The 112,246-nt window shown below is 40.2% G+C and carries 124 protein-coding genes, 3 tRNA genes and 3 pseudogenes (1 of these 130 only partly in view); 69 read left to right on the top strand and 61 right to left on the bottom strand.

Annotated features, from left to right (window positions below):
• Positions 1-76: 76 nt before the first annotated feature.
• The 11 genes from lldD to HSP_RS0104875 all read right to left on the bottom strand — a co-directional run bounded on the left by lldD (position 77) and on the right by HSP_RS0104875 (position 9,132).
• Positions 77-1,222 carry an FMN-dependent L-lactate dehydrogenase LldD gene (gene lldD / locus HSP_RS0104925; protein ID WP_007523506.1) on the bottom strand — a complete coding sequence of 382 codons (1,146 nt, stop codon included), beginning with the start codon at positions 1,220-1,222 and terminating at the stop codon, positions 77-79.
• A 228-nt stretch (positions 1,223-1,450) separates the two neighbouring features.
• The gene (locus HSP_RS0104920; RefSeq protein ID WP_010676291.1) at positions 1,451-1,870 is read right to left on the bottom strand and encodes a F0F1 ATP synthase subunit epsilon; all 420 of its coding nucleotides are present in this window, start codon (positions 1,868-1,870) and stop codon (positions 1,451-1,453) included.
• Positions 1,871-1,907: 37 nt separating this feature from the next.
• Positions 1,908-3,281, bottom strand: a complete 1,374-nt coding sequence (gene atpD / locus HSP_RS0104915; RefSeq protein ID WP_010676290.1) for a F0F1 ATP synthase subunit beta — start codon at positions 3,279-3,281, stop codon at positions 1,908-1,910.
• Between the two features lie 17 nt (positions 3,282-3,298).
• Positions 3,299-4,165 carry a F0F1 ATP synthase subunit gamma gene (gene atpG / locus HSP_RS0104910; protein WP_010676289.1) on the bottom strand — a complete coding sequence of 289 codons (867 nt, stop codon included), beginning with the start codon at positions 4,163-4,165 and terminating at the stop codon, positions 3,299-3,301.
• A 23-nt stretch (positions 4,166-4,188) separates the two neighbouring features.
• Positions 4,189-5,730, bottom strand: a complete 1,542-nt coding sequence (gene atpA / locus HSP_RS0104905) for a F0F1 ATP synthase subunit alpha (protein ID WP_007523514.1) — start codon at positions 5,728-5,730, stop codon at positions 4,189-4,191.
• 12 nt (positions 5,731-5,742) lie between these two features.
• On the bottom strand, positions 5,743-6,276 hold the full coding sequence (atpH, locus tag HSP_RS0104900; protein WP_007523504.1) for a F0F1 ATP synthase subunit delta: 534 nt from the start codon (positions 6,274-6,276) through the stop codon (positions 5,743-5,745).
• 13 nt (positions 6,277-6,289) lie between these two features.
• Entirely contained in the window at positions 6,290-6,760 is a 471-nt protein-coding gene (atpF, locus tag HSP_RS0104895) for a F0F1 ATP synthase subunit B (RefSeq protein WP_007523527.1), read from the bottom strand.
• 58 nt (positions 6,761-6,818) lie between these two features.
• Entirely contained in the window at positions 6,819-7,073 is a 255-nt protein-coding gene (atpE, locus tag HSP_RS0104890) for a F0F1 ATP synthase subunit C (RefSeq protein WP_005706613.1), read from the bottom strand.
• A gap of 124 nt (positions 7,074-7,197) precedes the next feature.
• Positions 7,198-7,995: a F0F1 ATP synthase subunit A gene (atpB, locus tag HSP_RS0104885; protein ID WP_010676288.1), complete on the bottom strand. Its 798-nt coding sequence runs from the start codon at positions 7,993-7,995 to the stop codon at positions 7,198-7,200.
• Between the two features lie 29 nt (positions 7,996-8,024).
• Positions 8,025-8,405 (bottom strand): ATP synthase subunit I, encoded by a 381-nt coding sequence (locus HSP_RS0104880; RefSeq protein WP_010676287.1) that lies wholly within the window; start codon positions 8,403-8,405, stop codon positions 8,025-8,027.
• A gap of 220 nt (positions 8,406-8,625) precedes the next feature.
• Positions 8,626-9,132, bottom strand: a complete 507-nt coding sequence (locus HSP_RS0104875) for a TetR/AcrR family transcriptional regulator (protein ID WP_010676286.1) — start codon at positions 9,130-9,132, stop codon at positions 8,626-8,628.
• 130 nt (positions 9,133-9,262) lie between these two features.
• Here HSP_RS0104875 and HSP_RS0104870 point away from each other — a divergent pair, with 130 nt between their 5' ends.
• From HSP_RS0104870 to HSP_RS0104850, 5 genes are all read left to right on the top strand, one after another.
• A complete protein-coding gene (locus tag HSP_RS0104870; protein WP_010676285.1) occupies positions 9,263-9,466 on the top strand; it encodes a glycine zipper 2TM domain-containing protein in 204 nt (67 codons plus the stop codon).
• A gap of 21 nt (positions 9,467-9,487) precedes the next feature.
• Positions 9,488-9,853: a glycine zipper 2TM domain-containing protein gene (locus tag HSP_RS0104865; RefSeq protein ID WP_010676284.1), complete on the top strand. Its 366-nt coding sequence runs from the start codon at positions 9,488-9,490 to the stop codon at positions 9,851-9,853.
• A 188-nt stretch (positions 9,854-10,041) separates the two neighbouring features.
• Entirely contained in the window at positions 10,042-10,758 is a 717-nt protein-coding gene (locus HSP_RS0104860) for an amino acid ABC transporter permease (protein ID WP_010676283.1), read from the top strand.
• A gap of 1 nt (position 10,759) precedes the next feature.
• Positions 10,760-11,506, top strand: a complete 747-nt coding sequence (locus HSP_RS0104855; RefSeq protein ID WP_007523440.1) for an amino acid ABC transporter ATP-binding protein — start codon at positions 10,760-10,762, stop codon at positions 11,504-11,506.
• Between the two features lie 127 nt (positions 11,507-11,633).
• Complete coding sequence (locus HSP_RS0104850; protein WP_010676282.1) at positions 11,634-12,254, top strand: tellurite resistance TerB family protein; 621 nt, start codon at positions 11,634-11,636, stop codon at positions 12,252-12,254.
• Positions 12,255-12,292: 38 nt separating this feature from the next.
• Here the strand turns inward: HSP_RS0104850 and ureG are convergent, their stop codons facing one another.
• The 14 genes from ureG to HSP_RS0104780 all read right to left on the bottom strand — a co-directional run bounded on the left by ureG (position 12,293) and on the right by HSP_RS0104780 (position 22,569).
• Entirely contained in the window at positions 12,293-12,928 is a 636-nt protein-coding gene (gene ureG, locus HSP_RS0104845; protein ID WP_010676281.1) for an urease accessory protein UreG, read from the bottom strand.
• A gap of 83 nt (positions 12,929-13,011) precedes the next feature.
• Positions 13,012-13,719 carry an urease accessory protein UreF gene (locus tag HSP_RS0104840; protein WP_010676280.1) on the bottom strand — a complete coding sequence of 236 codons (708 nt, stop codon included), beginning with the start codon at positions 13,717-13,719 and terminating at the stop codon, positions 13,012-13,014.
• Positions 13,704-14,261: an urease accessory protein UreE gene (ureE, locus tag HSP_RS0104835; protein ID WP_007523516.1), complete on the bottom strand. Its 558-nt coding sequence runs from the start codon at positions 14,259-14,261 to the stop codon at positions 13,704-13,706. Before ureE ends, HSP_RS0104840 begins: the two co-directional genes overlap by 16 nt.
• 469 nt (positions 14,262-14,730) lie before the next feature.
• Entirely contained in the window at positions 14,731-15,351 is a 621-nt protein-coding gene (locus HSP_RS0104830) for a glutathione S-transferase (protein WP_010676279.1), read from the bottom strand.
• Positions 15,352-15,388: 37 nt separating this feature from the next.
• Complete coding sequence (gene ureC / locus HSP_RS0104825) at positions 15,389-17,107, bottom strand: urease subunit alpha (RefSeq protein WP_010676278.1); 1,719 nt, start codon at positions 17,105-17,107, stop codon at positions 15,389-15,391.
• An 11-nt stretch (positions 17,108-17,118) separates the two neighbouring features.
• Positions 17,119-17,424 (bottom strand): urease subunit beta, encoded by a 306-nt coding sequence (gene ureB, locus HSP_RS0104820; RefSeq protein ID WP_005629499.1) that lies wholly within the window; start codon positions 17,422-17,424, stop codon positions 17,119-17,121.
• Between the two features lie 161 nt (positions 17,425-17,585).
• Positions 17,586-17,888, bottom strand: coding sequence for an urease subunit gamma (gene ureA / locus HSP_RS0104815; protein WP_010676277.1), 303 nt, complete (start codon positions 17,886-17,888; stop codon positions 17,586-17,588).
• Positions 17,889-17,983: 95 nt separating this feature from the next.
• Entirely contained in the window at positions 17,984-18,607 is a 624-nt protein-coding gene (locus HSP_RS0104810; protein ID WP_010676276.1) for an energy-coupling factor ABC transporter ATP-binding protein, read from the bottom strand.
• Between the two features lies 1 nt (position 18,608).
• Positions 18,609-19,208: an energy-coupling factor transporter transmembrane component T family protein gene (locus HSP_RS0104805; RefSeq protein ID WP_010676275.1), complete on the bottom strand. Its 600-nt coding sequence runs from the start codon at positions 19,206-19,208 to the stop codon at positions 18,609-18,611.
• Positions 19,205-19,816 (bottom strand): cobalt transporter CbiM, encoded by a 612-nt coding sequence (cbiM, locus tag HSP_RS0104800; RefSeq protein ID WP_007523441.1) that lies wholly within the window; start codon positions 19,814-19,816, stop codon positions 19,205-19,207. Before cbiM ends, HSP_RS0104805 begins: the two co-directional genes overlap by 4 nt.
• On the bottom strand, positions 19,816-20,310 hold the full coding sequence (locus tag HSP_RS0104795; RefSeq protein ID WP_010676274.1) for a carboxypeptidase-like regulatory domain-containing protein: 495 nt from the start codon (positions 20,308-20,310) through the stop codon (positions 19,816-19,818). The genes cbiM and HSP_RS0104795 overlap by 1 nt, the downstream gene beginning before the upstream one ends.
• A gap of 12 nt (positions 20,311-20,322) precedes the next feature.
• Entirely contained in the window at positions 20,323-21,021 is a 699-nt protein-coding gene (locus tag HSP_RS0104790; protein WP_010676273.1) for a DUF4198 domain-containing protein, read from the bottom strand.
• A gap of 181 nt (positions 21,022-21,202) precedes the next feature.
• On the bottom strand, positions 21,203-21,982 hold the full coding sequence (locus tag HSP_RS0104785; protein ID WP_010676272.1) for a transporter substrate-binding domain-containing protein: 780 nt from the start codon (positions 21,980-21,982) through the stop codon (positions 21,203-21,205).
• A 113-nt stretch (positions 21,983-22,095) separates the two neighbouring features.
• Positions 22,096-22,569, bottom strand: a complete 474-nt coding sequence (locus HSP_RS0104780) for a YchJ family protein (protein ID WP_010676271.1) — start codon at positions 22,567-22,569, stop codon at positions 22,096-22,098.
• Between the two features lie 427 nt (positions 22,570-22,996).
• On the opposite strand from HSP_RS0104780, the gene mnmG reads away from it, so the two are divergent.
• Together mnmG and rsmG are read left to right on the top strand one after the other, a co-directional pair.
• The gene (gene mnmG / locus HSP_RS0104775) at positions 22,997-24,889 is read left to right on the top strand and encodes a tRNA uridine-5-carboxymethylaminomethyl(34) synthesis enzyme MnmG (RefSeq protein WP_010676270.1); all 1,893 of its coding nucleotides are present in this window, start codon (positions 22,997-22,999) and stop codon (positions 24,887-24,889) included.
• A gap of 10 nt (positions 24,890-24,899) precedes the next feature.
• Positions 24,900-25,514 carry a 16S rRNA (guanine(527)-N(7))-methyltransferase RsmG gene (gene rsmG / locus HSP_RS0104770; RefSeq protein WP_010676269.1) on the top strand — a complete coding sequence of 205 codons (615 nt, stop codon included), beginning with the start codon at positions 24,900-24,902 and terminating at the stop codon, positions 25,512-25,514.
• An 80-nt stretch (positions 25,515-25,594) separates the two neighbouring features.
• On the opposite strand, the gene HSP_RS0104765 is transcribed toward rsmG, so the two are convergent.
• Positions 25,595-26,203 carry a YigZ family protein gene (locus HSP_RS0104765; RefSeq protein ID WP_029495173.1) on the bottom strand — a complete coding sequence of 203 codons (609 nt, stop codon included), beginning with the start codon at positions 26,201-26,203 and terminating at the stop codon, positions 25,595-25,597.
• Between the two features lie 141 nt (positions 26,204-26,344).
• On the opposite strand from HSP_RS0104765, the gene fmt reads away from it, so the two are divergent.
• From fmt to lipA, 17 genes are all read left to right on the top strand, one after another.
• Positions 26,345-27,298: a methionyl-tRNA formyltransferase gene (gene fmt / locus HSP_RS0104760; protein ID WP_010676267.1), complete on the top strand. Its 954-nt coding sequence runs from the start codon at positions 26,345-26,347 to the stop codon at positions 27,296-27,298.
• 15 nt (positions 27,299-27,313) lie between these two features.
• Positions 27,314-28,783, top strand: coding sequence for a molybdate ABC transporter ATP-binding protein ModF (gene modF / locus HSP_RS0104755; RefSeq protein ID WP_010676266.1), 1,470 nt, complete (start codon positions 27,314-27,316; stop codon positions 28,781-28,783).
• Complete coding sequence (locus HSP_RS0104750; RefSeq protein ID WP_010676265.1) at positions 28,776-29,591, top strand: urease accessory protein UreD; 816 nt, start codon at positions 28,776-28,778, stop codon at positions 29,589-29,591. Before modF ends, HSP_RS0104750 begins: the two co-directional genes overlap by 8 nt.
• An 80-nt stretch (positions 29,592-29,671) precedes the next feature.
• On the top strand, positions 29,672-31,150 hold the full coding sequence (locus tag HSP_RS0104745) for a TrkH family potassium uptake protein (RefSeq protein WP_010676264.1): 1,479 nt from the start codon (positions 29,672-29,674) through the stop codon (positions 31,148-31,150).
• A gap of 3 nt (positions 31,151-31,153) precedes the next feature.
• On the top strand, positions 31,154-31,681 hold the full coding sequence (hemG, locus tag HSP_RS0104740; protein ID WP_007523559.1) for a menaquinone-dependent protoporphyrinogen IX dehydrogenase: 528 nt from the start codon (positions 31,154-31,156) through the stop codon (positions 31,679-31,681).
• A gap of 89 nt (positions 31,682-31,770) precedes the next feature.
• Complete coding sequence (gene mscL, locus HSP_RS0104735; RefSeq protein WP_007523482.1) at positions 31,771-32,163, top strand: large-conductance mechanosensitive channel protein MscL; 393 nt, start codon at positions 31,771-31,773, stop codon at positions 32,161-32,163.
• Between the two features lie 156 nt (positions 32,164-32,319).
• Entirely contained in the window at positions 32,320-34,935 is a 2,616-nt protein-coding gene (gene mutS / locus HSP_RS0104730) for a DNA mismatch repair protein MutS (RefSeq protein ID WP_029495171.1), read from the top strand.
• Positions 34,935-35,495, top strand: coding sequence for a DUF1287 domain-containing protein (locus HSP_RS0104725; RefSeq protein ID WP_007523447.1), 561 nt, complete (start codon positions 34,935-34,937; stop codon positions 35,493-35,495). The genes mutS and HSP_RS0104725 overlap by 1 nt, the downstream gene beginning before the upstream one ends.
• Positions 35,496-35,686: 191 nt before the next feature.
• Positions 35,687-36,001, top strand: coding sequence for a ribosome silencing factor (gene rsfS, locus HSP_RS11360; RefSeq protein WP_007523568.1), 315 nt, complete (start codon positions 35,687-35,689; stop codon positions 35,999-36,001).
• Positions 36,002-36,004: 3 nt separating this feature from the next.
• A complete protein-coding gene (gene rlmH, locus HSP_RS11355) occupies positions 36,005-36,472 on the top strand; it encodes a 23S rRNA (pseudouridine(1915)-N(3))-methyltransferase RlmH (RefSeq protein WP_007523450.1) in 468 nt (155 codons plus the stop codon).
• Between the two features lie 82 nt (positions 36,473-36,554).
• Positions 36,555-38,522 carry a penicillin-binding protein 2 gene (gene mrdA, locus HSP_RS0104710; protein WP_010676262.1) on the top strand — a complete coding sequence of 656 codons (1,968 nt, stop codon included), beginning with the start codon at positions 36,555-36,557 and terminating at the stop codon, positions 38,520-38,522.
• Entirely contained in the window at positions 38,515-39,636 is a 1,122-nt protein-coding gene (gene rodA, locus HSP_RS0104705) for a rod shape-determining protein RodA (protein ID WP_007523531.1), read from the top strand. The genes mrdA and rodA overlap by 8 nt, the downstream gene beginning before the upstream one ends.
• 147 nt (positions 39,637-39,783) lie before the next feature.
• Positions 39,784-40,323 (top strand): septal ring lytic transglycosylase RlpA family protein, encoded by a 540-nt coding sequence (locus tag HSP_RS0104700; RefSeq protein WP_007523417.1) that lies wholly within the window; start codon positions 39,784-39,786, stop codon positions 40,321-40,323.
• Between the two features lie 113 nt (positions 40,324-40,436).
• Complete coding sequence (locus tag HSP_RS0104695) at positions 40,437-41,615, top strand: D-alanyl-D-alanine carboxypeptidase family protein (protein ID WP_007523487.1); 1,179 nt, start codon at positions 40,437-40,439, stop codon at positions 41,613-41,615.
• Positions 41,616-41,726: 111 nt separating this feature from the next.
• The gene (gene ybeD, locus HSP_RS0104690; RefSeq protein ID WP_007523549.1) at positions 41,727-42,020 is read left to right on the top strand and encodes a DUF493 family protein YbeD; all 294 of its coding nucleotides are present in this window, start codon (positions 41,727-41,729) and stop codon (positions 42,018-42,020) included.
• Between the two features lie 104 nt (positions 42,021-42,124).
• The gene (gene lipB, locus HSP_RS0104685; protein WP_007523438.1) at positions 42,125-42,793 is read left to right on the top strand and encodes a lipoyl(octanoyl) transferase LipB; all 669 of its coding nucleotides are present in this window, start codon (positions 42,125-42,127) and stop codon (positions 42,791-42,793) included.
• 13 nt (positions 42,794-42,806) lie between these two features.
• Positions 42,807-43,781: a lipoyl synthase gene (gene lipA / locus HSP_RS0104680; RefSeq protein ID WP_007523428.1), complete on the top strand. Its 975-nt coding sequence runs from the start codon at positions 42,807-42,809 to the stop codon at positions 43,779-43,781.
• Positions 43,782-43,895: 114 nt separating this feature from the next.
• On the opposite strand, the gene HSP_RS0104675 is transcribed toward lipA, so the two are convergent.
• The 9 genes from HSP_RS0104675 to fkpA all read right to left on the bottom strand — a co-directional run bounded on the left by HSP_RS0104675 (position 43,896) and on the right by fkpA (position 49,020).
• The gene (locus HSP_RS0104675) at positions 43,896-44,300 is read right to left on the bottom strand and encodes a hypothetical protein (protein ID WP_007523569.1); all 405 of its coding nucleotides are present in this window, start codon (positions 44,298-44,300) and stop codon (positions 43,896-43,898) included.
• 75 nt (positions 44,301-44,375) lie between these two features.
• Positions 44,376-44,711, bottom strand: a complete 336-nt coding sequence (locus tag HSP_RS0104670) for a hypothetical protein (RefSeq protein WP_007523537.1) — start codon at positions 44,709-44,711, stop codon at positions 44,376-44,378.
• A 37-nt stretch (positions 44,712-44,748) separates the two neighbouring features.
• Positions 44,749-45,411: a hypothetical protein gene (locus HSP_RS0104665; protein ID WP_231287860.1), complete on the bottom strand. Its 663-nt coding sequence runs from the start codon at positions 45,409-45,411 to the stop codon at positions 44,749-44,751.
• 250 nt (positions 45,412-45,661) lie between these two features.
• Complete coding sequence (locus HSP_RS0104655) at positions 45,662-46,372, bottom strand: hypothetical protein (RefSeq protein WP_007523456.1); 711 nt, start codon at positions 46,370-46,372, stop codon at positions 45,662-45,664.
• 169 nt (positions 46,373-46,541) lie between these two features.
• Positions 46,542-46,811, bottom strand: coding sequence for a DsrH/TusB family sulfur relay protein (locus tag HSP_RS0104650; RefSeq protein ID WP_010676260.1), 270 nt, complete (start codon positions 46,809-46,811; stop codon positions 46,542-46,544).
• 12 nt (positions 46,812-46,823) lie between these two features.
• Positions 46,824-47,192, bottom strand: a complete 369-nt coding sequence (tusC, locus tag HSP_RS0104645; RefSeq protein WP_010676259.1) for a sulfurtransferase complex subunit TusC — start codon at positions 47,190-47,192, stop codon at positions 46,824-46,826.
• Between the two features lies 1 nt (position 47,193).
• Positions 47,194-47,568, bottom strand: coding sequence for a sulfurtransferase complex subunit TusD (gene tusD, locus HSP_RS0104640; protein ID WP_010676258.1), 375 nt, complete (start codon positions 47,566-47,568; stop codon positions 47,194-47,196).
• Positions 47,568-48,227 (bottom strand): helix-turn-helix transcriptional regulator, encoded by a 660-nt coding sequence (locus HSP_RS0104635; RefSeq protein ID WP_010676257.1) that lies wholly within the window; start codon positions 48,225-48,227, stop codon positions 47,568-47,570. The genes tusD and HSP_RS0104635 overlap by 1 nt, the downstream gene beginning before the upstream one ends.
• 73 nt (positions 48,228-48,300) lie before the next feature.
• Positions 48,301-49,020 carry an FKBP-type peptidyl-prolyl cis-trans isomerase gene (fkpA, locus tag HSP_RS0104630; RefSeq protein WP_010676256.1) on the bottom strand — a complete coding sequence of 240 codons (720 nt, stop codon included), beginning with the start codon at positions 49,018-49,020 and terminating at the stop codon, positions 48,301-48,303.
• Between the two features lie 83 nt (positions 49,021-49,103).
• Between fkpA and HSP_RS0104625 the strand changes: the two genes are divergently transcribed.
• The 7 genes from HSP_RS0104625 to glmS all read left to right on the top strand — a co-directional run bounded on the left by HSP_RS0104625 (position 49,104) and on the right by glmS (position 56,743).
• Positions 49,104-49,316, top strand: coding sequence for a SlyX family protein (locus tag HSP_RS0104625; protein WP_029495167.1), 213 nt, complete (start codon positions 49,104-49,106; stop codon positions 49,314-49,316).
• Between the two features lie 31 nt (positions 49,317-49,347).
• On the top strand, positions 49,348-50,040 hold the full coding sequence (mtnN, locus tag HSP_RS0104620; protein WP_010676254.1) for a 5'-methylthioadenosine/S-adenosylhomocysteine nucleosidase: 693 nt from the start codon (positions 49,348-49,350) through the stop codon (positions 50,038-50,040).
• A 139-nt stretch (positions 50,041-50,179) separates the two neighbouring features.
• Positions 50,180-51,514 (top strand): 30S ribosomal protein S12 methylthiotransferase RimO, encoded by a 1,335-nt coding sequence (gene rimO / locus HSP_RS0104615; protein ID WP_007523491.1) that lies wholly within the window; start codon positions 50,180-50,182, stop codon positions 51,512-51,514.
• Positions 51,515-51,541: 27 nt separating this feature from the next.
• Complete coding sequence (locus tag HSP_RS0104610) at positions 51,542-53,617, top strand: UDP-glucose:protein N-beta-glucosyltransferase (RefSeq protein WP_010676253.1); 2,076 nt, start codon at positions 51,542-51,544, stop codon at positions 53,615-53,617.
• 161 nt (positions 53,618-53,778) lie between these two features.
• Positions 53,779-53,979, top strand: coding sequence for a glycine zipper 2TM domain-containing protein (locus HSP_RS0104605; protein ID WP_007523472.1), 201 nt, complete (start codon positions 53,779-53,781; stop codon positions 53,977-53,979).
• 123 nt (positions 53,980-54,102) lie between these two features.
• Positions 54,103-54,864, top strand: coding sequence for a DeoR/GlpR family DNA-binding transcription regulator (locus tag HSP_RS0104600; RefSeq protein WP_010676252.1), 762 nt, complete (start codon positions 54,103-54,105; stop codon positions 54,862-54,864).
• Positions 54,865-54,922: 58 nt separating this feature from the next.
• Entirely contained in the window at positions 54,923-56,743 is a 1,821-nt protein-coding gene (gene glmS / locus HSP_RS0104595; protein WP_010676251.1) for a glutamine--fructose-6-phosphate transaminase (isomerizing), read from the top strand.
• A 97-nt stretch (positions 56,744-56,840) separates the two neighbouring features.
• Here the strand turns inward: glmS and HSP_RS0104590 are convergent, their stop codons facing one another.
• From HSP_RS0104590 to HSP_RS0104580, 3 genes are all read right to left on the bottom strand, one after another.
• The gene (locus tag HSP_RS0104590; protein WP_007523499.1) at positions 56,841-57,521 is read right to left on the bottom strand and encodes a 3-keto-L-gulonate-6-phosphate decarboxylase UlaD; all 681 of its coding nucleotides are present in this window, start codon (positions 57,519-57,521) and stop codon (positions 56,841-56,843) included.
• A 34-nt stretch (positions 57,522-57,555) separates the two neighbouring features.
• Positions 57,556-58,023 carry a PTS sugar transporter subunit IIA gene (locus HSP_RS0104585; protein ID WP_010676250.1) on the bottom strand — a complete coding sequence of 156 codons (468 nt, stop codon included), beginning with the start codon at positions 58,021-58,023 and terminating at the stop codon, positions 57,556-57,558.
• Positions 58,024-58,106: 83 nt separating this feature from the next.
• Positions 58,107-59,900, bottom strand: a complete 1,794-nt coding sequence (locus HSP_RS0104580) for a PTS ascorbate-specific subunit IIBC (protein WP_010676249.1) — start codon at positions 59,898-59,900, stop codon at positions 58,107-58,109.
• Between the two features lie 388 nt (positions 59,901-60,288).
• Here HSP_RS0104580 and ulaG point away from each other — a divergent pair, with 388 nt between their 5' ends.
• The 4 genes from ulaG (at position 60,289) to araD (ending at position 63,874) form a co-directional block, all read left to right on the top strand.
• Positions 60,289-61,380: an L-ascorbate 6-phosphate lactonase gene (gene ulaG / locus HSP_RS0104575; RefSeq protein ID WP_007523462.1), complete on the top strand. Its 1,092-nt coding sequence runs from the start codon at positions 60,289-60,291 to the stop codon at positions 61,378-61,380.
• A 110-nt stretch (positions 61,381-61,490) separates the two neighbouring features.
• Positions 61,491-62,237, top strand: a complete 747-nt coding sequence (ulaR, locus tag HSP_RS0104570; RefSeq protein ID WP_010676248.1) for an HTH-type transcriptional regulator UlaR — start codon at positions 61,491-61,493, stop codon at positions 62,235-62,237.
• Between the two features lie 60 nt (positions 62,238-62,297).
• Entirely contained in the window at positions 62,298-63,158 is an 861-nt protein-coding gene (locus tag HSP_RS0104565; protein ID WP_010676247.1) for an L-ribulose-5-phosphate 3-epimerase, read from the top strand.
• Positions 63,155-63,874 (top strand): L-ribulose-5-phosphate 4-epimerase, encoded by a 720-nt coding sequence (gene araD / locus HSP_RS0104560; RefSeq protein WP_010676246.1) that lies wholly within the window; start codon positions 63,155-63,157, stop codon positions 63,872-63,874. The genes HSP_RS0104565 and araD overlap by 4 nt, the downstream gene beginning before the upstream one ends.
• Before the next feature lie 54 nt (positions 63,875-63,928).
• Here the strand turns inward: araD and HSP_RS11650 are convergent, their stop codons facing one another.
• From HSP_RS11650 to HSP_RS11595, 8 genes and pseudogenes are all read right to left on the bottom strand, one after another.
• Positions 63,929-64,105, bottom strand: coding sequence for an IS3 family transposase (locus HSP_RS11650; RefSeq protein ID WP_139032660.1), 177 nt, complete (start codon positions 64,103-64,105; stop codon positions 63,929-63,931).
• Positions 64,106-64,391: 286 nt separating this feature from the next.
• Positions 64,392-64,514: pseudogene (locus HSP_RS11190) on the bottom strand (tRNA methyltransferase); the annotation flags it as partial.
• A gap of 91 nt (positions 64,515-64,605) precedes the next feature.
• On the bottom strand, positions 64,606-65,313 hold the full coding sequence (gene aphA, locus HSP_RS0104545; protein WP_010676244.1) for an acid phosphatase AphA: 708 nt from the start codon (positions 65,311-65,313) through the stop codon (positions 64,606-64,608).
• A 79-nt stretch (positions 65,314-65,392) separates the two neighbouring features.
• Positions 65,393-69,766, bottom strand: a complete 4,374-nt coding sequence (locus tag HSP_RS0104540; RefSeq protein WP_010676243.1) for a two-partner secretion domain-containing protein — start codon at positions 69,764-69,766, stop codon at positions 65,393-65,395.
• A gap of 159 nt (positions 69,767-69,925) precedes the next feature.
• Positions 69,926-71,524 carry a ShlB/FhaC/HecB family hemolysin secretion/activation protein gene (locus HSP_RS0104535; RefSeq protein ID WP_010676242.1) on the bottom strand — a complete coding sequence of 533 codons (1,599 nt, stop codon included), beginning with the start codon at positions 71,522-71,524 and terminating at the stop codon, positions 69,926-69,928.
• Between the two features lie 53 nt (positions 71,525-71,577).
• Positions 71,578-71,985, bottom strand: coding sequence for an IS3 family transposase (locus HSP_RS11345; RefSeq protein ID WP_010676241.1), 408 nt, complete (start codon positions 71,983-71,985; stop codon positions 71,578-71,580).
• Positions 71,985-72,383, bottom strand: coding sequence for an IS3 family transposase (locus HSP_RS11340; protein WP_010676240.1), 399 nt, complete (start codon positions 72,381-72,383; stop codon positions 71,985-71,987). The genes HSP_RS11345 and HSP_RS11340 overlap by 1 nt, the downstream gene beginning before the upstream one ends.
• Positions 72,380-72,746: pseudogene (locus HSP_RS11595) on the bottom strand (transposase). The gene HSP_RS11340 and the pseudogene HSP_RS11595 overlap by 4 nt, the downstream one beginning before the upstream one ends.
• Before the next feature lie 155 nt (positions 72,747-72,901).
• Between HSP_RS11595 and HSP_RS0104515 the strand changes: the two are divergent.
• Positions 72,902-73,456: a DUF5358 domain-containing protein gene (locus HSP_RS0104515; RefSeq protein ID WP_010676237.1), complete on the top strand. Its 555-nt coding sequence runs from the start codon at positions 72,902-72,904 to the stop codon at positions 73,454-73,456.
• A gap of 49 nt (positions 73,457-73,505) precedes the next feature.
• Here the strand turns inward: HSP_RS0104515 and HSP_RS0104510 are convergent, their stop codons facing one another.
• A complete protein-coding gene (locus tag HSP_RS0104510) occupies positions 73,506-73,895 on the bottom strand; it encodes a pyrimidine dimer DNA glycosylase/endonuclease V (protein ID WP_010676236.1) in 390 nt (129 codons plus the stop codon).
• 158 nt (positions 73,896-74,053) lie between these two features.
• Here HSP_RS0104510 and HSP_RS0104505 point away from each other — a divergent pair, with 158 nt between their 5' ends.
• The gene (locus tag HSP_RS0104505) at positions 74,054-74,989 is read left to right on the top strand and encodes a KpsF/GutQ family sugar-phosphate isomerase (protein ID WP_010676235.1); all 936 of its coding nucleotides are present in this window, start codon (positions 74,054-74,056) and stop codon (positions 74,987-74,989) included.
• Positions 74,990-75,047: 58 nt separating this feature from the next.
• On the opposite strand, the gene ffh is transcribed toward HSP_RS0104505, so the two are convergent.
• From ffh to HSP_RS10890, 4 genes are all read right to left on the bottom strand, one after another.
• Complete coding sequence (ffh, locus tag HSP_RS0104500) at positions 75,048-76,442, bottom strand: signal recognition particle protein (protein WP_007523426.1); 1,395 nt, start codon at positions 76,440-76,442, stop codon at positions 75,048-75,050.
• A gap of 308 nt (positions 76,443-76,750) precedes the next feature.
• Positions 76,751-76,826: transfer RNA gene (locus HSP_RS0104490), tRNA-Asn, on the bottom strand.
• Positions 76,827-76,831: 5 nt separating this feature from the next.
• Positions 76,832-76,907 (bottom strand) — tRNA-Phe (locus HSP_RS0104485).
• Between the two features lie 278 nt (positions 76,908-77,185).
• Positions 77,186-77,686 carry a TfoX/Sxy family protein gene (locus HSP_RS10890; RefSeq protein WP_010676233.1) on the bottom strand — a complete coding sequence of 167 codons (501 nt, stop codon included), beginning with the start codon at positions 77,684-77,686 and terminating at the stop codon, positions 77,186-77,188.
• Positions 77,687-78,188: 502 nt separating this feature from the next.
• Between HSP_RS10890 and rpsJ the strand changes: the two genes are divergently transcribed.
• From rpsJ to rplL, 13 genes are all read left to right on the top strand, one after another.
• Positions 78,189-78,500 carry a 30S ribosomal protein S10 gene (gene rpsJ, locus HSP_RS0104475; RefSeq protein WP_001181005.1) on the top strand — a complete coding sequence of 104 codons (312 nt, stop codon included), beginning with the start codon at positions 78,189-78,191 and terminating at the stop codon, positions 78,498-78,500.
• A gap of 25 nt (positions 78,501-78,525) precedes the next feature.
• Positions 78,526-79,158, top strand: coding sequence for a 50S ribosomal protein L3 (gene rplC / locus HSP_RS0104470; RefSeq protein WP_007526117.1), 633 nt, complete (start codon positions 78,526-78,528; stop codon positions 79,156-79,158).
• 15 nt (positions 79,159-79,173) lie between these two features.
• Positions 79,174-79,776: a 50S ribosomal protein L4 gene (gene rplD / locus HSP_RS0104465; protein ID WP_005706452.1), complete on the top strand. Its 603-nt coding sequence runs from the start codon at positions 79,174-79,176 to the stop codon at positions 79,774-79,776.
• The gene (rplW, locus tag HSP_RS0104460) at positions 79,773-80,078 is read left to right on the top strand and encodes a 50S ribosomal protein L23 (protein ID WP_005706434.1); all 306 of its coding nucleotides are present in this window, start codon (positions 79,773-79,775) and stop codon (positions 80,076-80,078) included. The genes rplD and rplW overlap by 4 nt, the downstream gene beginning before the upstream one ends.
• A gap of 19 nt (positions 80,079-80,097) precedes the next feature.
• Positions 80,098-80,919, top strand: coding sequence for a 50S ribosomal protein L2 (gene rplB, locus HSP_RS0104455; RefSeq protein WP_007526110.1), 822 nt, complete (start codon positions 80,098-80,100; stop codon positions 80,917-80,919).
• A gap of 27 nt (positions 80,920-80,946) precedes the next feature.
• Positions 80,947-81,222, top strand: coding sequence for a 30S ribosomal protein S19 (rpsS, locus tag HSP_RS0104450; protein ID WP_005539416.1), 276 nt, complete (start codon positions 80,947-80,949; stop codon positions 81,220-81,222).
• A 10-nt stretch (positions 81,223-81,232) separates the two neighbouring features.
• Positions 81,233-81,565 carry a 50S ribosomal protein L22 gene (rplV, locus tag HSP_RS0104445; protein ID WP_007526132.1) on the top strand — a complete coding sequence of 111 codons (333 nt, stop codon included), beginning with the start codon at positions 81,233-81,235 and terminating at the stop codon, positions 81,563-81,565.
• A 17-nt stretch (positions 81,566-81,582) separates the two neighbouring features.
• Entirely contained in the window at positions 81,583-82,290 is a 708-nt protein-coding gene (gene rpsC / locus HSP_RS0104440; protein WP_007526115.1) for a 30S ribosomal protein S3, read from the top strand.
• Positions 82,291-82,303: 13 nt separating this feature from the next.
• A complete protein-coding gene (rplP, locus tag HSP_RS0104435) occupies positions 82,304-82,714 on the top strand; it encodes a 50S ribosomal protein L16 (protein WP_007526149.1) in 411 nt (136 codons plus the stop codon).
• Positions 82,714-82,905, top strand: a complete 192-nt coding sequence (gene rpmC, locus HSP_RS0104430) for a 50S ribosomal protein L29 (RefSeq protein WP_005706394.1) — start codon at positions 82,714-82,716, stop codon at positions 82,903-82,905. Before rplP ends, rpmC begins: the two co-directional genes overlap by 1 nt.
• Positions 82,905-83,159 carry a 30S ribosomal protein S17 gene (rpsQ, locus tag HSP_RS0104425; protein WP_007526161.1) on the top strand — a complete coding sequence of 85 codons (255 nt, stop codon included), beginning with the start codon at positions 82,905-82,907 and terminating at the stop codon, positions 83,157-83,159. The genes rpmC and rpsQ overlap by 1 nt, the downstream gene beginning before the upstream one ends.
• A gap of 381 nt (positions 83,160-83,540) precedes the next feature.
• Entirely contained in the window at positions 83,541-84,035 is a 495-nt protein-coding gene (gene rplJ / locus HSP_RS0104420) for a 50S ribosomal protein L10 (RefSeq protein WP_007526136.1), read from the top strand.
• Positions 84,036-84,089: 54 nt separating this feature from the next.
• On the top strand, positions 84,090-84,458 hold the full coding sequence (rplL, locus tag HSP_RS0104415; protein ID WP_007526124.1) for a 50S ribosomal protein L7/L12: 369 nt from the start codon (positions 84,090-84,092) through the stop codon (positions 84,456-84,458).
• 197 nt (positions 84,459-84,655) lie between these two features.
• Here rplL and fucO read toward each other — a convergent pair whose 3' ends face one another.
• The 7 genes from fucO to HSP_RS0104380 all read right to left on the bottom strand — a co-directional run bounded on the left by fucO (position 84,656) and on the right by HSP_RS0104380 (position 92,724).
• Complete coding sequence (gene fucO, locus HSP_RS0104410; protein WP_007526160.1) at positions 84,656-85,807, bottom strand: lactaldehyde reductase; 1,152 nt, start codon at positions 85,805-85,807, stop codon at positions 84,656-84,658.
• 66 nt (positions 85,808-85,873) lie between these two features.
• The gene (fucP, locus tag HSP_RS0104405) at positions 85,874-87,160 is read right to left on the bottom strand and encodes an L-fucose:H+ symporter permease (protein WP_007526119.1); all 1,287 of its coding nucleotides are present in this window, start codon (positions 87,158-87,160) and stop codon (positions 85,874-85,876) included.
• Between the two features lie 40 nt (positions 87,161-87,200).
• The gene (gene fucA, locus HSP_RS0104400; RefSeq protein ID WP_007526130.1) at positions 87,201-87,848 is read right to left on the bottom strand and encodes an L-fuculose-phosphate aldolase; all 648 of its coding nucleotides are present in this window, start codon (positions 87,846-87,848) and stop codon (positions 87,201-87,203) included.
• A 61-nt stretch (positions 87,849-87,909) separates the two neighbouring features.
• Positions 87,910-88,344: an L-fucose mutarotase gene (gene fucU / locus HSP_RS0104395; RefSeq protein WP_007526144.1), complete on the bottom strand. Its 435-nt coding sequence runs from the start codon at positions 88,342-88,344 to the stop codon at positions 87,910-87,912.
• Between the two features lie 20 nt (positions 88,345-88,364).
• Complete coding sequence (fucK, locus tag HSP_RS0104390) at positions 88,365-89,798, bottom strand: L-fuculokinase (RefSeq protein WP_007526158.1); 1,434 nt, start codon at positions 89,796-89,798, stop codon at positions 88,365-88,367.
• Between the two features lie 197 nt (positions 89,799-89,995).
• A complete protein-coding gene (fucI, locus tag HSP_RS0104385) occupies positions 89,996-91,762 on the bottom strand; it encodes an L-fucose isomerase (protein WP_007526145.1) in 1,767 nt (588 codons plus the stop codon).
• Between the two features lie 218 nt (positions 91,763-91,980).
• Positions 91,981-92,724, bottom strand: a complete 744-nt coding sequence (locus HSP_RS0104380) for a DeoR/GlpR family DNA-binding transcription regulator (protein ID WP_007526156.1) — start codon at positions 92,722-92,724, stop codon at positions 91,981-91,983.
• 251 nt (positions 92,725-92,975) lie between these two features.
• Here HSP_RS0104380 and HSP_RS0104375 point away from each other — a divergent pair, with 251 nt between their 5' ends.
• The 7 genes from HSP_RS0104375 (at position 92,976) to mltC (ending at position 98,825) form a co-directional block, all read left to right on the top strand.
• Positions 92,976-93,590 carry a ComEA family DNA-binding protein gene (locus HSP_RS0104375; RefSeq protein WP_010129006.1) on the top strand — a complete coding sequence of 205 codons (615 nt, stop codon included), beginning with the start codon at positions 92,976-92,978 and terminating at the stop codon, positions 93,588-93,590.
• Between the two features lie 161 nt (positions 93,591-93,751).
• Positions 93,752-94,381: a BamJ family beta-barrel-assembly machinery protein gene (bamJ, locus tag HSP_RS0104370; RefSeq protein ID WP_010129005.1), complete on the top strand. Its 630-nt coding sequence runs from the start codon at positions 93,752-93,754 to the stop codon at positions 94,379-94,381.
• 252 nt (positions 94,382-94,633) lie between these two features.
• Positions 94,634-95,839 carry a selenium metabolism membrane protein YedE/FdhT gene (gene yedE, locus HSP_RS0104365; protein WP_010129004.1) on the top strand — a complete coding sequence of 402 codons (1,206 nt, stop codon included), beginning with the start codon at positions 94,634-94,636 and terminating at the stop codon, positions 95,837-95,839.
• Positions 95,840-95,862: 23 nt separating this feature from the next.
• On the top strand, positions 95,863-96,132 hold the full coding sequence (yedF, locus tag HSP_RS0104360; protein ID WP_007526126.1) for a sulfurtransferase-like selenium metabolism protein YedF: 270 nt from the start codon (positions 95,863-95,865) through the stop codon (positions 96,130-96,132).
• A 157-nt stretch (positions 96,133-96,289) separates the two neighbouring features.
• Positions 96,290-97,438, top strand: a complete 1,149-nt coding sequence (gene mutY, locus HSP_RS0104355; RefSeq protein ID WP_010129002.1) for an A/G-specific adenine glycosylase — start codon at positions 96,290-96,292, stop codon at positions 97,436-97,438.
• A 2-nt stretch (positions 97,439-97,440) separates the two neighbouring features.
• On the top strand, positions 97,441-97,710 hold the full coding sequence (locus tag HSP_RS0104350; RefSeq protein WP_007526120.1) for an oxidative damage protection protein: 270 nt from the start codon (positions 97,441-97,443) through the stop codon (positions 97,708-97,710).
• 11 nt (positions 97,711-97,721) lie between these two features.
• A complete protein-coding gene (gene mltC / locus HSP_RS0104345; RefSeq protein WP_010129001.1) occupies positions 97,722-98,825 on the top strand; it encodes a membrane-bound lytic murein transglycosylase MltC in 1,104 nt (367 codons plus the stop codon).
• 31 nt (positions 98,826-98,856) lie between these two features.
• On the opposite strand, the gene dprA is transcribed toward mltC, so the two are convergent.
• Positions 98,857-100,008 (bottom strand): DNA-processing protein DprA, encoded by a 1,152-nt coding sequence (gene dprA, locus HSP_RS0104340; RefSeq protein ID WP_010129000.1) that lies wholly within the window; start codon positions 100,006-100,008, stop codon positions 98,857-98,859.
• Between the two features lie 94 nt (positions 100,009-100,102).
• Here dprA and def point away from each other — a divergent pair, with 94 nt between their 5' ends.
• From def to HSP_RS0104305, 7 genes and pseudogenes are all read left to right on the top strand, one after another.
• The gene (def, locus tag HSP_RS0104335) at positions 100,103-100,618 is read left to right on the top strand and encodes a peptide deformylase (RefSeq protein ID WP_010128999.1); all 516 of its coding nucleotides are present in this window, start codon (positions 100,103-100,105) and stop codon (positions 100,616-100,618) included.
• Positions 100,619-100,680: 62 nt separating this feature from the next.
• Entirely contained in the window at positions 100,681-101,610 is a 930-nt protein-coding gene (gene rfaD / locus HSP_RS0104330) for an ADP-glyceromanno-heptose 6-epimerase (RefSeq protein WP_007526146.1), read from the top strand.
• Positions 101,611-101,717: 107 nt separating this feature from the next.
• Positions 101,718-102,068: a hypothetical protein gene (locus HSP_RS11645; RefSeq protein WP_010128998.1), complete on the top strand. Its 351-nt coding sequence runs from the start codon at positions 101,718-101,720 to the stop codon at positions 102,066-102,068.
• Positions 102,040-102,387 (top strand): annotated as a pseudogene (locus HSP_RS11640) (transposase); the annotation flags it as partial. The gene HSP_RS11645 and the pseudogene HSP_RS11640, both read left to right, overlap by 29 nt.
• A 69-nt stretch (positions 102,388-102,456) precedes the next feature.
• Entirely contained in the window at positions 102,457-103,305 is an 849-nt protein-coding gene (locus HSP_RS0104315) for a hypothetical protein (RefSeq protein ID WP_010128996.1), read from the top strand.
• 1,095 nt (positions 103,306-104,400) lie between these two features.
• Entirely contained in the window at positions 104,401-105,084 is a 684-nt protein-coding gene (locus HSP_RS0104310) for a hypothetical protein (protein ID WP_010128994.1), read from the top strand.
• Positions 105,085-105,154: 70 nt separating this feature from the next.
• A complete protein-coding gene (locus tag HSP_RS0104305) occupies positions 105,155-105,562 on the top strand; it encodes a hypothetical protein (RefSeq protein WP_010128993.1) in 408 nt (135 codons plus the stop codon).
• Between the two features lie 392 nt (positions 105,563-105,954).
• Here the strand turns inward: HSP_RS0104305 and epmA are convergent, their stop codons facing one another.
• Positions 105,955-106,935, bottom strand: a complete 981-nt coding sequence (epmA, locus tag HSP_RS0104300) for an elongation factor P--(R)-beta-lysine ligase (RefSeq protein ID WP_010128992.1) — start codon at positions 106,933-106,935, stop codon at positions 105,955-105,957.
• A gap of 149 nt (positions 106,936-107,084) precedes the next feature.
• On the opposite strand from epmA, the gene HSP_RS0104295 reads away from it, so the two are divergent.
• Positions 107,085-108,035 carry a hypothetical protein gene (locus HSP_RS0104295; RefSeq protein WP_010128990.1) on the top strand — a complete coding sequence of 317 codons (951 nt, stop codon included), beginning with the start codon at positions 107,085-107,087 and terminating at the stop codon, positions 108,033-108,035.
• A gap of 37 nt (positions 108,036-108,072) precedes the next feature.
• Here HSP_RS0104295 and selA read toward each other — a convergent pair whose 3' ends face one another.
• The gene (selA, locus tag HSP_RS0104290; RefSeq protein WP_029495153.1) at positions 108,073-109,467 is read right to left on the bottom strand and encodes an L-seryl-tRNA(Sec) selenium transferase; all 1,395 of its coding nucleotides are present in this window, start codon (positions 109,465-109,467) and stop codon (positions 108,073-108,075) included.
• 67 nt (positions 109,468-109,534) lie between these two features.
• On the opposite strand from selA, the gene HSP_RS0104285 reads away from it, so the two are divergent.
• From HSP_RS0104285 to HSP_RS0104270, 4 genes are all read left to right on the top strand, one after another.
• Positions 109,535-109,629, top strand: a tRNA-Sec gene (locus tag HSP_RS0104285).
• A gap of 63 nt (positions 109,630-109,692) precedes the next feature.
• A complete protein-coding gene (gene mioC, locus HSP_RS0104280) occupies positions 109,693-110,139 on the top strand; it encodes an FMN-binding protein MioC (protein WP_010128988.1) in 447 nt (148 codons plus the stop codon).
• 25 nt (positions 110,140-110,164) lie between these two features.
• On the top strand, positions 110,165-111,712 hold the full coding sequence (locus HSP_RS0104275) for a type I restriction-modification system subunit M (protein ID WP_010128987.1): 1,548 nt from the start codon (positions 110,165-110,167) through the stop codon (positions 111,710-111,712).
• Between the two features lie 8 nt (positions 111,713-111,720).
• Positions 111,721-112,246 carry the 5' end (the start) of a restriction endonuclease subunit S gene (locus HSP_RS0104270; protein ID WP_010128986.1) on the top strand. 605 nt of this gene lie beyond the right edge of the window, so the window shows 526 of its 1,131 coding nt (coding positions 1-526); the start codon lies at positions 111,721-111,723; the stop codon falls past the right edge of the window.

Raw genomic sequence — 112,246 nt, 5'->3', positions numbered from 1 at the left:
ACCGCTTGTTGAAAATTACGACAGCGAGTATAAATTCGCATCAACACGCGGTCTATTTTTCTCCAAATTTTGCAAATTATAATTTGCTTAAATCCACTAACGCATCTGGTTTAATATCTGCAATGGTGCGATTGCTCGTAAGCGTCATGGCTACACGCATTTCTTTTTTGAAAATATCCAACATATTTTCAACACCTTGACGACCTGCTGCACCTAATGCATAAACGAAAGAACGCCCAATCATTGTGCAATCCGCACCTAATGCAATCATACGCACCACATCTAAACCGTTACGAATGCCACTATCTGCAATAATTTTAATGTCTCCTTTCACTGCATCTGCAATAGCAGGAAGGGCTCTTGCGCTAGAAAGTACACCATCTAACTGGCGACCGCCATGGTTTGAAACCACAATGCCATCCGCACCAAAACGTACTGCATCTTTTGCATCTTCAGGATCAAGAATTCCTTTAATTACCATTGGACCATCCCAAAACTCACGAATCCACTCTAAATCTTTCCACGAAATAGACGGATCAAAGTTTTCTGTTAACCAACCGATGTAATCATCTAAACCAATTTGTTTTCCAGTATAAATAGAAACATTGCCTAAAGTATGCGGTTTACCTTTAAGACCAACATCATATGCCCAATAAGGATGCGTAATGCCTTGTAATACACGGCGAATTTCTTTGTAAGGGCCACTCATTCCAGAATGCATATCGCGATAACGCGCACCAGGTGTGGGCATATCTACCGTAAAGACTAAGGTAGAACATCCTGCCGCTTTTGCACGTTCAAGCGCATTTTTCATAAATCCACGATCTTTCAACACATAAAGCTGGAACCACAATGGACGCTTAATTGCTGGTGCAACTTCTTCAATCGGACAAATAGAAACCGTTGAAAGCGTAAATGGAACACCTTTATTTTCTGCTGCTTGAGCAGCTTGAACCTCACCACGGCGCGCATACATACCGCAAGCCCCTACTGGTGCAAGCGTTACCGGCATAGAGAGCTTTTCACCAAACAGCTCAATTTCAGTATCAAGCTCAGACATATCTTTTAATACGCGCTGTCTTAACGCGATATTGGCTAAATCACTGACATTACGAGCTAGTGTTTGTTCGGAATAAGAACCACCATCAGCATAGTGGAACATAAATGGAGGAACGCGACGACGCGCAGCTTCGCGATAGTCATTTGCGGATGAGATAATCATGTTAACCTCTTGTTGAAAGGAAGTAAAAAAAGAGGCATGAGTGTAACAGTATTTTAAATTATGTAAATAATAATTATTCCTATTTGTGATCTTCATCACGATTTAACAGATGTTCTTACACCTGAAAAAAACAAGCGGTCAATTTCTTAGCACATTTTGCAAATGACTCATAAAATCTGACCGCTTGCATAAACGAAACCCCAGCCTTTCGGTTGGGGTTTATTATTTTTATCTTCTTCTCGAAAGCTGTGAGCTAACAATATCGTAAACACGTAGTTTCGCGATTTCGCGAGAAAGTTTTGCTGAAAGGTCAACGTCGTTGGCCTTGCTTAAACTTTCCTCTACTTTACGTTTAGCTGCTAAGATGCGTTGTTGATCAAGTTCTTCGCCTCGAATCGCCACATCTGCTAGTACGGTAACCACGGTTGGCTGTACTTCTAAGAAGCCACCTGAAACATAAATAAATGCTTCATTGCCATCAGATAAAGTATATTTCACCATACCTGGTTTGATTGCGGTTAATAATGGTGTATGCCCTGCATACACACCTAACTCACCATCAATCCCAGTTACTCGTACGCTAACAACTTGCCCTGAGAAAATTTTTTGCTCTGCACTGACTACGTTAAGTTCAAATTGAGATGCCATTTTGTTCTCCTTGCGTTCCTATGAAGTTAGGGAACAATTACATCTTACTTGCTCTTTCCACAACTTCGTCAATTGAGCCTGCCATATAGAACGCTTGTTCTGAAATATGGTCAAATTCGCCTTCTAAAATACCTTTAAAGCCACGGATTGTGTCTTTTAATGATACATATTTACCTGGTGTACCGTTGAATACTTCAGCAACGAAGAACGGTTGTGATAAGAAACGTTCAATTTTACGTGCACGTGCTACCACTAATTTATCGTCTTCAGATAACTCGTCCATACCAAGAATTGCGATGATATCTTTTAACTCTTTATAACGTTGTAATGTACCTTGTACGCCACGTGCTACGTTATAGTGTTCTTCCCCCACCACTAATGGATCTAATTGACGTGAAGTTGAGTCTAATGGGTCAACCGCTGGGTAAATACCAAGTGATGCAATGTTACGACTTAATACGACTGTTGAGTCTAAGTGCGCAAAGGTTGTCGCTGGCGATGGGTCTGTTAAGTCATCGGCTGGTACATACACCGCTTGTACAGAAGTGATAGAACCCGTTTTGGTTGAGGTGATACGTTCTTGTAACACACCCATTTCTTCTGCCAATGTTGGTTGGTAACCTACCGCAGATGGCATACGACCTAATAACGCAGATACTTCAGTACCAGCAAGGGTATAACGATAGATATTATCTACGAAGAATAATACATCACGACCTTCATCACGGAATTTTTCCGCCATGGTTAAGCCTGTTAATGCTACACGTAAACGGTTACCTGGTGGTTCATTCATCTGACCATACACTAACGATACTTTATCTAATACGTTAGAGTCTGTCATTTCATGATAGAAGTCGTTACCTTCACGGGTACGCTCACCAACACCTGCAAACACTGAGTAACCTGAGTGCTCGATCGCGATGTTACGGATTAATTCCATCATGTTAACGGTTTTACCTACACCCGCACCACCGAATAAACCAACTTTACCACCTTTTGCAAATGGACAAATTAAGTCGATAACTTTGATACCGGTTTCAAGTAATTCCGTACTGTTTGATTGTTCTTCGTAGCTTGGTGCTGCACGATGAATATCCCAGCGTTCTTCTTCGCCAATAGGACCTTTTTCATCGATTGGCTCACCTAACACGTTCATAATACGACCCAATGTTTTAGTACCCACTGGTACTTGAATTGGGTTGTGAGTATTTTCAACTTTTAAGCCACGTTTTAAACCGTCTGATGTACCGAGTGCGATACAACGAACCAGTCCACCACCTAATTGTTGTTGGACTTCAAGCGTTAAACCTGATTCTACTTTTAACGCATCATATACTTTTGGTACTGCATCTTGTGGGAATTCAACGTCAATCACCGCACCGATGATCTGTACAATTTTTCCTGTTGCCATTACCGTTCCTCTTTTCTCTAAATTGCTGCCGCACCGGCGACAATTTCATTTAATTCATTTGTAATGCTTGCTTGGCGAGCTTTGTTGTACACTAATTGTAATTCATCAATTAAAGTACCCGCGTTGTCTGTTGCGGCTTTCATTGCTACCATTCGAGCGGCTTGTTCAGAAGCAAGGTTATCTACAATCGCTTGATACACCTGAGTTTCCAAGTAACGAACTAATAAACTATCCAACAATACTTGTGGATTTGGTTCATAAATATAATCCCATGAACCTTTAGTCTCTAATTCGTCATCTGCTAATTTTGGTAACGGAAGTAATTGTGCGATAACCGGTTTTTGTGACATTGTGTTTTCAAAACGGTTATACGCCACAAACACTGCATCCACTTCTTCATTGCGGTAGGCATCAATCATTTCATTTACGATACCCACAATACGTTCCATTTCAGGATTATCGCCTAAACCAATAACTTGAGAACGCACATTTAAACCAAGACTTTGGTAAAAACTTACCGCTTTTGAACCTACTAAGCCAAGCTCTGCACTAACGTTTTTATCTTTCCATGTTTTAAATTCATTCAATGTTGCTTTGAATAAATTGACGTTAAGACCGCCACATAAGCCGCGGTCTGTAGATACGATTAAGTAACCTACTTTTTTAATCTCACGTTCAGTTAAAAACGGGTGCTTATAACCAATGCTGCCTTTTGCAATATGGCTGATCACCTTACGGATAGTTTCCGAATACGGGCGAGAAGCCGACATACGCTCTTGCGTTTTACGCATTTTAGAGGTTGCAACCATTTCCATTGCTTTCGTAATTTTTTGCGTATTACGAACACTCGCAATTTTGGTTCTTATCTCTTTCGCACCTGCCATAATCTTTCTCCGCTAGTTAGTGATTACCATGCACCGTTCTTTTTGAAGTTCTCAACGATAGCTTTTAATTGATCCTTGATTGAATCGTTATAATCGCCAGATTTTGCTAAATCCTTCATAAAATCAGCATGGTTGCTATTAGCGTAAGCCAATAATGCAGATTCAAATGAGCCAATACGCTCAACATCCACATCATCTAAGTGGCCAAATTCAGCAGCAAATAAAACAAGTGCTTGTTCACTTACTGGCATTGGCGCAAATTGTTTTTGTTTCAACAATTCTGTTACTTTTTGACCGTGAGAAAGTTGTTTACGAGTTGCATCATCTAAATCTGACGCGAACTGTGCAAACGCTGCTAATTCACGATATTGCGCTAATGCAGTACGGATACCGCCTGATAATTTTTTAATTACTTTGGTTTGTGCCGCAGAACCTACACGAGAAACAGAGATACCTGGGTTTACCGCAGGACGAATACCTGAGTTAAATAAGTTAGATTCTAAGAAAATCTGACCATCGGTAATCGAAATTACGTTTGTCGGTACGAATGCTGAAACGTCACCCGCTTGAGTTTCAATAATTGGTAATGCCGTTAAAGAACCTGTTTGACCTTTTACTGCACCATTAGTGAAACGTTCTACATAATCTGCATTTACGCGTGCTGCACGCTCTAGTAAACGAGAGTGTAGGTAGAATACATCCCCTGGGAATGCTTCACGACCTGGTGGACGACGTAATAATAATGAAATTTGACGGTAAGCAACGGCTTGTTTAGATAAATCATCATAAACAATTAACGCATCTTCACCACGGTCACGGAAGTACTCACCCATTGCACAACCAGAGTATGGAGCAAGGTATTGCAATGCTGCAGATTCAGATGCAGATGCCACTACAACGATAGTATTTGCTAATGCACCGTGTTCTTCTAATTTACGTACTACGTTCGCAATAGTTGAAGCTTTTTGACCAATCGCAACATAGATACATTTTACGCCAGAATCTTTTTGCGCGATGATCGCATCGATTGCTAACGCTGTTTTACCAGTTTGGCGGTCACCAATAATTAACTCACGTTGACCACGACCAATTGGTACCATTGAGTCAACCGCTTTATAACCGGTTTGAACAGGTTGATCTACTGATTGACGGTCGATAACACCTGGTGCAATTACTTCTACTGGAGAGAAGCCATCGTGTTCAACTTCACCTTTACCATCAATTGGCTGACCTAAAGTGTTTACCACACGGCCCAATAAACCGCGACCTACTGGTACTTCTAAAATACGACCGGTACATTTTACTGTCATGCCTTCTGCTAAATCAGCATAAGGGCCCATCACTACCGCACCAACAGAATCACGTTCTAAGTTTAATGCGATTGCATAACGGTTGCCCGGTAATTCGATCATCTCACCTTGCATTACATCTGCAAGACCGTGAACACGAATAATACCATCGCTTACAGAAACAATTGTCCCTGTGCTTTGTGCTTCGCTTGCCACATTAAACTGGGCAATGCGTTTTTTAATCAATTCACTAATTTCAGTTGAATTTAGTTGCATTTTTTATTCCTCTTACAAGCTCAACGCTTGATTTAAGCGGTTTAATTGCCCACGGCTACTACCGTCAATGACGACATCATCATACTGAATGATTACCCCTGCAATAACAGACGGGTCAATTTGGCTATTTAAACGCACTTTTTTACCTAAGCGTTTTTCCATCGCTTGAGCGATTTTCTTTTCTTGTGCTTGACTTAATTCGCTAGCTGAAACCACTAACACTTCTTTTACCGCTTCATGCTCTGCACGAAGTTCGCTAAATTGCGCGAGTACGGATGGAAGGATTGCAAGGCGTTTATTTTCAGCCATCACACGAATAAAATTTTGCCCATATTGATCTAGCTGGTCACCGCAGACATTGCAAAAAAACTCTGCAATTTGACCGCTTGCAAGCGAAGATGAGAGATAATCTGCCACCTGCTCATTTTCCGCTACTGCGGCTGAAAAGGTAAGCATCGCTTGCCATTTATCCAACTGACCTTGTTCTAAAGCAAAATCAAACGCTGCTTTAGCGTAGGGGCGAGCTACTGTACTATATTCTGACATCTGCCCCACCTTATTATAGTTCTGCAACTAGCTTATCAATAATGTCATTGTTTGCCGCTTCATCAATAGAACGACCCACAATTTTCTCTGCACCAGCCACGGCTAATGCTGCTACTTTTTGACGAAGCTCTTCTTGAACACGTTTACGTTCGCTTTCAACTTCCGCACGACCTTGTTCAATAATACGCTGACGTTCCACCTCAGCCTCTGCTTGCACAGATTCTAAAATTTCATTACGTCTTTTCGTTGCTAAATCAATAATTTTTTGAGCTTCTTCTTTAGCTTTAAGGATTTCTTTATCCGCTTCAGCTTTTGAGTCTGCTTGCTCTTGTTTCGCTTTTTCCGCTGATGCTAAAGCGTTAGCTATATTTGCTTGACGCTCTTCAATCGCTTTAATCAGCGGTGGCCATACATATTTCATACAGAACGCCACAAAAAGGACGAACGCAATAAGTTGGCCAATTAGTGTTGCATTTAAGTTCACAACGCCTCCTATAAAGTTAGTTAAATTACCCGAAGGTAACGCCTATTATTTATAGGGATTAGCCTAATAAACCGATGAATGGGTTTGCGAAGATGAATAATAATGCAATACCAACAGCGATCATTGCGATAGCATCTAAAAGACCAGCAACGATGAACATTTTAGTTTGTAAGCTGCTTGCTAATTCAGGTTGACGAGCAGAAGACTCTAAAAATTTGCCACCTAAAAGTGCGAAGCCAATTGCAGTACCAAGTGCTGCGAAAGCTAATAAAATTGATGCACCAATAATAGTTGCTGTGATTACTGATTCCATAATGTTCTCCATTAAAAGATTGAGGAATTAGCCTCTCGGCTAAGGTTTTGTTTAAGTTAAAGAAAAATACAAGCGGTCTAATTTTTGCAAAATTTCACTAAAATTCCACCGCTTATGGGTTCGTTTAATGATCCGCTTTGTTATAAGCGATACTCAAGTAAACAATCGTTAGCATCATAAAGATAAAGGCTTGGAGCGTAATAACCAAAATGTGGAAAATTGCCCAAACTAAATGCAATGGAATACCCAATGCTTGCAATGCAAAATTGTCTGCCATATACATTACTGCAATTAAGATGAAGATTAACTCACCTGCATACATATTACCGAATAGACGGAACGCCAATGAAATCGGTTTTGCTAATAATGTTACGCTTTCAAGAATGAAGTTGACAGGAATAAATGCCCAGTGATTAAAAGGGTGGAGTGTATATTCTTTTACTAAACCACTAAAGCCTTTTGATTTCACTGTGTAGAAAAGGATTAAGCCGAATACACAGATTGACATACCGAGTGTTGCACTAATATCTGCGGTTGGTACAGCACGTAAATAGTGAACACCGAATAATCCAGCGAATTGAGGAAGAAAATCAACAGGAACTAAGTCGATGGCATTCATCACAAAAACCCAACAGAAAATGGTTAATGCTAATGCAGCCACTTTATGACGGATATGGTGAGAGGCGTGAAGGTTATCTTTGACTAAACCATCAACCCAGCCTACAACGATTTCAACAAAACATTGTAATTTACCCGGTACGCCCGTTGTCGCATTTTTTGCCACTTTACGGAATACATATAAGAAAATGAGTGCTGATACGATCGAGAAGAATAACGTATCTAAATGCACGTTCCAAAAGCCATCACCTGTCGTTGCAAACGTAAGGTGGTGACCAATATATTCAGCAGTATTTCCAGCCATAATAAGTCCTTGATAAGGTAAAGGTAAATTTAAAATTGTTTGGACAACCACATCGGAATGAGGTTATTCAATAAAAGCGTTATAAAATATCCGGCAAAAAAAGGAATTGCTTGAAAATTTGGGATTCCCAGAAAACTAACAACAAGCCCTGACACAACGATAAACCACTTAATTCCTTCGCCTTGATAAAAAGCGGTCATTTTTTTTGCTTGTTTGACTAATTTTCTAAAGAAAACCCAATAAACAAAAAAATAGTGGGCAATAAATATAATTAAAGAACCACTTAACACAGAAAGCATCGCTTGGGGTTGCCAAAACTGCGTAATGACAATCATCAATCCAATCAATACTAATTGAATTTTACAGGCTTTTAGGTACCGTTGTTTTGCACGATTGATTACAGCAGACATCGCTTAATTTCTCATTTTAAAAATAGGCGAAACTCGCCTCTGCAAATCAATAAAAATCAACCCTAAATTATACGGAACCTTACGGAGTATTCAACCAAAAAATACGCAATTCTGGGCATAATTTTAAATAAATTGTTAAAAATTCGTTAATTTTCAGCCAAACTAGTTAAAAACTGAAAAATTTCTCCAAAAATGGGCATTTTTATTACGCTTTCAAACATTACTTTTCTAAAAATTGACCTAAGACTGTTTGTAAAATAGCGACCATTTCTTCAGCAGATTCTTGACGACCTCGTCGAATCCATTCATCGAGTCCACCAAAGCAGATCCCCATGGTCATCGATTTTGCATAAGCTTGAGTATTTGGTTGCTCTGGCTGGGCACCAGTGACGGTGCGTAAATAATATAAAAAGAGGTGAGAAAGATTTTGCTGATAAAGTAAATCAACCACTTCATGTAGATGATCAATAGATTTAAACATCGCAATTAATTTTTCTTGCGTGCGTTGAGCCTGATATTTTGAAAATTCATCCATTGACTTTTCAAAGAGATATTTCACTAACACATCCTCTTTAGAGTCAAAATTACGATAAAACGAAATTCGACTCACACCCGCTAATTTTGAAATTTCAGTAATAGTAATCTCTTCAAAGGGTTTCTTTCGCATCAAGATAAACAACGCCTCGGTGAGGCTTTCTTTTATCACAAAGTTCAAATTTTTTTTCATACTGTTACATTTGGGTGAGTTTGTTTCAGTTTTGGGCGAAAGTGTTGACGGTTATTTTTAAATCCCGAAAAATACGCCCAGTTTTAACGCGTCATTTAGACGTCTATTTTTTAACTACTCGGAGAGACTCATGAAAAATTTAGTGAGCAAAATGTTAGTTTTAGTGGTTGTTGCTTCATCAGCGACAGCTTGTGGGCTGAGAGGTTCACAGCGAGATACCGCAACAGGTGCCGTACTTGGTGGCGTAGCTGGCGGACTAATTGGAGGCAACACCACCTCTACTGTGGTCGGTGCAGCAGTGGGTGGCTTAGTCGGTAGCCAGTGGAATCGTTAATCACCTTTATGTGAGGTCACTATGAAAAAATGGATCGTAAAAGGCATTGTATTAAGCTTATTTATTGGGGCTAATGCACAAGCATTAACACGTTCGCAACACGATACTGCGGTGGGCGCAGTATTAGGCGGGGTCGCGGGCGCAGTGGTGGGCAATGATGTCACCTCAACCATGGCTGGCGCGGCACTCGGTGGTGTAGTGGGTAGCCAATGGAACGCGCATAAAGAAGAAAAAAGACATCGTGCTGAGCGTGAAAGAGAACATCGCCATCATTACGAAGGCTTCCGCCCTGCGCGTTATGAATATGATGATTTTGATGATCGCCACCACAGACCACATAGGCCAAAACACCATAAACATAAACCACATCATCACGATGATGATTAAATCAAAATAAATTCATTCAGTTAGCAAAATCCAAATAACTTTATTCAATCCAATGAACCAAACGGCTAAGTTTTATCACAAAGTTTAGCCGTTTTATTTTACCGTTTTTTAGCCTTTTAGACGTCTAGACATATACAAGCGGTCATTTTTTACTTACAATCGGCAAAAAATTTAAAAAGGATATTTTTGTGTTAGAACAACTCTTAATGAGCCTTCCATTTATGGATGCTGCACGTGCGAAGCTCGTGATTGATGCTTTTTGGCCAATGGTTGAAGCTGCCGTGCTAGTTTCCATTCCCCTTGCGATTGCTTCTTTTATTATTGGGATGATTATTGCCGTGGTGGTTGCGCTCATCCGCATTTCGCCGTCTAACGGTATTGTTCATCGTCTATTGCTTGCCTTTGTGAAAGGCTATATTTCTATCATTCGTGGCACACCAATGTTGGTGCAAATTTCTGTGGTGTTCTATGGTTTGCCTGCTATTGGCGTTTTCATCGACCCAATTCCAGCTGCGATTATCGGCTTCTCACTGAATATTGGAGCTTATGGTTCAGAAACGGTGCGTGCTGCCATTTCCTCCGTGCCAAAAGGACAATGGGAAGCGGGCTTTACCATTGGTATGACCTATATGCAAACCTTCCGCCGCATTATTGCGCCACAAGCATTTCGTGTTGCCGTGCCGCCATTAAGTAACACTTTTATTGGTTTATTTAAAGACACCTCGCTTGCCTCAGTGGTTACCGTTACCGAAATGTTCCGTGTTGCTCAACAAATGGCCAATATGTCTTATGACTTTTTACCAGTTTATATTGAAGCGGGGCTAATTTATTGGTGCTTCTGTTGGGTACTATTTTTAATTCAAGCGAAACTAGAACATCGCTTTAACCGATTTGTGGCGAACTAAGATGATTAAAATAAGCAATATTCACAAAACCTTTGGTGAAAATACCATTTTAAAAGGGATTGATTTAAACATTGAAAAAGGGCAAGTGGTGGTCATTTTAGGGCCTTCCGGCTCAGGGAAAACAACCTTTTTGCGCTGTTTAAATGCGCTAGAAATGCCAGAACAAGGCACAATCACATTTGAAGATGGTGCGCCATTAACGATTGATTTTGGTAAAAAACCGAACAAAAAAGAGATTCTTGCCTTGCGCCGAAAATCAGGCATGGTGTTCCAAAACTATAATCTATTTCCGCATAAAACTGCGCTCGAAAATGTGATGGAAGGGCCTGTTTTTGTTCAAGGAAAAAACACAGCTCAAGCAAAATCAGAGGCTTTGGCTTTATTAGCGAAAGTGGGGTTATCTGATAAAGTGAATCTATACCCATTTCAGCTTTCGGGCGGACAGCAACAACGTGTAGGCATTGCGCGTGCATTAGCAATTCAACCTGCTTTAATGCTTTTTGATGAACCCACTTCCGCACTTGACCCTGAATTAGTGCAAGATGTACTCAATACCATGAAAGCACTTGCTAATGATGGTTGGACTATGGTGGTGGTAACACACGAGATCAAATTCGCATTAGATGTCGCAGACATTGTGATTGTGATGGATGGTGGCGTAATTGTTGAGCAAGGTTCGCCAGACCAGCTCTTTAATCATCCACAACACGAGCGGACTAAACGCTTCTTGCAACAAATTCGAGCATAACCCTATAAGCAAGCGGTCTAATTTTGTAAAAGTTTTGCAAATTTAGACCGCTTGTCTTTTGAACAGAGAACTTCATCCCCATTTTAGCTACTCATGTTTACTATCCCTCGATAAAAAGGAAACTGATATGGACTTTAATAACATTTTAAATCAGGTGCTTAACGTAGCGAAAGAAACCTTCAACGACACTAAAAACGGCAACAGCACGCAAGATAAAATCACCAAAGTCGGTGGTGGCGCGGCGGCACTTGGGTTGCTTTCTATGTTTTTAGGCAGAAAAGGTGGTGCGGGTTTAGCTAAATTAGGATCACTGGCAGCATTAGGCAGCCTTGCTTACCAAGCTTATCAAAAATACCAAGCACAGAATCAGCCTACACAAGAGGCTTTAAATGAAAGTGCTTTTCAGCTGACCGATCAGGCAAATATTATTTTACAAGCCATGATTTCTGCAGCGGCTGCTGATGGGGAAATTACGGAAGAAGAACGCCAAGCCATTCTTCAAGAAGCCGGCGACGATGTAGAAGTGCAACAATGGTTAAATCAAGCGATGGCCAATCCATTAAGTGCGGCACAAATTGGGGCAAAAGTGGAAAATAATCCAGCAATCGCAGCGCAAGTTTATTTAGCCGCTCGCGTTGTGTGCAAAGAATTAAGTCGCAAAGAAATTATCTTCTTGGCGAATCTTGCAGAAGCCTTACATTTAGATGAGGCGCTAGTTGAGCAACTCGAAGCGCAAGCAGGATTATAAAAAAACTAAAGGAGAGGTTAACCTCTCCTTTTTTCCATCTAACGAATTAACGCTTTCGGCTCTTCTATGTTTTTCAATAAGGCATATTTTTCAATCCAGCCAATTACACCATCTAAATTTTCTTTCTTCATTAAGTTGGTAAAGATAAACGGCTGACCGTTACGCATACGGCGTGCATCACGTTCCATGACGCTTAAATCAGCACCAACGAATGGCGCTAGGTCAGTTTTATTAATCACTAATAAGTCAGAACGGGTAATACCTGGTCCACCTTTACGCGGAATTTTTTCACCTTGTGCAACGTCAATCACGAAAATAGTCACATCCGCTAAATCTGGGCTAAAAGTCGCAGATAAGTTATCACCACCAGATTCGATAAAGACGATTTCTACATCAGGGAAACGTGCAACCATTTCATCGACTGCTTCTAAGTTCATAGAGGCATCTTCACGAATTGCCGTATGTGGGCAACCGCCTGTTTCCACGCCCATAATTCGCTCTGGCGGAAGTAGGCTATTTTTCGTTAAAAATTCCGCATCTTCTTGGGTATAAATATCGTTAGTAATGACCGCCACGCTATAACGGCTTGCAATTTCGCGAGTCAGTTTTTCGATTAACGCCGTTTTGCCCGCGCCAACAGGGCCTGCCACGCCGATTTTAATGTAGTTACGCATAATGTTCCTTTTGTGTTGATATCGTAGAGGCTCATTCTTATCACCTCTGCGATATGTAAAAATTTAATAAAAAATGACCGCTCTTACGACATATAAAGTCGCGTATAAAGCACTTCGTGCTGCATAGAGCGGATGTCATTTGCGAGAGTTGCTGCACCCAGCCAATCAAGATTTGGCTCAAGGCTTAATTCGACAGCTTGCAAGAGTGCACTACGCAAATCAAACAGAATATCTTGCCCGTCCATTTGGCTAAGCGGAATGAGTTTTACGCCATTGGTAATGGTACCAACTGCCGCATTGTAGTAAAACGCATACAGGGTATCCGCTTTGCTAAGCCCCATCGCTTGTGCCACCATCGCAAACACAATCGGGAAATAACCTTGCACGGTTTTATTCTGAATCGCTTGTTGAAATTGGCTCAACATGGGGTGTTGTTCATAGCGGATAAAAATTTTTAATAACCGCACGCCAAGTTTAAAACTGCCTTCGCGGCTTTCCCGCGCAATTTTGGTTGCAGATAACGAATGGTCTAATTCACACAAGCGCTCAAAATCATTGGCAGCCATGGCTTCAAATGCGAGCGAAAGATAAGCACCATCGCTATACACCCAGTTTTGCAAAAGCTGGGTTTGCACATATTCTTCTAGGCTTTGTTTTGAGGCAACAACACCTTGTTGAACAAAGGTTTCTAAACCATTTGAATGGTTAAAGCCCCCAATAGGCAAAGTGGGGTCAACCAGGTGCAACAAGGCGCCTAAATCTGCCAGGCTTCGGTTTAATGTTGGTGCCAATTGCCGTCTCCATGATGGTGATAGCCGTGATGATCGTGCGAATGACTATGCGAATGACCGTGCCCTTGTGCAGAATTGGCTCTTAACGCTTGGCTTAAACGGCGTTCCGCTTTTTGTGGATGAAATCCCGCTGCTTGTAACCATTCAAACATCGGCTTATCGTAAGGTAATGTCACTTCATCACCATCTAAAAAGAGTGGTGAATGTTTATTACCGATCTCATAACAAGCGCGAGCCATTTCAGGCAAGGTTTTCGGAGACAGCACGATTACTTCACTCGGTAAAATTTCAATCGCAATCACTAATTCATCGCTGATAAACACCACATCATCGTGTTTTAAACGTTGCCCTTCTTTGAGTAGGCGAAATGCCACTTCACGTCCAGTATTTGTGGTTTTACGCAGAATATTGCGCTCGCTTTCATACCACTGCAATGCTACGCGTTCAATGACTTGATGTGTAATTTTGCCTTCAGTTTGGAGGCTAGTTAAGTCACCTAAAATGGTATCCATAATAGGCAGAATGGGGTTGAGGATTTTCATATTTTATATTGTTTAATTTCTTCGTTAATTGAGGCAGCCAAATCTCCCCCACCCCTCTTTGCTAAAGAGGGGATTTTCTTTATAAATTTGCTGTCATCTGACTAATTTATATTTGCCATATCAAAGTAGAACAATGATATAAAACCTCGCTCATTCTTTCCCCTCTTTACTAAAGAGGGGTCTTTCTTTATAAATTTGCTGTCACCTGACTAATTTATATTTGCCATATCAAAGTAGAACAATGATGTAAAATCTTGCTCATTCTTTCCCCTCTTTGCTAAAGAGGGGATTTTCTTTATAAATTTGCTGTCACCTGACTAATTTATATTTGCCATATCAAAGTAGAACAATGATATAAAATCTCGCTCGTTCTTTCCCCTCTTTAGCAAAGAGGGGTAGGGGAGATTTGGCAGAAGGAAAAACAGAGAAATTAGGTTATTTAGACCAATTTCGTAACGCAAAAAAATGGTTACAAAGTTGGCTTTGTCTCGCTTAAAACCTCATATTTTTCATTCATCTCTGCCGCCCAAGCGGTTAAATTTGGAAATTCTTTTGCAAGATCTAATCCAATTTTTTCTGCTCTAAACAAGAACCAATCAATGACTGCAACAGCCATTAACGTACCAATGTTTAATTCCGTGCCAAACGGTTTTAAATCTAGCTCAAGTCTTGCAAAACTTTGACGATTGCGCTCAGTTAGTTGTTGATGACGAGCTGTCCACCATTCACTTTCAGGGCGAAGCATTTTTTCAGCCATCATCGGCACGGTGTTTTCCATAATGCCATCTGCTAAGTTATGTAAGGCGAGCACCGCCCAACGAGGCTTGCCACTTTCTGGAATGAGTTTAGGTTCTACCTTGCCTTTTTGGTCGAGATATTCGCAAATGAGCAAGCTGCCATAAAGCCAATTACCACAATTACGTTCTAACGCAGGCACACGACCCAATGGGTTGGCTTGATTATGCGGAGAGCTTGCATCAAATGATGAACCAATTTTAATCAGTTCTGTTTTGTCTAAGAGTTGTTGATATTTCAACGTTACCAGCACTTTACGTACATACGGACTGGTGGTGGAGTACCAAAGTTTCATTGTAAATTCTCCTTAAAATTTGACCGCTCTTTTCTGCTTAGAACATAAAATATCGTTGTCCTAATGGCACCGTGTCCACGGGTTCGCAAGTAATGAGCTCGCCATCTACACGCACTTCATAGCGTTCAGGATCAACGGTAATTTCAGGTGTTGCGTTGTTATGAACGAGATCTTTTTTACCTACGCTGCGGCAGCCTTTCACGGCAATGGTTTCTTTGTTTAAACCGAATTTAGCACGAATATCGGCTTTTTCAGCGGCTTGTGAAACAAAGAATACTGCGGTTTGTGCTGTTGCTAAGCCTTGTGCACCGTACATTGGACGGTAGAATACAGGTTGCGGTGTTGGAATCGAGGCATTTGGGTCGCCCATTTTTGCGTAGCTGATAAAGCCTTTTTTAATTACCACTTCAGGTTTTACCCCAAAGAACATCGGTTTCCATAACACGATATCGGCAATTTTGCCCACTTCTAACGAGCCAATATGATCTGCAATACCGTGTGCAATTGCTGGGTTGATGGTGTATTTCGCAATATAGCGTTTAATGCGGAAGTTATCGTTTCCTTCGTTGCCTAGCTCACCACGTTGCATTTTCATTTTATCTGCGGTTTGCCATGTACGAATAACGACTTCGCCAATGCGCCCCATTGCTTGAGAGTCTGAACTCATAATCGAAAAAACGCCCATATCATGCAAAATATCTTCTGCTGCAATAGTTTCAGGACGAATACGGCTATCGGCAAATGCTACATCTTCCGGCACGCGTTTATCTAAGTGATGGCAAACCATCAACATATCTAAGTGTTCATCAATGGTGTTTTTTGTAAACGGGCGAGTCGGGTTGGTTGAAGCTGGCAATACGTTTGGATACATCGCCGCCTTAATAATGTCAGGCGCATGACCGCCGCCCGCTCCTTCGGTGTGGAAGGTGTGAATCACACGTCCATCAATTGCTTTCATCGTATCTTCTAAGAAACCACTTTCATTTAGTGTATCGGTGTGAATCGCTACTTGAATATCCATTTCATCTGCCACTTTTAATGCAGAATCGATTACTGCAGGCGTTGCACCCCAGTCTTCATGGATTTTTAAACCTAATGCGCCCGCTTCAATTTGTTCACGTAGCGGATCTAAGGTTGAACAGTTTCCTTTACCGAAAAAGCCCACGTTGACTGGTAAAGCTTCTGCCGCTTGGAACATACGTTCCATATACCACGCACCTGGCGTACAAGTCGTTGCGTGCGTACCATCAGCAGGGCCAGTCCCACCACCAATTAACGTGGTAACCCCACTTTCAATCGCATGTTGTGCTTGTTGAGGGCAAATAAAGTGAATGTGGGTATCGATACCACCAGCTGTTGCAATTAAATGTGCACCGTTATGTACTTCTGTGCTTGCACCAATAATCATATTGGGCGTGACATTATCCATGGTATCAGGGTTACCTGCTTGTCCGATGCCGACAATGCGACCATCGCGAATACCAATATCCGCTTTGATAATGCCTAATTTAGCATCAATGATCATCACATTGGTAATCACAAAATCCAATACATTTGGATTGTCGCGAGTTGCAGTGCCACTTTGCGCCATGCCATCACGCACACTTTTACCGCCACCAAATTTACACTCATCACCTTTGGTTAATAAATCTTGTTCAATGGTTGCCCATAAATTAGTATCGCCTAAACGGACTTTATCGCCAACGGTTGGGCCATAAGTTGCTACATATTGTGCTCTTGAAATTGTTAATGCCATTTTGCCCTACCTTATAATTTGCCATCAATTTGATTATGGAAGCCGTAAATGGTTTGCGAGCCTCCAAAAGCGACTAATTCTACCGATTTTACTTCACCTGGTTCAAAACGTACGGCATTGCCAGAAGGAACATTTAAGCGCATTCCGCGCGCTAAAGTGCGGTCAAATTTAAGGGCGTTATTGGTTTCAAAGAAATGGTAATGGGAGCCGACTTGGATTGGGCGGTCGCCTGAATTAGTTACTTCGATTGTGACGGTTTTTCTGCCAACATTGGCAATAATATCACCTTCAGCTAATTGATATTCACCTGGGATCATTTTATTTAAATCCTTCTATTTTAAAATTTTTATGAAAGCTCCCCTCTTTGAAAAAGAGGGGCTGGGGGAGATTTTTTTTGCGTTATAACTTTACGCACAAAGTCGAATTTTCTTCTGCCCAATCCCCCCTTTCCCTCTTTGCTAAAAAGGGAAATTTTCTTTTATCTAATCGGATTGTGCACGGTAACAAGCTTCGTGCCATCTGGGAAAGTTGCTTCAATTTGTACTTCGTGTACCATCTCAGCGACGCCTTCCATTACATCTTCAACGGTGAGCAGGGTTGCACCATATTGCATCACTTCCGCCACACTCATGCCATCTCTAGCAGCTTCTTGCAAATGACTTGCAATGTACGCGATTGCCTCAGGATAGTTTAATTTTACGCCACGCGCTTTGCGTTTTGTGGCTAGCTCGCCGGCTAAAAAGAGCATCAATTTCTCTTGTTCTCTTGATGTTAAATGCATATAAACCTTCTTTATGTGATTGTTTTGTCAAATTTTACGCCTTTCGGCGTGATTTATCTATGGCTTAGGATAAGCTCCAACACGATTGGAATAGGTTAGAAAAGCACGATTCTATCGGCTAAATTTTCGCTAAATGCGAGATCGTGCGTAGCAATAATCATGGGCTGTGGTAAGTTCTTTAATAAAGCGGTTAAATTTGCTTTATTTTTTGCATCTAGCCCATTAGTTGGCTCATCTAATAACAACACTTGCGGTTGCATGGCTAGTACGCCCGCTAATGCGGTAAAGTTTTTTTCTCCCCCAGAAAGCAAATTGACTGGACGATCTTTAAGATGCGTGATGCCTAATTTTTCAAGTTGCATCAGCGCAATATCAAAGGCTTGTTGCTCGCTTTTTCCTTGATTTAAACAGCCAAACGCCACATCCTCTAGCACGGTAGGGCCCAAAAGCTGATCTTCTGCATTTTGAAAGCAAATTCCCACTTGATGCCCGCGAATTGGTACAAAATCAGCCTCTTTTTCGCATTTTTTCTCAAACCAATAAAGGCTACCCGAAGCTAACGGCACAAAGCCAAGTAATGCTAATAAGAACGAAGATTTGCCGCTCCCGATTTCGCCTTGCAAGACCACTTTTTCGGAATAATCTAACGTAAAATTTAAGTCAGAAATGACCGCTTGTTGATTGCGAACAATGGTTAAATTTTCGGTTTGTAAAATCATATTAAATGTTAAACCCTCTCGCTTTCATCGCTTGTTCTGCTTTTTCTGCTTTGACCATTGCATGAATTAACAACAATGCCACGCGCTGCGCATACACTTTTAACGTAAAACGGTTGCAGTGAGGTTGGAAGCCACGGGCTTTCATAGCCATCTCCATTTTGTCATTTAATTCGCCTAATAAACTGATGTAACGAATGCTCAAAACAAACAGATGAATCAATTTCTTCGGCAAAGGCAGTTTGGCAATGGCTTGTACTAAAAGCGTGTCAGTAATGTGATGAAGCAACAACCAAATTGAAAGCACAATGAGGTTCATTCTCAGGCTAATCAGCGTTGCTTGAGTGATACCTAGCGGATTAAGCACAATCCCGTGCGGTTCAATTTTCCAGCTTAATGTGAGCCAAATCAGCAAACTGAATAGGTTGAGTTTAAGCCAACGTTTCAGTAAATGTTTTGGCTGATGACTATGCAAAAACACCACCCAAGCAGCCATACAAGCGGTCAAAATTAACAGGAGATTTACCGATTGAATGCTGCTAATCGCAATGCTGAATAAAAAAGCATAAATTAGCCGATAATGAGGGGAAAACAGCGTTTTCATTCGGCATTCTCAAAAGCGGAAGGTAACATTTTAGCTAGTGTGAGTAATACGCCAACACTAATTAAACTATCAACAACGAATACAGGTAAATGAGAGACTAGCAATAAACTAATTAAGTCGTGATATTGATTGCTACCATCAAAAGCTAATACGCATGAGGCCAGTAGTGCGGCACCACCAACACCAATTACCCCAGATAAAATGCCACTCACGATGAGCCGCTGGCGACAAAAATTTGCTTTTAGCCACGGGAATACACAGAGTCTGACCACCACCGCAGGTAGTGCCATAATACACAGATTGACGCCCAATACCGCCAAGCCGCCAAATGAAAACATTAAGGCTTGCAAAGTTAATGCTATCAGAAAGGCAGGAAATACTCGCCAGCCTAGAAATAAGCCAGCAATGCCATTTAAGATGAGATGCACACTGCCAATTCCAACCGGAATATGAATGGTGCTCGCGACAAAAAATGCTGCTGAAAACAACGCGGTAAGCGCAAGCTTATCACCAGTCATTTTTTTCAAGCCAATCGCTAAACCTAGCACCGCTCCAACAGCACCAATTAACAAGGTACTGCTATGCAATACGCCTTCAGATAAGTGCATTAGTCGCGGCCTCGTTTGTTTTTTAACAGCGCCCAAAAACCGAAGAAACCAAGAATATAACCAATGCTTCCTAACACATCTCGCCAATAGATTTTATTTTTAAGCTGGTCAATTTCTTCTCGTAACAAAGTGATTTCCGCAGCACTCACTGAAGCAGAGGTATTTGTGGCAACCGCTTTAGCTTGCACGACCGCCTCAATACGATGCCCCTCCATCCCTTCCACCACAACCGTAAAAGTGCCGGTTTGATTCAGGGGCAAGCTAAAATGCCCTGAAGCATCTGTTTTACCATAAACAGTCGGAGTAGTTTCCCCCGTTTTTATCACTTCAACATAGGTTTCAGCGGCAGGAGTTTGATCGGAATAATAGGCTTTACCAGAAATGGCATTACCATCATAGTCTGCAAATAAATGCAGACTATGTGCCATCGCCGAATTGGTAAAAAACAAGCCTAAAATGACCGCTTGTTGCAAGATTTTGGGAGAAAATTCCATCCAAAATGCGCCTTAATTTACATCAAAGGTCAACATATATTCATATGAACGATCGGTATAATCCGGATTATCTGTAACCTTCTCTTCAAACTCCGCCCACACTTTATTAAAACCTTTAGTTGGCGTAAATTTAGCGATGCCTTGCGCATTAGATAGTTCAAACGGTTTATCTTCGCCTAAACCCACTTTAATTCCTTCAACTGGTTTGCCATTTTTCAATACTAAAATCTCTAACGGCTTACCTGCTTCTGGTTTGCTTTGTGGCACTAATTCATAGGCCATATTGTGATACTTGGTTGCATTATCATCCCATTTCACAATCGATTTACCCAGTTTAATTGGGTTGATAGAAAGTTCAGCTTCAGGGACTTCACGCTTGGTTTTCTCAACGTATTTACCACTCGGTAATTTTGACCAGACACCATTATTGAAAAGCGCGTAATAAATGACTGCACCTTTATCACCAACAACTGCTTCGCCTTTATTACCTTCTTTAGTTTGGAAAGCAAACTGCGTATCGTGAACCATCCCTTTTTCATCAATATAACGAACGCGCTTGACTTTCGCTTCAGGGTAAAATTCTGGGGTTTCATGTCCGAATTTCAGCACATACTGTTGATTTGCGGTTGGTTCAAACCAAACATTGTGGGCTTGAGCGGAAAATGTTGCACAAAGTGTGGTTAAAAATAAGGATAATTTAAGTGTTTTCATAAGGATTCTCCAAGTCACCTAACGTGGCGCGAATTTTAACTTAAAATATCTACTCTTTAAAATTAAAATCACTAATTTTAAAGTGAAGCGGATTTTGAATAACAAAAAACAAACAAGCGGTTAAATTTGCAAAACATTCTGCAAACTCAACCGCTTGTCAATGAAGCTTAACGAGCAAAAACTATTTTACGCTAACATCTTGACCGAAAAATTGCTCGCCTAATTTTTTCAATGTTCCATCTTTTTGCAATTCAACAATTGCTGCATCAATTTTCGCTAAAGCTTCTTGGTTACCTTTGTTTGCCACTAAACCTGCTCCAACTTTGTCAGATGATTGCCATACAATCGCTAAATCTGCTTTTGGATTTTTCTTTAAATAATCCAATACAGCTAATGAATCATTAAAAGTGACATCAGCGCGTTTGGTTTCAATCACTTTAATACTTTGTGCTAGACCATCAACCGGCACAAGTACCGCTTCATATTTCTTCGCTAATTCACCATAGTTTGAAGTTAGAGATTGCGCCGCTCTTAAACCTTTTACCTGTTCTGGTGCAGTAATTTTTGATTCTTTAGGTGCTGCAAGCACAGCGCCAGACCAGTTATAAGCTTCTGATTTATCAAAAGTAGCTTGGCGCTCTGGCGTGGTTAATGCCACTTGATTTGCTACTAAGTCAAAACGTTCAGCTTTTAGCCCCGCCAACATTGAATCCCAGTTGGTTTCTTTAAATTCGACTTTAACGCCTAATTTTTCTGCGACTGCACGTGTTACTTCAACATCATAGCCGGTTAATTTACCGCTTTCATCATGATAAGTGAATGGCGCATAAGTGCCTTCGGTGCCAACTGTAATGACACCTTTTTGATTGATTCTCTCAATTAAGCTCTCTTTTGCCATCGCCAATGAAGAGGTGGCTAACGTTGCTGCGACTAAAGTTAATGCTGAAATTTTCTTGAACATAAATACTATCCTTTTATGAAACCTGTCAAAATTGGTTGCTAATGTAGAAGGGAACTCGCGCTCGTGCAAATAACTAAAGGTTATATCTTTAAATGAAATGTTTGGTTCTTCCGTTAACGCACTAACCAAGCGCCACAACAATGTTTAAATTTTTTCCCTGAACCACAAATACATGGCTGTTTTTGATTCGGTAATGGCACAGTCGGATCAACAAAGTACCAGCGATTTTCAATTAACACAAAAAGAGAGTGTTCTTCATGCGCTTCAATACCGGTTTCAGTTTGAAACAATGCTTTGAAATGTACCAAGCTATGTTTGGGCGTGATGAATGGCTGGTGACGTAGAATTTCAAGCCCTTGCCAATTTGTTTCTTCTGCCCAATTTTGCATCGCGTGTTGATCTAACAACGCCTGTTGGGCCGGAATTGTCGTTTCCACAATATAGCCAATATGACACAACGTATAAGCACTATAGCGTGAACGCATTAACACATCTGCACTTTCTGCTTGTGCAGTGTGCTGATGATAAGGAGCGCAGCAATCCGAATAACGTTGACCAGATTGGCAAGGACACATTGATTTAATCATATTCTTTCTCTTAAATTTTACTTAATGGAATAAAAAATCAGCAAACAATAAAAAAGCGTGACAAACCCCATGTGGATAACTTTGTGAAAAGTGTCCAGAAAAGCTGAGTATTTTCTCCCAATAACTTTCCACAGATTTTTAGCTGTGGATAACTTACTATTTTATCCACAACCTATTCCGATAAGATAATCAACCTGAACTCAACTTTATTTCGTAATTAAACTATTGATCTTATTTTATATTTTAAGGTTATCCGCAAAAAAATGATCTGCTAATAATGATCATAATAAAGATCTTTAAATAGATCTATTCTATTTATAGCGCGATCTAAAATTCAGATCTTAACTCTAATAAAAATGCCTTTTCCAGATTGCATCATTTTAAGGTAAAATGCGCCTCTTATTAGATTGAAGAAAAAGAAGGCTATATGATTTATCAAGAACAATATGACGTCATTGTTGTCGGTGGCGGCCATGCCGGTACGGAAGCAGCATTAGCGCCAGCACGTATGGGATTAAAAACGCTATTATTAACACATAATGTTGATACGCTCGGCCAAATGTCTTGCAATCCGGCAATTGGCGGGATCGGTAAAGGACACCTTGTTAAAGAGATCGATGCAATGGGTGGTGTAATGGCGAAAGCGACCGATGTGGCTGGGATCCAATTTCGTACATTAAACAGCTCAAAAGGGCCTGCGGTTCGGGCAACTCGCGCCCAAGCCGATCGTGTACTTTATCGTCAAGCGGTTCGCACTACATTAGAAAACCAACCTAATTTAGATATTTTCCAGCAAGAAGTCGTTGATATTTTAGTTGAAAATCACCGCGCTTGTGGTGCGGTAACCAAAATGGGCTTAATTTTTAAAGCGAAAACCGTCATTTTAACGGCAGGCACTTTCTTGGCAGGAAAAATTCATATCGGGTTAGATAATTATACTGGTGGACGCGCAGGCGATCCTGCTGCGACCGTATTAGCAGAAAGATTACGTGATCTGAATTTACGTGTTGATCGCCTAAAAACAGGAACGCCACCTCGCTTAGATGCGCGCACAATTGATTTTTCTATTCTTGCTCAACAACATGGTGATGCAGAGCTGCCAGTGATGTCATTTATGGGAAAAGTGGAAGACCACCCACGCCAAATTCCTTGCTATATCACGCACACAAATACCCAAACCCATGACATTATTCGCGCGAATTTAGATCGTAGCCCGATGTATACTGGAATTATTGAGGGGATCGGTCCGCGTTATTGTCCATCGATCGAAGATAAAGTCATGCGTTTTGGTGATCGTAATGGACATCAGATCTATCTGGAACCTGAAGGGCTTTCAACGATTGAAGTGTATCCAAACGGTATTTCAACCAGTTTGCCGTTTGATGTTCAAATAGGCATCGTCCACTCAATGAAAGGTTTAGAAAATGCACGCATTATCAAGCCAGGCTATGCGATTGAATATGACTATTTTGACCCTCGTGATTTAAAACCGACGCTGGAAACTAAAGGGATTGCAGGATTATTCTTTGCAGGCCAAATTAACGGCACGACAGGGTATGAGGAAGCGGCTGCACAAGGTTTATTGGCTGGCATTAACGCAGCTTTACAAGTTCAAGGAAAAGAACCGTGGTTCCCAAGCCGTGATCAGGCTTATACCGGCGTATTGGTCGATGACCTTTGCACGTTAGGAACGAAAGAACCTTACCGCGTCTTTACTTCTCGTGCGGAATACCGTTTGTTACTACGTGAAGATAATGCAGATATTCGTTTAACGCCGATTGCTCATCAATTTGGACTAATTGACGAAGCGCGCTGGCGTCGTTTCAATGAAAAAATGGAAAATATTGAGAAAGAGCGTACACGTTTACAACAAACCTGGGCACATTTGCAGATGGCAAATTTAACCGAGTTGAATGCCATGTTAAATAGCCCATTAGCGCGTGAAGCGAGTGGCGAAGATTTAATTCGTCGTCCTGAGATGTCTTATGAAAAACTGACTCAAATTGAGCCATTTGCGCCAGCCTTAGCCGATAAACAGGCCGCTGAACAAGTTGAAATTATGATTAAATATCAAGGCTATATTGAACATCAATTAAATGAAATTGAGCGCCATAAACGCCATGAAAATACATTGATTCCTGCTGAGTTTGATTATGACAAAGTCGATAGCTTATCCAACGAAGTTCGTGCGAAACTTATGCAACATCGCCCGGTTTCCATCGGACAGGCTAGCCGAATTTCAGGGATTACACCAGCTGCGATTTCCATTTTATTGGTCAGTCTGAAAAAACAAGGGATGCTGAAACGCGGCGAACTTTAAGGTTGGTAAAATGAAAGCAAAATTAGACCGCTTGATAAATCAAGCAAATTTGCAATTAACAGAAAAACAGCAGCAACAGCTGCTGGATTTTGTTCGCCTTTTAGATAAATGGAATAAGGCATATAACCTAACATCGGTTCGTGATCCGCAAGAGATGCTGGTTAAGCATATTATGGATAGTTTGGTGGTTAGTGAGCATCTAGAAGGTCAATCTTTTATTGATGTGGGAACTGGCCCTGGGCTTCCGGGTATTCCATTAGCGATTATTAACCCAGAAAAAAAGTTTGTGCTGTTAGATAGTCTCGGTAAACGGATTACGTTCATCAAAAATGCGCTACGAGAGTTAGGAATTAGTAATGTCACGCCTGTGCAGAGTCGTGTTGAGGAATATCAAGCAGCGCAATTTGATGGAGTGTTAAGCCGTGCCTTTGCGTCTCTTGAAGACATGGTTAATTGGTGTTATCACTTACCAAATGAAACAGGGCGATTTTATGCACTAAAAGGTGTTTATGATGAGGCTGAAGCCAGTGCTATTACGCGTGCGGTTTGTGTGGAAAAGGTGATTCCACTACAGGTACCTGAATTAGTTGGTGAACGCCATTTAGTGGTATTGAAAAAAGCATAATAAAAACGCTAGGAAGTTAACTACTTCTTGGCGTTTTTATCATTAAAGTATTAGGTGTGAGTTTTTAGTTTTAAGTATTGCTATTTTTCTTTTTCAAGTTGTAAAATCCCCGAAAAGCGTTGAGTGAGTTGCGCTTGGATGGTTTCAACCTCTGCTGGATGAAGCGCTAAAGTGAGGCTTACTTGTTCAGTAAATTGCTGATCTCTCATCTCAACATCAAAGTGGCTTAATAGATGTGAGACTGTATTAAATTGTTCATAATTACATCTTAAGTAATAAGTTGAACGTAATACTTTTCTTTGTTTTTTAACTGCTAATAAGGCTTGTTGTACCCCACCACCGTAAGCTTTAACTAGCCCGCCTGTGCCTAGTAAAATCCCGCCATAATAACGCACGACGACCGCGGTAATTTCTCCTAAACCTGAACCCAGTAAATAATTGAGCATGGGTTTACCTGCGGTGCCTGCGGGCTCGCCATCGTCAGAAAACCCATATTGTTGCGAATCGGTTGGGTGCCCAGCAACAGTCGCCCAACACCAATGTCGAGCATGAGGATGAAGCGTCTTCATTTCTTGCCAAAAAGCTTTGGCTTGCTCCATATTTTCTGTATGGCGTAAATAAGTCAGAAAGCGGCTTTTTTTGATCTCTTCTTCAAAAAGTACGTCCGATTCGGGGATAAAGTATTCCATAGGTGTTAGCATTATTCAGTTATCGTTATGTGATTTTAGCAAAAAAATAGCAAAATCCGACCGCTTGTTGCGCCAAACATGGTCTTTTTTACCCTAATCAGCTAAAATTTTGGCTATTCTTGCTTTGAAAACGGAACCATTATGTCAACACTCAATATTATTTTTGCCGGCACACCAGATTTTGCGGCACAACATTTACAAGCTTTATTAGACTCAGAACATCACGTGATTGCAGTTTATACTCAACCAGATAAGCCTGCAGGTCGCGGCAAAAAATTACAAGCCAGCCCAGTTAAACAACTGGCTGAAAAACACCAAATTCCAGTTTATCAACCAAAATCTTTACGTAAAGAAGAAGCGCAAGCAGAGCTGAAAGCCTTAAATGCCGATGTGATGGTAGTGGTGGCTTATGGTTTGGTTTTGCCACAAGCTGTATTAGAAGCACTGAAATATGGTTGTTTAAATGTGCATGGCTCGATTTTACCTCGTTGGCGAGGTGCAGCGCCAATTCAACGTGCAATTTGGGCAGGCGATCAACAAACCGGCGTGACGATTATGCAGATGGATGTGGGGTTAGATACTGGCGATATGCTTCATAAAGTAACGACACCAATTCTCCCTACTGAAACATCTGCTTCGCTTTATGCCAAATTGGCTGAATTAGCGCCACCTGCATTGCTTGAGGTCTTAAATGGTTTAGCTATCCAACAATTCAAACCAGAAAAACAAGATGAGTCTTTGGCAAATTATGCGGAAAAACTGACCAAAGAAGAAGCTAAATTAGACTGGACACTTTCGGCAACACAACTTGAGCGTAATATTCGTGCTTTTAATCCCGCGCCTATTGCTTATTTAATCGTCAATGTGAATGGGGTTGAAGAGCGGGTAAAAATTTACCAAGCACAAGTGTTACCTCACCAAGAAAAAACAGCGGGAACGGTGCTTAATGTGAGTAAAAATGGGATTGAAATTGCAACGGCTGAAGGTGTGTTAAATATTACTCAGTTACAACCATCGGGCAAGAAACCGATGAGCGTTCAAGATTTTCTCAATGGGCGCGCAGACTGGTTTAAAGTCGGCGAAACTCTGGTTTAATGGAAAGGCAATCTGATGACATTAGCTATTGCGCAAGCACAGTTTGCCTTGAAGCAATCACAAAAACTCACGATTGAATCGCTAATTATTGAACCCAAACAGTTTTGGGCGGTAATTGGTGAAAATGGTTCAGGTAAAAGTGCGTTAGGTTTGGCATTAAGTGGCGAGCTTACTTGTATTGGAGGAAGTGTAGAATCCAACTTCCAACGTATCGCTTTATTTTCATTTGAGCAACAGCAACGTATTCTTGCCAAAATTTTCCAAGATCGGAATAACGATAGTGTTTCGCCAGATGATTTTGGCTTAACTGCACGGCAAATTATCCTAAATGGCGGCGATAATGTTGAATTATGTGCGAAATATGCCTCAATTTTGCAAATTGAGGCATTATTAGAACGTCCATTTATGAAACTTTCAACGGGCGAAAGCCGTAAGGTGTTGTTTTGCCAAATGTTAGTCAGTCAGCCCGACTTACTGATTTTAGATGAACCCTTTGAAGGGCTTGATGTGCAGTCAGTGGTGGCTTGGAAAACATTGTTAAACGAACTTGCATCGAACAGTACAATTGTCTTGATTACCAATCGTCTTTCAGATTTGCCCGAGGCAGTTTCACATATTGCTTTATTAGATCAGCTTTCGCTTTCCCTGCAAGGCGAAAAAGCATGGGTGGAGCAACAAGCGGTCTATTTTCAGCGACAATTTGCAGAATCTCAGGCTTACGCCACACTTCCAGAAAGCATTACTCCACCGATTGTGCTTGATGGTAATCCGTTTGAATTGCGTAATGTGACGGTTAAATATGGCGATAAATTGATTTTAAATAACTTAAGTTGGACGGTAAAACCGCATCAACATTGGTGGATTAAAGGCGAAAATGGGGCGGGCAAGTCGACATTGTTGTCGTTGATTACCGGCGATCATCCACAAGGTTTTTCAAATGAGGTTTATTTGTTTGGACGAAAACGCGGCAGTGGCGAAACCATTTGGGAGATTAAGCAAAATCTAGGGTATGTAAGCAGCCAATTACATATGGATTATCGCGTAAATTGTTCAGCGTTAGCCGTAGTGGCTTCTGGCTTTTTTGATTCTATTGGGGTATATCAACAACTGCCTAGTAGCGTGCGCTTAAAAGCTTTGGAATGGCTTGCGTGTTTAGGGCTTTCGAATATGGCGGATAAGCCGTTTAGATCGTTATCTTGGGGTCAGCAACGCCTGTTACTCATTGCACGAGCCATGGTAAAACATCCGCCTATTTTAATTTTGGACGAACCTTTACATGGTTTGGATGGCGCTAATCGCACCATTGTAAAACAATTTATCGAACAGTTAATTAGCAAGAGCCAAACGCAGTTGTTGTTTGTGTCACACCAAGCTGAAGATGCGCCTAAAGGGCTAACGCATCTGTTTGAGTTTATTCCAACCGAACAGGGCTATCGTTATCAACAATCCTCTTTTAAAGAACAAGGCGAAAATTTTCATGAATAGCACGCTAACCCTTTCTACTAAATGTTCAACTAATGGTAAAACTCAGTTAGATGAGTATTTTGCTACCCCGCCTTTTAAAGTGATGACGGTGCCGGCTTATCAAGATGCGTGGCAAAACGGCTTGAACGCGATGCAAATGTCTTCCTCTCCCGGTTTGTTGGGCGGCGATAAATTAGATATTCGTCTTACGCTGGAGAAAAATACCTCGCTTTCTCTGGGAACGCAGGCATTCACGCGTGTGCAAGCGATGAATGAAGGTGAATTTGCAGAGCAACAGACACAGATTGAATTAGCTGAAGGGAGCCGCTTATTCTATTTGCCTCACCCACTTGTCTTGCATCGTGATGCTGCATTTAAGCAGGCAATCGAGGTACAGTTACGGGCAGATTGTGTGTTAATTTATGGCGAGATTGTGGCGATTGGCCGCGTGGCAAATAACGAGCGCTTTGCTTTTCGCGCGTTTTCTTCTCATTTAAATGTTCAGCTTTTGCAAAATGATGGCAAAATTCGACCGCTTGTGCGAGATTGTATTCAGTGGCACCCCGCTAATATGCCACTGACAGCATTAAGCCAAATGGAAGATTTTAGTCACCAAGGTTCTTTGATTTATCTGAATCTCACGCAAAATGCTCAAGAGATTAAACAGTGTGTTCAGCGCCTTCAAACACAGCTGGCTGAGGATGAAACTGTACTGGCTGGTATTTCCCAATTACATGAAGGCGGGCTGATTTTGCGGGTGCTTGGGCATAGAGCCGATACGATTGAGCAGTTATTTAAGCAAATCGGTGAACAACTCAAAGCGAACTAGCCAAACAAGCGGTAAGATTTTTTGAAAATTTTACCGCTTGTTGCTTTATAATGCCGCTATCAAATAAAAATGAGGTTATTGTGCAGTTTTTTACAATTGTCCGTATCGTTGGCGTGTTGGTCATGAGCTTTTCTGTGACCATGCTATTGCCGGCATTAGTGGCATTAATTTATGGCGATGGCGGAGGCCAAGAATTTTTACGCGCCTTTTTGTTGAATTTTTTAGTGGGTGCCTTTTTATGGTGGAGTTGTCGTGCGCATCATAAAGAGCTTCGCGCTCGCGAAGGCTTTTTAATTGTCGTTTTGTTCTGGATTGTATTAGGTGGTTTAGGGGCGGTACCTTTCATTTTACTTGAACACCCTGATCTCAATTTTTCTGAATCCGTATTTGAATCGTTCTCTGGCTTAACAACGACAGGCGGAACAGTCATTACCGGCTTAGATGAATTGCCGAAATCCATTCTGTTTTACCGCCAATTTTTACAATGGTTAGGCGGAATGGGGATCATCGTTTTAGCTATTGCAATTCTCCCAATGATCGGCTTGGGTAAACTCTACCGAGCCGAAATGCCAGGGCCGCTTAAAGATGAAAAAATGCGCCCGAGAATTGCTGAAACCGCCAAAATGCTTTGGCAAATCTATTTTTTACTGACGTTCTTATGTGCTGTGGCATTTTGGCTTGCCGGTATGAGCCCTTTTGATGCCATTTCTCATAGTTTCTCGACCATTTCGATTGGCGGATTTTCTACCCACGATGCGAGTATTGGCTATTTTGAAAGTTCAGCGATTAACTATATTGCGGTTTGTTTTTTGCTAATTTCGTCCATTAACTTCGGCTTGCACTATGCCTTGTTTAGTCGGTTAAGCGATCGCAAAATTGAACAAAAAGTGGGCGTCATCGGGCAGCTTTATTGGCAAGATTATGAGTTCCGCTCATTTGTGTTTATTCAGGTGACACTATTTGTCGTATGTGTTGCGGTGTTGATGTTGTATAACTACTATGGTGGTTTTTCGCTTACAGTAGAACAAGCAATGTTTGAGTCTGTTTCGATTTCAACTACTGCTGGTTTTTCGACAAGTGATTTCAGTGCATGGCCTTCTTTTTTGCCACTCTTATTAGTGTTAGCTTCTTTTATTGGTGGCTGTGCAGGTTCAACGGGTGGTGGTTTAAAAGTAATTCGCGTGTTATTACTGTATTTACAAGCTAACCGTGAAATTCACCGATTTGTTCACCCCAATTCAGTTAAACCGATAAAGCTTGGTAAACATATTTTCTCTGATCGCATTGAAGAGGGAATTTGGGCATTCTTCGCGGCTTACTTCTTTGTCTTTGTACTTTGCTGGTTTGCAGCCATTGCATGCGGAATGAGCATTTTTGATGCGTTTAATGCGGTATTGGCTTGCTTAAATAACTTAGGCACAGCATTAGGTAATGTGAGCGGAGGCTTTGCTCAAGTTCCGGATTCTGCCAAATGGGTATTAGTATTAGCCATGGTATGCGGACGTTTGGAAGTGTTTACCCTGTTAGTGATTTTAAGCCCTGTATTTTGGAAAGATTAACGAATGAAAACTTTAATTTTATATTTTACAACGGATGGACAAACGAAGTTGATCGCAGAGCGTTTGGCGCAACATATTACGCATGAAACGGAGCTTCGTTCATTGCGAGAACATGCAAATATGACGGATGAGCAACTTGCCGCATTTGATCAAATTGTGATTGGTGCTTCTGTTCGTTATGGACATTTTAATCCACTGGTTTATCAATTCATTGCTCAGCATTTTGCAATATTGAATCAAAAAACGACCGCTTTTTATGGGGTAAATTTGACGGCGCGTAAACCCAATCGACAAACTCCAGAATCAAATACATACATTCGTAAATTTTTGCAAAAAATTTTATGGCGACCAACGCATGTGGAAGTGATTGCCGGTGCGCTATTTTATCCTCGTTATAGTTGGTTCGACCGCACCATGATTCGCTTTATCATGAAATTAACTAAAGGCGAAACGGACATTACACGGGAATATGAATATACCGATTGGGCGCAAGTCGAGCGCTTTGCGCAAAGATTGAGTAAATTAAATTAAAGTCGCTACAAAAAGTTAACAACTCACGTATAATTCGCGCACTTCCTCGGCTTGTGGGGAATTTTTAAATTATTTAATAAGGATAAAACATGAGTCTTTTAAAAGAATTCCGTGAATTTGCGGTAAAAGGTAACGTAGTTGACATGGCTGTCGGTGTGATCATCGGTGGTGCATTCGGTAAAATTGTTTCTTCATTAGTAAGCGATGTTATTATGCCACCAATTGGTTGGATCATCGGCGGTGTTGATTTTAAAGATTTAGCTTTTGAAATTGCGCCTGCAAAAGAAGGCGCTGAAGCAGTAATGTTAAAATACGGTGCATTTATCCAAAACGTATTTGATTTCTTAATTATCGCAATTGCTGTATTCGGTATGGTAAAAATCATTAACTCACTGAAAAAAGCACCAGCGCCAGAAGCAGCGCCAGAGCCAACAGCTGAAGAAAAATTATTAACTGAAATCCGTGATTTATTAAAAAAATAATCAAGGCTGAATAAGAAAAGCGAATCATTGAAAAATGGTTCGCTTTTTTTGTTATCTGAAAGTGAATGGAATATGAAACCTACTTTTATCTAAACTGCATTTACCCACAGAATTTGTTAAAATGCGTTTTCCTTTTATGACCACATTCCACAAATTATGAGCCAAGCAGACCTTTCTAATCATACGCCAATGATGCAGCAATATTTACAATTAAAAGCGCAACATCCGGATATTTTATTATTCTACCGAATGGGCGATTTTTATGAATTGTTTTATGACGATGCGAAAAGAGCAGCCGTATTATTAGACATTTCGTTAACTAAGCGTGGAGCATCTGCTGGTGAGCCTATTCCGATGGCGGGTGTTCCTTATCATGCCGTGGAAGGTTATTTAGCAAAATTAGTCGCACTAGGCGAAAGCGTGGCAATTTGTGAGCAAATTGGCGATCCAGCTGCTGCAAAAGGCCCGGTTGAGCGTAAAGTCGTTCGGATTGTGACACCAGGAACAGTAAGTGATGAAGCCTTGCTGCCAGAGCGTCAGGATAACTTAGTTGCAGCCATTTATGAGCAAAAAGGCGTATTTGCACTGGCGACTTTAGATATGACTTCTGGGCGTTTTTTAATGACTGAATTGCCGAGTAAAGAAGCAGTCAGCGCGGAATTACAGCGTTTAATGCCGGCTGAAATTCTTTATCCCGAAGATTTTGCACACTCACAAATTCTTAATAATTATAAAGGGTTGCGCCGTCGTCCCGTTTGGGAGTTTGAGTTAGTCACAGCGAAAACCTTGCTTAACCGACAATTTGGTACGCAAAGTTTGGAAGGATTTGGGGTTGAGCAAGCGGAAGTTGGATTATGTGCGGCTGGTTGTGTATTGCATTATGCTCAAGAAACGCAACGAACCGCGTTGCCTCATGTGCAAAGTATTCAGTTACAGCAAAATAGTGAAACAGTTTTATTAGATGCTGCAACTCGCCGAAATCTAGAACTGACTCAAAATCTAGCCGGTGGAACAGAAGCTACTTTGGCGGCAGTATTAGACAAATGCGTGACGCCAATGGGCAGCCGTTTACTGAAACGTTGGATTCATCAGCCTATTCGTGACTTAAATAAACTACAAAAACGCCAAGATGTTATTGCAACATTACAAGAAAGTGGGCTTATTGAGTCGTTGCAACCTTGCTTACAACAGGTTGGGGATATGGAGCGAATTTTAGCTCGAGTAGCATTACGTTCTGCTCGACCGCGTGATTTAACGCGTTTGCGTACGGCATTGGCGCAAATTCCAATTTTGGTAAATTATGCCCAAAATCAGACCGCTTGTTTAGTACAAACGATGGCACAGTTAGCCGATTTTAGTGAGTTGCAATCGTTGCTTGAGCGAGCAATTATTGATAACCCACCTCAACTGATTCGCGATGGCGGTGTGATCGCTGAAGGTTATCATGCCGAACTAGATGAATGGCGCCAGCTTTCGGCAGGAGCAACCCAATATTTAGAACAATTAGAAATTCGTGAACGGGAGTCTACGGGGATTGATACGCTAAAAATTGGTTTCAATGCCGTGCATGGTTATTACATTCAGATTAGCCAAGGACAAGCGCATAAAGCACCGATTCACTATGTTCGTCGTCAAACGCTGAAAAATGCTGAACGTTATATTATTCCTGAGCTAAAAACGTATGAAGATAAAGTCCTGAAAGCAAAAGGGGCTTCATTAGCACTAGAAAAACAACTTTATGATGCACTGTTTGATGCCATTATGCCGCATTTAGCTGAATTACAGCTAGCGGCAATGGTGTTGGCTGAGTTGGATGTGCTCACGAATTTAGCAGAACGCGCGCAAACCTTGAATTATGTGCGCCCAATGTTTAGCCCACAACGTGGTGTGCAAATTAAGGGCGGTCGCCATCCTGTAGTAGAACAGATGATTTCTGATCCTTTTATTGCTAACCCAGTGTATTTGAATGCGCAGCGCCATCTTCTGATAGTCACAGGGCCGAATATGGGCGGGAAAAGTACGTATATGCGCCAAATTGCATTGATTTGCTTAATGGCTTATATCGGTAGTTTTGTGCCGGCTGAATCGGCTGAAATTGGCATGTTAGATCGGATTTTTACCCGAATTGGTGCAAGTGATGATTTAGCTTCTGGCCGTTCGACCTTTATGGTGGAAATGACCGAAATGGCGAATATTCTGCATCAGGCAACTGCGCAAAGTTTAGTGTTGATTGATGAAATTGGCCGTGGCACTTCAACGTATGATGGGCTTTCATTAGCCTGGGCGTGTGCAGAATGGTTAGCGAAGAAAACGCAGTCATTAACGTTATTTGCAACGCATTATTTTGAATTAACAAGCCTTCCAAGCCAATTAAAAGGTGTGGCAAATGTGCATTTGGATGCACGTGAGCATAACGATACCATTGTCTTCATGCATAGCGTACAAGAAGGGGCTGCGAGTAAAAGTTATGGATTAGCGGTCGCTGCACTTGCAGGCGTGCCTAAACCTGTCATTACGATGGCAAAACAGCGTTTAGCGCATTTGGAAGAACTTTCAGCGCAAACGCGTAATGTTAATGATAGCCCTCAGGCAGATTTATTATTTGCAGAACCAATTTCGCAAAACTCAGCAGAAATTTCACCGCTTGCAGAAGTCAAATTGCCTGAAGAAAGTCCACTTGAAAAGGCGTTAGCAGAAATAGAACCAGATGAGCTGACTCCGCGCCAAGCGCTTGAAGCTTTGTATCAACTTAAAAAAATATTGAAATCGTGATGAAAAAATTTCTCATTGTAGTGGCATTCCTGATAAATCCAGCAAGCGCGACTGAGTTTGCCAAGTTAATCAGTGATGCGCGCCAGCAAATTGGCGTAACCTTAGGTTATGATCCAAATTATCGGCAAATTGATTATCCAATGGGGGATGTACCACCGCAAACTGGTGTTTGTACAGATGTTGTGATTCGAGCTTATCGTGGGCAAAATAAAGATTTACAACAGCTAGTTCACCAAGATATGAAACAAGCTTGGGCAAAATATCCAAAAATCTGGGGACTGAAAAGTACAGATCGTAATATTGACCATCGCAGAGTACCTAATCTTGAAACTTTCTTCCAGCGACATGGAAAAACGCTTTCATTGACAGATAAAGCAAGTTTTAAAGCGGGTGATATAGTCACTTGGCGTCTTTCACCTAAAGCGTTGCCGCATATTGGCATTTTATCGGATAAAACCAATGCCGAAGGTGTGCCGTTAGTGATTCATAATATAGGGCGCGGAACCCGTGAGGAAGATATGTTATTCAAATACCCGATTGTTGGGCATTTTCGTTATTAGGAACAAGCGGTCGAATTATGTAAAAGTTTTGCAAAATTCGACCGCTTATTTTTTTATCCCCTTGAAATTATGGTAGAATTTCCCACTTTATCGCCTTTTTGTTAAAGGTGTTCTTTAACATGGTTTTGGGATAATACAGGAGCAAGTGCTTTTCCCAAAAACATGCTAAATAGACATAATCGGAATTGATAATGGAACAAAACTTAGTCGAATTTTTAACGAAAACTTTAGATGATTTAAAAGCGCAAGATATTCTTGCCATTGATGTTCGTGGTAAATCAAGCATTACAGATGCCATGATTATTGCAACAGGAACTTCAGTGCGCCATGTGGCTTCAACAGCAGAACGTTTAGCGACAGAAGCAAAACAAGCTGGATTTGAAGTGTTTGGTGATGAAGGAAAAGCGGTTGCTGATTGGATTGTAGTCGATTTCGGTCAGGCGATTGTACATATCTTGCAAGCCGATGCTCGCCAGATGTATCAATTAGAAAAACTTTGGGCGTAATGAATGAAAATTCAGCTGATTGCCGTTGGGACTAAAATGCCTGATTGGGTGAAAACAGGATTCGAAGAGTATCAACGCCGTTTTCCGAAAGATATGCCCTTTGAGTTGGTTGAAATTCCAGCGGGTAAGCGCGGTAAAAATGCAGATATAAAGCGCATTTTAGAACTAGAGGGTAAAGCGATGCTTGCCGCTGCTGGTAAAGGCAAAATTGTCACACTAGATATTCCTGGCAAGCCTTGGACAACGGTGCAATTGGCTCAGCAGCTAGAAGGTTGGAAAAATGATGGACGAGATGTCTGTTTGTTGATTGGTGGGCCAGAAGGGCTTTCGCCAGAATGTAAAGCAGCTGCTGAACAAAGTTGGTCAATTTCAGCGTTGACATTACCTCACCCTTTAGTTCGGGTTGTTGTGGCTGAAAGCTTATATCGTGCTTGGTCGCTTTCAACGAATCATCCATATCACCGTGAATAAAGTGTTTGGTTTTACTTTTTACTTATATATTTAACCTACAAGCGGTGAATATTAAATACCATTTTGCAAATTTGAGAGCATTATGTTTGGGAAACTAGGAAAATTTACCTCAACAAAACCGAGAGAATCGGTACGAAACGCGCAAGCAGAGAGTAATCTGTATGCGCGGCGTGCGGTTATCGCTTTTTTCGGTGTGCTAGTGCTTACCTGTATTTTGATTGCCAACGCTTATAATTTGCAGGTGGTACACTTTGAAGATTATCAAACTCGCTCAAATGGTAACCGTATTAAATTACTACCAGTTCCTCCAACACGGGGGTTAATTTACGACCGTAATGGTAAGGTGCTGGCAGAGAATATTACCTATTTTGGTCTTTATATTGTCCCAGAAAAAACGGAAAATCTTGAAGAAACCTTGCAAGAATTAAAAACGGTGGTCGGGCTGACTGATGAGGAAATTGAAGCTTATCGGAAAGAGAAAAAGCGCACTTCTCGCTATACGCCGATTTTGCTTAAAGGCAACTTATCCGAAGAGCAAATGGCGACGTTTGCGGTAAATCAGTATCGCTTTCCAAGTTTAGATGTTCAAGCGTACTACAAGCGTAATTATCCATACGGCGAAACGCTAACGCATATTCTGGGATATGTTGCGAAAATTAACGATAAAGATAAGAAAAAGCTTGAAGAGGAAGGTAAATTCGGTAATTACGCAGGTTCTCATGATATTGGAAAATTAGGTATCGAAAAATATTATGAAGATCAATTGCATGGTGAAACGGGCTTTGAAGAGGTTGAAATTAACAACCGTGGCAAGGTGATTCGTAAATTACGCGATCAGCCAGGGGTTGCCGGCAGTTCTATTCGCTTAACGATTGATGTGGAATTGCAACAATTTATTCAAGAACTATTAGGGCCTCAAAAAGGTTCAGTTGTGGTGTTAGATCCTCGCGATAGCAGTATATTAGCGATGGTAACTAACCCAAGCTATGATAATAATCTGTTTGTAGGCGGCGTTTCAGGCAAAGATTACAAGCGTTTATTAGACGACCCTGCTCACCCGCTTTATAGCCGAGCCACTCAAGGCACTTATCCTCCTGCATCTACCGTAAAACCGTTTTATGCGGTAATGGGCTTGGCTGAAGGCAAAATCACAACGAATACAACCATTTTTGACCCTGGTTTTTGGATTCTACCTGGTACAACACAACGTTATCGTGACTGGAAACGTGGCGGGCATGGTTCAACCAATCTTAATAAAGCGATTGTAGAATCTTCAGATACTTATTTCTACCAGCTCGCTTACGATACAGGGATTGATAAGATGTCGGAATGGATGACCAAATTTGGTTTTGGGCAGAAAACGGGCATTGATATTTATGAAGAGTCTGCAGGGGTTTATCCGAATAAAGAGTGGAAATTTAAAAAATATAAACGCGCATGGGTACAAGGCGATACGATTCCGGTTGGTATCGGTCAAGGCTATTGGATTGCGACACCTTTACAGTTAACTAAAGCATTGTCTGTGTTGATTAACAATGGGCGCGTGAACACGCCTCATTTAATGATGGAAGTAATCAGCAGTAACAAAACTGAGCCTTATCGTGATCCGCTGTTATATGAAGATATTAAAGGCGTTCCTGAGCGTTACTGGAATGCGGCAAAATTAGGCATGTATAATGTAGTCAATGCAGGTAATGGTACCGGTAAAAAAGCAGCGGGTTCGTTTTATCGTGCGGCTGGTAAGAGTGGTACTGCACAGGTATTTAACTTAAAAGGTGGCAAATATAATAAAAATGCCATTAAAAAAGAGTTGCAAGACCATGCATGGTTTATCAGTTATGCCCCTTTTGAAGAGCCGAAAGTGGCCGTTGCCGTGATTCTTGAAAATGCAGGGGGCGGTGGTGCAAATGCAGCCCCAGTTGCGAAAAGGGTGATGGATTTTGCATTAAGCAAAACATTAAAAATATCGGTAGAAGCTTTGCCAGAGCAACATTTGCAACAAAATGAAGAAAATCAACCGCTTGTAGAAGAGGCTCAGCCACATGAGTAAAGGTATCAGAAAATTATTTTGGAAGGTGTTTTCGCTAGATGTTTGGCTGCTTATCGGCTTGCTAGCTGTGACCGGTTACGGCTTAATCGTGCTATATAGTGCAAGTGGTGGCAGTGAAAAAATGTTCACCAACCGTATTGTGCAAGTGACATTAGGACTAGGCTTAATGTTCTTTATGGCTATGATTCCCCCACGTTTTTATCAGAAAGTGGCGCCTTATTTATACCTAGTGTGTATTGTGATGCTTATTTTAGTGGATGTGATGGGCGAAATTAGTAAAGGGGCACAACGCTGGCTCAATCTGGGGTTTATTCGCTTTCAGCCTTCTGAAATCGCCAAACTTTCTGTACCACTGATGGTGGCAACTTACTTAGGAAATCGTTCGTTGCCACCAAGCTTTAAAGACACCATTATTGCATTAGGCATTATTGTTTTTCCTACATTGTTAGTAGCGGCTCAACCAGATTTAGGAACATCAATCCTTGTGTGTGCAGCAGGGTTGTTTGTGCTATTTTTAGGCGGGCTTAGTTGGAAGTTGATTTCTGCAGGCGTGGTCTTTTTAGCCGGCTTTATTCCGATAATGTGGTTCTTTTTGATGCACGATTATCAAAAAACGCGCGTTATGACCTTGCTTGACCCAGAGAAAGACCCTTTAGGCGCGGGTTATCATATTATTCAATCTAAAATTGCAATTGGTTCAGGTGGTATGTATGGCAAAGGCTGGATGGCGGGCACGCAATCTCAACTTGAATTTTTACCTGAACCTCATACCGATTTTATCTTTGCGGTATTAAGTGAAGAGCACGGTCTGATTGGTATGCTGATTTTATTAGCAATTTATTTGTTCATTATCGGACGTGGTTTATTGATTGGTTCCAAGCTTGATAATGCCTTCGGGCGCTTGCTTTCAGGCGGAACTGCATTGTTATTTTTTGTCTATGTTTTTGTAAACATTGGAATGGTTAGTGGTATTTTACCCGTAGTTGGTGTACCCTTACCGCTGTTTAGCTATGGGGGAACGTCTTATGTGACGTTAATGGCGGCTTTTGGTCTAGTGATGTCGGCTTATGTACATCGCAAACGAGCCAATAGCAACAACCCTTATAATAAATAGGGCGTAAGTCCTGAACTTTTGCTTTTTTGCGGTATCAAAAAGCACATACAAGAGCAGTTGTCTATCAAAAGATAAACAGCCAACCATTTAGTTTCTAAATGGGCATACACATCGTTACACAGTACGATATCTAAATGAGGAACACTTATGCGATTAAGTAAAATGGTAACCCTGTTGTTAGCTGGATTCTTAACATTCGGATCATTGAATTCTGTTGCAGCAACCAAACACGCAAAAGCGCCAATTGTGAAGAAGCTAGATGCTTCTAAAAAGAAAAAAGCACAAGCGGTCAAATCTTCAAAAACTTTTGCAAAAAAAGTAAAAAAGAAAACATCTGTAAAAAATAAACATAAGCAAATGGCTAGCCAGCATTTTCAATCAGGTACGGCAAGTTATTACGCAGATGAATTCAACGGGCGTCGCACTGCAAATGGTGAACGTTTCAGTAACGCTGCAATGACAGCCGCACATAAAACATTGCCTTTTGGCACTTTGGTCGAAGTGACGAATATGCGTAATGGTAAATCTGTTGTGGTACGCGTAAATGATCGCGGGCCTTATTCTCATGCTCGAGTGATTGATTTATCAAAAACGGCGGCTCGCCAATTAGGCATGCATCATACTGGTACAGCTAAAGTAAAATTAGCTGTATTGAATAAAAACAAAAGAGAGCTGGAAGACAGTTAATTCTCTTTTTGTTGATACGCAATTGAATAAAAAAGGGGTTGTCGAAGATTCGGCAAGCCCTTGATTAGTTTGTCTTATCAAGAATTTTAATTAAATCATTGGATGAATGTGAAATGAAAAAAACATTAATGAAGTCACTAAGCCTTTGCGCGTTAGTATTTTCCCCGTTTACGTTAGCAGATACTAATACAGATTACGGTATTGCGGCACCACAATTAAATGCACAAACCTATATTTTGATGGATTACAACTCTGGTGCAGTGTTAGCAAGTTTAAATCCAGATCAACGCCAATATCCGGCGTCATTAACTAAAATGATGACTAGCTATGTTGTGGGGGATGCACTCAAAACCGGTAAAATCAAAAATAGCGATATGGTTACTGTGACAGAAAATTCTTGGGCACAAAAATTCCCAGGTTCTTCATTGATGTTTTTAGATTTAAACACCCAAGTTTCCGTATCTGATTTAATGAAAGGTTTGATTATTGTTTCAGGCAACGATGCAGCCGTTGCGTTAGCGGAACATACATCTGGCTCACAGCAAGCCTTCATTGAACAAATGAATAAATTTGCACAACAATTTGGCTTGAAAAATACTTATTTCACAACGGTTCATGGTTTAGATGATCCAAACCAATATTCTTCAGCGCGTGATATGGCGATTATTGGTGTACATGTTATTCGCGACCAACCAGAAGAATATAAAATTTACGCAGAGAAAGAGTTTAAATATAACATTAAAAAACCACAGCCGAACCGTAACGGTTTATTGTGGGATAAAACTATCAACGTAGATGGCATGAAAACCGGCCACACTAACAACGCAGGTTATAATTTAGTGGCTTCTGCAACCAATTCTAACACGCGCTTAATTTCGGTTGTGATGGGCGTGCCAACTTTCAAAGGTCGTGAAGTAGAAAGTAAAAAACTATTACAATGGGGCTTTGCAAACTTTGAAACAGTAAAATCTTTAGCCGCAGGTCAGCCGGTTAAAGAAGAAACCGTTTATTACGGTGATGCAAACAAAGTGAAACTAGGTTCGGTTAACGACAGTTTTGTTACAGTGCCTAAAGGTAAAGCGGGTGAATTAAAAGCGCGTTATGAGTTAACCGGTGGAAATCTTGAAGCGCCATTAACTAAAGGACAAACGGTTGGTAAGGTAATTTATCAATTAGATGGTAAAGATATTGCTAGCAACGACTTACAAGTGTTAGATAATGTTGAAGAGGCGGGCATTTTCGGTAAAGCGTGGGACTGGATTGCATTAACCATCAAAGGCTTATTTGATTAAACCTTGTTAAATTAAATTTTGCCCTTATATAGGTGCTATGCAAGCGGTCTGATTTGCAAAAAAATTGCAAATTCGACCGCTTTATACAATCAAGCGAAGGAGAGAGAAATAATGCAAAAAAATATTAACCTACAAGATTTACCACAACAAAAATTAAGAGATTTATTAGAGTTCCCGTGTGATTTTACGTTTAAAGTAATGGGCGTTCATCGTGAGGGATTAGTTGAAGATATTGTCTCTGTAGCTCAAGTTCATGTAAAAGGTGATTATTTACCTCGTGAACAACGCAGTTCAAAAGGCACATATAATTCAGTTTCTATCGACATTTTGGCAGAAAATATTGAGCAAATTGAAACCTTATATGAAGAATTAGCCAAAATTGAAGGCGTGAGAATGGTGTTATAAACAACCCATTTCTTCCGCGTAATGAAGGACGTGTTGCACACGTCCTTTTAGTTTAAATTATCTTAAGTAAGATACAATTTTCACTTCCAAACCTATCTATCCCTATGAATACAAAACTCATTATCCGCCAGTTGGGGACGCAACCCTATGAAGAAATTTGGCATAAAATGCAAAGCTTTACTGATGAACGTGATGAAAATACGCTAGATGAAATCTGGTTAGTACAACATCCTGCCGTATTTACACAAGGTTCAGCCGGGAAGCCTGAGCATTTACTTATGCGCAGTAATATTCCAGTAGTGCAAAGCGATCGTGGTGGGCAGATTACTTATCATGGTGAAGGGCAGCAAGTGATGTATGTGCTATTGGATATCAAACGTTTAAAAGCACAAGGTAAAGAGATTTCTGTGCGAGATTTAGTCACCGCGTTAGAACAATCTGTTGTAAAAACTTTGGCGGATTATGGAGTTGAAAGTTATCCAAAAGCTGATGCACCTGGCGTTTATGTTGATGGGCGGAAAATTTGTTCATTAGGGCTCCGCATCCGTAAAGGCTGTTCTTTCCATGGATTAGCGTTGAATATCAACATGGATTTATCGCCGTTTCATCAAATCAATCCATGCGGCTATGCAGGGCTAGAAATGTGCCAATTAAGTGAGCTGATTGGGCAAAGCGATCTAACTTGCGATGATGTCTCCCCTAAATTGGTTGCTCACTTTTGTGCGAGCTTAGGCTATAATAACCAACAAATTATTAACAAAATCGAAGAGTAGGATAAAGAATTTAATGACCACAGCAAAAATGGCGCCGTTTAAAATGGAAAAGGGCGTGAAATATCGTGATGCTGCAAAAACCTCTGTTATTCAGGTGCGCAACATCGACCCTGATCAAGAGTTGCTTCAAAAACCAAGCTGGATGAAAATCAAACTTCCAGCAAATTCTGCCAAAATTGATAGCATTAAAAATGGTATGCGTCGTCATGGATTACATTCTGTCTGTGAAGAGGCATCTTGTCCGAACTTGCATGAATGTTTTCATCACGGTACTGCAACATTCATGATTATGGGCGCGATTTGTACCCGTCGTTGTCCATTCTGTGATGTAGCACATGGTAAACCGTTACCACTTGATCCAGATGAACCGCGTAAAGTGGCTGAAACAGTACAAGATATGAAACTTAAATATGTGGTAATCACTTCAGTTGACCGTGATGATTTACCCGATCGTGGTGCGGCACATTTTTCTGCAACCGTTAGAGAAATTAAAAAGCTTAACCCAAATTGTAAAGTAGAAATTTTGGTGCCAGATTTCCGTGGGCGTGTAGAACAAGCAGTGGCAATCTTAAAAGAAAATCCACCTGATGTGTTTAACCACAACTTAGAAAATGTACCACGTTTATATCGTGAAGTTCGTCCTGGTGCAGATTATAAGTGGTCGTTAGAACTGCTTAAAATCTTCAAAGAAGAATTTCCAGGTATTCCAACTAAATCAGGCTTAATGGTCGGTTTAGGGGAAACCAATGAAGAAATATTAGAAGTAATGCAAGATTTACGTGATCATGGTGTAACAATGCTTACTATCGGGCAATATTTACAACCAAGTCGTCACCACTTAAGAGTAGAACGTTATGTTCCACCTGAAGAGTTCGATATGTTCCGTGAAGCCGCTGAGAAAATGGGCTTTGAACACGCGGCTTGTGGTCCATTTGTTCGTTCTTCTTACCATGCGGATTTGCAAGCTAGCGGTGGCTTAGTTAAATAGCGAGATTATACTAGCAACACAAAGTAAAAAAGCCTGAGTCATTGATACTCAGGCTTTTTGTTACATAATACTTTTGTGAGCGGAAGAGTTTATGCTTACTGATTTTAAGCTAAATTATTCCTTTGAGTCTTGGGCGGCAAAATAACGATTTGCTGGAGGATTAAAAAGTAAGAGTAATAATACGGCTTGTAGAACCCATTGGAAAATAATTTTGGATTGCTCATAGTATTCGATATATAAAAGCATTGAACCAATAGAAGCCGCTGCATATAAAACAGCTAACCAGCGTGAAAGTTTGGTCCCAGAGAGTACACCGGTGGCAATGAAAATAGGTAATGCAACAAGGATGACTGACAGGATGACAGAAAGCAATGGCGGTAAAAATGGATAAGCTTCCGATAAATTACTGAGAAATTCATCAGGCGTGTAGATTGCAAAACCTATAAAGGTCACGCAGCTTAGCGCGGTCAGAATAAAATAAAGAATACTTGCGATAGTGACAGAAATAGGGCGTTTCATAAATATCTTTAGTTGAGGTAAGCTGAAAAATATTCGGCAATCTGACCGATGCGATGAGATTGCCGAATGTTTGGATTACTCGTCTTTTTCAAAGTAAGAGTGTTTAACCTGTACCGGTACAATCACAAAATAGGCAAAAATAACACCAAGGATTGGGCCAAAATATGGCGTATGATCTGACATATTTACGCCAAACATAAAAAGAACGACAGTTAATAGGCAAAATAAAACCATGAAAATAGCAAGCTGTTTCCAAATATCTTTAAATACAGCACCTAAAGCCGGTTTGTGATATTTAATTTTTTTCTGACAAGATGGACATTGTTTAACACCTGCAAGTCCTTTAATGAGTGTACCTTTAACTGGTGCATTGCAATGAGGACAAGGTAGTTCAGGATTAAATTTGTTCATGGTAAGCTTCCTTTTTTCTTTGAGTTGAATTTAAAAATTAGTTTACAGCGTATTTATCGGCGATTTTCACAATCGCATCTTCAATGGCTTTATTTCCTGCCCCGATATTTTCTGAGATACGCTCAATTCTTAATTCTAGTTCTTTATCAAAATCTGTTGATTTGCTATTTAGAATAGTTTCTTGATTTTCTGCAATAACTTTCATCATTTTATAAAGCGTGTCATAAACTGTAACTGTACGATCCATAATCGCTTTGATTTCTGGGTCTTGAAAGTTTTGCGAAGTAATCAGTTGTTTGTATTTATCTGTTGCCGTCGCTAATTTAGCGGAAACTTCCAACATTTTGGTTTCCACTTCTTTTACTTGGCTTTTCGTAATGGTGGTTTGGTTACCTAAATTATTAATTTCAAATCCTAGTCTTTCAATTTTAGTAGCTTCTGGACTTTCAAAAATCGAAAAGGCTTTATCTAATTCGTTAGTGGCTGTTTGGGATTTTTTATCTGAGATAGCAATCGGTGCCGCTAGTGCTTGGTCAACTTCGGGAAGTGCATTTAGAATTTCATCATATTTTGATATGGATGAAGTTGAAGATGCAGATGCAGTTGTTTTATTACTTGCATTGTTTTCTTTATCGCCACAAGCGGTCAAAAAAACAGAGGCAAGTGCAACTGTTCCTAGTTTTTTTAAGGTGTTCATCATTGTTCCTTACTATGATTGTTAATTTTAAGCTATATATTCATTGGCTGATGTTGTTTGCGTTTTACTATCAACAGGTGAGGTCATGTTAAAAGTTGTTTTATTCTCCGTTTTGTAATAGTGCCAAACGGAGAATAAAAGGAGCATGATTAAACTCACTAGAAGCCTAATAGCGATATCTTTTCCGATCTTTTTTAGAACAGCTATCGAAAAGAAAGGAGCATCACGATAATCAAGCTCGCGTTTTTTTCGCTTATTGTGAGTATTTTTGGTTGAGTTTGTTATACGCATCTAGAAAAACTTTTTGTGCTGCGCGGAAATTCTTTTGTAACGCAAGATTTCTTTCATTGTATTCTTTGACGAACGCATTATCAGCTTTATCTTTTCCTAAATTATTTAGAAACTCACTATTTTCTCCAATAACAATCATTAAACTGTTAACTAACTTAGTATTGATAATATGCTGCTCGATTAAGCTCTTAACTTCTGGGTCTTGAATGTTAAGTGCAGCAATGTCTTGCTCATATTTATCAAAAAGTTCTTTAGCTTGTTTAACTGCCGCAAAGAATTCTGCTTTTTTAGCTTCATCATCTACAGAAATACGTTGACGAGCAAAAGATTGTAATTTGTTAGAGACTTTTTTAAGTTCGCCAGAGCGCTCTTTATCAAAGAAATCATTCAGTTTTTTTAGGTCTTTTGCGCCAGTAGCAGATTTTTGGTCTGAAATTGCGATAGGTTCTTCTAATTTAGGTTCAGGTTGCGGGATAGCTTTTAATACGGCTTCATGTTTTTCGGAAAGGGCTGGAGCTGCTTTTTCAACTTTTTTCTCAACTTGTTGAACTTGTGCTGTAGGTGTTTGGCTTTCCGTTGCCGTTGCATTTTCTGCTTTGCTATCGGAATCACCACATCCGGCTAAAACAGAAGAGGCGATCACGATCATGCTTAGTTTGTTTAATGCTTTCATAGAAACTCCTTCTAAATAGTATGAAATGTCAAAAACGTCAACAACAGCTGTTGTCTATAGATAGGTGATAAATGCTGATTGTCTTCACCCTATACCAAAGGGTGACAATATAATTAAAAGAAAGTTCCGCGTAAAAATAATGAAATTTGTCAAATTTTGTAAATTCTAATTAAAACGCAATCTGAGGAGAATAGTACTCAGTGAGTGTTACTACTTCATGAAGTTCAACTTCAGGGAGTGTGTTCATGTCTGTTAATCCGCGAGCATGCAGATCTTCGCTTAAAACATAAGTGCGGACATTTGCAAAACATTCAGTATTTTTGACCGCTTGTAATACCCCATCTTGCCATAATAATGCAATATCATTTTTATCAAATTGCGCGAGCGTTTGGGTTAGCCAAGTTAGGTCGTAATTGGCTTTGGAAAAAGTATAAAGCATGGTTTATCCCCTCTAGAAAGTCAGCACTTTTGCGGCATTTTTAAGTTTTTCAATCAATTCAGCGCGTGATTGAAGTTTGGCGTGTTTAAGTGAAAATGTTGAGCTTTCTAGCCCGCGTTCTTTGACGGATTCTTGACAGATATAGCATTCATTTAATTCATAAAGTTCGAGCAGTTTGAATGTGGCAAGATGGTTTTTCTGCAAGATGTCCGCTGGAGTTGCTCCTTCTAACAAATTAAATACACCGTCATCTAAAAAAAGAATGAGGATATCGTCTTCATCACAAAACGCACTGGCTGCAAGTAGCGCATCTAAGCCTTCACGGCTGGTTGCTGTACCAAATGGAGGTTGAGTAAATAAAAATGCAAATTGATATTTCATATTAAAAAGTCAGTAGTCTTTCAGCGGTTAATACCGCTTGGGAAAATTCACCTAAACCCGCAAGCACAAAACCTTCGGCAAGATTAGCGGTTTTGTTCGCGCTTGTTTTTTCATCGACTACGCCTCGACGTTGGGCAGCCGCAATACAAAGATGCAAAGACAAGCGGTGTGATTTTGCTAAATTTTGCCAATGTTCAACCAAGTTAATTTCATCGCTGGCGGGAGAAACCAAAGCATTGCCGTGGCTTACGCCTTCTTGAAAAAAGAACACCTGCCGAATTTGATGCCCCTTGGCTAACAAGGCTTCAGCCATCTGAAATGCAAGTCTTGCAGCTTGGCTGTTAATAGGTGATTTTATGGCTAAAACATAATCCATCACTCTTCCCCTTGCTTGATTTGTCGAATGTAGAGATAAACCGTATGGCGCGAAATGTTTAATCGTTCGGCCACTTGATTGATCGCTTCTTTAATGTCGAAAATGCCTTTTTCAAATAGTGACACCACAATTTGGCGATTTTTGTTATGGTTAGCGATACGGCGATCGTTCATTACTTCAATAATGCTATTTTCAATGGTTTGTGCGACTAATTCTTCTACTGAACCACCAAAACTCGTGTTACTTTCAGTTTCATGAATACTTGGCATAAAAGCGCTAAGAAATTGGGCTGCCGGCACATTCAAATTCATATTCAGACATAAAAAACCAATCACGTGCTGTTTGCTGTTACGAATTGCGATGGTCACGGATTTCATCAGTGGCTCGCCGTTTGCGGTGCGAATAAAATAGGGTTGGCTTACGCTATCGGTACGCATATGATGCAGTGAATGTAGCGCATGATCAGTCAGGGGTGAGCCGATTTTTCGATCACTATTTTGCCCATTTACCACATAAATTGCGGAGTTTTCTAAAAACTCTAAAGAGTGCAAAACAACTTCGCACTGCTCACCAAGCAGTGCGGCAATTCCGTCAGCAATCGGAAAGTAAGAGGCAAGGATAGCGTGATCTTCTTCACTAAAAGCAATAAATTTTGTCATATTGGATAAAAGCAAGCGGTCGGAATTTGCAAAAGATTTGCAAAAATCGACCGCTTGTTAGTCTGGTTCGTGATTATTTAGCGTCGCTATGGAAATCTAATAATTCGATATCGAACACTAAGGTTGAGTTTGGTGGAATTTTACCAGCTGCGCGGCTGCCATAACCTTGTTCAGGTGGCACAACGATTTGCATTTTTCCGCCTTTTTTTAACATTGGAATCGCTTCTTTCCATGCTGGGATGAGGTTATCTAATTTAAACTCAATAGGTTGGCCACGATCGTATGAACTATCAAAAACAGAACCATCTACAAGGGTACCTTTATAGTGTACTTTTACGGTATCACTTAAAGTTGGAGAACTGCCTTCGCCTAAGCTTTCGATTTTATAAAGTACACCGTTAGCAGTTTTCTTCACGCCATCTTTTTTGGCATAATCTGCGCGGAATTTATCGCCCGCTTCAATGGTGCCTTTATTTTTTTCAGCTAAAATTTTTTCTTCTTGAGCTGAAAGGTAAGTATCTAGCGATTTTAATTGTTTTTGCAAATCTTCATCGGTTAATTTACCGGTTTTTTTCAGCGTGTCTTTTACGCCATCTAAAATTTTGTCTTGGTTGTAGGTGAAAACGTCTTTTTGTGATTCCATTACACCTTCAATATTTTTACCCATCAATACGCCTACAGCGTAAGATGAATCATCAATAAATTGTTTGTCAGCTTTTTCTGCTGCCATTGCGCCACTACTTAATAATGTACCTAAAAGTAGCGTAGTCAAAGTTTGTTTGGTTTTTAACATAGTGTTTCCTTATAAAATACTGTTAAGCATCTTCAATATAGGGTAAAGTGTCTTTTCGCTTAAGACAACCTTTTTATGAAAAAATGCAAGAATTATTAAGCAGAATTGCTGAATTAGAGATGAAAGTTGCCTTTCAAGAACAAACTATTGAGGAATTAAACCAAGCTTTAGTTGACCAACAATTTGCATTAGACAAATTGCAGGTGCAGTTACGTCATTTCGCTGAAAAGTTTAAAGGGCTGGCGGCAAGTAATGTTGCTTCACAAGCAGAAGAAACACCTCCGCCACATTATTAGAGAAACAATAACAAAAAAAGAGGATAAAATAATGAAAATTGGAATTATTGGTGCAATGGCACAAGAAGTTGAAATTTTAAGCCAACTGATGATGGAACCTAAAGTGACAGACATTGCTGGCTGTAAGATTTATGAAGGCAAAATTAATAACAAAGATGTCGCATTATTACAATCGGGTATTGGGAAAGTTGCTGCGGCGATTGGGACAACATTATTATTAGAAATGACGAAACCCGATGTCGTCATTAACACCGGGTCTGCTGGCGGATTAGCCACAAATTTAAATGTGGGTGATTTGGTTATTTCAACCGAAGTTCGCCATCATGATGTAGATGTGACCGCATTTGGTTATGAAATTGGTCAGCTTCCAGCCAATCCAGCGGCATTTATTCCCAATGAACAATTAGTGATGTTAGCGCAGCAAGAAGCAGAAAAATTAGGCTTTCATGCAGAATCTGGCCTGATTGCGAGTGGAGATTTATTCGTTAACGGTAATGAAGCGATTTCAAAAATTCGCGCAAACTTCCCTGCTATTGTGGCAGTAGAAATGGAAGCGGCAGCAATCGCCCAAGTTTGCCATGCTTTTGATGTGCCGTTTGTGGTAGTGCGTGCAGTTTCTGATGTGGCAGATAAAACTTCACATCTCTCATTTGATGAATTTTTACCGTTAGCCGCGAAGCAATCTTCAGAAGTTGTGTTGAGTATGTTAAATAAATTGGGTTGATTCAGATAAATTTACAAATCTTTAAATGAAATTAACCGCTTGTTATCGCTTATTGATGCCGAATTCTGTAAAATTCGGCATTATTTTTAGCCTCAGTTTCTGAGGCGCTTTTCTATTTAAGTGATTTCCGAGATATTTTATGACCGCTTCGCCAAATATTGGTTTTATTAGTCTAGGTTGCCCGAAAAACCTAGTTGATTCTGAACGTATTTTAACTGAGCTACGTGCAGACGGGTATAACATCATCCCAAGTTATGAGGATGCTGATTTAGTTATTGTGAATACTTGTGGTTTTATTGATAGTGCAGTGCAAGAATCATTAGAAACCATTGGTGAGGCGTTAGATGCTAATGGCAAAGTAATTGTAACCGGTTGTCTAGGGGCAAAAGAAAACCAAATTCGTGAAGTGCATCCTAAAGTATTGGAAATTACTGGCCCACACAGTTATGAGGCCGTGATGGCGCATGTGCATAAATATGTCCCTAAGCCAGAATATAATCCCTATGTGAATTTGGTGCCGAAACAAGGCGTAAAATTAACACCAAAACATTACGCTTATTTGAAAATTTCAGAAGGCTGCGATCACCGTTGTACCTTCTGTATTATTCCATCAATGCGGGGTGATTTAGAAAGCCGTTCGATCGTACAAGTACTCGATGAAGCAAAACGTTTAGTCGATGCAGGTGTTAAAGAGCTTTTAGTGGTTTCACAAGACACTTCCGCCTATTCAATGGACTTAAAACGCAAAGAATCAGGCAGTAAAACGGTGTTCTGGAATGGGATGCCGATTAAAAATGATTTAATGACACTATGCGAAAAATTAGGCACTTTAGGCATTTGGATTCGTTTACATTATGTTTATCCTTATCCGCACGTTGATGATTTAATTCCACTGATGGCGCAAGGAAAAATTCTGCCCTATTTGGATATTCCGCTTCAGCACGCAAGTCCAAAAATCTTAAAAGCAATGAAACGCCCTGGCTCGGTAGAGAGAGTTTTAGAGCGCATTAAAAAATGGCGTGAGATTTGCCCTGAATTAACATTACGTTCAACTTTTATCGTAGGCTTCCCTGGAGAAACAGAAGAAGATTTCCAAATGTTATTGGACTTCTTAAAAGAAGCGCAGTTAGATCGTGTAGGGTGTTTTAAATTTAGTCCGGTAGAAGGTGCGCCTGCAACTGAGATGGCAGACCAGGTGCCAGAAGAGATAAAAGAGGAACGTTTCCATCGCTTTATGCAACTTCAACAAGAAATTTCTAGTGCACGATTACAGCAAAAAATCGGTAAAACTTTAGCGGTAATTGTCGATGAAATTGATGAAGAAGGAATTATTGGCCGCTCAATGGCAGATGCACCAGAAATTGATGGTGTAGTTTATGTTGATAATCTCTCAGAGATGGCTGTTAAGGTTGGAGATGTCATTTCAGTGAAAATTCACCAAGCAGATGAATATGATCTTTGGGGAACTTGTTAGTTTTATTTAAGGAAAAGGGAATAGACAATGTCAGAACAGAAACAATCAGCGAAACCTTTAAAATTTGGTAAGGCATCACAAAAAGTGCCAAGTGTAATGACGTTTGAAAAAGCAGTTAGTGAGAAAAATTATGAGGCTGCTTGTGTTGAGTTATTAGATATCTTGCGCAAAATTGACTCAAATTTTGGGGGGATTCATGATATTGAATGTGATTTCCCTGAGCAATTAAACGTAGATGAGCTCAATAAGGAAAAGCATATTTATTTTGCAACGCGTATGGCAAATGCTATTACCGAGTTATTTAAAGACCCTGCTTTATCCTTATCTGAGTCAGGTGCGCAAACTTTCTTCACGCTTCAGCGTTGGTTATCCATGATTTTTGCATCTTCCCCATATATTAATGCAGATCATATTCTGGTAACGTTAAACCAGAATGAAAACCCATATAATTTAGCGGATTTTCGTTTAAGCAATACACAAGATGCGATTATTAAATTCTGTGTACTTTATTTACCGGAATCTAATATCAATGTGAATTTAGAAGCATTATGGCAACTTAATCCAGAAGTGACAGGTTCTCTTGCTTTTGCATTACAGTCTCCACGCTTTATTGCTACTCAGCAAGCCTTTAGTAAGCGTGGTACGTTATTACAGTGGTTCCCAGAAAAACTCGCGACGTTTGAAAATCTCAATAATTTACCAAGCGCAATTAGCCATGATGTGTATATGCATTGTAGTTATGATGTGGCGAGCAATAAACATTGGGTAAAAAAAGCATTAAATACGGTAATGCGTCGTCATTTGATTGCTGGTGGCTTTAAAGATCGTGAAATTAACAATATTGGTTATGTAAATGGTAAGCCGGTTATGGTGGTTTTATTAGAGCATTTCCATTCTTCACATTCTATTTACCGCACACACTCAACTTCAATGATTGCTGCGCGTGAACATTTCCATATTATTGGTTTAGGCAATCATGCAGTTGACCAAGCAGGCCGTGATGTTTTTGATGACTTTAGATTCGTTGATGGCGAGAATATGTTTGAGCGTTTAGAGTTTATTCGACAAATCTGTGAAGAACATCAAGCAGCAGTATTCTATATGCCAAGTATTGGGATGGATTTATTAACGATCTTTGCAAGCAATACTCGTTTAGCGCCAGTACAAGTGATTGCATTAGGTCACCCAGCGACGACTCACTCTGATTTCATTGAATATGTTATTGTAGAAGATGATTATGTTGGCTCGGAAGAGTGCTTTAGCGAAAAATTGATTCGTTTACCGAAAGATGCACTTCCTTATGTACCATCATCAGAAGCACCTGAAAAAGTAGATTATAAATTACGGAAAAACCCGGAAGTCGTCAATATTGGTATTGCTTCAACAACAATGAAGTTAAATCCACATTTCTTGACGGCATTAAAAGCAATCCGTGATCGTGCTAACGTAAAAGTGCATTTCCATTTTGCATTAGGACAATCACATGGTTTAACTCACCCATATGTTGAGCGTTTTATTAAATCATATTTAGGGGAAGATGCGACTGCACATCCACACCTACCATATGCTCAATATTTAAGTGTATTAAGCAATTGCGATATGATGGTTAATCCATTCCCATTTGGTAATACTAATGGCATTATTGATATGGTTACGCTAGGTTTAGTTGGCGTCTGTAAAACAGGTGCAGAGGTGCACGAACATATTGATGAAGGTTTATTTAAACGTCTTGGCTTACCAGAATGGTTGATTGCGAATACGGCAGATGAATATGTTGAATGCGCGATTCGTTTGGCTGAAAACCATGATGAGCGTTTAGCACTTCGTCGTCATATTATTAAAAATAACGGATTGCAAAAACTATTTACTGGCGATCCTCGCCCGATGGGACGTGAATTACTTAAACGCGTACAACAATGGGCTGAACAAGCGGGTGTTACATTAACGTTACAAACGCAAATTGATGTTGAGGAAGAAAAGAAACCTGCTGCAAAGAAAAGCACCGCTAAAAGAGCTTCAACAAAGAAAACTGTAGATAAAAAAGAAACGCCTTTAAAGACTGCAGCCAAAAAATTGAAAAAAACAGCTAAAAACAAAGAATAACTGTTTTCAGAATCAAGCGCACTATAACTTATAGTGCGTTTTTTGTTTGAAAAATAGGCAATTGAAGGGGGGCAAGGAACCATTTCATGTACAGCTTGGTCTTAGAGGTAAATCTTGTTCAAATGATTCTTTATAAAAGCCATTTCTTTGAGGAGAAAAGCATGAAATCAATGTTTAAAGTATTTGGTGTAATCGCTTTAGCCACTACTTTAGCTGCTTGTAGCGGAATGAGCCGCTCACAAAAAAATACTGCTATCGGTGCAGCTGTCGGTGGTGTTGCTGGTAACGTGATTGGTGGTTCAACAACCGCTACACTTGCTGGTGCAGCATTAGGTGGGGTTATTGGTAGCCAAGTAAAATAATCATCATTTGTTTAAAGCCGTCATTGACGGCTTTTTTGATCGCATAACAAATCTTTGCAAGCGGTCAAAATTTAGCTATAATTTGCAAAGTTTTGAATCGAAACTTAATCGAAAGATGTGCGTATGTCGAAAAGAAATACTCAACAGCGCCGTCAAATGATTGCAACAATGGTGCAAGAGCAAGGAGAAGTCGGAGTCGAGCAACTCGCGCTCTTGTTTGAAACTTCTGAAGTCACCATTCGAAAAGATTTAACCGCCTTGGAAGAAAGCGGTTTTTTATTGCGTCGTTATGGCGGGGCGATCAGAATTCCTTCTGAATTGATGGAAGAAGAAAGCAATGAACAGCTTTCTCAACAAAAAATTGCTATCGCTAAAGCCGCGCGTGATTGCATCAGTGATCATAATCGAATCATTATTGATAGCGGTCGTACAACAGGGGCTTTAGTTAAGAGTTTAAATCAGAGCGGATTGGTTATTATGACTAATTCGCTCTCTTTAGCTTCAGAACTCACTACCTTAGAGTGTGAGCCTACCGTATTGATGACGGGCGGAACTTGGGATGCGCGTTCTGAATCTTTTCAAGGTAAAGTTGCTGAAAATACTTTGCGAGCTTATGATTTTGACCAACTATTTATTGGTGCAGACGGTCTTGATTTAGAGCGAGGCACAACAACTTTTAATGAATTAGTTGGCTTAAGTCAGGTGATGGCGGAAGTTAGTCGAGAAGTGATTGTGTTAATTGAGTCTCAAAAAATTGGACGCAAAATGCCAAACGTGGAACTCGATTGGACAAAAATTGACAAAGTCATCACGGATAAGCAAATAAGTTTCGAAACGAAAGTTGCTATTGAGAAAAATGGCGTAGCTGTGATTATTGCAGATTAAAAGAAACGAATTTGCAAATAAAAAATTTAAATTAACAAACAAATTAGGAATAAAAATTATGTGTGGAATTGTCGGTGCGGTAGCACAACGTGATGTAGCAGCAATTTTAGTAGATGGTTTACATCGTTTAGAATACCGCGGTTATGACTCAGCAGGTGTGGCAGTATTAGGTGCAGATAAACATATGCAAATCTTACGCCGTGTAGGTAAAGTAAAAGCGTTAGATGAAGCGCTTGAAGCTAAACCATTATTAGGTGGTACAGGGATTGCGCACACTCGTTGGGCAACACATGGTGAACCATCAGAAATTAACGCGCATCCGCATCGTTCAGGCAAAATTGCGGTGGTGCATAACGGCATTATTGAAAATTACGAAGAATTACGTAGTGAATTACAAGCGCGTGGTTATGTTTTCCAATCACAAACAGATACCGAAGTTATTGCTCATTTAGTGGAATGGGAATTCCGCACTTCAAATAGTTTATTAGAAGCAGTAAGAAAAGCTGTAAAACAATTACGTGGTGCTTACGGTACAGTGGTATTAAATGAAGAAGAGCCAGAACATTTAATCGTGGCTCGTTCAGGTTCACCATTAGTGATTGGTTATGGCATTGGTGAAAACTTCTTGGCTTCTGACCCACTTGCGCTATTAAGCGTAACCCGTAAATTTGCTTATTTAGAAGAAGGCGATGTTGCGGAAATTACCCGTACCGCAGTTGATATCTATGATAGTGAAGGCAACAAAGTTGAGCGTGAAATTCACGAAGGTAACTTTGAGCAGGATGCGGCAGATAAAGGCCAATATCGTCACTATATGCAAAAAGAGATTTTTGAACAGCCAGTTGCAATTATGAATACCTTAGACGGTCGTATCAAAGATGGTAAAGTTAGTTTAGATTCAATTGCACCGAATGCAGCAGAAATTTTATCGAAAGTACAACATATTCAAATCGTAGCATGTGGTACTTCATATAATGCAGGTATGGTGGCTCGCTACTGGTTAGAATCTTTAGCGGGTGTTGCTTGTGATGTCGAAATTGCCTCAGAATTCCGTTATCGTAAATTTGTGACTCGTCCAAATAGTTTATTAGTGACTATTTCACAATCAGGTGAGACGGCAGATACACTTGCTGCATTACGTTTAGCAAAAGAAGCTGGCTTTATGGCGGCAATGACTATTTGTAACGTAGCAACATCATCACTTGTTCGTGAATCAGATTTCGCATTCATGACAAAAGCCGGGGTAGAAGTCGGTGTTGCATCAACAAAAGCTTTCACAACACAGTTAACTTGCTTATTACTTTTAACCGCGGCATTAGGTCGTTTAAAAGGCAATATGAGTGAAGCACAAGAAGCGGATATTGTTCATGCATTACAACGCTTACCTGCACAAATCGAAATGGCATTAACTCATGAAAAAGAGATTGAAAAACTCTCTGAAGACTTTGCAGACAAACATCACAGCTTATTCTTAGGTCGTGGCGAGTTCTATCCAATTGCGATGGAATCTGCATTAAAATTAAAAGAGATCTCTTACATTCATGCAGAAGCATATGCTGCTGGTGAACTTAAACATGGCCCATTAGCATTGATCGACAGCGAGATGCCGGTCATTGTGGTGGCACCTGAAAATGATTTACTTGAAAAAGTGAAATCTAACATTGAAGAAGTGAAAGCGCGTGGTGGTCAATTATTTATCTTTGCTGACCATGATGCTGGTTTAGGTTATAAAACCGTGGTGTTCCCGAAAGTCGATGAAGTTACTGCCCCAATTTTCTACGCAGTGCCATTACAACTCCTTTCTTATCATGTAGCACTTATTAAAGGCACAGACGTGGATCAGCCGCGTAACTTAGCGAAATCTGTAACAGTAGAATAAGCTATTTAATACCTAAATAAACAAGCGGTCATTTTTCCAAGACGATTTGCAAATTGTCAAAGAAAAATGACCGCTTGTGTTTTATTAGACTTTGCGATTATGCCCAGTATTTGTCAATTTCAGCACGAATTGCTTCGGCAGTTTGTTTGCCTTTTTCACCAACTAATGCGCGGCCTGCGATGAAAGCTTTGGCATTTTTCACTTCTTTAAATAAGTGGATTTCTTCTGGAACAATACCGCCAGTAATAGAAAGTTCTAGGCCTTTGGCAGAAAGTTGTTTCATTAACTCAATGTCGTCTGCTGTCCAGCCTTTTCCTGCTAATTCAGCATCACGTGAACGGTGGTAAATAGCTTGTTTTACGCCTAAATCAACCCACTCTTGTGCATCTTTTTCCACAGTCCAGTTACCGTAGATTTCGATTTGAATCTCTTTTTTCACTTTGAGTTCTGGGTGAGCGGCATTGAAATCATCAGCCACTTTTTTACATGCGGCTTTGGTTGCTGGGTGTGCGGCTGCAGAAACAGTTAACCAGTCTGCACCGGCTTCAAATGCCATTTTTGCAAGAATTGCACCACCATCGGTGGTTTTTAAATCGCACACGATAATGTGATTTGGGTGAAGTGCACGTAAAGTTGAAACGGCTTTCATGCCTTCTGCGCACGCTAAAATGGTGCCGCATTCGATGATATCGACTACGCTTTCTGCTTGTTTAGCATCAGCAACCGCTTTTTCAAGGCTTAATGAATCAAGTGCAATTTGGAGAAGTGGTCTAGACATATATTGTTCCTTTTAAATAAATGAGAGGGAGGTTCTACGCATTTAATGCGGCATCGATCATGGCATAAACATCTTCAGGCGTTTTACAAGCAAGCACTTTGTCTAAGTTTACGCCGGTGTCGCTTTCTTCATCATCTAATGTTTGGGTGATTTCCATTAACCCTTCCATATGTTTATCGGAGTCGCTGCCTGCTAGTGTGATAAGCACTGAAACACCTTCATCTTCGCCATCAAAATAAACAGGTTCGCTAAGCGTCACTAATGCGAAAGAAGTTTTAATGACGCCTTCTTCTGGACGAGCGTGAGGCATAGCTAAACCTGGTGCGAGGATGATATATGGGCCCATTTTTTCAATATTGCCCACAATGTGATCGTAATAGCGAGGCTCAATAGCACCAGCCTTAATTAATAGATCTGTACCGAGTTTAATGGCTTCTTTCCAGTTGGTAACTTTTTGGTTGAGAAGGATTGAGTTATTTTCGATAAGTGATTCTTTTAACATTTGGGTGTCCTATATTGATTTTGATAGGGCGGAATAGCTTCCGCCCAAATGATGTTGGAGGGATTGTTTAGCACAACAATCGCTTATTGATATTTTTTAATGAGTGCTAAGAGTTCTTCACCGAAGGTGTTTGGATTTAGCATGTTTTGTACGCCTAGCACAGAAACATTACCTTCTTGAACGATTTCTTCTTGTAAGTGTTTAGAGCATACGATGATGTCTACACCTGACACTTTACCTTTATGGTCGGTCACAGCACAAGAGTCCATTACGTTTGGAATACCGCGTTTATCAAGGTATTGTTTAATTTTCATTTTCATCATCATTGATGAACCTTGACCTGAACCACACACCGCTAAGATACGCACGGCTTTCACATTTGCTGCAGCTTCATTTGCAACATTTTCAGCTTTTTCGACCGCTTGTTCAGGCTCTTCTTGTACTTGGTCTAAACCGTAGCCATCTAATTGTTCAAGCGTTAAACCTTTCGCTTTCGCTTCTGCTTCTTCTGCACGTAATTGGCGAGATGCAAAGAACATATACACGAGCGCTAATGCCACAATAACGAAGAAGAATCCTGGTACGCTGATGATACCTTGTAAGATTGGTGGGAAGAATAACGCCCAGTCAGCCATACCCATCCAGCCGTTGAAGGTTGTACCTTGGCTTGCAAGCATTTGGATAACCCATGCTGAGCCTAATACTTCAATAATACCCATCACGAAACAGATTTTCATTACCGCTTTCCAGCCACCGAATTGGTTTGCAAATACCCCGATAGTTGCGTTAGAGAAGAACATTGGGATAAAGCCTGGAATGATAAGAATTGGTGAGCTAAAGCCTAGTAATAAACCTACTGCAACGAATTGACCAATAGCACCCCACATGAAACCGAACACCATCGCATTTGGTGAGAAGGCATAAATTGCTGCACAGTCAATTGCCAGTACAGAGTTCGGAATTAAGCGTTCTGAAATCCCTTTGAAAGCTTCAGATAATTCCGCAACGAACATACGTACGCCGGTGACGATAATTTGAATTGCAACCGCAAATTTTAAGCCCATTTCTAAGATGTAAATAGACCAGTGCGTTTTAGCTGCCATTTGTTGAAGGTTATCTAAACCGAAAGAAAGGAGAATGATACCAAAGAAAAGGGTCATCACTAATGCAGTGGCTGAAATGCTGTCATGGAAAATATGTAACCATTTTGGCAATTTCATGTGATCGACAGAGTCATTTTTATCACCAAGTTTTGGTGCTAATTTTGTTGCAATCCAAGACGCAATTTGTTGTTGGTGACCGATAGAGAAACCTGCACCGCCAGTAACCGCTTGGGTTGCTTTATACATAATGTTAGAAGAAATCGCCCAATAAAGTGCCATTAATACTGAGGTGTAAATGACCGTTTCCCACATTGATGCACCAATGATCATGTAGAACACCGCAACTAAACCTGCTTGTTGGAACATGATATGCCCAGTCAGCATAATGGTACGAATCCCTGTGATTCTTCTAAATACAACTAATAAGATATTTAAGAATAATGCACCGATAACTGAATAACCCACCCACGCATAATTGTCTGCCATGGTTTGGATGGTGGCTTGCATACTAGTATAAGGGTCAATAACCGCACCAGTAAGATTGTGGAATTTAGATAAGCCTTCAATAACTGGCTTAAAGTTGGTCACTAAGAAACCAGAACCTGCCTGTACAATCATAAAACCAACGATGGTTTTAATGGTGCCTTTAATAATGGTAGTGGAATCTTTTTTTAAGAGAATGTAGCCCAAGCAGGCAACAATACCAAGTAAGAATGGCGCTTTATTTAACACCTGATCTTTAAAAAAGACCAAGATATCGGTGAGCATTTCCATAAGAGTACCTCTTATTTTGTAATCAAGTTTAATCAACAAGATGTTGTTTAGTTAGGATGTCATTCATAAATTGAATGTATCGGCTGAATAATAATCGCTATTTTTTGAATAACAAAGATTATTTTTGATTATTTGTGAAGTTGATCACATTTTATTTTTCAAGCGGTCAGATTTTGAGGGAATTTTGCAAAAAGCACAGAAATTGATTTTTATATGCGAATTTTTTGCTTAAAATGAAGAAAAATAGCGCTTACATGAGTATAATTTGCGCAAAAATGAGATCTAGATCACAAAACCGTGAAAAATCATTTTACAAAAAAATATGATTATTTATGATTATTTGTGATTAAATAATTTATCTTTGCTGACTAAAATGAGGAGCAGTATTATGGCTAAAGTCAATGAAATCACCCGTGAGAGCTGGATTCTTTCAACCTTCCCAGAATGGGGAACGTGGTTAAACGAAGAGATTGAAGAAGAAGTCGTGCCAGAAGGCAACTTTGCAATGTGGTGGTTAGGCTGCGTAGGTGTGTGGATTAAAACCCCGGCAGGTGCAAACATCTGTATGGACTTATGGTGTAGCCGTGGTAAATCAACTAAAAAAGTAAAAGATATGGTTCGCGGTCACCAAATGGCAAATATGGCGGGTGTTCGTAAATTACAACCTAACTTACGTGCGCAACCAATGGTATTAGACCCATTTGCGATTAACGAAGTAGATTTCATTTTAGCTTCTCACTATCACAGCGATCACATTGATGTGAATGTGGCAGCAGCAATTATCAACAACCCTAAATTAGATCATGTAAAATTCGTTGGTCCTTGGCACTGTGCTGAGTTATGGAAAAAATGGGGTGTGCCAGAAGAGCGTATTATTGTTGTAAAACCTGGCGATGTAGTAAAAATTAAAGACGTTGAAATTCACGCATTAGATTCATTCGACCGTACTTGTTTAGTAACCTTACCAGTAGAAGGTGCGGAAGAACAAGGTGGCGAATTAAAAGGATTATGCCCATCTGATGAAGAAATGGGTCGCAAAGCAGTAAACTATGTTTTCAAAACACCAGGTGGTACTATTTATCATGGTGCAGACTCACACTATTCAATCCAATTTGCAAAACATGGTAAAGAGTTCGATATTGATGTTGCATTAAATAACTACGGTGAAAACCCAGTAGGGATTGCAGATAAAATGACTTCAATCGACCTACTTCGCATGGCAGAATGTTTACGTGCTAAAGTGATTATTCCTGTGCACCACGATATTTGGACGAACTTTATGGCAAGTACGCAAGAAATCATTGATTTATGGCGTATGCGTAAAGACCGCTTACAATACAAATTCCATCCATTCATTTGGGAAGTCGGCGGTAAATATGTTTATCCGCGCGATAAAGATTTAATCGAATATCATCACCCTCGTGGTTTTGATGATTGCTTTGAACAAGAGCCGAATATTCAATTTAAATCAATGTTGTAATTAACCTTAGGGGGATATTCAGAATGGGTACATCACGAAATCCCCCTCTCCTCTTTCTAGCAGGAGTGGATTTGTTCATTGATTTAATGCTCAATATACAAGGATAACCAATGAACGAAACGTATCGACATCAGAATTTACTTTCGTTGTTAGAAGAAAAGAAAATACTTTCAACAACAGAGATTATCGATTTATTAGAAATCTCGCCGGCAACCGCACGTCGCGATATCAATAAATTAAATGAGCAGGGCAGATTAAGAAAAGTCCGCAATGGGGCTGAAGCTTTAAGCGTGAATTTCGGTGTGGCAAAGAAAAAAATTATCAATAATGCCAATGAAAAACAGCGCATTGCAATGATTGCTAGCCAGTATTGTAATGATGGTGAAAGCGTTATTCTCACTGCAGGTTCAACCATGCAAATGCTAGGTAACCGTTTATGTGGTCGGAATTTGCAAATCATCACGAATTTCTTACCGCTTGCAAACGATCTAATTCAACATAGTCATGAGAATTTAGTGATTATGGGTGGGCAATATAATCGTGCTAAACGGGTAACTCTTTCATTAAATACGCAAAATGAAATTAACTATTTTGCGAATGTTATGTTTACCAGTGGCAAAGGCTTAACCACAGCTGGGTTATATAAAAATGACATGATCATTGCGAACTCTGAACAGCCACTTGCGCAAAAAGCAGATAAGCTTATTGCGTTAGTCGATAGCACAAAATTAGGCAAACAAGTGGGCATGTTATTTAGCTCGCTAGATGAGATTGATATTTTAATTACTGGCAAAGAGGCCAATCCTGAAATTATCCAAGCATTAAGAGAAAAAGGCTTGGAAGTGGTTTTAGCGTAAGCGGTCGGATTTTGCAGATTTTTTACTAAAAGCATAACCAACATAGCCAAAGGGGTTGTTATGAGAAAACACAAACTAGGTATTTACGAAAAAGCCTTGCCGAAGAACATTTCTTGGCAAGATAGACTTTCGATTGCAAAAACTTGCGGTTTCGATTTTGTGGAAATTTCTATTGATGAAACTGATGAACGCTTAGCTCGTTTAGACTGGAGCAAAGAAGAGCGTATCGAATTAGTGAAAGCGATCATCAATACTGGTGTAACGATTCCTTCGATGTGTTTATCTGGCCACCGCCGTTTTCCATTTGGTTCACATGATGAGGCAACTCGTCAAAAAGCTTATGAAATTATGGAAAAAGCGATTCAATTAGCGGTTGATCTCGGTATTCGCACAATTCAACTTGCTGGCTATGATGTGTATTACGAAGAACAAGATGAAGGCACATTAGCACGTTTCCAAGAAGGTCTTGAATGGGCAGTTGAATTAGCGGCAAGTAATCAAGTAACCATTGCAGTTGAGATTATGGATACTCAATTTATGAGTTCAATTTCTCGTTGGAAAAAATGGGATGAAATTATCGATTCGCCATGGTTTACCGTTTACCCAGATTTAGGTAACCTTTCTGCATGGAATGATAACGTGGCAGAAGAGCTAAAATTAGGCATCAATAAAATTTCGGCGATCCACTTAAAAGATACTTATAAAGTGACAGAAACTTGCAAAGGCCAGTTCCGTGATGTTTCGTTTGGTGATGGATGTGTAGATTTCCCTGCTTGCTTTAACACGTTGGCGGCTTTGAATTATCGTGGAGCGTTCTTAATTGAGATGTGGACAGAAAAGGCGGAAGAGCCAATTGCTGAAATCATCAATGCGCGCCGTTGGATTGAACAAAAAATGAAAGAAGGAGGCTTTGAACTATGAGCCAATTAACTGAATTAACCCCAGCGCTTCAAGCATTAAGAGAGCGCGTATTAAAAGCAAATTTAGAGTTACCAAAATATAAGCTAGTCACTTTTACATGGGGAAATGTGAGCGAAATTGACTGTGAAACAGGGTTAGTTGCGATCAAACCTTCAGGTGTGGATTATGACACCATGACCGTAGAAGATATTGTGCTGGTGGATTTAAATGGTAACCGTGTTTACGGTAGCAAAAAACCGTCTTCTGATACGCCAACGCACCTAGAGTTTTATCGTCAATTCCCGAATATTGGGGGGGTGGTGCATACGCATTCTCGCCATGCAACAGCTTGGGCACAAGCTGGCGAAGACATTTTAGCGTTAGGCACGACTCAAGGTGACTACTTTTACGGTTCAATTCCTTGCACTCGCCGAATGACACCAGAAGAAATTGCTGGCGAATACGAACTTGAAACGGGAAAAGTCGTAGTGGAAACTTTCCGTACTCGTGGCATTAGCCCAGATCAAGTGCCGGGTGTATTAGTGCATTCTCATGGCCCATTTACTTGGGGTAAAGATGCCTTCGATGCCGTGCATAATTCTGTGGTGTTAGAAGAAGTGGCATATATGAATTTCATCAGCCATCAAATTCGTCCGAACATTGGTTCGATGCAACAAGAATTACTCGACAAACACTACTTACGTAAACACGGCGCTAATGCATATTACGGTCAGTAATTTAAACTAATATCGCAATATATGATCTGCCCCTCAAAAAGTTGGACAGGTTAGTTAACTTAAATATTGAGCTCGGTATTGCACTGGGCTCAATCCTTTTAAACCAAGTTTAATTCGTTTTTGGTTGTAATACACTAAATATTCTTCAATTTCAGCCTGTAATTCAGCAATTGAATGATAAGTTCGAGAGTAAAAGCACTCTGATTTTAGTATCGCAAAAAAAACTTTCAATCACCGCATTATCATAGCAATTTCCTCGGCGGCTCATACTTTGCACGGCTTTACCCTCCAACATCTTTACCCATTCCGCCGAGCCATACAATACACCTTGGTCGCTATGAATAATCGGGTACTCTGTCGGTTTAAGCCGACTAAGCCCTTGTTCTAACATCTTTTTACCAATGAAAACTTCGGGCGTGTCGCAAAGTTATAGGCAATAATTTCTCGGTTAGCCAAGTCCATCAACGGTGAAAAATAAAGCTTTTCTTGCCCAACCTGAAATTCCGTTACATCCGTTATCTGTTGTTGCCACAATGCGTAGATCAACATCGCTCTTTCCTTTTGCCATCGCAAAACGGTTTGCACTTAATGCAAGAAGACTGGTCGCACCAATTTGAATAAAATGACGTCTGTTCATCATAAAAACGCCACAAAAATTTTGAAAAAGTAGGCGGATAGAAATCCGCCCACATAAACATTTTTATCCTATTTTAAGATCATTCAAAACTATTTTAATAGCTTGAGTTAATTAAAACCTCTTCGCCATAGCCACCTAAAGTTGGCATTGGCTGGTAAGTTGAGTTTGCTGCACGCATTAGACGAATACCACGAATACCCGCTTCTTTCGCAGCTAAAATATCATCATCGCTGTCGCCATAGTGGATAGTGACTTTATGAGCAATAATACCTGGGGTTTTATTATATTTTGTTGTACGTTCACGACCGCCCATAAATTCCACTGGATGCATATTTTTAATATCAAATGCTTTTTGTAATAGAGAGGTTACGCCATCGGTTTTACCTGCTGTACGACCCGTAATAAAGTAAATCTGATCGCCACGCTCTTGGTGCATTTTGATTAAATCTGCACCAATTTGTTTTGGAATTGAGTAATTATCGCACCCTGCATTTACTTCATTCCAGAAGTCTTGATTTTTTAAGTAATCTTGTTTGCCTGGTGAGTATTTTTGCTGACCGTAGTAGAAGCAAGGGCTACTAAATAACACGGTGTCGTCAATGTCAAAGCTCACATTAATCGGTGCTTTGCCCTCTAATTCTTTTTTAATTTGATCAACTGAAATCCAGTGAATGGGTTGTTCAACCAACATTTCACGGGCGTTAGTGCCTGATTGAGTGTAAGGCTCAGTTTTAGACGCAAATGCTGGCATCATTAAACTACCGATAACGACTGCTAATGAGAGTTTAGTTAATTTGTTCATAAAGAATCCTCTTTTTTATGATTGAAATAAGCGGTCAATTCCGTGAAAAGTTTCACAAAAATTGACTGCTTGATGGGTTTTAGTGTCTTACACGTACTTTATAATTTACCTTATTATTTTTAATAAGTTGTAAATTTACTGCACGTATTGGTTTTACTACCTGTCTTACTTTTTCAGGAATTTTTGCTTCAACTTGTTTTTTTATCGCTGTAGTAGCTTCCGCTTTAAAATGTATTTGGCGACTATGATGATTTTTCATCTCAGTACGAGATTTCACACCTTTGACTACAACTGTATCCTGTGTTGCATTCATGCCAGCATTAGTTGCTGTTTGCTGATGTTTAGCGTTAACCTCTAATTTTGCATCCGCTTTCACACCTGCAATGGAACCGTTATTCCAGTCATTTTTTGCTGCTTCTGCCCACTTATCTGTAGTTGGTACAGCAAGTTTACCACTACCATTCGCAGCAAGGCTTACACTTACTTCATTGACTTTATTGGCTAATTGCTCACTGTGAGAGTCGCCTGAAATCGTACCGCTTGCCTGGTTAGCATTGACAGAGCCACCGATAAATTTCGCATCACCACCAGCATTGATTTTAGCTGTATCGGTGTTGAGAGTGGTTTCGGTATATGTTTCATTACGCACCACATTCACAGCAAGATGGCCGCTACCTGAAGACGGAGCCCATTTTTGTTCAGCCACGCCACCACCTAGTTTTAAGCCTACTGAAACATCAGTTTTGTTCACGCTATCTGTTGCTGCCGTTAACGCTAAATTGCCTTTGCCTGCATTAAGATTGAGCTGTTCAGAGGTTGAGGTCACGCCTTTTAAATTCACTCCGTTTTGAGCTTGAATGCTCACATTTTTACCGTTTACTGCCACGCCTGTGTGCGTTTGGCTGTTTTCAGTGTTTACGCCTACATTTGTATTAAAGCCTGCATTTGCTACTTTAGCTCCAATATTCACGCCTGTTGCGACAGAGGCTGCCACATTTTGAACGTGATTATTGCCCGCTGTAATGTTCACACGTTTGCCAGAAAGTTGAGCATTTTCAACCGCTTGCACGTTTGTGCCTTGCAAATTCAATACGCCTTGTGTTTGCACATTTACGTTTTTACCCGCAATGGTGTTCGTCACCGCTTGGCTTTGGTTGCCGTTTTTACCATTTGCAGAAAGGCTTAAATCAATAGATGGAACTGCTGCACCTGCTGATGGCACAACCATTGCACCAACACCTACTTTCGCTTCAAAACCACCACCTGATTGGGTTTTACTGCTTGTTGCTTGGCTGAATTGAGCACTTTGAGCTTGAATATTCACATTTTCACTTGCGTTAATATTTGCTTGACTATTAAATTTGCCTGTGTGAATGTTCACGTTTTTCGCATTAATTGAGCCTTGCACAGCATTGCTTTCTTGGCTAGCAGATTGATTGTAATTTGCTCCTACTTTTGCTGCAACGTTAAAGCGTTGGAAGTCGGTAGTATCGGCTGAAACGCCTAAACTCGCCCCAGCCGAAAGGCTGTTTTTCTCAACACGATTTGCAACTGCTACAAATTGATGGCTGCTTGAATTAAATTGTGCCGTTTCTCCTGCGCTGTATTGGGTAGCATTATCTTGAATGTGGTTTGCATTCACGCTGATATTTTTGCCTGCTTGTAACTGCGTTGCGGTATGCGTTATGCTTGATACGGTTTCACGTCCACCTTTTGCAGCAAGTTCTGCTTCCACGCTGAAAGCTTTGGATTTATCAATGCTCGCAGACACGGTGAGATCAACATTCACATTATTGCCAAAGCTATTTGTACTATTTTTCGCAGTAGTGTGGAGTACCTCTTTCGCATTTTCTTGAATATTTCCGCCTGCTTGCACTTGGCTGCCTTGATGCTCAATGCGATTTGCATTAAGTTTTACATCATTTGCCGCTGAAAGTTTGCTTACTTGGGCTTTGTTTTCCACGCTTGAATTCAAGGAATGAGCTACGCCAACACCTAAAGTGGCACTTAATTTGTTCTCGGTTACGGTGCCGCTCAAACCAATATTCACTTCGTTTTTCACGCTGTTGTTAATGCTTTGATTTTGGGCCGCTTGTGTCGTGATTTTATCCGCGTTAATGACTAAATTACCGTGAGTTGCCGCCACTTCACTACCTGAAACAGTCACAGTTTTTGCATTCAATGCTACATCATTACCTTTTACGCTTGAACCTGTATGCGTTGTTGTGTGACTATTTTGGCTGTTATTGTAAACGTTCAAGCCCAAGTGGAATTTACCTTCTGCATTTACAGCATCTGCTTTTTTCTCTTTGCTGATTTCAACATCCGCATCCACGCTTGGCTTACCTTTGTTATTATCAAGGTTGAGATTTGCGGTTAAATGCCCGTGTTGGAATGATGTTTTGAGGCTGTCGAAACCGCCCGCGAAACTAAAACCAGCCTTGCTTGATTCCGTACGAACATGGTTAGTTGCACCTTTCACTTCAATACCACTTTTTGCTGCAATATCGAGCAACCCTGCAGATTGCACGGTTGAGCCCACAATGCTCACGTTTTTGTTGGTAGAAAGTTGGAGATTTGATTCTGATTTTAAAGTTGAACCTTTTGCAGTAGAGGTATGTGTATAGCTACTTTGGCGAGCCTTGGTAATATCAAAAATAGTACCTTGACGAGCGTAATCAACTGCAGTGGTTTTCGCTTGAGTGCTATCAATAACTAATGCACCTGCATTGCCTTTTACCACACCATTACCGCCCGTTACGACACGGCTGCCTGAAATATGCACGCCACGGCTTGCATCTAAAGTCGTATCGCCTTTCACGGTAATATCTGCCCCGTGAACAGTTTCTGCACTTCTACCTGTACCAACGGTTTTAGAGCCTGCTAAACCACCCCAGAAACGCATATCATCGCTGAGGTTATAACTTTCGCTAGATCTTTCTGAGCCGAATGAAAGCGAACCGCTATTTTTCGCGAGCAATGTACCATCTACATTTGCCACGACGCCGTTTAAATACAGGTCGCCGTTACCGCCTAAAATAAGATCTTGTTCGGTCGTTAATTCTGTTGCAGTGTAGTGCTGCACGCTACTATCTTGGCTACTTAAACCTGTTTTTAAACGTGCAGTTTCATTTTTAAATTCAGCACGAGCCGTTTGAGTGGTAGTGGCTTTTGCACCACGTAAATTCACGCCTTGTTCGCCATAAATAGCGGTCGTTTTTGCGGAAACTTTTGCACCTTCTGTGGTCACTTTACCTTTGGTTGCTTCAATGTTTACACTATCGCCTGCAATCGTAGTGCGGTGTGTGGTTTCAACACGATTGCTCTCTTGTTCATTGCGATACCAACTGCCTTTGCTTTGGTTTTTGCTGTGTTCACGTAAATTTACGGTTTTTTCTGCCCCTAAGTGTACATTGCCACCGAGAATATTGCTATTTTTGGCTTGAATATCTGCTCCTGAAATGTTCAATTTACCACCGACATTCACGTTAAATTGATCAGTTTGCACACGGGTTGCTTGGTAGGTTTCGCTTGAGCCACTTTGATGATCGCGAGACTGTACGCCATTTTGATGCGTAATTTTTGCTTTACCACGATCTGTATGACGACTAATTCTACCGTTTAAGTTTGCATTGCCTGCGGTAATATCCACTTCTTTTGCTTGTAAATTAGCCGCTTGAGCGGCGATAGTCGCACGATCATCGGTTGAATGAATACGAATTCTGCCTGCTTGAATACTACCCACGACTTTGCCATCTAGCACTTGACCTTTACGCTCTGTAGTCGTGATTTTAAGCGTGCCATTATCTTCACGTGCAATTTTATTTTTTCCCGTAATCACATTCACCCCTTCGCTGGTGGTAATTTGACCGCCAACGGTCACTTGCGGGGCGATTAAATCAATGTCTCCAGAACTGGTAATTTTGCCGCTGGTGCTTAACGCGTTATCGCCTGTTGCATCATAGCCTTTAAGTTTACCCTCTGCGACTTGCGGTTTACCTACCACAAGCGAAGCACGAGGCGTATTAATAAAACCGCCTCCTTCCACGCTAATGCCGTTCGGGTTTGCTAATACATAATCGGCTTTATCACCAAAGATTTCTTGCTGACCTGCAATTTTAGATGGGTTGCGACTCACTACTTCATTAAGAATCACTTTTGCGGATTGGGTTTTGAGATTTGGGTTAGCGTTTAGATCGCCTGCAAGTTGAGATTTACCATTTTGGCGAGCATTGTTTAGCACAGCACCAGATTTATCTACGTTAAACTTATCATATCGGTTATGCGATAACCCTGCGGCACTTGGATTGGCGATATTGATAATTTCAATGCCTTGTTTTTTGCTAATTTGTGTGTTGGCATCTGCCGCACTAATTTCTGCAAAAGCAGATTGCCCCGCAATGCTGAATGCAATGGCGAGCGAAATTTTGCTTAAAGAGTAAGTTTTAGACATTTTGTACCTCGTAAAATGGAACATAACTAAATAAGAAATGCTCGTATTAAAACAAAAATGAACAGGTTAGACCAGCCATTTATGGAGTAAAAATGTGATCTGCTTCACAAAAAAATAATTTATTGAGTAAAAAATCAAGTGTGCATTAGTGTAATAAGCTTAGAATTTATAGCTGATGCTTCCCAACACTAATCGCTCTTGTTTGACACCATCAGTTTTCGAAAACAATCGTCCCATTGCCCATTCAAGGTTAGCTTGAAAGGTTTTCTGCTCCCAATTCAATCCAACGGCATAAGCAAAGGCTTGTTCTCGCTGAGCATTCGCTTGTGTTGATTTTTGTACGCCAAAATCAATGCCAACGTAAGGCAAAAATGTACCGAGTTCGGTTGCTTTTACCCACGCAATATCGTTGTGTAAAACAATATTTTTCTCTGCCGACAAACTTAAATCATTCAAGCCACGTACGCGATAACGCCCCGTCAAATCTTCCTGTTTAATCGAAGGCAAATAATCGTGGCTATATTGTGCTGTAAGCTGGTGCGAATGGCGAAAAAGTTGCTCTCCAATTGATTGATAGCGGTTAAATTTCAGCTCAAAGTTCCAACGGCTAAAAAGATCTTCTGGCTGATTTTCGCCTTTGTTTCGCCCTTGTTCATAGCGGAAATCTGTAGCAAAGGTAGCATTTTCAAACAGCTGCAAATGATTTAGCCCAATAGAAATGCTCGTTAATTTAGGGCTTTGAAGGTCTAAAATCACATCATCCAGTCGGTTTTTGCTGTTAATTTTCTCGATCTGCGTTGAGAATGTTGAAATATGGTTAGAACCACGATGGAAAACATAATCTGCGGTTAATCCCGTTTGGAGAGTTTGCCCTTTTTGTTGCAGGCTTAATGTCTGAAGTGAGAGCGGCGTTTTAAATTGGGAAATAGAAGCAAAGCCACTGAATGTCCAATAACCATAAGGTAAGGAATAATAGAGCAATGCCGAGCGGCTAAATTGATGACGAGATTTTAGTGTATGCGAACCACTTAGATAAAGCGTATCTGATAAGCCAAAAGGGCTGCTAATACTAACAGAAGAACGTACCTGCCAACGATCGTAGGTTCTTGACGCGTAATTATCCAATCCAATTGAACCATTGAAACGAGAAGTCGGTTCGTTCGTAAATTTCAGTTTAATTTCGCCATTTTTAGCTGGCAAAACATCAACAGAAACGCTGTTTCCCGTGATGCGATTCGCTTGATCAAGTGCTTGGTCAAGATCTTGCACTTTCAGTGGTTTACCTATCGCATTTGGCAAAATTTGGCTTAAATTAAACCGCTTGTTATCGCTTTCTATAGCAGCAATTTTGCCCTCAAATACGTGCAGGGTTAAAACGCCTGATTGATCGTCTTCAAACTGAAAAGGGTTGTGAATGTAGCCTTTTCTCACATAGGCTTGAGTAAGTTGTTGACTCAGCTGATTAAGACGAGCTTCATTCAAACATTCGCCCGATTTAGGCGCAAAAGGCATTGGATCAATAAGCGTTATTCCTTTAAATTTTACACCTTGATAATCTAAACAAATTTGCGAGAAATCGCCATTTTCAACCGCTTGAGAAGTAGATTGGAATTGATGTTGTTCTAACCAACGTTGTTGATTTTGGCTCTGTAGATCAGCAAATTGCTGTTTAGATTGTTGGAGCGATTGGGTGATATCATCAGCCCAAACATTTGATGAAAAAAAAGTAAGAAGAAAGGAAAAAGCAAGTTTATTCATAGCAGCGATAAAATAAAAAATATGATCTGCCCCCCAAAAGTTGGACAGGTTAGTTAACTTAAATATTGAGCTCGGTATTGCACTGGGCTCAATCCTTTGAAAGCAAGTTTAATGCGTTTTTGGTTGTAATACACTAAATATTCTTCAATTTCAGCCTGTAATTCAGTGATTGAATGATAAGTTCGTGAGTAAAAGCACTCTGATTTTAGTATCGCAAAAAAATTTTCAATCACCGTATTATCATAGCAATTTCCTCGGCGGCTCATACTTTGAACCGCTTTACCCTCTAACATTTTCTCCCATTCCGTCGAGCCATACAATACACCTTGGTCGCTATGAATAATCGGGCATTCTGTCGGTTTAAGCCGACTAAGCCCTTGTTCTAACATCTTTTTTACCAATGAAAACTTCGGGCGTGTCGCAAAGTTATAGGCAATAACTTCTCGGTTAGCCAAGTCCATCAACGGTGAAAAATAAAACGTTTCTTGACAACCTGAAATTCCGTTACATCCGTTACCCATTTTTGATTGAGTGCCGTTGCTGTAAAATCACGATTCAGCAAATTCGGGGCAATATGCGATGTTTTTCCACGTTTTCCATGTCTTTTCTTGCGTAAAATGGAATGAATACCTAACTCGTTCATCAGCTTTAGCACCGTTTTATGATTCAAATGAAAACCCCTTTGGCGTAATTTGAGTGTCATTGGACGATAACCATCTCGGTTTTTGTTCTTTTTATACAGCGATAAGATAGCTTCTTTAGCTTCGCGATAATTTTGCTTAATCTCTTTATAGTAAAAGCTTGAGCGAGGCATTTTAGCCACATGAAGTAAATCATTTAACGCATGGTCTGGCTTCAATTTTTCAATGATTTTTCTTTTTTCTGTCGCTGTTTTTGACGGTCGAGCGCCTCCAACTCCTTTAGATAAGCAATCTCCGCTCGAGCCAAGGCGAGCTCTCGCTGCAGCTTTTTAAACGCTTTAGGTGAAAAGTCTGTGGTTTCTGGAATTTCAATGTCTTTCTTTTTCATCTTTGGCTTCGCTATTTTCGGTGTTTGTATAAGGCGATTTTACGCCATCAAGCCCCCTTTCCCGAAATGCTTTTAGCCAATAAATGACGAGAGCGTGGGAAATTTTATGAAGTTTAGCCACCTCACGGATACCATAATCCTGTTCGGTGACGAGTTTGATAATTTTCAAACGAAATTGATAAGAGTAGGACATAATCTGCACCTCAAATTAGGTGTCCAGGTTTTGGGGTGCAGATCAATAAGCGGTCTGAATCTGCAAAACTTTTGCAAATTTAGACCGCTTGTTGCTTTTATTGTGATAGGGAAGTGATAAAATGCCGAGCATTGACAAACAATAAGAAAATGAAAATGAAAAAATATTTATTAGTTGCTTGTGCGTTAGGTCTTACAGCGTGTGGTTCTAGCACACCAGAAACGCCATTCCCTGGCGAATTTGCGAATGCGGATTATGTATTATCGGATACAGATGCTCAAAAATGGGTGGCGATGAGTAACCAAACTGCACAATGTATTTACCCGAATTTAACGCGTATTCAGAAAGAACATTTCTCTAAAGAAGATGCTTATATTCATGCGCAATATGTGTTGTTCTATCCGTTAGAAGAAATTATCGGCGAGCAATATGTGAAAATTATCCAAAATGATGAAAAATCAATGGGATATGCGCAATATCAATTTAAGCGATTCAAAGATCAACCTGCAGAAGTTGAATCACTAACAAAAGCACAATGTGAAACATTGCGTACCAAGGCGCGTGATGATTTAGCGGTTGTTAAAGGGCAATACAAAAGCGGGATGGTGGAAGAAACGAAATCTGAGCCTAAAAACACCGATGGTGTGGCAACGGGAGAGAATAAATTCTTCTTTGATATTATTAAATGGGGTTCAGCCTTATTGCTGTAATGTATCTTGGAAAAAATGGCGAACAATTAGTTCGCCTTTTTTATCTTCACTAAATTGCTTCTTTTCGAGGCGTAAAGCGCGCTTTGGCGGGCATTCGTAAAGCAATTCGTTCCCGATTGAGTTTAAGCGCATTCTCAGTAGGTTGATAATCTAGCCACAAGTCTGCTTGTTCGGGTAATTCAGTAGACCAAAAATATTGCACTTGAAAACCGCGAGCCAAGCACTCTTCGTGCAGAAGATCGTAACGCTTTTTTAAAAACATGAGTTTATTAAAAAAGAAACGAACATGTCCTTCGCCTAACTTGTAATCACTAGGTTGCCCTTTAAGACTAAATTTTCCTTTAGCAACCGCATTGGGAATGCGGGTCAGTTCGCGGTGTTCGGCAAGCAGGTGCTGATCGCAAAGTTCTGCCGGCGGGACAAGATTGATTCGAGTCATGATAATTCCAATAGAAAATAAAGGCGTTAAAAGTAACAGCAATCATACAAGCGGTCAAATTTTTGCAATTTTTTACCAAAAGCATCGGGCGATTATTTTGCATAATGCTTGAGGATAATGCGATAATGGAGCCAATCTTTCTTTTTTATGTGACGATTATGAATTATTTAACCAGCGCGAAGGCTACCTTAACACGTTATGCACAGGCGATTAACTTGCTAAATCAACGGTTATCAGATGAATTTAATGAAGCGGTGAAGATGATTCTCGAGTGTGAGGGACGTGTCGTCATTGCAGGGATTGGTAAGTCAGGTTTGGTCGGAAAAAAAATGGTTGCGACACTCGCCTCTACCGGTACGCCAAGTTTTTTCTTGCATCCAACCGAAGCCTTTCATGGCGATTTAGGCATGCTCAAGCCGATTGATGTGGTTATTCTTATCTCTAATAGTGGTGAAACGGATGATGTGAATAAGCTGATTCCAAGTTTGAAAAGTTTTGGAAACAAAATTATTGCGATGACGGGAAATCCGTTTTCTACACTAGGTCGTCATGCGGATCTCATTTTAAATATTGAAGTAGATCGAGAAGCTTGCCCCAATAATTTAGCTCCAACCACTTCCACTTTAGTGACGATGGCATTAGGCGATGCGTTAGCTATCGCATTGATTGAGGCAAGAGAGTTCAAACCAGAGGATTTTGCCCGTTTCCATCCAGGTGGCAGTTTAGGTAGAAAATTACTGAATCGTGTACAAGATGTGATGAATCGCAAATTACCGATTGCACAACCACAAAGTAGTTTTAGTGATTGTTTATCGGTGATGAACGAGGGCAGAATGGGCGTGGCAGTCATTATGCAAGATGAGCAATTAGTTGGCATTATTACAGATGGCGATATTCGCCGCACGCTAGCCCAGTTTGGTAGCGATAGTTTAAGCAAAACAGCTGAACAAATCATGACCCGTAATCCGAAAACGGTGAGTGAAACGATGTTCCTTGCAAAAGCAGAAGATTTAATGAAAGAAAAACATATTCACTCATTGATTGCTGTTGATGAGCAAGGTAAGCCAACCGGGTTATTAGAATTCTCAAGTTAATACTTAAAAACAAACAGGACGCTAAGCGTCCTGTTTTTCATGGATAGAGCAGTTGTTATTAGCGGCGTCCACCGAACATACCACCAAGCCCACCAAGGGCATTCATACCACCGCCCATTAAGCCTTTCATGCCTCGCATCATTTTTGCCATGCCACCTTTGCGCATTTTTTTCATCATACGTTGCATTTCATCGAATTGCTTGAGGAGTTTATTGACATCTTGTACTTGTGTGCCTGAGCCTTGAGCAATACGACGACGGCGAGAACCTTTGATAATTTCTGGGTTTGCACGTTCTTTTAATGTCATGGAATTGATGATGGCTTCCATTTTAATGAACATTTTATCGTCAACTTGATTTTTTACATGCTCTGGTAAATTTTTCGCACCAGGCAATTTATCTAACATCGACATCATGCCACCCATTTTTTTCATTTCAATGAGCTGATCGCGGAAATCTTCTAAGGTAAATTCATCACCTTTTTTAAATTTCTGCGCCATCTTTTCCGCTTTTTCTTGGTCAACGGATCGCTGTAAGTCTTCAATCAATGACATGACATCGCCCATGCCTAAAATGCGAGAAGCAATACGGTCTGGATGGAATGGCTCTAAGGCATCAGTTTTTTCACCTACCCCAAGGAATTTAATCGGTTTCCCTGTAATTTGACGAATAGATAATGCTGCACCACCTCGTGCATCCCCATCAACTTTGGTTAAAATTACCCCAGTTAAGGGTAATGCTTCGTTAAAGGCTTTTGCTGTATTGGCTGCATCTTGACCGGTCATCGCATCGACAGTGAAAAGCGTTTCGACTGGATTTAGAACCGCATGAATGTTCTGAATTTCTTCCATCATTTCGCCGTCAACATGCAAACGACCTGCGGTATCGACAATTAACACATCAAAGAAGTTAAGTTTGGCGTGTTTCAGTGCAGCTTCTGCAATATCAACTGGTTTTTGACTGGTTTCAGTTGGGAAAAAATCAACTTTTAATGCTTCCGCTAGGGTTTGAAGCTGTTTAATCGCAGCAGGGCGGTAAACGTCAGCCGAAACGACTAATACTTTCTTTTTATGACGTTCTTTTAAGAATTTTGCTAATTTGCCCACAGAAGTGGTTTTACCCGCACCTTGTAAACCAGCCATTAAGATCACTGCTGGCGGTTGAGCTGCAAGGTTTAATTCTTCATTTGCTTCACCCATCGCTTTTTCAAGCTCGGTGCGCACAATACGTAAGAACTCTTGACCTGGCGTTAGGCTTTTATTGACTTCTTCGCCTAGCGCACGCTCTTTTACTTGTGCGATGAATTCACGAACCACAGGTAAAGCAACATCAGCTTCTAAAAGTGCCATCCGCACTTCGCGCAAAGTATCTTTAATATTATCTTCGGTTAAACGACCTTTACCGGTAATGTTTCGTAAGGTTTTAGATAGTCTATCGGAGAGATTTTCAAACATAGTGCACTCTTTTTGCAAAAAATAAGGAAATAATGACCGCTTGTAGGACGGTCGAATGCGGTTATTATACAGAAAAACAGGGGGCTTTGGCGGAATTCTTCAAGCAGATAAAAAAGCGACATCACGGTGGGCGCGATGTCGCAAAAGAATTGACGATATTTGAGGAATCATTGTTGTTATTATTTTGCTTAATAATACTCCTTTTCCTCATAAGAATAAAAGTATTTATTTAAAAAAGCTTAAGAATAAGAATTTTTATTTTATAAAAAGAAAAACCCTGATGAAAAATTTCATCAGGGCTATCAATATGGCTCCTCCTGCGGGACTCGAACCTGCGACATATGGATTAACAGTCCACCGTTCTACCGACTGAACTAAGGAGGAAAAGATGGTGCCTCGAGGCGGAATCGAACCACCGACACGGGGATTTTCAATCCCCTGCTCTACCGACTGAGCTATCGAGGCAACTCGTCGTTTACGGGGCGCATTATGCCGATTAAGTTTAGGTTCGTCAAACACTTTTTTTCAAAAAATGAAAAAAATGTTTTATTTGATCTGTTTTTATACATATTGGGCTTTTATTCATCAAGATAGAGGGGTTATACTTTAGGTAACCTGAATCGATGGCGCAATCCTACTTTATAGAAAGCTTGGTTAGCTTCTTGAAGAAGCGCCATTTTCTTCTCGTGACTAAAAGAATAAATATTTTGAGAATGGATTGCGCCGTGTAGTCTAAATAGTAGTTAATCAGAACCATCAATACCGATTTCAATTAGTTTAATAAAAGTTGCGATTTCACCAGTATTTCTTAAATCATCGACAGAACAAATACCTACCCGTTTAAGCATTTTTTCTAAATTGATATTCATATTAGGTAATGAACGAATTTGTGAACGTTGTTTGGCTAAGATAGCTTCTTGTTCAGACTGTATTTGATGAATAATATTTTTTACCCATTGTGCGAAATTAGTGCTTTCCCAAAATTCTGAAGGTATCTTATAAAAGGATTTCGTTGCCAAGCCTACATTTGGATCTTCTAATAGCAATGTATTTGGTAGTAATTTAATCTCTTCTAAATCTGTTTTGGCTATACGAAGATAAAGTTGTTCATCTTTGTATAGTGCAAGCATAATTTTATCTTTAAAAATTCCGTAGTAAGAAAAATAGGTCTTTATTCTGAACTCGCCAATCAGTGGAGTAAAAATAGCAGAAAGTGGAGCTTTTAACTCATTAACAGATTTCATATGGATTTCCTTTTATTCATAGGTGTAGATATAAATTAGCGCACAATAATTACCGAAACATTTGTGTATGTTCAACAATAAAATTTCTGATTTGTGAACTTGATCGAAAAGTTATGATAAATTTCTTACGAAATAGGAGAATTTTAATAATTATTGATTAACTTCAAATGAAGTTTTGATGTAATAATGAATACTGGGGGACTGTATCTAATCTATTTAAAGGAGTTCTTAACTAAGAAATCAATAAATTTTTATAAAAAGGCTTGCTTTTAGAAGGCTTTTTGCGTATAGTTTACCCACTTTAGATGTGAGCCTTTTAGGCAAGTCATTTTTAGTCGTTTAGTGTAATCATTTACTAAACGGCGCTATCAATTTGATAGTGCGTATAATGTTCCTAATCTTGGAACTATAACATGTGTGGCTGAGCTACCTTAGTAGATTATCTCTAAGTGTTAGTTTGGTCTTTCTATTAGCTAAATTTTAAAATTGGAGCTCTGGTCTAATGCAGAACCAAAGAATCCGTATCCGCTTAAAAGCATTTGATCATCGTTTAATCGATCAATCAACAGCGGAGATCGTAGAAACAGCTAAACGTACTGGTGCACAAGTTCGTGGTCCAATTCCTTTACCAACTCGTAAAGAACGTTTCACGGTATTGATTTCTCCACACGTTAACAAAGATGCGCGTGACCAATATGAAATCCGTACTCACAAACGTTTAGTTGATATTGTTGAACCAACAGAAAAAACTGTTGATGCATTAATGCGTTTAGATCTAGCTGCTGGCGTTGACGTTCAGATTAGTCTAGGTTAATTGGGAATTTTAAGAGGTTATTACAATGATTGGTTTAATCGGTCGTAAAGTTGGTATGACCCGCGTTTTCACTGAAGACGGCGTGTCTATTCCAGTTACCGTTATCGAAATCGAAGCCAACCGTGTTACTCAAGTTAAAACCCTTGAAAACGATGGCTATTCTGCAATTCAAGTTACTACTGGCTCTAAAAAAGCAAGTCGTGTAACTAAGCCAGAAGCAGGCCATTTCGTGAAAGCAGGTGTTGAAGCTGGTCGCGGTTTATGGGAATTTCGTACTGAAGGTGAATCACAAGAATTCACTTTAGGTCAAGAAATCAATGTTGACATCTTCACTGATGTTAAAAAAGTTGATGTTACTGGTACTTCTAAAGGTAAAGGCTTCCAAGGTGGTGTTAAACGTTGGAACTTCCGTACTCAAGATGCTACACACGGTAACTCTTTATCACATCGTGTACTTGGTTCTATTGGTCAAAACCAAACTCCAGGTCGTGTGTTTAAAGGTAAAAAAATGGCTGGACACTTAGGTGCTGAGCGTGTAACCGTTCAATCACTAGAAGTTGTTCGTGTAGATGCTGAGCGTAAATTATTATTAGTTAAAGGTGCTGTTCCTGGTGCTACTAATAGTGATGTTATTGTTAAACCAGCAGTTAAAGCATAAGTCTAGGAGATAGAGATGGAATTACAAGTTGTAGGTGCAAACGCACTCACTGTTTCTGAAACTACCTTCGGACGTGAGTTTAACGAAGCGTTAATCCACCAAGTAGTTGTTGCATATGCAGCAGGTGCTCGTCAAGGTTCACGCGCACAAAAAACTCGTGCAGAAGTGTCTGGTTCAGGTAAAAAACCTTGGCGTCAAAAAGGTACAGGTCGTGCTCGTTCAGGTGATATCAAATCACCAATCTGGCGTTCAGGTGGTATCACTTTCGCAGCGAAACCACAAGATCACAGCCAAAAAGTGAACAAAAAAATGTACCGTGGTGCAATTAAAAGCATTCTTTCTGAATTAGTTCGTCAAGACCGTTTAGTGGTTGTTGAAAAATTCGAAATTGATGCGCCAAAAACTAAAGTTTTAGCACAAAAATTAAAAGAGATGGCGTTAACTGACGCTTTAATCATTACTGCAAATTTAGATGAAAATCTATTCTTAGCAGCACGTAACTTATACAAAGTAGATGTTCGTGATGTGCAAGCAATCGACCCAGTTAGCTTAATTGCTTTCGATAAAGTGGTTGTAACTGTTGATGCAGTAAAACAAATTGAGGAGATGCTAGCATGATTCAACAAGAACGTTTGCTAAAAGTGCTTAAAGCACCTCATATCTCTGAGAAAGCGACAAATAATGCTGAAAAAGGTAACACAATCGTATTTAAAGTTGCATTAGATGCTAATAAAGTAGAAATTGCAAATGCGGTTGAAGCACTTTTCGAAGTTAAAGTTGATTCTGTACGTACAGTGGTTGTTAAAGGTAAAACTAAACGTCACGGTGCAAAATCAGGTCGTCGTAGTGACTGGAAAAAAGCTTATGTAACTCTTCAAGAAGGTCAATCACTTGACTTCGTTGAAGGTGCGGCAGAGTAATTCGGAGGAATAGAAAACTATGGCTATCGTTAAATGTAAGCCGACCTCCGCTGGTCGTCGTCATGTAGTTAAAGTTGTTAATGCAGAACTTCACAAAGGGAAACCTTTTGCAGCACTTTTAGATACTAAATCTAAAACTGGTGGTCGCAACAACTTAGGTCGTATTACCACTCGTCATATCGGTGGTGGTCATAAACAACACTATCGTTTAATCGATTTCAAACGTAATAAGTTAGAAATCCCAGCGGTAGTTGAGCGTTTAGAGTACGATCCAAACCGTTCTGCTAACATCGCGTTAGTTCTTTATAAAGATGGTGAACGTCGTTATATCTTAGCACCAAAAGGTTTATCTGCTGGTGATACGATTCAAGCAGGCGCTTCAGCTCCAATTAAAGTTGGTAACGCATTACCTATGCGTAATATCCCAGTTGGTACAACTGTACACAACGTGGAATTAAAACCTGGTAAAGGTGGTCAAATTGCACGTTCTGCAGGCGCATATGTACAAATTATTGCTCGTGAAGGTAACTATGTAACTTTACGTCTTCGTTCAGGCGAAATGCGTAAAGTCTTAGCTGAGTGTACTGCAACCATCGGTGAAGTAGGTAACTCAGAACATATGCTTCGCGTACTTGGTAAAGCAGGTGCTAACCGCTGGAGAGGCGTTCGCCCAACAGTTCGTGGTACTGCAATGAACCCAGTAGACCACCCACATGGTGGTGGTGAAGGCCGTAACTTTGGTAAACATCCAGTTACACCTTGGGGCGTTCAAACCAAAGGTAAGAAAACTCGTCACAACAAACGTACTGATAAATACATCGTACGTCGTCGTGGCAAATAATTTTATTCATTAAAAAGAGGATAACCCATGCCACGTTCTCTCAAGAAGGGTCCTTTCCTTGACCTACACTTGTTGAAGAAGGTAGAGAAGGCGGTGGAAAGCGGGGATAAAAAACCAATTAAAACTTGGTCCCGTCGTTCAATGATCATTCCATCAATGATTGGTTTGACCATCGCAGTCCATAATGGTCGTCAGCACGTTCCAGTTTATGTATCAGACGAAATGATCGGTCATAAATTAGGTGAATTTGCACCGACTCGTACATACCGCGGTCATGCCGCAGATAAGAAAGCTAAGAAATAAGAGGTAAAAGATGGAAACTATTGCTAAACATCGTTACGCTCGTACTTCTGCCCAAAAAGCTCGCTTAGTTGCTGATTTAATTCGCGGTAAAAAAGTTTCTGTTGCATTAGAAATTTTAACTTTCACTAACAAAAAAGCAGCTGCTTTAGTTAAGAAAGTATTAGAATCCGCTATCGCAAACGCAGAGCACAATGACGGTGCAGATGTAGACGATCTTAAAGTTGCTAAGATTTTCGTTGATGAAGGTCCAAGCATGAAACGTGTTATGCCACGTGCGAAAGGTCGTGCAGATCGTATTTTAAAACGTACTAGCCACATCACTGTGGTTGTATCAGATCGTTAATCAGTAGGAGAATAACAATGGGTCAGAAAGTACATCCTAATGGTATTCGCCTTGGTATTGTTAAACCTTGGAACTCTACTTGGTTCGCGAATACACAAGATTTCGCTGATAATTTAGACGGCGATTTCAAAGTACGTAAATTCTTAAACAAAGAGTTAGCGAACGCTTCAGTATCTCGTATCACTATTGAACGTCCTGCAAAAAGCATTCGTGTAACTATCCACACAGCTCGTCCTGGTATCGTTATCGGTAAAAAAGGCGAAGATGTTGAAAAATTACGTAACGCAGTATCTAAAATTGCTGGCGTTCCTGCGCAAATCAACATTGCTGAAGTGAAAAAACCAGAGCTAGATGCAAAATTAGTTGCAGATAGCATCGCATCTCAACTTGAACGTCGTGTAATGTTCCGTCGTGCAATGAAACGTGCAGTGCAAAACGCAATGCGTTTAGGTGCTAAAGGTATCAAAGTTGAAGTTAGCGGTCGTTTAGGTGGTGCAGAAATTGCTCGCTCAGAATGGTATCGTGAAGGTCGTGTACCTCTACATACTCTTCGTGCGGACATCGATTATAACACTGCTGAAGCACACACAACTTACGGCGTAATCGGCGTTAAAGTGTGGATCTTCAAAGGTGAAGTTCTTGGTGGTATGGCTGCAGTGATTGAATCTGAAAAAGAACCAGCGGCACAGCCTAAAAAGGCGCCACGTGGCAAAGGTCGTAAATAAGGAGAATCACTGAATGTTACAACCAAAACGCACAAAATTCCGTAAAGTACACAAAGGCCGTAACCGTGGTATTGCGGGCGGTACTGAAGTGAGCTTCGGTACATTCGGTTTAAAAGCAGTTGGTCGTGGTCGTTTAACCGCACGTCAAATCGAAGCCGCTCGTCGTGCTATGACTCGTGCAGTAAAACGTCAAGGTAAAATCTGGATCCGCGTGTTCCCAGACAAACCAATTACTGAAAAACCATTAGAAGTCCGTATGGGTAAAGGTAAAGGTAACGTTGAGTACTGGGTAGCTTTAATCCAACCGGGTAAAGTATTATATGAAATGGATGGTGTTTCTGAAGAAGTCGCACGTAATGCATTTGCATTAGCAGCAGCGAAATTACCTATGAAAACCACATTTGTAACTAAGACGGTGATGTAATGAAAGCTCAAGAACTACGTAACAAAAATGTTGAAGAGCTGAATGCTGAGTTAGTAAACCTTTTAGGTGAACAATTCAAATTGCGTATGCAAGCAGCCACCGGTCAGCTTCAACAAACCCACCAGTTAAAACAAGTGCGTCGTAGTATTGCACAAGTTAAAACTGTATTAACCGAAAAGGCGGGTGAGTAATGACTGATAAAATTCGTACAGTACAAGGTAAAGTAATCAGCGACAAAATGGATAAATCATTTGTTGTTGCAATCGAACGCACGGTTAAACACCCGTTATACGGTAAATTTATCCGTCGTACGACTAAATTACACGTACACGATGAAAACAACGAAGCTAAATTAGGTGATGTAGTTGAAATTAAGGAATGTCGTCCTGTTTCAAAAACTAAATCACATACTTTAGTTCGTGTAGTAGAAAAAGCGATTGCTTAATTCTATCTAGCAAATTAAACAAGCGGTGTAATGCCGCTTGTTTTTTGCAAAAGGTTAAATATGTTAGCTAAAGCGGATTTTTATTTGCTTTAATTCTTGTTCAAAAAGCTATCTTTAACTTTACAAAGTAAATCAATTTCAGTAACATATTCGACCTATTTGCGGGTAACCGCGAACTTGATGGTGCTTAGCCTTTCTAAGCCTCATCTAAGACCGTAGGCGAGGGCGTAAGCTCTCTTAATTTAACCTACGTAGATGGTGAACAGACAGATTTTTCTGCTTCTGGACACCAGAGCCTCAAAAATATCGTGTAAGCGGTTTAATTTTTGGGATTTTTTGTAATTTCGCTTTTAAAGCGAAGTGTATCAGGAGCTAAAACCAATGGCATTAAATCTTCAAGACAAACAAGCAATTGTTGCTGAAGTAAACGAAGCTGCCAAAGGTGCCCTTTCAGCTGTTGTTGCGGATTCTCGTGGTGTAACAGTTGAGAAAATGACTGAATTACGTAAATCTGCACGTGAAGCAGGTGTAACTATGCGCGTGGTTCGTAATACTTTATTACGCCGTGCGGTAGAAGGCACTGAATTCGAATGTTTAGCAGAAACGTTCACCGGTCCAACTCTTATTGCATTCTCTAACGAACACCCAGGTGCAGCAGCACGTTTGTTCACTGAATTTGCAAAAACAAATAAAGAGTTTGAAATTAAAGGTGCAGCCTTTGAAGGTAAAACACAAGATGTTCAATTCTTGGCAACATTACCAACTTACGAAGAAGCAATTGCACGTTTAATGGGCACAATGAAAGAAGCGGCAGCTGGCAAACTTGCTCGCACGCTTGCAGCATTACGCGACAAATTAGAAGCAGAAGCGGCATAATTTTCCGCCGTTTTCTCAAATCGTTTAACTTATTTACTTTAGGAATTGATTGTTATGTCATTAACTAACGAACAAATCATTGAAGCTATCGCTTCTAAATCAGTATCAGAAATCGTTGAATTAATCTCTGCGATGGAAGAAAAATTCGGTGTTTCAGCAGCGGCAGCAGTAGCAGCAGCTCCAGCGGCAGGCGCAGCGGCAGTAGAAGAAAAAACTGAATTCGATGTAGTATTAGCAGATGCTGGTGCAAACAAAGTAGCAGTAATCAAAGCAGTACGTGGTGCAACAGGTTTAGGCTTAAAAGAAGCTAAAGACTTAGTAGAATCTGCACCAGCAGCATTAAAAGAAGGCATCTCTAAAGCAGAAGCTGAAGCTCTTAAAAAAGAATTAGAAGAAGCTGGCGCGAAAGTAGAAATCAAATAATTTTTGATTTAACTTTTAACCAATTCTTGGTTCTAGGAAAAGCCGATGAGTTATCTCATCGGCTTTTTCGTTTTTATTACCAGAACAAGCGGTTGTTTTTTATCAGGACTTTGCAAATCTTCTACAAGAGTATCGGAATCAAAAAGCCCGTACTTTACAGCACGGGCCAATGATGAGTGATTAGCTAATGTTAGATTTTAGAAAGCAGTTTTATAAATCTCTAAGATTTCTTCTGCTGTACAATCTCTTGGGTTTCCTCCAGTACATACATCGTTTAATGCATCTTGTGAAAGCGCAACTAAATCTTCCTCTTTAACACCAATCATATGTAATTTTTCTGGAATGCCAACATCATGCGAGAGTTGTTTTACTGCATCAATAGCAGCTTGACGATACTCTTCTTGGCTCATGTTATCAACGCCTTTAACGCCCATTGCGCGTGCAATTTCTCGGAATTTTTCACCTGTTGCCGGTGCATTGAATGCTAAAACATAAGGTAATAACACTGCATTTGCGATGCCGTGTGGTGTGTCATAGTAAGCTGAAAGAGGGTGAGCCATACTATGCACAATACCTAATCCCACATTTGAGAAGCCCATACCTGCGACATATTGACCGAGCGCCATACCTTCTCGGCCTTCTTTGGTATTAGCTACCGCACCACGTAGAGATTTAGAAATTAAGCGAATAGCTTCTAAATGTAAGGCATCGGTTAATGCCCATGCTGCTTTGGTGGTGTAGCCTTCAATGGCATGAGTTAATGCATCCATACCGGTTGCTGCAGTTAAACCTTTTGGCATACTTTCCATCATTTCTGGATCGACTAATGCAACAATTGGGACATCATGCACGTCAACACAAACGAATTTGCGTTTTTTCTCTTCATCAGTAATAACGTAGTTAATTGTCACTTCAGCTGCAGTACCTGCAGTAGTTGGAATAGCGATAATCGGTACACATTTATTACGCGTTGGCGCTACACCTTCGAGTGATAATACGTCACTAAATTCAGGGTTGTCGATAATAATCCCAATCGCTTTTGAGCTATCAATTGGTGAACCGCCACCAATAGCAATTAAGTAATCTGCGCCGCTAGCTTTAAATTTTTCTACGCCTTGCTTAATCACTTCTACGCTTGGATTAGCTTTGACTTCATCAAAGATCTCGTAAGGTAAGCCTGCTTCATCTAACAAGCGGGTAACTTTCTCAACAACTTTGAATTTTACTAATTCTTTGTCAGTTACGACAAAAGCTTTTTTGAATTGGCGACTGCGTACTTCATCAACAAGATGTCCAATCGCGCCTGCACCATGATAACTGGTTTCATTAAGAATGATTCGATTAGCCATAATAGACTCCATGATTTTACAAATTAAAGAAGAGGGTAAGATGGCACATCCTGTGCCATCAGAAATTTATTTTAAGACTTTCCAGCATCTGTAACCGTAGATAGTAATCACTACAAAACAGATAAGAGGTAAGATGAATGAGAAGTTTACAGCTGGGATGCCCATAATAACGCCTTGGTCAATGATCATACCTTGTAGTGGTGGCATTAACGCACCGCCCACAATCGCCATTACTAGACCTGCTGCACCTAAAGTTGACTCTTCTTTCAAGCCATCTAAAGCGATACCGTAGATAGTTGGGAACATGAGAGACATAAAGCCTGAAGTTAAGATTAAGCAATATAAGCCCCATACTCCGTCGATGAAAATGACACCTAAGATGCTGAAGAATCCGCCGATAGCAAAGAGCATTAACATAAATTCAGCTTTCAGATATTTCATTAAACTGGTGCTGACAAAACGGCTCACAATGAAGATACCCATCGCAATAATGTTAAAGTTTTGACCTTCCGCTTTAGTGAAACCTAAACGCTCAGCGTACTGTACGATGAATGTCCAGCACATGATTTGCACACCTACATAGAATACTTGCGCAATCACACCTTCACGATATTTCGCTTTTTGAATTAGGCGACCAAAAGATTCTTTAAATGAGATACGAGCAACTTCTTCTACTTTTACTGCTGGCATTTTATAAAGACCGATGATGACAAGCACGGCAACTACCACAAAACCTAGTGCTACATAAGGGTCACGAATTTCAGCTAAGTCATGAGTACGAATACCCATTTTTTCTGCTTCTGAAAGCGTATGGAAAATTAAGTTACCTGCAGCATCGCGTTTGTCTGATTCTAAATTAGTCAGTACTAATTGAGAGGCAACGAACATCCCTGTAATTGAGCCTAGTGGGTTGAAAGATTGTGCAAAGTTCAAACGACGAGTTGCAGTTTGTGGATCGCCCATAGCTAGAATATAAGGGTTTGCTGTGGTTTCTAAGAAAGCCAAGCCGAAAGTTAAGATATAAAGTGAAATTAAGAAGAAATTGAACACTTCATATTTCGCGGCAGGCCAGAATAAGAAGGCACCAATCGCATAGAGTACTAACCCCAACATAATGCCGGCTTTATAGCTATATCGGCTGGCAAAAAGTGCGGCAGGGATTGCCATTGTGCCGTAACCGCCATAGAAGGCAAATTGCACAAGTGCGGCTTCAGATGCTGGAATTTCCATTACTGTTTGGAATACGGCAACCATCGGGTTGGTAATATCATTAGCAAATCCCCATAGAGCAAATAAACTCGTAATTAAAATGAAGGGAACAAGATATTTCTTTTCTAAAACTTTGGTGCTCATAAGATTTTCCTTATATTAAGTAGATATGAACTGCCTTGGATTATTCTTCAATACGTAATCCGTAAGATTTAAATTTTTCAAGTACAACTGCCATTTGATCTTTGTTCAGAAGCGGAATTTCTAGACCAGTTGCTAAAAGTTGTAAATACCATGAAGCTAACACTTCAACTTCGTGAGCTAACCATAAGGCTTTATCAAGGTTTTCTTCACAAGCAATTAAACCGTGATGTGAAAGTAAAATAGCTTTGCTTTCTTTAATCCCTTCGCGGACATAATCTGCTAATTCATGGGTGCCGAAAGTAGCATAAGGTACGCAAGGAATATGATCTGTCCCACCAACTGCAATCATATAGTGGATTGGCGGAATCGGTTTTTCGAGAATAGAAAGCCCAGCACAGTTTCTAGCATGGTTGTGCACAACTGCATTCGCTTCAGGACGCGCTTGGTAAACCGCCAAATGGAATTGCCATTCGCTTGAAGGAAGTTTGCCTTCTTCATGTTTACCGTTATTATCTACGTAAACAATATCTTCTGGGCGAGTGAGTTCGTACGGTTTTCCTGTTGGTGTGATGAGCATACCGTCTTTATAACGTACGCTCACATTGCCTGCTGTGCCTTGGTTTAAACCAAGACGAGTCATTTCTAAACAGGTATGAATAATTTTTTCGGAAAGTTCTAGTCGGTTCATTTGATTCACCTTTTTATTGTAAGATTGGTAAAATTTCTAAGATTTGTGACCGCTTGTAGGGTTATTCCACAGGCGTAACGCCTTTCTTAATAATCACATTGCCATATTTGGCAGTTTCTCCTGTGATTACGACGGCATAAGTTTTTTTAGCACGCTCATAAAAAGCAAAGCGTTCGACGCGTTCTACTTTTGGTGCGGTACCGTTAATTTTTTTGATAGCTTCTAAATAACGAGCTTCTACGCTTGGATCGAGGCTATCGCCTTCTACCGCTTGCATCATTGCTAATGGTGCTTCAACGTATTGGTCGAATTCAAACAGCGGGGTAATGCCAAGCAATAAAGTTGAGATGTCAACACCATCAGCACGAATTACTTTGTGATGTAATTGATGCGCTGGAAAGTGAGCATCAGAAAGGACCAATTCGTCGCCATGTCCCATTTCTGCTAAGGTTTTTAGTAATTCTGGGGAAATCGCGGGGTGGATGCCTTTTAACATAGGGTGTCTCCTTTTATTATTTATCCGTAATATTGGCTGTTTTCTGAGGGCTCAACTCTTGTCACACTTGGTTTCATTGCCTGTTGTGCGGCTAATGGTGAGTCAAATTGCCCTGCACCGAAGAAAGTAAACATCGCTGCACCTAAAACCGTGGTTTCAGGGAAATCCACCACATCAATTGGGCAGTTAAGCACATCGGCACGAATTTGATTCCATAAAGCATTTTTAGAACCCCCACCCACGCAAATCAGGCTTTCAGCATTGAAGTTACCGACTTTTTGTAAAAGTTCTAGCCCGTTTTTCAAGCGGTGAGCCATGTACTCTAAGCCTGCGCGATAGATTTCTCCGCGTTGAGTATGCATAGACAGCCCAACGATAGAGCCCATTTGTTCGGTTGTTCCATCAAAATTGCCAATCAATCTCACGCCATTTGCGCCGGCTGGAATTGCTTTCGCTTCTTCTATCATGGTGCGGTAATAGGCATCCGTGCCTGCAACGTCGGCAAAGAAACGTTTGCCGAGCCATTCCATAATGCCAGATGCAACCCATTGCACACCTGGGTTGAAATAGCCTGCTTGGCTATCAAATTCAATGGTTAATCCATGTTGAGCAAATTGCCATTCAGGTTTAGCTTGTTGGGTACGAGCCATTAAGATTTCCCAAGTACCAGAGCTTAAAACAGGTTGATTGTAATCGGCACCTGAGCCCAAAATCGCAAATTGAGTGTCGTGTCCGCAAGAAATAACAGGGATGTCCGCATTTAAACCAAGTTCTGCGGCTAACTCTGTTTTTAATCCGCCAATCACTTCACCTGCACTTTTCATTGGTGGGAAATGTTGTTTGGTTAAGCCGAGCAGTGTTAAAACTTCACTATCCCAATCGTCCTGTTCAATGTTGGTCATCATCGATGTGCCAGCCATTGTACGGTCGGTACTTTGAATGCCCGTTAGGCGATATGTGAGGATGGAAGAAATAAACATAAAGCTTGAAGCTTTAGCATAAACTTCTGGCTGATGTTGTTTGAGCCAAAGTAATTTGAATAATGTGTTAAAGCTGTAATGCCCTACACCGTTGCGTTGATAAAGTTTTTCCACGTCAATATAGTTGGCGAGGTTGTTCATAATTGGCAAGGTACGTGGACATTTCCAGGAGATAATCGGGTAGAGCTGATAGCCATCTTTATCAAATAAAGCGCCATCTACGCCAAAGGTAGTCACGGAAATACCGACAATGTCCTGACGTTGTTCGTCAGATAATTCAGCTAAAGTTTTTTTAGCACAACAGAGAAGTTTTCCCCAAATTTCGTCAATATCCCAAATATGGAATTCTGCGCTTTCTGCGCCTGTTTGAGTGTTATTAGGTAGATGGTGGGCACTTAAAATTTTACCTGCATCATTGATGGCAATGGTGCGAAGATTGGTTGCGCCACAATCGAAGATAAATGCGATTGCCATGGTTATCTCCTAAAGTTTGAAAGGGATGCTACTTACCCCACTCTTTGAGTGTCGAGGAAGAGGGGAGATGTGGTAGAAGAAAATTCAACCTCATCGTTTAAGTAGCATCTTTTCAAATCTCCTCAAACCCCTCTTTTTTAAAGAGGGGTTTATTGAGGAAATTTGCAATTTATACGCAAATTCTTACCGCTTGCGTATTATTTATAAAGTGGGCCAAAGTTTTCACAAGCGCGATAATCTTGACCTTCTTTGTCTTGACCAAACATGTTCCATGCACTTGGACGGAAGACATCTTTTTCTTCCACGTTATGCATATTAACTGGAATACGAAGCATAGAAGCTAAGGTAATCAAGTCTGCACCAACGTGTCCGTAAGTTGCTACACAGTGGTTTGCACCCCAGTTTGCCATAACAGAATACACATCTTTGAATGCACCTTTACCATTTAGGCGAGGCACGAACCAAGTGGTTGGCCAAGTTTCATTGGTACGTTTATTTAAGATATCGTGTACATGTTCAGGTAACTCGATTGACCAACCTTCTGCAATTTGAAGAACAGGGCCTACACCTTTAACAAAGTTAATGCGGTGCATTGTAAATGGCATACCACCTTTGGTGAGGTATTGAGAAGATAAACCGCCCCCACGGAAGTATTCATACACAGCAGGGCACCAACGTGTATTTTCTAAACAACGTTTACCATCTTCTTCGGTCACTTCCCATGCTGGTTTGATAACAGGGTTACCATCTTTATCTTTGTGTTGACCAGTACCATCTAATGCTGCAGAACCAGAGTTGATTAAGTGAATGAAACCATTTTCTGGGCGCCAGCCGGTTACACGTTCTACTGAGTCTTCACTCCAGTAAGTACGTACGTCAGCAAAGATTTGAGCTTGACCGGTTAAAAGGTTACCGAACAACATATTTACTGCGTTTAAGCTGTCATTTTCAGTTGCAAGAATGTATGGAGGACGTACACCATTCCAGTCGTAAGTTGAGTTCAACATCGCTTCCATAAAGTCGCCATTTGGACGATGGTCTGTCCAATGACGTTGACCTTGGAAACCTGCTGCAATCGCATTGTGACCTAATGCTTCTTCGCCAAAGTTAAGTTCAGCAAGTTTTGGATTGCCTACCATTAAATCGCGCGCGATGATGGTCATTTTGACTAAAGTTTTACGTAACTCTGCTCTTTCTTCGGCATTCATTTGATTTTCTGGTGCGTTTACATCAACACCGTCAATGCAGTATTCGTTAGCCCATTTAAGTGCAAGTTCGTATTCTTCATGGTCGTAAATGCCACGGTCAATACGGCGGGTGATTTCAGACATGTCCACATATTCGTTGCGCATGCCTAAGTATTCTTGGAAGAATGGTTGGTTTACGATTGAGCCTGCAATACCCATCGAAACAGAACCAATTGAAAGATAAGATTTACCACGTAAAGTTGCCACAGCTAAAGCTGCACGAGCAAAGCGTAAGAGTTTTTCACGCACATCAGCTGGGATAGATTGATCATCAGCTTCTTGTACTTCGTGGCTATAAATTGAGAAAGCCGGTAAACCAAGTTGGTTATGGCCAGCAAGTGCTGCTGCTAAATAAACAGCACCTGGGCGTTCTGTACCGTTAAAGCCCCAAATCGCTTTTGGCGTATGAGGGTCCATATCAATTGTTTCAGAACCGTAGCACCAGCAAGGGGTTACAGTAATTACCGCGCCTACGTTTTCACGTTTAAATTTTTCAGCACAAGCAGCTGATTCTGCTACACCACCGATACAAGTATCGGCAATCACGCATTCCACGAAATCTCCATTAGTATGGCGGATTTCGCTGCTGATTAAATTTGCCACGGCTTTAGCCATGTTCATCGTTTGATCTTCGAGCGATTCACGCACCCCTAAACGGCGACCGTCAATGGTTGGGCGGATACCAATTTTTACTGGAGTTGATTTGAGAGTTGTCATAAAAAATTCTCCTGATTGGTTTTAAAAAAATAACTTCGTTGAAGTTTATTATTCACAATAAGAAAAGTTTTTGAATTAAAACGCCGTTTTGTGTTTGGATTTGTGAAACAGATCACAAATTTGACCGCTTGTAACGGGAAAACGTGGAAAACTAAATGCCCGTTTGGGAATAGATACAACCAAAACGGGCATTTGTGTTTTTTATAGGATATTTTTGGTTACCAAATGATGTTTGTGTGAGATTGGTATTTGTCTAAAAGTGTACTTTCCATCGGTAAATCGGTAAACAAAGCATCCACTTCTGCTAAATCACATAGCTTAAAGACATCTTTGCGTTCAATTTTAGAATGATCGGCAACGAGAAATTTTTGTTTGCTCATTGACAACATTTTGCGTTTAAAAGAGAGGTTAATTTGATTGGATTCCCAAATGGCACCTTCAAAAATACCCGTGCAAGAAAAAATTGCCATATCAATATGGAGTCGAGAAAAAAGATGTTCCGCAAATGGGCCATAAAAAGCATCAAACTTTTCTGAATAAATGCCTCCCGTTGCAATGGTTTCAATATGCGGTTTGTGCGCGAGGGTGTGAATAATGCGCATGGAACTGGTAATCACTTTACATGGTACATTTGGTAAACGTTGTGCAATGTTCCAAGCCGTTGAGCTGGCATCAAGCACTAAAACGGCATCTTCAAAAACTTTTTCGCGAATGAGTTCAGCAATATGTTTTTTTCCATCGTGATGAGATTTTCTTCGAGTAGAAAATGATTGTCCGATATTCTGATTTTGCAAGCTCATTGCGCCACCATGGGTACGGTAGAGTTTATTCTGCTCAGCCAGTTTATTTAAATCACGGCGAATGGTTTCAATCGACACGCCTAAATTTTCGGCTAGCTCCATTGAGCCTGCTTCCTCAAATTCATTTAAATAGCGCAAAATTAAGGCATGTCTTTTTTCCATATGGTTTCCTGTTGTTCATTACATAATGGTAAGTTTTGCCAAAAATCTGACCGCTTGTCGAGCGGCAAAACGTAAATTTGGGAACGCGATCACAAAATAGTGATAATATCACTGCACAAAAAAACGGCGATTAAGGTGTGGGTGGGAACTTCATTTGGGCTTGCCAGTCTTATCATGCAGTTTTTTCATTGAGCATTATGTTGCTGATAATGCTTGCATACTCTATTTCAACCCTACATAAGGAATTTAAAATGAAAACATTCAAATCTCTTCTTGCTTTAGGCATGGCAGTCGCATTTTCATCTTCTGCATTTGCGCAAACAACTGATGCAGTAGGTGCATTAAAAGAATCCGCGAAAACATCAATTAACAACGAAATTTCAAGCCAAAAAGCGAGTGCAACCTCTGCAGTTAATAGCAAAGTGAGCAGCGTGAAAGAAAATGTCAGCGCAGTGAAAACCGCAGGAACAGAAAAAGTGACAGCAGCACAAGCAAACGTCACTGAAAAAGCGAGCGCGGCAAAAGCACAAGTGACTGACAAAGTGACAGCAACTAAAGCTCAAGCGACAGAAAAAGTAGCGGCAACTAAAGCACAAGCAGCTGAAAAAGTCACTGCAACCAAAGCGACAGCAGCGCAAAAAACAGAAAATGCAGCGACTAAAGTAAAAGCATCTTCTAAAGTGAACATCAATAAAGCAGATGAAAAAACCTTACAATCATTAAGCAGTATTGGTGAAGCGAAAGCAAAAGCAATCGTAGAATATCGTAATAAAGTTGGCAAAATTAAATCGGCAGAAGAGTTATCTAAAATCTCAGGCATCGGCGATGCGACGGTTGAAAAAATTGCGCCATATTTAACTTTCTAAGTTAAAAACGAGATAAAGCCTCTCAAGCGGTTCATTTTTCGCAGAAATTTGCAAAGTTTCTGCTAAATTTGACCGCTTTTTTACATTTTGGCATTGAGTTTTTATTTTTAAGCCTCATATCAGCCGAGTCTTTCAACTAATACAACAAAAAGGAACATAAAATGGCATTAGATTTCAATGCAGTAGCATTAGACAGCGTAGAAGCAAAAGGTGGCTACGGAATTGGTTTACAAATTGGTCAGCAATTAGCTGGCAGCGGTATGGAGGTTGAAGCGGAAGCGGTTGCACGCGGTATTTTTGATGTGTTAAACAATAACCCACCAGCAATCGACATTAACGAAGTGACTAAAGCATTACAAGAGTTAGGTCAACGTGCAGAAGCAGCACAAGCAGAAGCATTCAAAGCATTAGAAGCAGAAAACCAAGCTTTCTTAGAAGAAAATAAAAAGGCAACAGGCGTGATCGTGACGGACTCTGGTCTTCAATATGAGATCTTAACCGAAGGTAACGGCGCAAAACCAACCGCAGAAAGCACAGTGCGTGTACATTACACAGGTTCTTTAATTGACGGTACTGTATTTGATAGCTCAGTAAAACGTGGCACTCCAGCAGAATTCCCAGTCGGTGGTGTGATTAAAGGTTGGACGGAGGCGTTACAACTAATGCCAGTGGGTTCAAAATGGCGCTTAACCATTCCACACAATCTGGCTTACGGTGAACGCGGTGCGGGTGCATCAATTCCACCATTTGCAACATTAGTGTTTGAAGTGGAATTATTAGATATCCTGTAATCTAAATAGTCTACCTACAAGCGGTTATCTTTCTTGAGATTTAGCAAAATCTTTTTGAAAAATAACCGCTTGTTGTTTTTTTCTCGTTGACAATTTTTGGCTTGTCGTTAAAATCCCAACGTCTTTTGACAATTCGTATATCGCAAGTTTGTGTATAGGAAGTGAGCAAATCCAATTGACTTTTCTCAACTCAATTCTATTTTTTCATCGTTATACCGCTTGCCTTTTTATCTTCGCTTAAGGACTTAAGGAATGTTAGAAATTTGGCAACAATTCAAACAAGATTATTTAATTAAATTTTGGAACCCAACGGCGGCAGTTATTGCAGCAGGGATTTTATCGGCATATTACTTTGGCTTAACGGGCACTTATTGGGCGGTTACTGGTGAATTCACCCGCTGGGGTGGCGAAATTTTGCAATCGCTTGGTGTTAATACTGAAGAATGGGGCTACTACAAAATTATCAGCTTAGAGGGCACCATTTTCTCTCGTATTGATGGCTTGATGATTTTAGGCATGTTCGCGGGTTGTATCGCGGCAGCCTTATGGGCAAATAACATCGGTATTCGTATGCCACAAAACCGTATTCGTATTGTGCAAGCGCTTGTAGGCGGGGCATTAGCCGGTTTTGGGGCACGTTTAGCGATGGGCTGTAACCTTGCTTCACTCTTTACTGGAATTCCTCAATTCTCATTACATGCGTGGTTTTTTACCATCACTACCGCTATCGGCTCATATGCTGGGGTGAAATTCACTTTGCTCCCAATGTTCCGCCCTCCGCTTAAATTGAAAAAAGGGGCGGGGCAAGTCAAACAAAGTGACCCAAACCAAGCGAAACGCCGCTTCCGAATTGGCATGGTGATTTTCTTTGCTTGGGCAATTGCTTCAATTTATGTGATGCAAGCGGTCAGTATTAAGCTCGGTTTTGCTATGTTGTGCGGGCTTGGTTTTGGTTTGTTGATTGAACGTGCACAAATTTGTTTTACCTCGGCTTTCCGTGATCTTTGGGCAACCGGTCGTGCTTATATGGGCAAAGCGATTATTTACGGCATGCTTATCGGCACACTCTGCGTGTTCAGCTACATTCAACTCGGCATGAACCCGAAAATTATGTGGGCAGGCCCAAATGCGATCATTGGTGGTTTATTATTCGGCTTTGGTATTGTGTTAGCCGGCGGTTGTGAAACAGGCTGGATGTACCGCGCGATGGAAGGACAAGTTCACTTTATGTGGGTGGGGGTTGGCAACGTGGTTGGCTCAACCTTACTGGCATATTGGTGGGATGATTTAGCGCCAGTTTTAGCGCTCGATTATGAAAAAATTAACTTACTCAAATCATTCGGCCCAATTAGCGGCTTGCTTATCAACTACGGCTTAATGATTGCCTGCCTAGTGTTTATCGTATGGTGGGAAAAACGTTTCATTCAAAAAGCAAAAGCCCGTTTAGTTACGGCATAATTTAACAATAGAAGGAGTTAACTATGGCATTTATCGTCATTGAGAAAAAAGACAAAGACCCAAGTGAAATTACCCCAACTTACACGTTGGATATGCTTGGCGAGCCTTGTCCTTACCCAGCAATTGCCACCCTTGAAACGATGCCGACTTTAAAATCGGGCGAAATTTTAGAAGTGTTGAGCGACTGCGCCCAATCAATTAACAACATTCCTGTGGATGCTAAAAATCACGGCTACACCTTATTAAGCGTAGAACAAGATGGCACCATTTTGCGTTATTTAATCCAAAAATAACCGCTTGTAAAAACGAAAGCCGCCTATTGATTGAAAATAGGCGGCTTTTTCGCATTTGAATGAAAGAAAGGCGATTTCTCTTCAAGCGGTCAATTTCTCTTGAGGTTTTACAAAGAAATTTCCTTTATACTTAGCACTTTTTCATTGCCAAAGAATTATGAAAACCGCTGATTTTCCTCTTGCCCAATCTTCTTCTGAATCGCCTTTTGCCGCAGCTGTTTTAGACTGGTTTGTGCAATATGGGCGCAAGCATTTACCGTGGCAACAGCAGAAAACGCTGTATAAAGTCTGGCTTTCAGAAGTGATGTTGCAACAAACGCAAGTAGCGACGGTGATTCCCTATTTTGAACGTTTTATCGCACGTTTTCCAACGGTGGTCGATTTAGCCAATGCTGAGTTAGATGAAGTGCTACATTTATGGACGGGCTTGGGCTACTATGCTCGCGCGCGTAATTTGTATAAGGCTGCACAACAAATTCGAGATCGTTTTGACGGTGAATTTCCGACAGCATTTGATGAGGTGCTGGCCCTTTCTGGTGTTGGGAGAAGTACGGCGGGCGCAGTGCTTTCTTCTGTGTTAAATGCCCCTTATCCTATTTTAGATGGCAATGTGAAGCGCGTGCTTTCACGCTATTTTGCCGTTGCAGGTTGGGCTGGCGAAAAAACGGTGGAAAATCGTTTATGGACGTTAAGTGCGCAAGTCACCCCGAATAGTCAAACGGGGGATTTTAATCAGGCAATGATGGATTTAGGGGCCATGATTTGCACTAGAAGTAAGCCAAAATGCACCCTTTGCCCGCTAGAAAACCAGTGTGAAGCGAATCGTCTAAACGCATGGGCAGATTATCCTGCGAAAAAACCAAAAAAGGTGATGCCAGAAAAACAAACCTACTTTTTGATTGTCAAAGCAGGCAACCGAATTTTGCTAGAACGTCGTGAAGCAACAGGCTTGTGGGGCGGTTTGTATGTCTTTCCACAATTTGAAACTTTAGCGGAACTCAAGCGGTCTGTTTCTAGCGAAAATTTACCAAAATTGCAGACGTTAAATGCATTTCGACACACGTTTACGCATTTTCATTTAGATATTACGCCTATTTTATATGAACTGGATTGGCAAAAAATTGACGAAACTTTACCGCTTGCAGGCTTAGAAAAGCAGGGTTTTTTCGGCGAATTAGTATCTTCAAAGGCTAATTATTGGTATGATCTGAATAATGCCAATCAGATAGGGTTAGCGACCCCAGTTAAGCGCATATTAGACGAATTTACACGCACTTTAACTTTAAGTGAGCAGAAAAAGGATTAAACATGGCACGCACCGTATTTTGTGAATATTTAAAACAAGAAGCAGAAGGCTTAGATTTTCAATTATACCCGGGCGAATTGGGTAAACGCATTTTCGATTCTATTAGCAAACAAGCATGGGGCGAATGGATTAAAAAGCAAACCATGTTAGTGAATGAGAAAAAATTAAATATGATGAATCCAGAGCATCGTAAATTATTAGAATCAGAAATGGTTAACTTCTTATTCGAAGGAAAAGAAGTCGTAATTGATGGCTATAAACCGGTTGAATAAGAGAGTGTCCGATGAAAAAGTATGCAAAATATCTCTCTTTATTGTTAATTATTCCGTTTTTAGCTTCTTGTTCTAGTAGTGGAAAAAAAGGTACCAAAAAACGTACCACCGGCAAAAAAACACGTAGTTACGACACCAAAGATACTAACGGCTTAGATATTCTAACCGGACAGTTTTCTCATAATATTGATGATATTTGGGGAAGCAATGAGTTATTGGTGGCAAGTAAAAAGGATTACGTAAAATATACTGACCAATTCTACACGCGTAGCCATATCTCTTTTGAAGAGGGGGCGATTACCATTGAAACGCTTGCTGACCAAAACCGCTTGCGTAATGCAATCATTCATACCTTATTGATGGGTTCTGACCCGAAAGGGATTGACTTATTTGCTTCTGGTGATACTCCAATTAGCCAAAACCCATTCTTACGCGGACAGGTACAAGATCAATTTGGTAGAGATATTACCAACATTGCAATAGCGAATGATTTCGCAACCTATCTTTTACAGAATGCACAAACACGTCGCTTAAAAAATGGACGTACTGCGACCTATGTGAACATCAAAATGGTGGCGGGACATATTGAGGTGCGTGCACGTCAATATTTACCATTAGTGCGTAAAATGTCAAAACGTTATGGTATTGAACCTGCGTTGATTTTAGGGATTATGGAAGTCGAATCCGCGTTCAACCCGTATGCGGTGAGTTATGCTAACGCAATTGGTTTAATGCAGGTGGTACCACGTACAGCTGGTCGTGATATTTTCGCCCGTAAAGGGTTAGGTGGTCAGCCAGATCGCGAGTATCTTTACCACCCAGAAAGTAACATTGATGCGGGAACGATGTATCTCACCATTTTGCGTGATGAATACTTAGACGGGATTTCTGATCCGGTTTCTAGACGTTATGCGATGATTTCTGCTTATAACAGTGGAGCAGGCGCAGTGTTGAAAGTATTTGATTATGATAAATACTCCGCAATCGACCGCATTAACGATCTTTCGCCGGATGCGGTGTATCGAATTCTCACCACCGCGCACCCATCTGCGCAGGCGCGAAACTACTTAAATAAAGTATCAAAAGCGCGTGAGAAATACGTAAGCATTCGTTAATTGTTCATCAAGGCAGGGAAACCTGCCTTTTTCATACCCGCACATAGCCGCCTGTTACTGATTTCACTACACCCAGTAATTCTAAATTCAACATTTCTACTAATAACATAGAAACCTCTAAATTGCAGGCTTTGGCAATATCATCAATGGATATTGGTTCAAGCCCAATCTGTTGGAAAATTTGCTGCTGACAAGCGGTCATTTCTGGCAAATTTTTTGCAATTGGTGGTGTTACGCTTTTTGCAGATTTTGGCAGAAAATCGACCGCTTGTTCATGCTCAAACAACGTAGGTTGTACGGTTGGAAACGGCTGAAGTTGGTATTGTATCGCTTGCAAAATATCTTCAATCGATTCAGTCAGTAGCGCCCCTTCTCGAATCAACTTATGGCACCCTGCAGAATAGGGATTTTGCGCGGTATTTGGTAAGGCAAACACCTCTCGACCTTGCTCTAGCGCGTAGCGTGCAGTAATCAGCGAACCGCTATTGATAGTGGCTTCCACCACTAGCGTGCCAAGCGAAAGCCCGCTGATAATACGATTACGGCGCGGAAAATTTTCCGCGACAGGGGGTTGGTTGGGAAAGAATTCTGACACTAATGCACTACCACAATCTACGATTTGTTCGGCGAGTTTTTTATGACGAGCTGGATAAACCTGATTCAAGCCAGAACCCAGTACGGCAATTGTTACACCATTTTCTGCCACCGCGCGTTGGTGGCAAAATCCATCAATGCCAATCGCCAAACCGCTAGTCACCGCTAAGCCATTTTTTACTAATTCGGACGTGAAAGTTCCAGCCCAGTATTCGCCATAGTGAGAGTAGTCTCGGCTGCCAACAATCGCAATTTGTGGCAGAGATAAACTTTCTATGGAGCCTTTAACAAATAGCACTGGCGGGGCAGTGTTAATTTGGTGGAGTAAAAAAGGGTAGGTATCATCAAATAAGGTCAGAATATGATGTTTAGGGTGTGCTTCTTGCCAGTTGAGGGCGGTTTCAATCCAACGCATATCTGGCTGAAGCCAACGCTGAATTTGTTTTTCATTCCAGCCAATTTGTCGAAGTTGGGTTTTATCGAATTGGCAGAATTCAGCAAAATCAACTTCACTCATCAGGCGTGCAATACGTTGTGCGCCAATTTGTGGCACTTGGAGGAGTTTTAATAAAGAGACTAAATGGTTCATAAGATGATAGACGCAGTAATGTTTCCCTAATCATAAGAAAACCGCTAAAATAACCAATTAAATTATTAAAAATTTTCGAGTGAGATCACAAAAAATGGCAGTATTAGAGGTTGTATTATACCCAGATGAAAAATTAGCAACGGTGTGTGAACCTGTTGCGAAAGTGGATGCAGAATTAAATCAATTTATCGATGATATGTTTGAAACCATGTATGAACATGAAGGCATCGGGCTTGCTGCGCCACAAGTGGGCGTGCTAAATCGGGTGATTACGATTGACATTGAAGGCGATAAAACCAATCAAGTGGTGTTAATCAATCCAGAAATTTTAGAAAGCAGTGGTGAAACGGGCATTGAAGAAGGTTGTTTGTCTATTCCGGGTCACCGAGCATTAGTGCCTCGCAAAGAGAAAGTGAAAGTGAAAGCGCTTAATCGCCAGGGCGAAGAAGTGATTTACGATGCAGATGGTTTGTTTGCAATTTGTATTCAACATGAAATTGATCACCTCAATGGCGTGTTATTCGTTGATCATATTTCAGCCCTAAAACGCCAACGTATTAAAGAAAAAATGCAAAAGCTCAAAAAGCAACTTGCGAGAGCAGCGAAGTAGTTTGCAAACTAACTCCGATAAACTGATAATACCCTCAAATTCTATCAATATAAGGAAAACGTATGATTATCGTAACAGGCGGCTTTGGGATGATTGGCAGCAACATCGTTAAAGCATTAAATGAACTAGGTCGTAAAGATATTTTAGTGGTGGACAACCTCAAAAACGGGGAAAAATTCATCAATTTAGTTGATTTAGATATTGCAGACTATTGCGATAAAGAAGATTTCATCGCTTCAATTATTGCAGGAGATGATTTTGGCGATATTGATGCGGTATTCCACGAAGGTGCTTGCTCAGCAACCACAGAATGGGATGGTAAATACTTAATGCACAATAATTATGAGTATTCTAAAGAGTTGTTGCATTTCTGCTTAGATCGCCAAATTCCGTTCTTCTATGCATCAAGTGCGGCAACTTATGGCGGTCGTTCAGATAACTTTATTGAAAAACGTGAATTTGAAGGCCCACTGAATGCTTACGGTTACTCAAAATTCTTATTTGATGAATATGTGCGTAAAGTTTTACCAGAGGCAGACTCTCCAGTTTGTGGCTTTAAATACTTCAACGTTTATGGCCCGCGTGAACAGCATAAAGGCTCAATGGCAAGCGTGGCATTCCACCTTAACAATCAAATGTTAAAAGGCGAAAATCCAAAATTATTTGAAGGTTCAGAAGAGTTCTTGCGTGATTTTGTGTATGTGGAAGATGTTGCAAAAGTTAACATTTGGGCGTGGCAAAATGGCATTTCTGGCATTTATAACCTTGGTACAGGTAAAGCTGAATCGTTCAAAGCTGTAGCAGAAGCGGTGATTAAATTCCATGGAAAAGGGGAAATTGAGACAATTCCATTCCCAGCGCATTTAAAATCTCGCTATCAAACCTTTACCCAAGCGGATTTAACAGCATTGCGTGCAGCGGGTTATCAAGGAACCTTTAAAACGGTTGCAGAAGGTACCGCTGAGTATATGGCATGGTTAAATAGAGCTTAATCGTTTCGTTAATTAACAAGCGGTCTAATTTGTAAAAAATTTTGCAAATTGATCTGCACCCCAAAAGTTAGACTAACCTTCTAACTGATTAAGGTGCAGATTTTTTTATGACTAAATACAATCAACTTTTCAAACAACAAGTTGTGAATTTCTATTTCGAACATCACGAAAACCTTGCTTTCACATTGAAGCATTTCAGCTTAGCGGCAAAAATCGTTAGATGTTGGATTGCACAATACAAATATTCAGGCACTAATAGATTAGCGGTATTACACCGTAAAAGACTTTACTCTCCTGAATTTAAACATAGTATCTTTCAATCTATCCTCTTTGGTATTGCTAGTAGTGGGACAATTAACTCGAATATATTTCATATAAAGGTGAACAAGGCAAAATTGCGCCGAACCTGTTACAACGGGATTTTAGTTAGTGCAAGAAATGCTGTTACAAGCGGTTAAAAAATTGCCGAGAAATGCGAATTTGATATTACATTCAGACCAAGGAATCCATTATCAAATGCCTAGCTATAAACGCCTATTAGCGAAAAATAGGATTTCTCAAAGTATGTCGCGAAAAGGGAATTGTTTGGATAATGCGGCAATGGAAAGCTTTTTTGGGCGAATGAAAACAGAGTGTTTTCACGGAAACTCGTTTACTAGCATTGATGAACTGGAAAAGGTTATCAATGATTATGTGCGGTACTATAATGAAGAACGAATCCAATTAAAATTAAAAGGACTGAGTCCGATACAATATCGAAAGCAGTCCTTTAAATAACAGTCTAACTTTTTGGGGCAGATCAATTGTTAATGATGTAATAAAATCTTACAAAAATAAGGATTAAAAATGTTTTTTAATAGAGAAGAATTGAAAAATAAACATAAAGAAATATATTTTGAAGCAAATTTTGCTGAGATTGATTTTCATTCAATAAATTTTCTTAAATTGACCAAGAATGTTAGTGTTAAATATGATGGGTTTAATTTAATTAAAAATAATATTTATCATATGTTGGTAAATAATTTTAGTAAATATCAACCATTAACTTATCAATATTTAACTAAAGGAGAGTTTTTTTATGCTATTGATAGGAATCCTATTCCTGTAATAGGGGATAGTACAAAGTTTGGGATTATTATCAATAATATGGCTTATTATATTAGTTATGATCCTTATTCTTATTCTATAAAAGAAACTATAGGGCATTACTATATTCCTATAGAATTACTAAATTCTTGGTTCTTTTATAGTGAAAATTGGAGTTCTGTGGAGACGTATACGTCTGTTGAGAAAACAAATCTTCCATCTCTTTTATTAAGGCCATTACATACTTTAATAAAGGGATTTGAAGATGAGTCTGGAAAATCTTTGCCTAAATACACGGAGTTTTTAGAGGAAAAGTTCAAACATTTATTTAGACAAAGTTACCAAGATGAAGTATTTAACGATAAAAAGTATTTTGAGTTACGTTGTTTATTAGATACTAGAGCCAATGATGATTGGAGTGAAAGTGGCTTTCAATTATTTGTGTCATCACATAATAATGAAAGAAATGTATATGTTATTCAAAATGCAGATGTATTTAGTATCAAGCAATTAATAAATCCTGCAGAAGCAATAGATCACTATGCCGCACATATTTTTTCAATAAACGAAGATGAGTTTGATTTTATGATATATGCGAAGGATTTTTAGTATGAGGGAAGTGTTCCCAAAAGTATGCTTTGCATAAAGTAATCTGTATTAAAGCCTTAATATTCGGTGAACTTTAATAGGTCATTTTATCACCAATATACAATTTGAAACACCAGTGTACTTGCCAAGCGATACGATTTACCAAGAAATTTGCAAATTTCATCTAGAATCATGCCGCTTGTATTTTAATCAATAATGATGAACAAACATTACTAGAAAGTTATTTTCAGCAAAACTCAACAACGCCTGGGCGATGGTTTCTATGAGCAACGTGGAGGTGCTTCAAAAAGTATGCTGTGTATAAATTAAACCGTATTAAAACCTTAAAACTAGGGCTTCTTTAATAGATCGTTTTATCACTAGCATACAATTTGTGTTAAAAACCACCAAAACAAAGAAAACAAAAGAATATGGGATTTGGTGGGAAAAAACGGGATTAAATGGGCGTGGATTATTGAAAACAGGGGCTTTGCGGTACAGATTTTTTTATGACTAAATACAATCAACTTTTCAAACAACAAGTCGTGAATTTCTATTTCGAACATCACGAAAACCTTGCTTTCACATTGAAGTATTTCAGCTTAGCGACAAAAACAGTTAGATGTTGGATTGCACAATACAAATATTCAGGTCGATTAGCGGTATTACGCCACAAAAGACTTTACTCTCCTGAATTTAAACATAGTATCTTTCAATCCATTTTCTTTAGTATTGCTAGTAGTGGGACAATTAACTCGAAGCACTTTCTTCTATCATCGCCAATCCAAACCTGATAGAGATAGCACACTAAAAGCCCGATGCATAATGCTAAATGCGGTGATTTAAATACGAATGTAGCTGATATTAGATCATCGGTTACAAATAATGGCAGAATTCATATGAATGGAAACTCCTGACAGCAAAAAGTAAATTCCATCGGATACAATAAAGACGAACTGTTAGAGATTAAAACAATATTAGAAAATAGTATAAAAGTAAGAAAATTAGAGAAAAATAAATTTAGAGGTGGTTTAGATTCTGGACATAAGGAAAGAATCAGAATTGAGCAAGATGCTTTAGATAAAGTAAATATAATATTGAAGGAGTTAAAATAATATGAAAATATACGAAGAAATAATTAAAGATATATTGAGCGGCAAATTAGAATACAACTCCGAAGATTGGGGGAGGGCAGTTAATGTTTTATTAGAAATCGAAAGCATAGATAATGATTATTCTATCGAACTATTGTCTTTATTATCTAACTCTCAAGAGTATATCTCAATAATATCAATAGCTTTTGTTTTAAAAAATATTTCTGCTAGCTTTATACTAAAAAACAAAACAAAATTAAAGGAAATGATAAAAAAATGCATGAGTAGAAAATGTATAAGAGCAAATGTTGATTTTATTCCAGTGTTTTGTCTATTGCTAGAAAATAAGAGTGATTATTTCTTTTATAATTCCTTTATTGAGTCGTTAGATGAATCAGAAAGTTCGGTGGCTATTAGTAATTTATTACTTTTAGATGATTCCACGATAATTGGATTTCATAACGTTTCAGATTTCAACTTCAATCTGTTTTTAGAGAATCTAGATCCAGACTATGAAGAAAGTTATCTTTTAAAAAGCAATGAGAAGCCGATTTATTATAAAAAGTTACTTATTACATCTTATTATAAGTGGAATAAAAATAAAAATTACATTTATTCATTAACAGAGAGAAATTATGAACTTTTTGAATATATATATATATGTTTAATTTCAAAGCAAACTGTGTTGGTTTTTTATTGGTCTTGAGGAGGTTGTTATTATACTAGGAAATATTTCTTCATTTGGAATAGAGGTTGATCTTAATAAGAAAGATAATATGTTAGTTCCTTTAAGATTATTTATAAAAAACAACCCTATAGGAACGCTAGATGATTATACTTATATTATAAGTTTTATTAATAATTTTATGTTTAAGTTGGAGCACTTATTTGAGTTGGACATTAATCTTAAAGAGTTTGATGAGTTAAATTTATTTAATTATATTCATTCTTTAGGGGAAGATTTGTATAGGTATAGACTGAAGTTAGGTGATTCTTTTGATGATTATTATATATATATTTATATGTATAATGATAAGACCTATTTAACATGGAAGATTGTTGATGCTCCATTCTTTACATATCATAAAAATCAAATAAATAGAGTTTTTTCTTGTGAGATAAATATTCATGAGATTCAAGGAGTAGTTAAAGAGCTTAAATATTTAATAGGTATGAATAAATGAGTTTATTAAAGAAAGAAGATTTAAATAATTTATTTGATCAAGTTTATTATGATTTTAAAAAGATTGATATTTAAGAAGTCAACAATGAATAATTTTGACGATTATATTTATGAAAATACTAGCAACTTGGGTAAGTTATTAGGTATTCCTATGCCCAACTGTGTATCACCTTTGGCATTAGTCATCAATTCGTGAAACAAGGGTGAGCGGATGAGCTACGGCTGTAATAAGGGAAATAGAAGATATGTTTAGGAAAATCGGTTAAATTGAGAAAAGGAAAACGCCCTTATTGAGCTAAGGGCATTGATTTTTACTGCAGGTAAGATGATTTTTAGCTCTTTATGCAACTGCTACATAATACCGAAAAATTTTGCAAATTAGACCGCTTGTGTTTATGCGTGATCGATACCAAATGAGATCACTTCTTCAATACTTTTTGCTCCAAGGGCTAACATAATCAAGCGATCCACACCTAGTGCGACGCCTGAGCAATTTGGCAAGCCTGCGTTTAATGCTGCCAGAAAACGGCTATCGAGTTGTTGTTGTGGCAAGCCCATTTTTTCCCGTTCTAAATTATCAGCGTTAAATCGGCGCATTTGTTCTTGTGCATCACTTAATTCATGGAAGCCGTTAGCCAGTTCTAATCCTTGATAATAGAACTCAAAGCGCTCGGCAACACGGTGATCTTCTGAACTCACTTGTGCCAATGCCGCTTGAGTGGAAGGGAAGTGATAAACGGCTATTGGGCAAGCTTTACCAATGTTTGGCTCTACGACTTCGCTAAAGAGAAATTGCAACAAGGTATCACGCATTTCATCATCTTCACATTGCAAGCCATGTTTACGCGCTTTTTCCACAAGCTGAGCTTTAGTGGCAGAGAGTGGGTCGATACCAACATGGGTTTGGAAGACAAATTGATAACTAAAAGATTCTGCTGGTGGGCAATCTAAAATTTGTTGCAGTAAGTCGTCCACTTCATTGATTAAACGATACATATCAAAATAAGGACGATACCACTCTAGCATCGTGAATTCAGGATTATGGCGATGGCCAGCCTCTTCATTACGGAAGACTTTGCACAACTGAAAGATTGCCCCTGATCCCGCCGCTAATAAGCGTTTCATATGATATTCTGGGCTAGTCATCAGATGTAGTGTTTTTGCTTCACTAGCGAAAGGTGCTAAAAATTGTGTGCTGAAGGTCGAAAGATGAATGTCGGTCACCGAAAACTCGCTTAAAACCGGTGTTTCAACTTCTAATACGCCACGATCGGTAAAAAATTGGCGAATTTGGCGCATGATTTCTGCGCGTTTAAGTAAGTTATCGATAGAAGCGGTTGGCTTCCAATCAATTTGTGTTAAATCTAGTTGCATAATGAATCTAAATGAAAAAATGATGCGCTATCATAGCGCAACTATGCCTTGTTCTCTATGTATCTCGGTAAAATTTGCAAATTCCTAATGAAATCTAACCGCTTTTTGCTTTATTATGATGGGAAAGTTGTAAATCAAAGGAATTGGCTATGAAAACATCTTCTCTTATTATCACCGCGCTTGGTGTGGCGGTTAGTGCTAATGTACTGGCTGAAGATACCAACTGGGTGGATAAACAACATCAAAATGTGCAAAATAAATTGCATAGTTGGTCAAATGGCATTAACGATTGGTTAGGCGAAACCGACCCAAATAAACCTGCAAAAGCATCATTACGTGTCATGGCGGATTCTGAGTGGGATAAACACAACGGATTTTCTGTGAAACCGCGTGTTCGTGGGAAAATTAAATTACCCGTGCTGAAAAAACGCCTGAGCGTGGTATTCGGGGATGAAGATATAGAGAACCGAGAAGGCGATAAAGGTCATGTAGGGGGGAACTACCGAAATTTAGAGCGTGAGAAATATTACAATAGCAAAGAAGCTCGTAACGACAGTGCTTCTATCGGTTTACGTTGGTCTCGAGAAATTGCTAAATATGGGATTGAAAGCGATTTAGATGGCGGTATCCGTTCGCGTGGGGATATTTTTGGTCGTTTGCGTGTCAGTAAAATTTGGGCATGGAATGATATATACAGCACCCGTTTAGAGCAAATTTATCGTTACGGGCATAAAAGCCAGCACTACTTGCGCACCAATTTAGAAAATAAATTCATTGATGGCGAAACCACCTTCATCATGAATCATAGCTATTTTGAATATACAAACCGCAAGAAAGATGAGCGCCGTTATTGGGGGAATAGCCTTTATCGTCAACACGATTTTGGCAATATGAAAACCTTTAACTACGGGTTGTATGTTGGCGGGCGTTTAGACCGTAATCACTCTAAACTGAATAGCTGGGGGCCATTTGTGACTTATCGTCAGCCGATTTATAAAGATTGGCTCTTTATTAAACCAGAAATCAGCTTCTACAACGATAGAGATAACGATTATAGTCATTACATCCGTACCTTTGTTCGAATTGAAGCGATTTTCTAATTTAGCAAAAATAGGGCGTGCATTGCACGCCCTATTTTTATTTTAGTTCTGCGGTTTCTAACATTGCCAATAATGACTCAAATTGCGCAACGGATCTTAAATCTAACCAGAATTTCTGTTGAGCAAAGCGACCAATTATTGGATTTGGAAGTTGCTTAAATTGATTTTCTAGTGCCAGTAAATCTGCTTGAGAGTCTGCACTGATAGTTAGCGCGACAGAAGGCAATCTCTCACTCGGCAACGCACCGCTACCAATTTGCGCAAGGCTTGGTTCGATTTGCAATTCATAGCGTGAATCTAACCGCTTGCAAAGTACGGCACGCAACTGTTCCGCCTTTTGCGTGAGCGCTTCAACAGATTGAGTTAAGAGCGCTAAGGTTGGCAAGGTTTGTGTTAATTTTTCTGGGGTGAGATAGCTTTGCAAGGTGGCTTCTAGCGCTGAAAGAATCACTTTATCGCAGCGTAATACACGTTTGAGTGGATGCGCTTGCAACTGGTCAATGAGTGCCTTTTTCCCCACAATAATGCCCGCTTGTGGGCCGCCTAAAAGTTTGTCGCCAGAAAAGGAAACTAAATCGACACCGGCTACCACTTTCTCTTGAACCATTGGCTCTGCTGGTAAGCCAAGGGCTTGCATATCAGTGAGAGAACCACTGCCTAAATCGCTGATAACAGGTAAGCCGAATTCTTTCCCAAGTTCAACTAATTCAGCCTCACTAACGCTGCTGGTAAAACCTTCAATATGATAATTACTGGTATGTACCTTCATCAAAAATGCAGTGTTTTCTGTGATCGCTTGGCGATAATCTTTCAGATGGGTGCGATTAGTGGTGCCGACTTCTACCAAAGTACAACCCGCTTGTTTCATAATGTCTGGAATACGAAATGCCCCGCCGATTTCTACGAGTTCCCCACGTGAAACAATCACTTCTTTACCAGCGGCAAAAGTCGCTAACATCAATAACACCGCAGCTGCGTTGTTATTTACCACGCAAGCGGCTTCGACCCCGACTAAACGTTGCATTAAGGCACTAATATAATTATCGCGATGCGAACGGCTGCCCTCTGCTAAGTCGAACTCTAGCGCAACATTATGACGCATGGCATCGCTTGCTGCTTCAATTGCTTTTTCAGACCATAAACTCCGCCCTAAATTTGTATGCAACACGGTGCCAGTGAGGTTAAACACGGGGTGCATATTGGGTTGATGCGTTTGGTTTAAACGTTCATGCAGCGCCGCAAATAGGGTGGATTCATTGGCTAAATAGTCGGGCAGTTGGCGTTGCTGTTGAATGAAGCTGCGTGCTTCAGTTAATAACGTGCGCAAGGCATCGACTACTGCAGTATGTGCAAATTGTTGTAAAAATTCGACCGCTTGCGGATGGCGGAGAAGTTTATCAATAGAAGGAACTTGACGGAAAAGAGATTGCATATTTAACTCATAAAAGAAATTTTGGACAATTTTAATAAATAAAGTACAATACTGCCACATTTTCCACGGAGGGGCGTCATCTCCGGTGAGGTGGCAGGACTTCAAATCCTGTTAAGGACGCCAGCGTTCTTGGGTGGGTTCGACTCCCATTCCCCTCCGCCAAATTCCAAGCCTCGCATTATGCGGGGTTTTTTATTTTCAAAATTGACCGATATAGGGGGAAACATGACCCAATCTATCTGTATTATTACTGGCAGCACCTTAGGCGGTGCCGAATATGTTGCTGACCATCTCGAACATTGTTTAACCGAACAAGGTTTTCAAGTTTCTCTGTTTAATCAAGCTACATTAGCCGATATTCAAAACCAATCTGCGTTAATTGTGGTCACAAGCACGCACGGTGCAGGCGAGTTACCAGAAAACATTCAACCCTTGTTTAATACCTTAGCGAATAGTGATGTCGATTTATCTGCGATGCGATTTGGTGTAGTTGGGTTGGGCAGCAGTGATTATGATACTTTCTGTGGCGCAGTTGTGATTGCTGAAAATGGGCTAAAAGCAAAAGGCGCGCAGCAAGTATGCGAATCAGAACGCATTGATGTGGTGAATAATTTTGACCATGATGCGACTGCAGAAGCTTGGCTGCCTAGTTTCTTAGCGGGATTGGAATAGTTAATTTAAGAAATAAGAGGATTTTATGGCAGCAGCAATTCAACAACGCGCAGAACTTCAACGCCGCATTTGGCAAATCGCTAATGATGTCCGCGGTTCTGTCGATGGTTGGGATTTTAAACAATATGTTTTAGGTACGCTTTTCTATCGTTTTATCAGCGAAAATTTTGCCAACTACATTGAAGGTGGAGATGATAGCGTTGATTATTCTACTTTTAATGATGACGACCCTATTATTGCAGCGATCAAAGAAGACACCATCAAAGCAAAAGGCTATTTTATTTACCCAAGCCAATTATTTAAAAATGTCGTGGCAACAGCCAACACTAATCCGAATTTAAATACAGACCTAAAAAACATTTTTACAGCTATCGAAAACTCCGCTACTGGCTACCCTTCCGAACAGGATATCAAAGGTTTATTTGCCGATTTTGATACCACTAGCAGCCGCTTGGGTAATACAGTTGCCGATAAAAACAGCCGCCTAGCCGATGTATTAAAAGGCGTTGCTGAGTTAGATTTTGGTGACTTTGAAGATAATCATATTGATTTATTCGGTGATGCTTACGAATTTTTAATTTCCAACTATGCTGCTAATGCCGGTAAATCGGGTGGTGAGTTCTTTACGCCACAATGCGTTTCCAAGCTGATTGCTCGACTGGCTTTGTATGGACAAGACAAGGTCAATAAAATTTACGACCCAGCAGCCGGCTCCGGTTCTTTATTGTTACAAGCTAAAAAACAATTTGATGAACACATCATTGAAGAAGGATTCTTTGGGCAGGAAATTAATCACACCACTTACAACCTTGCCCGTATGAATATGTTTTTGCATAACATCAACTACGACAAGTTTGATATCGCCCTTGGCAACACCTTAATGAATCCGCAATTCGGCGATGATAAACCCTTCGATGCTATCGTTTCTAACCCGCCTTACTCCGTGAAATGGATTGGCTCAGACGATCCAACGCTAATTAACGATGAACGCTTCGCCCCTGCCGGTGTGCTTGCACCAAAATCGAAAGCAGACTTTGCCTTTATTTTGCATGCGTTAAGCTATCTTTCTGCAAAAGGCCGCGCAGCGATTGTCTCCTTCCCCGGCATTTTTTACCGCGGCGGTGCGGAACAAAAAATTCGTCAATACTTGGTGGATAATAACTATGTGGAAACGGTAATTGCGCTTGCGCCAAATCTCTTTTTCGGCACGAGTATTGCGGTAAATATTTTGGTGCTTTCCAAACATAAACCCAATACTCAAACGCAATTTATCAATGCCAGCGGTTTATTTAAATCCGCCACCAATAACAATATTTTGGAAGAGGAACATATTGAGCAAATTCTCAAACTGTTTGCCGATAAAGAAGATGTGCCGCATTTAGCCAAATCCGTGTCCTTTGAAGAAATCGTTAACAAGGAATACAACCTTGCGGTGAGTTCTTATGTAGAACAAAAAGACACCCGAGAAGTCATTGATATTGATAAACTCAACGCAGAAATTAAGCAAACCGTTGCCAATATCGACCGCTTGCGTGCCGAGATTGATAAGATTGTGGCGGAGATTGAGGGGTAAAAAATACTATGAAAAACAACCGCACTTTTTTAGAAAAATTATTGGATGGGGCTGAGGTGAAGTGGATGCCCTTAGATGAAGTTGCTAACATCGCTAATAATGCAAGAAAACCTGTCAAATCATCCTTACGAATATCAGGAAACATTCCATATTATGGCGCAAATAATATCCAGGATTATGTTGAGGGATATACTCACGATGGCGAATTTGTATTAATTGCTGAAGATGGTTCTGCTAGTCTAGAAAATTACTCTATCCAGTGGGCTGTAGGTAAATTTTGGGCAAATAACCACGTTCATGTAGTGAATGGCAAAGAAAAATTAAATAATCGTTTTTTATACCATTATTTAACTAATATGAATTTCATTCCATTCTTAGCTGGAAAGGAACGTGCAAAATTAACAAAAGCTAAACTACAACAAATTCCAATTCCCATCCCCCCACTCCCTGTCCAAACCGAAATCGTAAAAATTTTGGACGCATTGACAGCGCTTACCAGCGAGCTTACCAGCGAGCTTACCAGCGAGCTTACAC

This window comes from Haemophilus sputorum CCUG 13788 (assembly GCF_000238795.1).
GTDB classification, from domain to species: Bacteria; Pseudomonadota; Gammaproteobacteria; order Enterobacterales; family Pasteurellaceae; genus Haemophilus_A; species Haemophilus_A sputorum.
This window is presented reverse-complemented; position numbering and strand designations above follow the sequence as displayed.

Bases quoted from the DNA above. Each gene is read 5' to 3' on its own strand.
- lldD (WP_007523506.1), bottom strand. From the start codon at position 1,222: ATGATTATCTCATCCGCAAATGACTATCGCGAAGCTGCGCGTCGTCGC.
- HSP_RS0104920 (WP_010676291.1), bottom strand. From the start codon at position 1,870: ATGGCATCTCAATTTGAACTTAACGTAGTCAGTGCAGAGCAAAAAATT.
- atpD (WP_010676290.1), bottom strand. From the start codon at position 3,281: ATGGCAACAGGAAAAATTGTACAGATCATCGGTGCGGTGATTGACGTT.
- atpG (WP_010676289.1), bottom strand. From the start codon at position 4,165: ATGGCAGGTGCGAAAGAGATAAGAACCAAAATTGCGAGTGTTCGTAAT.
- atpA (WP_007523514.1), bottom strand. From the start codon at position 5,730: ATGCAACTAAATTCAACTGAAATTAGTGAATTGATTAAAAAACGCATT.
- atpH (WP_007523504.1), bottom strand. From the start codon at position 6,276: ATGTCAGAATATAGTACAGTAGCTCGCCCCTACGCTAAAGCAGCGTTT.
- atpE (WP_005706613.1), bottom strand. From the start codon at position 7,073: ATGGAATCAGTAATCACAGCAACTATTATTGGTGCATCAATTTTATTA.
- atpB (WP_010676288.1), bottom strand. From the start codon at position 7,995: ATGGCTGGAAATACTGCTGAATATATTGGTCACCACCTTACGTTTGCA.
- HSP_RS0104880 (WP_010676287.1), bottom strand. From the start codon at position 8,405: ATGTCTGCTGTAATCAATCGTGCAAAACAACGGTACCTAAAAGCCTGT.
- HSP_RS0104875 (WP_010676286.1), bottom strand. From the start codon at position 9,132: ATGAAAAAAAATTTGAACTTTGTGATAAAAGAAAGCCTCACCGAGGCG.
- HSP_RS0104870 (WP_010676285.1), top strand. From the start codon at position 9,263: ATGAAAAATTTAGTGAGCAAAATGTTAGTTTTAGTGGTTGTTGCTTCA.
- HSP_RS0104865 (WP_010676284.1), top strand. From the start codon at position 9,488: ATGAAAAAATGGATCGTAAAAGGCATTGTATTAAGCTTATTTATTGGG.
- HSP_RS0104855 (WP_007523440.1), top strand. From the start codon at position 10,760: ATGATTAAAATAAGCAATATTCACAAAACCTTTGGTGAAAATACCATT.
- HSP_RS0104850 (WP_010676282.1), top strand. From the start codon at position 11,634: ATGGACTTTAATAACATTTTAAATCAGGTGCTTAACGTAGCGAAAGAA.
- ureG (WP_010676281.1), bottom strand. From the start codon at position 12,928: ATGCGTAACTACATTAAAATCGGCGTGGCAGGCCCTGTTGGCGCGGGC.
- ureE (WP_007523516.1), bottom strand. From the start codon at position 14,261: ATGAAAATCCTCAACCCCATTCTGCCTATTATGGATACCATTTTAGGT.
- HSP_RS0104830 (WP_010676279.1), bottom strand. From the start codon at position 15,351: ATGAAACTTTGGTACTCCACCACCAGTCCGTATGTACGTAAAGTGCTG.
- ureC (WP_010676278.1), bottom strand. From the start codon at position 17,107: ATGGCATTAACAATTTCAAGAGCACAATATGTAGCAACTTATGGCCCA.
- ureB (WP_005629499.1), bottom strand. From the start codon at position 17,424: ATGATCCCAGGTGAATATCAATTAGCTGAAGGTGATATTATTGCCAAT.
- ureA (WP_010676277.1), bottom strand. From the start codon at position 17,888: ATGCATTTAACATCAAGAGAACAAGAGAAATTGATGCTCTTTTTAGCC.
- HSP_RS0104810 (WP_010676276.1), bottom strand. From the start codon at position 18,607: ATGATTTTACAAACCGAAAATTTAACCATTGTTCGCAATCAACAAGCG.
- HSP_RS0104805 (WP_010676275.1), bottom strand. From the start codon at position 19,208: ATGAAAACGCTGTTTTCCCCTCATTATCGGCTAATTTATGCTTTTTTA.
- cbiM (WP_007523441.1), bottom strand. From the start codon at position 19,816: ATGCACTTATCTGAAGGCGTATTGCATAGCAGTACCTTGTTAATTGGT.
- HSP_RS0104795 (WP_010676274.1), bottom strand. From the start codon at position 20,310: ATGGAATTTTCTCCCAAAATCTTGCAACAAGCGGTCATTTTAGGCTTG.
- HSP_RS0104790 (WP_010676273.1), bottom strand. From the start codon at position 21,021: ATGAAAACACTTAAATTATCCTTATTTTTAACCACACTTTGTGCAACA.
- HSP_RS0104785 (WP_010676272.1), bottom strand. From the start codon at position 21,982: ATGTTCAAGAAAATTTCAGCATTAACTTTAGTCGCAGCAACGTTAGCC.
- HSP_RS0104780 (WP_010676271.1), bottom strand. From the start codon at position 22,569: ATGATTAAATCAATGTGTCCTTGCCAATCTGGTCAACGTTATTCGGAT.
- mnmG (WP_010676270.1), top strand. From the start codon at position 22,997: ATGATTTATCAAGAACAATATGACGTCATTGTTGTCGGTGGCGGCCAT.
- rsmG (WP_010676269.1), top strand. From the start codon at position 24,900: ATGAAAGCAAAATTAGACCGCTTGATAAATCAAGCAAATTTGCAATTA.
- HSP_RS0104765 (WP_029495173.1), bottom strand. From the start codon at position 26,203: ATGGAATACTTTATCCCCGAATCGGACGTACTTTTTGAAGAAGAGATC.
- fmt (WP_010676267.1), top strand. From the start codon at position 26,345: ATGTCAACACTCAATATTATTTTTGCCGGCACACCAGATTTTGCGGCA.
- modF (WP_010676266.1), top strand. From the start codon at position 27,314: ATGACATTAGCTATTGCGCAAGCACAGTTTGCCTTGAAGCAATCACAA.
- HSP_RS0104750 (WP_010676265.1), top strand. From the start codon at position 28,776: ATGAATAGCACGCTAACCCTTTCTACTAAATGTTCAACTAATGGTAAA.
- hemG (WP_007523559.1), top strand. From the start codon at position 31,154: ATGAAAACTTTAATTTTATATTTTACAACGGATGGACAAACGAAGTTG.
- mscL (WP_007523482.1), top strand. From the start codon at position 31,771: ATGAGTCTTTTAAAAGAATTCCGTGAATTTGCGGTAAAAGGTAACGTA.
- mutS (WP_029495171.1), top strand. From the start codon at position 32,320: ATGAGCCAAGCAGACCTTTCTAATCATACGCCAATGATGCAGCAATAT.
- HSP_RS0104725 (WP_007523447.1), top strand. From the start codon at position 34,935: ATGAAAAAATTTCTCATTGTAGTGGCATTCCTGATAAATCCAGCAAGC.
- rsfS (WP_007523568.1), top strand. From the start codon at position 35,687: ATGGAACAAAACTTAGTCGAATTTTTAACGAAAACTTTAGATGATTTA.
- rlmH (WP_007523450.1), top strand. From the start codon at position 36,005: ATGAAAATTCAGCTGATTGCCGTTGGGACTAAAATGCCTGATTGGGTG.
- mrdA (WP_010676262.1), top strand. From the start codon at position 36,555: ATGTTTGGGAAACTAGGAAAATTTACCTCAACAAAACCGAGAGAATCG.
- rodA (WP_007523531.1), top strand. From the start codon at position 38,515: ATGAGTAAAGGTATCAGAAAATTATTTTGGAAGGTGTTTTCGCTAGAT.
- HSP_RS0104700 (WP_007523417.1), top strand. From the start codon at position 39,784: ATGCGATTAAGTAAAATGGTAACCCTGTTGTTAGCTGGATTCTTAACA.
- HSP_RS0104695 (WP_007523487.1), top strand. From the start codon at position 40,437: ATGAAAAAAACATTAATGAAGTCACTAAGCCTTTGCGCGTTAGTATTT.
- ybeD (WP_007523549.1), top strand. From the start codon at position 41,727: ATGCAAAAAAATATTAACCTACAAGATTTACCACAACAAAAATTAAGA.
- lipB (WP_007523438.1), top strand. From the start codon at position 42,125: ATGAATACAAAACTCATTATCCGCCAGTTGGGGACGCAACCCTATGAA.
- lipA (WP_007523428.1), top strand. From the start codon at position 42,807: ATGACCACAGCAAAAATGGCGCCGTTTAAAATGGAAAAGGGCGTGAAA.
- HSP_RS0104675 (WP_007523569.1), bottom strand. From the start codon at position 44,300: ATGAAACGCCCTATTTCTGTCACTATCGCAAGTATTCTTTATTTTATT.
- HSP_RS0104670 (WP_007523537.1), bottom strand. From the start codon at position 44,711: ATGAACAAATTTAATCCTGAACTACCTTGTCCTCATTGCAATGCACCA.
- HSP_RS0104665 (WP_231287860.1), bottom strand. From the start codon at position 45,411: ATGATGAACACCTTAAAAAAACTAGGAACAGTTGCACTTGCCTCTGTT.
- HSP_RS0104655 (WP_007523456.1), bottom strand. From the start codon at position 46,372: ATGAAAGCATTAAACAAACTAAGCATGATCGTGATCGCCTCTTCTGTT.
- HSP_RS0104650 (WP_010676260.1), bottom strand. From the start codon at position 46,811: ATGCTTTATACTTTTTCCAAAGCCAATTACGACCTAACTTGGCTAACC.
- tusC (WP_010676259.1), bottom strand. From the start codon at position 47,192: ATGAAATATCAATTTGCATTTTTATTTACTCAACCTCCATTTGGTACA.
- tusD (WP_010676258.1), bottom strand. From the start codon at position 47,568: ATGGATTATGTTTTAGCCATAAAATCACCTATTAACAGCCAAGCTGCA.
- HSP_RS0104635 (WP_010676257.1), bottom strand. From the start codon at position 48,227: ATGACAAAATTTATTGCTTTTAGTGAAGAAGATCACGCTATCCTTGCC.
- fkpA (WP_010676256.1), bottom strand. From the start codon at position 49,020: ATGTTAAAAACCAAACAAACTTTGACTACGCTACTTTTAGGTACATTA.
- HSP_RS0104625 (WP_029495167.1), top strand. From the start codon at position 49,104: ATGCAAGAATTATTAAGCAGAATTGCTGAATTAGAGATGAAAGTTGCC.
- mtnN (WP_010676254.1), top strand. From the start codon at position 49,348: ATGAAAATTGGAATTATTGGTGCAATGGCACAAGAAGTTGAAATTTTA.
- rimO (WP_007523491.1), top strand. From the start codon at position 50,180: ATGACCGCTTCGCCAAATATTGGTTTTATTAGTCTAGGTTGCCCGAAA.
- HSP_RS0104610 (WP_010676253.1), top strand. From the start codon at position 51,542: ATGTCAGAACAGAAACAATCAGCGAAACCTTTAAAATTTGGTAAGGCA.
- HSP_RS0104605 (WP_007523472.1), top strand. From the start codon at position 53,779: ATGAAATCAATGTTTAAAGTATTTGGTGTAATCGCTTTAGCCACTACT.
- HSP_RS0104600 (WP_010676252.1), top strand. From the start codon at position 54,103: ATGTCGAAAAGAAATACTCAACAGCGCCGTCAAATGATTGCAACAATG.
- glmS (WP_010676251.1), top strand. From the start codon at position 54,923: ATGTGTGGAATTGTCGGTGCGGTAGCACAACGTGATGTAGCAGCAATT.
- HSP_RS0104590 (WP_007523499.1), bottom strand. From the start codon at position 57,521: ATGTCTAGACCACTTCTCCAAATTGCACTTGATTCATTAAGCCTTGAA.
- HSP_RS0104585 (WP_010676250.1), bottom strand. From the start codon at position 58,023: ATGTTAAAAGAATCACTTATCGAAAATAACTCAATCCTTCTCAACCAA.
- HSP_RS0104580 (WP_010676249.1), bottom strand. From the start codon at position 59,900: ATGGAAATGCTCACCGATATCTTGGTCTTTTTTAAAGATCAGGTGTTA.
- ulaG (WP_007523462.1), top strand. From the start codon at position 60,289: ATGGCTAAAGTCAATGAAATCACCCGTGAGAGCTGGATTCTTTCAACC.
- ulaR (WP_010676248.1), top strand. From the start codon at position 61,491: ATGAACGAAACGTATCGACATCAGAATTTACTTTCGTTGTTAGAAGAA.
- HSP_RS0104565 (WP_010676247.1), top strand. From the start codon at position 62,298: ATGAGAAAACACAAACTAGGTATTTACGAAAAAGCCTTGCCGAAGAAC.
- araD (WP_010676246.1), top strand. From the start codon at position 63,155: ATGAGCCAATTAACTGAATTAACCCCAGCGCTTCAAGCATTAAGAGAG.
- aphA (WP_010676244.1), bottom strand. From the start codon at position 65,313: ATGAACAAATTAACTAAACTCTCATTAGCAGTCGTTATCGGTAGTTTA.
- HSP_RS0104540 (WP_010676243.1), bottom strand. From the start codon at position 69,766: ATGTCTAAAACTTACTCTTTAAGCAAAATTTCGCTCGCCATTGCATTC.
- HSP_RS0104535 (WP_010676242.1), bottom strand. From the start codon at position 71,524: ATGAATAAACTTGCTTTTTCCTTTCTTCTTACTTTTTTTTCATCAAAT.
- HSP_RS11345 (WP_010676241.1), bottom strand. From the start codon at position 71,985: ATGGACTTGGCTAACCGAGAAGTTATTGCCTATAACTTTGCGACACGC.
- HSP_RS0104515 (WP_010676237.1), top strand. From the start codon at position 72,902: ATGAAAAAATATTTATTAGTTGCTTGTGCGTTAGGTCTTACAGCGTGT.
- HSP_RS0104510 (WP_010676236.1), bottom strand. From the start codon at position 73,895: ATGACTCGAATCAATCTTGTCCCGCCGGCAGAACTTTGCGATCAGCAC.
- HSP_RS0104505 (WP_010676235.1), top strand. From the start codon at position 74,054: ATGAATTATTTAACCAGCGCGAAGGCTACCTTAACACGTTATGCACAG.
- ffh (WP_007523426.1), bottom strand. From the start codon at position 76,442: ATGTTTGAAAATCTCTCCGATAGACTATCTAAAACCTTACGAAACATT.
- HSP_RS10890 (WP_010676233.1), bottom strand. From the start codon at position 77,686: ATGAAATCTGTTAATGAGTTAAAAGCTCCACTTTCTGCTATTTTTACT.
- rpsJ (WP_001181005.1), top strand. From the start codon at position 78,189: ATGCAGAACCAAAGAATCCGTATCCGCTTAAAAGCATTTGATCATCGT.
- rplC (WP_007526117.1), top strand. From the start codon at position 78,526: ATGATTGGTTTAATCGGTCGTAAAGTTGGTATGACCCGCGTTTTCACT.
- rplD (WP_005706452.1), top strand. From the start codon at position 79,174: ATGGAATTACAAGTTGTAGGTGCAAACGCACTCACTGTTTCTGAAACT.
- rplW (WP_005706434.1), top strand. From the start codon at position 79,773: ATGATTCAACAAGAACGTTTGCTAAAAGTGCTTAAAGCACCTCATATC.
- rplB (WP_007526110.1), top strand. From the start codon at position 80,098: ATGGCTATCGTTAAATGTAAGCCGACCTCCGCTGGTCGTCGTCATGTA.
- rpsS (WP_005539416.1), top strand. From the start codon at position 80,947: ATGCCACGTTCTCTCAAGAAGGGTCCTTTCCTTGACCTACACTTGTTG.
- rplV (WP_007526132.1), top strand. From the start codon at position 81,233: ATGGAAACTATTGCTAAACATCGTTACGCTCGTACTTCTGCCCAAAAA.
- rpsC (WP_007526115.1), top strand. From the start codon at position 81,583: ATGGGTCAGAAAGTACATCCTAATGGTATTCGCCTTGGTATTGTTAAA.
- rplP (WP_007526149.1), top strand. From the start codon at position 82,304: ATGTTACAACCAAAACGCACAAAATTCCGTAAAGTACACAAAGGCCGT.
- rpmC (WP_005706394.1), top strand. From the start codon at position 82,714: ATGAAAGCTCAAGAACTACGTAACAAAAATGTTGAAGAGCTGAATGCT.
- rpsQ (WP_007526161.1), top strand. From the start codon at position 82,905: ATGACTGATAAAATTCGTACAGTACAAGGTAAAGTAATCAGCGACAAA.
- rplJ (WP_007526136.1), top strand. From the start codon at position 83,541: ATGGCATTAAATCTTCAAGACAAACAAGCAATTGTTGCTGAAGTAAAC.
- rplL (WP_007526124.1), top strand. From the start codon at position 84,090: ATGTCATTAACTAACGAACAAATCATTGAAGCTATCGCTTCTAAATCA.
- fucO (WP_007526160.1), bottom strand. From the start codon at position 85,807: ATGGCTAATCGAATCATTCTTAATGAAACCAGTTATCATGGTGCAGGC.
- fucP (WP_007526119.1), bottom strand. From the start codon at position 87,160: ATGAGCACCAAAGTTTTAGAAAAGAAATATCTTGTTCCCTTCATTTTA.
- fucA (WP_007526130.1), bottom strand. From the start codon at position 87,848: ATGAACCGACTAGAACTTTCCGAAAAAATTATTCATACCTGTTTAGAA.
- fucU (WP_007526144.1), bottom strand. From the start codon at position 88,344: ATGTTAAAAGGCATCCACCCCGCGATTTCCCCAGAATTACTAAAAACC.
- fucK (WP_007526158.1), bottom strand. From the start codon at position 89,798: ATGGCAATCGCATTTATCTTCGATTGTGGCGCAACCAATCTTCGCACC.
- fucI (WP_007526145.1), bottom strand. From the start codon at position 91,762: ATGACAACTCTCAAATCAACTCCAGTAAAAATTGGTATCCGCCCAACC.
- HSP_RS0104380 (WP_007526156.1), bottom strand. From the start codon at position 92,724: ATGGAAAAAAGACATGCCTTAATTTTGCGCTATTTAAATGAATTTGAG.
- HSP_RS0104375 (WP_010129006.1), top strand. From the start codon at position 92,976: ATGAAAACATTCAAATCTCTTCTTGCTTTAGGCATGGCAGTCGCATTT.
- bamJ (WP_010129005.1), top strand. From the start codon at position 93,752: ATGGCATTAGATTTCAATGCAGTAGCATTAGACAGCGTAGAAGCAAAA.
- yedE (WP_010129004.1), top strand. From the start codon at position 94,634: ATGTTAGAAATTTGGCAACAATTCAAACAAGATTATTTAATTAAATTT.
- yedF (WP_007526126.1), top strand. From the start codon at position 95,863: ATGGCATTTATCGTCATTGAGAAAAAAGACAAAGACCCAAGTGAAATT.
- mutY (WP_010129002.1), top strand. From the start codon at position 96,290: ATGAAAACCGCTGATTTTCCTCTTGCCCAATCTTCTTCTGAATCGCCT.
- HSP_RS0104350 (WP_007526120.1), top strand. From the start codon at position 97,441: ATGGCACGCACCGTATTTTGTGAATATTTAAAACAAGAAGCAGAAGGC.
- mltC (WP_010129001.1), top strand. From the start codon at position 97,722: ATGAAAAAGTATGCAAAATATCTCTCTTTATTGTTAATTATTCCGTTT.
- dprA (WP_010129000.1), bottom strand. From the start codon at position 100,008: ATGAACCATTTAGTCTCTTTATTAAAACTCCTCCAAGTGCCACAAATT.
- def (WP_010128999.1), top strand. From the start codon at position 100,103: ATGGCAGTATTAGAGGTTGTATTATACCCAGATGAAAAATTAGCAACG.
- rfaD (WP_007526146.1), top strand. From the start codon at position 100,681: ATGATTATCGTAACAGGCGGCTTTGGGATGATTGGCAGCAACATCGTT.
- HSP_RS11645 (WP_010128998.1), top strand. From the start codon at position 101,718: ATGACTAAATACAATCAACTTTTCAAACAACAAGTTGTGAATTTCTAT.
- HSP_RS0104315 (WP_010128996.1), top strand. From the start codon at position 102,457: ATGTTTTTTAATAGAGAAGAATTGAAAAATAAACATAAAGAAATATAT.
- HSP_RS0104310 (WP_010128994.1), top strand. From the start codon at position 104,401: ATGAAAATATACGAAGAAATAATTAAAGATATATTGAGCGGCAAATTA.
- HSP_RS0104305 (WP_010128993.1), top strand. From the start codon at position 105,155: ATGTTAGTTCCTTTAAGATTATTTATAAAAAACAACCCTATAGGAACG.
- epmA (WP_010128992.1), bottom strand. From the start codon at position 106,935: ATGCAACTAGATTTAACACAAATTGATTGGAAGCCAACCGCTTCTATC.
- HSP_RS0104295 (WP_010128990.1), top strand. From the start codon at position 107,085: ATGAAAACATCTTCTCTTATTATCACCGCGCTTGGTGTGGCGGTTAGT.
- selA (WP_029495153.1), bottom strand. From the start codon at position 109,467: ATGCAATCTCTTTTCCGTCAAGTTCCTTCTATTGATAAACTTCTCCGC.
- mioC (WP_010128988.1), top strand. From the start codon at position 109,693: ATGACCCAATCTATCTGTATTATTACTGGCAGCACCTTAGGCGGTGCC.
- HSP_RS0104275 (WP_010128987.1), top strand. From the start codon at position 110,165: ATGGCAGCAGCAATTCAACAACGCGCAGAACTTCAACGCCGCATTTGG.